Annotated in this window: 103 protein-coding genes, 2 tRNA genes and 1 riboswitch (1 of these 106 only partly in view); of the genes, 31 read left to right on the top strand and 74 right to left on the bottom strand. The window is 72.1% G+C overall.

All coding sequences use genetic code 11. The features are described 5' to 3' along the window. Nucleotides 1–91 precede the first annotated feature (91 nt). A complete protein-coding gene (locus tag ACZ4VK_RS11135; RefSeq protein WP_468350859.1) occupies nucleotides 92–2,749 on the bottom strand; it encodes an ATP-dependent Clp protease ATP-binding subunit in 2,658 nt (885 codons plus the stop codon). A gap of 190 nt (nucleotides 2,750–2,939) precedes the next feature. Here ACZ4VK_RS11135 and ACZ4VK_RS11140 point away from each other — a divergent pair, with 190 nt between their 5' ends. The 4 genes from ACZ4VK_RS11140 (at nucleotide 2,940) to ACZ4VK_RS11155 (ending at nucleotide 5,770) form a co-directional block, all read left to right on the top strand. Next, nucleotides 2,940–3,470: a hypothetical protein gene (locus tag ACZ4VK_RS11140; RefSeq protein WP_468350861.1), complete on the top strand. Its 531-nt coding sequence runs from the start codon at nucleotides 2,940–2,942 to the stop codon at nucleotides 3,468–3,470. 107 nt (nucleotides 3,471–3,577) lie between these two features. Then, a complete protein-coding gene (locus ACZ4VK_RS11145) occupies nucleotides 3,578–4,075 on the top strand; it encodes a SigE family RNA polymerase sigma factor (protein WP_468350863.1) in 498 nt (165 codons plus the stop codon). After that, nucleotides 4,068–4,418 carry a hypothetical protein gene (locus tag ACZ4VK_RS11150; RefSeq protein ID WP_468350865.1) on the top strand — a complete coding sequence of 117 codons (351 nt, stop codon included), beginning with the start codon at nucleotides 4,068–4,070 and terminating at the stop codon, nucleotides 4,416–4,418. Before ACZ4VK_RS11145 ends, ACZ4VK_RS11150 begins: the two co-directional genes overlap by 8 nt. An 83-nt stretch (nucleotides 4,419–4,501) precedes the next feature. Continuing rightward, the gene (locus ACZ4VK_RS11155; RefSeq protein ID WP_468350867.1) at nucleotides 4,502–5,770 is read left to right on the top strand and encodes a mannosyltransferase family protein; all 1,269 of its coding nucleotides are present in this window, start codon (nucleotides 4,502–4,504) and stop codon (nucleotides 5,768–5,770) included. 25 nt (nucleotides 5,771–5,795) lie between these two features. Here the strand turns inward: ACZ4VK_RS11155 and ACZ4VK_RS11160 are convergent, their stop codons facing one another. Both ACZ4VK_RS11160 and ACZ4VK_RS11165 read right to left on the bottom strand, forming a co-directional pair. Next, complete coding sequence (locus ACZ4VK_RS11160; RefSeq protein ID WP_468350869.1) at nucleotides 5,796–7,607, bottom strand: ABC transporter ATP-binding protein; 1,812 nt, start codon at nucleotides 7,605–7,607, stop codon at nucleotides 5,796–5,798. 237 nt (nucleotides 7,608–7,844) lie between these two features. After that, nucleotides 7,845–7,918, bottom strand: a tRNA-Pro gene (locus tag ACZ4VK_RS11165). A 465-nt stretch (nucleotides 7,919–8,383) separates the two neighbouring features. On the opposite strand from ACZ4VK_RS11165, the gene ACZ4VK_RS11170 reads away from it, so the two are divergent. Continuing rightward, entirely contained in the window at nucleotides 8,384–9,592 is a 1,209-nt protein-coding gene (locus ACZ4VK_RS11170; protein WP_468350871.1) for an acyl-CoA dehydrogenase family protein, read from the top strand. Between the two features lie 73 nt (nucleotides 9,593–9,665). Here the strand turns inward: ACZ4VK_RS11170 and ACZ4VK_RS11175 are convergent, their stop codons facing one another. The 6 genes from ACZ4VK_RS11175 to ACZ4VK_RS11200 all read right to left on the bottom strand — a co-directional run bounded on the left by ACZ4VK_RS11175 (nucleotide 9,666) and on the right by ACZ4VK_RS11200 (nucleotide 15,258). Continuing rightward, the gene (locus tag ACZ4VK_RS11175; RefSeq protein WP_468350872.1) at nucleotides 9,666–10,238 is read right to left on the bottom strand and encodes a GAF domain-containing protein; all 573 of its coding nucleotides are present in this window, start codon (nucleotides 10,236–10,238) and stop codon (nucleotides 9,666–9,668) included. Next, complete coding sequence (locus tag ACZ4VK_RS11180) at nucleotides 10,235–10,858, bottom strand: GTP-binding protein (RefSeq protein WP_468350874.1); 624 nt, start codon at nucleotides 10,856–10,858, stop codon at nucleotides 10,235–10,237. Before ACZ4VK_RS11180 ends, ACZ4VK_RS11175 begins: the two co-directional genes overlap by 4 nt. Next, nucleotides 10,836–11,213, bottom strand: a complete 378-nt coding sequence (locus ACZ4VK_RS11185) for a DUF742 domain-containing protein (RefSeq protein ID WP_468350876.1) — start codon at nucleotides 11,211–11,213, stop codon at nucleotides 10,836–10,838. The genes ACZ4VK_RS11180 and ACZ4VK_RS11185 overlap by 23 nt, the downstream gene beginning before the upstream one ends. Next, nucleotides 11,210–11,644: a roadblock/LC7 domain-containing protein gene (locus ACZ4VK_RS11190; RefSeq protein WP_351906169.1), complete on the bottom strand. Its 435-nt coding sequence runs from the start codon at nucleotides 11,642–11,644 to the stop codon at nucleotides 11,210–11,212. Before ACZ4VK_RS11190 ends, ACZ4VK_RS11185 begins: the two co-directional genes overlap by 4 nt. 5 nt (nucleotides 11,645–11,649) lie before the next feature. After that, nucleotides 11,650–13,551, bottom strand: coding sequence for a sensor histidine kinase (locus tag ACZ4VK_RS11195; protein ID WP_468350878.1), 1,902 nt, complete (start codon nucleotides 13,549–13,551; stop codon nucleotides 11,650–11,652). A 423-nt stretch (nucleotides 13,552–13,974) separates the two neighbouring features. After that, nucleotides 13,975–15,258 (bottom strand): MBL fold metallo-hydrolase, encoded by a 1,284-nt coding sequence (locus tag ACZ4VK_RS11200; protein WP_468350881.1) that lies wholly within the window; start codon nucleotides 15,256–15,258, stop codon nucleotides 13,975–13,977. Between the two features lie 175 nt (nucleotides 15,259–15,433). Here ACZ4VK_RS11200 and ACZ4VK_RS11205 point away from each other — a divergent pair, with 175 nt between their 5' ends. Then, on the top strand, nucleotides 15,434–16,057 hold the full coding sequence (locus ACZ4VK_RS11205) for a TetR/AcrR family transcriptional regulator (RefSeq protein WP_468350883.1): 624 nt from the start codon (nucleotides 15,434–15,436) through the stop codon (nucleotides 16,055–16,057). 9 nt (nucleotides 16,058–16,066) lie between these two features. Here the strand turns inward: ACZ4VK_RS11205 and ACZ4VK_RS11210 are convergent, their stop codons facing one another. Both ACZ4VK_RS11210 and ACZ4VK_RS11215 read right to left on the bottom strand, forming a co-directional pair. After that, entirely contained in the window at nucleotides 16,067–16,861 is a 795-nt protein-coding gene (locus ACZ4VK_RS11210; protein ID WP_389679849.1) for an SGNH/GDSL hydrolase family protein, read from the bottom strand. Between the two features lie 170 nt (nucleotides 16,862–17,031). Continuing rightward, nucleotides 17,032–18,042, bottom strand: a complete 1,011-nt coding sequence (locus ACZ4VK_RS11215; RefSeq protein WP_468350884.1) for a M23 family metallopeptidase — start codon at nucleotides 18,040–18,042, stop codon at nucleotides 17,032–17,034. Between the two features lie 4 nt (nucleotides 18,043–18,046). Then, nucleotides 18,047–18,202, bottom strand: a riboswitch (cyclic di-AMP (ydaO/yuaA leader). A gap of 392 nt (nucleotides 18,203–18,594) precedes the next feature. Between ACZ4VK_RS11215 and ACZ4VK_RS11220 the strand changes: the two genes are divergently transcribed. Continuing rightward, nucleotides 18,595–19,416 carry a tyrosine-protein phosphatase gene (locus ACZ4VK_RS11220; protein WP_468350886.1) on the top strand — a complete coding sequence of 274 codons (822 nt, stop codon included), beginning with the start codon at nucleotides 18,595–18,597 and terminating at the stop codon, nucleotides 19,414–19,416. A gap of 9 nt (nucleotides 19,417–19,425) precedes the next feature. Here ACZ4VK_RS11220 and ACZ4VK_RS11225 read toward each other — a convergent pair whose 3' ends face one another. From ACZ4VK_RS11225 to ACZ4VK_RS11310, 18 genes are all read right to left on the bottom strand, one after another. Continuing rightward, entirely contained in the window at nucleotides 19,426–19,581 is a 156-nt protein-coding gene (locus tag ACZ4VK_RS11225; protein WP_468350888.1) for a DUF6126 family protein, read from the bottom strand. 46 nt (nucleotides 19,582–19,627) lie between these two features. Continuing rightward, nucleotides 19,628–20,257 (bottom strand): helix-turn-helix domain-containing protein, encoded by a 630-nt coding sequence (locus tag ACZ4VK_RS11230; protein ID WP_468350889.1) that lies wholly within the window; start codon nucleotides 20,255–20,257, stop codon nucleotides 19,628–19,630. 59 nt (nucleotides 20,258–20,316) lie between these two features. Then, the gene (locus ACZ4VK_RS11235; RefSeq protein WP_468350891.1) at nucleotides 20,317–21,726 is read right to left on the bottom strand and encodes an aspartate aminotransferase family protein; all 1,410 of its coding nucleotides are present in this window, start codon (nucleotides 21,724–21,726) and stop codon (nucleotides 20,317–20,319) included. Nucleotides 21,727–21,733: 7 nt separating this feature from the next. Beyond that, the gene (gene hpnH, locus ACZ4VK_RS11240) at nucleotides 21,734–22,756 is read right to left on the bottom strand and encodes an adenosyl-hopene transferase HpnH (protein ID WP_468350893.1); all 1,023 of its coding nucleotides are present in this window, start codon (nucleotides 22,754–22,756) and stop codon (nucleotides 21,734–21,736) included. A gap of 7 nt (nucleotides 22,757–22,763) precedes the next feature. Beyond that, on the bottom strand, nucleotides 22,764–23,438 hold the full coding sequence (locus ACZ4VK_RS11245) for a phosphorylase family protein (protein WP_468350895.1): 675 nt from the start codon (nucleotides 23,436–23,438) through the stop codon (nucleotides 22,764–22,766). Further along, the gene (gene shc / locus ACZ4VK_RS11250) at nucleotides 23,438–25,423 is read right to left on the bottom strand and encodes a squalene--hopene cyclase (protein ID WP_468350897.1); all 1,986 of its coding nucleotides are present in this window, start codon (nucleotides 25,421–25,423) and stop codon (nucleotides 23,438–23,440) included. The genes ACZ4VK_RS11245 and shc overlap by 1 nt, the downstream gene beginning before the upstream one ends. Before the next feature lie 107 nt (nucleotides 25,424–25,530). After that, nucleotides 25,531–26,631 carry a polyprenyl synthetase family protein gene (locus tag ACZ4VK_RS11255; protein ID WP_468350899.1) on the bottom strand — a complete coding sequence of 367 codons (1,101 nt, stop codon included), beginning with the start codon at nucleotides 26,629–26,631 and terminating at the stop codon, nucleotides 25,531–25,533. Further along, nucleotides 26,628–28,076 carry a hydroxysqualene dehydroxylase HpnE gene (gene hpnE, locus ACZ4VK_RS11260; RefSeq protein WP_468350901.1) on the bottom strand — a complete coding sequence of 483 codons (1,449 nt, stop codon included), beginning with the start codon at nucleotides 28,074–28,076 and terminating at the stop codon, nucleotides 26,628–26,630. Before hpnE ends, ACZ4VK_RS11255 begins: the two co-directional genes overlap by 4 nt. An 82-nt stretch (nucleotides 28,077–28,158) precedes the next feature. Then, nucleotides 28,159–29,109: a presqualene diphosphate synthase HpnD gene (hpnD, locus tag ACZ4VK_RS11265; protein ID WP_468350903.1), complete on the bottom strand. Its 951-nt coding sequence runs from the start codon at nucleotides 29,107–29,109 to the stop codon at nucleotides 28,159–28,161. Continuing rightward, the gene (gene hpnC / locus ACZ4VK_RS11270) at nucleotides 29,106–30,017 is read right to left on the bottom strand and encodes a squalene synthase HpnC (RefSeq protein ID WP_468350905.1); all 912 of its coding nucleotides are present in this window, start codon (nucleotides 30,015–30,017) and stop codon (nucleotides 29,106–29,108) included. The genes hpnD and hpnC overlap by 4 nt, the downstream gene beginning before the upstream one ends. A gap of 313 nt (nucleotides 30,018–30,330) precedes the next feature. Then, nucleotides 30,331–30,978 carry a TetR/AcrR family transcriptional regulator gene (locus ACZ4VK_RS11275; RefSeq protein ID WP_468350907.1) on the bottom strand — a complete coding sequence of 216 codons (648 nt, stop codon included), beginning with the start codon at nucleotides 30,976–30,978 and terminating at the stop codon, nucleotides 30,331–30,333. 109 nt (nucleotides 30,979–31,087) lie between these two features. Beyond that, nucleotides 31,088–31,873: an ABC transporter ATP-binding protein gene (locus ACZ4VK_RS11280; RefSeq protein WP_468350908.1), complete on the bottom strand. Its 786-nt coding sequence runs from the start codon at nucleotides 31,871–31,873 to the stop codon at nucleotides 31,088–31,090. Continuing rightward, complete coding sequence (locus ACZ4VK_RS11285) at nucleotides 31,866–32,795, bottom strand: ABC transporter permease (protein ID WP_468350909.1); 930 nt, start codon at nucleotides 32,793–32,795, stop codon at nucleotides 31,866–31,868. The genes ACZ4VK_RS11280 and ACZ4VK_RS11285 overlap by 8 nt, the downstream gene beginning before the upstream one ends. 48 nt (nucleotides 32,796–32,843) lie before the next feature. Beyond that, nucleotides 32,844–33,689 (bottom strand): glycosyltransferase family 2 protein, encoded by an 846-nt coding sequence (locus ACZ4VK_RS11290; RefSeq protein ID WP_468351999.1) that lies wholly within the window; start codon nucleotides 33,687–33,689, stop codon nucleotides 32,844–32,846. A gap of 47 nt (nucleotides 33,690–33,736) precedes the next feature. Further along, nucleotides 33,737–34,516, bottom strand: coding sequence for a CDP-alcohol phosphatidyltransferase family protein (locus tag ACZ4VK_RS11295; protein ID WP_468350911.1), 780 nt, complete (start codon nucleotides 34,514–34,516; stop codon nucleotides 33,737–33,739). Then, nucleotides 34,494–35,555, bottom strand: coding sequence for an iron-containing alcohol dehydrogenase family protein (locus tag ACZ4VK_RS11300; RefSeq protein WP_389679833.1), 1,062 nt, complete (start codon nucleotides 35,553–35,555; stop codon nucleotides 34,494–34,496). The genes ACZ4VK_RS11295 and ACZ4VK_RS11300 overlap by 23 nt, the downstream gene beginning before the upstream one ends. Then, entirely contained in the window at nucleotides 35,543–36,280 is a 738-nt protein-coding gene (locus tag ACZ4VK_RS11305; RefSeq protein WP_468350913.1) for a phosphocholine cytidylyltransferase family protein, read from the bottom strand. The genes ACZ4VK_RS11300 and ACZ4VK_RS11305 overlap by 13 nt, the downstream gene beginning before the upstream one ends. After that, a complete protein-coding gene (locus ACZ4VK_RS11310) occupies nucleotides 36,277–38,073 on the bottom strand; it encodes a DUF5941 domain-containing protein (RefSeq protein WP_468352001.1) in 1,797 nt (598 codons plus the stop codon). Before ACZ4VK_RS11310 ends, ACZ4VK_RS11305 begins: the two co-directional genes overlap by 4 nt. A 414-nt stretch (nucleotides 38,074–38,487) precedes the next feature. Here ACZ4VK_RS11310 and ACZ4VK_RS11315 point away from each other — a divergent pair, with 414 nt between their 5' ends. The 3 genes from ACZ4VK_RS11315 (at nucleotide 38,488) to idi (ending at nucleotide 41,647) form a co-directional block, all read left to right on the top strand. Continuing rightward, complete coding sequence (locus tag ACZ4VK_RS11315) at nucleotides 38,488–39,429, top strand: cation diffusion facilitator family transporter (RefSeq protein ID WP_468350915.1); 942 nt, start codon at nucleotides 38,488–38,490, stop codon at nucleotides 39,427–39,429. Between the two features lie 197 nt (nucleotides 39,430–39,626). Then, the gene (locus tag ACZ4VK_RS11320; RefSeq protein WP_468350917.1) at nucleotides 39,627–40,874 is read left to right on the top strand and encodes a bifunctional class I SAM-dependent methyltransferase/N-acetyltransferase; all 1,248 of its coding nucleotides are present in this window, start codon (nucleotides 39,627–39,629) and stop codon (nucleotides 40,872–40,874) included. Nucleotides 40,875–41,026: 152 nt separating this feature from the next. Next, complete coding sequence (gene idi, locus ACZ4VK_RS11325; RefSeq protein ID WP_468350919.1) at nucleotides 41,027–41,647, top strand: isopentenyl-diphosphate Delta-isomerase; 621 nt, start codon at nucleotides 41,027–41,029, stop codon at nucleotides 41,645–41,647. On the opposite strand, the gene ACZ4VK_RS11330 is transcribed toward idi, so the two are convergent. Beyond that, a complete protein-coding gene (locus ACZ4VK_RS11330; protein ID WP_468350921.1) occupies nucleotides 41,613–42,170 on the bottom strand; it encodes an ATP-binding protein in 558 nt (185 codons plus the stop codon). The genes idi and ACZ4VK_RS11330 overlap by 35 nt on opposite strands. A gap of 94 nt (nucleotides 42,171–42,264) precedes the next feature. Next, the gene (locus ACZ4VK_RS11335) at nucleotides 42,265–42,981 is read right to left on the bottom strand and encodes an HdeD family acid-resistance protein (protein WP_468350923.1); all 717 of its coding nucleotides are present in this window, start codon (nucleotides 42,979–42,981) and stop codon (nucleotides 42,265–42,267) included. A 66-nt stretch (nucleotides 42,982–43,047) separates the two neighbouring features. On the opposite strand from ACZ4VK_RS11335, the gene ACZ4VK_RS11340 reads away from it, so the two are divergent. Then, the gene (locus ACZ4VK_RS11340) at nucleotides 43,048–43,791 is read left to right on the top strand and encodes an enoyl-CoA hydratase/isomerase family protein (protein ID WP_468350925.1); all 744 of its coding nucleotides are present in this window, start codon (nucleotides 43,048–43,050) and stop codon (nucleotides 43,789–43,791) included. A 3-nt stretch (nucleotides 43,792–43,794) separates the two neighbouring features. Here ACZ4VK_RS11340 and ACZ4VK_RS11345 read toward each other — a convergent pair whose 3' ends face one another. Beyond that, nucleotides 43,795–44,439, bottom strand: coding sequence for a DJ-1/PfpI family protein (locus ACZ4VK_RS11345; protein WP_468350927.1), 645 nt, complete (start codon nucleotides 44,437–44,439; stop codon nucleotides 43,795–43,797). A 121-nt stretch (nucleotides 44,440–44,560) separates the two neighbouring features. Continuing rightward, on the bottom strand, nucleotides 44,561–45,541 hold the full coding sequence (locus tag ACZ4VK_RS11350; protein ID WP_468350929.1) for a GlxA family transcriptional regulator: 981 nt from the start codon (nucleotides 45,539–45,541) through the stop codon (nucleotides 44,561–44,563). A 123-nt stretch (nucleotides 45,542–45,664) separates the two neighbouring features. Here ACZ4VK_RS11350 and ACZ4VK_RS11355 point away from each other — a divergent pair, with 123 nt between their 5' ends. Both ACZ4VK_RS11355 and ACZ4VK_RS11360 read left to right on the top strand, forming a co-directional pair. Next, the gene (locus ACZ4VK_RS11355; protein WP_468350931.1) at nucleotides 45,665–46,531 is read left to right on the top strand and encodes an SCO6745 family protein; all 867 of its coding nucleotides are present in this window, start codon (nucleotides 45,665–45,667) and stop codon (nucleotides 46,529–46,531) included. A gap of 203 nt (nucleotides 46,532–46,734) precedes the next feature. After that, the gene (locus ACZ4VK_RS11360) at nucleotides 46,735–49,200 is read left to right on the top strand and encodes a Tex family protein (protein ID WP_468350933.1); all 2,466 of its coding nucleotides are present in this window, start codon (nucleotides 46,735–46,737) and stop codon (nucleotides 49,198–49,200) included. A 64-nt stretch (nucleotides 49,201–49,264) separates the two neighbouring features. On the opposite strand, the gene ACZ4VK_RS11365 is transcribed toward ACZ4VK_RS11360, so the two are convergent. From ACZ4VK_RS11365 to ACZ4VK_RS11395, 7 genes are all read right to left on the bottom strand, one after another. Then, nucleotides 49,265–49,666 (bottom strand): hypothetical protein, encoded by a 402-nt coding sequence (locus ACZ4VK_RS11365; RefSeq protein ID WP_468350935.1) that lies wholly within the window; start codon nucleotides 49,664–49,666, stop codon nucleotides 49,265–49,267. Next, nucleotides 49,663–50,397, bottom strand: a complete 735-nt coding sequence (locus ACZ4VK_RS11370; protein ID WP_468350936.1) for a 2-phosphosulfolactate phosphatase — start codon at nucleotides 50,395–50,397, stop codon at nucleotides 49,663–49,665. Before ACZ4VK_RS11370 ends, ACZ4VK_RS11365 begins: the two co-directional genes overlap by 4 nt. Continuing rightward, nucleotides 50,394–52,034: an ABC-F family ATP-binding cassette domain-containing protein gene (locus ACZ4VK_RS11375; RefSeq protein WP_468350938.1), complete on the bottom strand. Its 1,641-nt coding sequence runs from the start codon at nucleotides 52,032–52,034 to the stop codon at nucleotides 50,394–50,396. The genes ACZ4VK_RS11370 and ACZ4VK_RS11375 overlap by 4 nt, the downstream gene beginning before the upstream one ends. A 13-nt stretch (nucleotides 52,035–52,047) precedes the next feature. Continuing rightward, nucleotides 52,048–52,575: a hypothetical protein gene (locus ACZ4VK_RS11380; protein WP_468350940.1), complete on the bottom strand. Its 528-nt coding sequence runs from the start codon at nucleotides 52,573–52,575 to the stop codon at nucleotides 52,048–52,050. Nucleotides 52,576–52,782: 207 nt separating this feature from the next. Further along, nucleotides 52,783–53,085, bottom strand: coding sequence for a hypothetical protein (locus ACZ4VK_RS11385; RefSeq protein ID WP_468350942.1), 303 nt, complete (start codon nucleotides 53,083–53,085; stop codon nucleotides 52,783–52,785). Between the two features lie 118 nt (nucleotides 53,086–53,203). After that, nucleotides 53,204–54,511: a M14 family metallopeptidase gene (locus ACZ4VK_RS11390; protein ID WP_468350943.1), complete on the bottom strand. Its 1,308-nt coding sequence runs from the start codon at nucleotides 54,509–54,511 to the stop codon at nucleotides 53,204–53,206. Further along, complete coding sequence (locus tag ACZ4VK_RS11395; RefSeq protein ID WP_468352002.1) at nucleotides 54,508–56,544, bottom strand: Xaa-Pro dipeptidyl-peptidase; 2,037 nt, start codon at nucleotides 56,542–56,544, stop codon at nucleotides 54,508–54,510. The genes ACZ4VK_RS11390 and ACZ4VK_RS11395 overlap by 4 nt, the downstream gene beginning before the upstream one ends. Nucleotides 56,545–56,775: 231 nt before the next feature. On the opposite strand from ACZ4VK_RS11395, the gene ACZ4VK_RS11400 reads away from it, so the two are divergent. Beyond that, nucleotides 56,776–58,314, top strand: a complete 1,539-nt coding sequence (locus ACZ4VK_RS11400; protein ID WP_468350945.1) for a M1 family metallopeptidase — start codon at nucleotides 56,776–56,778, stop codon at nucleotides 58,312–58,314. Nucleotides 58,315–58,391: 77 nt separating this feature from the next. On the opposite strand, the gene ACZ4VK_RS11405 is transcribed toward ACZ4VK_RS11400, so the two are convergent. Next, nucleotides 58,392–59,270: an oxygenase MpaB family protein gene (locus ACZ4VK_RS11405; protein WP_468350947.1), complete on the bottom strand. Its 879-nt coding sequence runs from the start codon at nucleotides 59,268–59,270 to the stop codon at nucleotides 58,392–58,394. A 95-nt stretch (nucleotides 59,271–59,365) separates the two neighbouring features. Continuing rightward, a complete protein-coding gene (locus ACZ4VK_RS11410; protein WP_468350949.1) occupies nucleotides 59,366–59,854 on the bottom strand; it encodes a F0F1 ATP synthase subunit B family protein in 489 nt (162 codons plus the stop codon). Between the two features lie 158 nt (nucleotides 59,855–60,012). On the opposite strand from ACZ4VK_RS11410, the gene sph reads away from it, so the two are divergent. Then, on the top strand, nucleotides 60,013–61,014 hold the full coding sequence (gene sph, locus ACZ4VK_RS11415) for a sphingomyelin phosphodiesterase (protein ID WP_468350951.1): 1,002 nt from the start codon (nucleotides 60,013–60,015) through the stop codon (nucleotides 61,012–61,014). Nucleotides 61,015–61,016: 2 nt separating this feature from the next. Here sph and ACZ4VK_RS11420 read toward each other — a convergent pair whose 3' ends face one another. The 5 genes from ACZ4VK_RS11420 to ACZ4VK_RS11440 all read right to left on the bottom strand — a co-directional run bounded on the left by ACZ4VK_RS11420 (nucleotide 61,017) and on the right by ACZ4VK_RS11440 (nucleotide 64,455). Further along, nucleotides 61,017–61,502 carry a hypothetical protein gene (locus ACZ4VK_RS11420; RefSeq protein ID WP_468350953.1) on the bottom strand — a complete coding sequence of 162 codons (486 nt, stop codon included), beginning with the start codon at nucleotides 61,500–61,502 and terminating at the stop codon, nucleotides 61,017–61,019. Nucleotides 61,503–61,595: 93 nt separating this feature from the next. Next, the gene (locus ACZ4VK_RS11425) at nucleotides 61,596–62,078 is read right to left on the bottom strand and encodes a macro domain-containing protein (protein WP_468350955.1); all 483 of its coding nucleotides are present in this window, start codon (nucleotides 62,076–62,078) and stop codon (nucleotides 61,596–61,598) included. A 79-nt stretch (nucleotides 62,079–62,157) separates the two neighbouring features. Beyond that, the gene (locus ACZ4VK_RS11430; RefSeq protein ID WP_468350957.1) at nucleotides 62,158–62,658 is read right to left on the bottom strand and encodes a dihydrofolate reductase; all 501 of its coding nucleotides are present in this window, start codon (nucleotides 62,656–62,658) and stop codon (nucleotides 62,158–62,160) included. 11 nt (nucleotides 62,659–62,669) lie between these two features. Beyond that, nucleotides 62,670–63,467: a thymidylate synthase gene (locus ACZ4VK_RS11435; protein WP_468350959.1), complete on the bottom strand. Its 798-nt coding sequence runs from the start codon at nucleotides 63,465–63,467 to the stop codon at nucleotides 62,670–62,672. 40 nt (nucleotides 63,468–63,507) lie between these two features. Beyond that, entirely contained in the window at nucleotides 63,508–64,455 is a 948-nt protein-coding gene (locus ACZ4VK_RS11440) for a nitrilase-related carbon-nitrogen hydrolase (protein WP_468350961.1), read from the bottom strand. Between the two features lie 49 nt (nucleotides 64,456–64,504). On the opposite strand from ACZ4VK_RS11440, the gene ACZ4VK_RS11445 reads away from it, so the two are divergent. Then, nucleotides 64,505–65,425: a LysR family transcriptional regulator gene (locus tag ACZ4VK_RS11445; RefSeq protein WP_468350962.1), complete on the top strand. Its 921-nt coding sequence runs from the start codon at nucleotides 64,505–64,507 to the stop codon at nucleotides 65,423–65,425. A gap of 96 nt (nucleotides 65,426–65,521) precedes the next feature. Then, the gene (locus ACZ4VK_RS11450) at nucleotides 65,522–66,358 is read left to right on the top strand and encodes a MerR family transcriptional regulator (protein ID WP_468350963.1); all 837 of its coding nucleotides are present in this window, start codon (nucleotides 65,522–65,524) and stop codon (nucleotides 66,356–66,358) included. Here ACZ4VK_RS11450 and ACZ4VK_RS11455 read toward each other — a convergent pair. Genes ACZ4VK_RS11455 through ACZ4VK_RS11470 form a run of 4 tightly spaced genes read right to left on the bottom strand, consistent with a single transcriptional unit; the run spans nucleotide 66,345 to nucleotide 72,106 of the window. After that, a complete protein-coding gene (locus tag ACZ4VK_RS11455; RefSeq protein ID WP_468350965.1) occupies nucleotides 66,345–68,519 on the bottom strand; it encodes a 3-hydroxyacyl-CoA dehydrogenase NAD-binding domain-containing protein in 2,175 nt (724 codons plus the stop codon). The genes ACZ4VK_RS11450 and ACZ4VK_RS11455 overlap by 14 nt on opposite strands. A 39-nt stretch (nucleotides 68,520–68,558) precedes the next feature. Beyond that, nucleotides 68,559–69,773 (bottom strand): acetyl-CoA C-acetyltransferase, encoded by a 1,215-nt coding sequence (locus tag ACZ4VK_RS11460; protein ID WP_468350966.1) that lies wholly within the window; start codon nucleotides 69,771–69,773, stop codon nucleotides 68,559–68,561. 48 nt (nucleotides 69,774–69,821) lie between these two features. After that, nucleotides 69,822–70,964, bottom strand: coding sequence for an acyl-CoA dehydrogenase family protein (locus ACZ4VK_RS11465; RefSeq protein WP_468350968.1), 1,143 nt, complete (start codon nucleotides 70,962–70,964; stop codon nucleotides 69,822–69,824). Then, nucleotides 70,961–72,106, bottom strand: a complete 1,146-nt coding sequence (locus ACZ4VK_RS11470; protein ID WP_468350970.1) for a CaiB/BaiF CoA transferase family protein — start codon at nucleotides 72,104–72,106, stop codon at nucleotides 70,961–70,963. The genes ACZ4VK_RS11465 and ACZ4VK_RS11470 overlap by 4 nt, the downstream gene beginning before the upstream one ends. Before the next feature lie 334 nt (nucleotides 72,107–72,440). On the opposite strand from ACZ4VK_RS11470, the gene ACZ4VK_RS11475 reads away from it, so the two are divergent. Continuing rightward, nucleotides 72,441–73,655 carry a saccharopine dehydrogenase family protein gene (locus ACZ4VK_RS11475; protein WP_468352004.1) on the top strand — a complete coding sequence of 405 codons (1,215 nt, stop codon included), beginning with the start codon at nucleotides 72,441–72,443 and terminating at the stop codon, nucleotides 73,653–73,655. A gap of 76 nt (nucleotides 73,656–73,731) precedes the next feature. On the opposite strand, the gene ACZ4VK_RS11480 is transcribed toward ACZ4VK_RS11475, so the two are convergent. The 3 genes from ACZ4VK_RS11480 to ACZ4VK_RS11490 form a co-directional block, all read right to left on the bottom strand. After that, nucleotides 73,732–74,118, bottom strand: coding sequence for a VOC family protein (locus ACZ4VK_RS11480; protein ID WP_468350971.1), 387 nt, complete (start codon nucleotides 74,116–74,118; stop codon nucleotides 73,732–73,734). After that, nucleotides 74,115–74,249 (bottom strand): morphogenic membrane protein MmpA, encoded by a 135-nt coding sequence (gene mmpA / locus ACZ4VK_RS11485; RefSeq protein WP_468350973.1) that lies wholly within the window; start codon nucleotides 74,247–74,249, stop codon nucleotides 74,115–74,117. Before mmpA ends, ACZ4VK_RS11480 begins: the two co-directional genes overlap by 4 nt. 75 nt (nucleotides 74,250–74,324) lie before the next feature. Further along, complete coding sequence (locus tag ACZ4VK_RS11490; protein ID WP_468350975.1) at nucleotides 74,325–75,020, bottom strand: endonuclease V; 696 nt, start codon at nucleotides 75,018–75,020, stop codon at nucleotides 74,325–74,327. 94 nt (nucleotides 75,021–75,114) lie between these two features. Between ACZ4VK_RS11490 and ACZ4VK_RS11495 the strand changes: the two genes are divergently transcribed. Beyond that, nucleotides 75,115–75,414, top strand: coding sequence for a YciI family protein (locus tag ACZ4VK_RS11495; protein ID WP_468350977.1), 300 nt, complete (start codon nucleotides 75,115–75,117; stop codon nucleotides 75,412–75,414). Nucleotides 75,415–75,514: 100 nt separating this feature from the next. Here ACZ4VK_RS11495 and ACZ4VK_RS11500 read toward each other — a convergent pair whose 3' ends face one another. Then, on the bottom strand, nucleotides 75,515–76,777 hold the full coding sequence (locus ACZ4VK_RS11500) for a WD40/YVTN/BNR-like repeat-containing protein (protein WP_468352006.1): 1,263 nt from the start codon (nucleotides 76,775–76,777) through the stop codon (nucleotides 75,515–75,517). A 358-nt stretch (nucleotides 76,778–77,135) separates the two neighbouring features. On the opposite strand from ACZ4VK_RS11500, the gene ssgD reads away from it, so the two are divergent. From ssgD to ACZ4VK_RS11515, 3 genes are all read left to right on the top strand, one after another. Beyond that, the gene (gene ssgD, locus ACZ4VK_RS11505; RefSeq protein ID WP_468350978.1) at nucleotides 77,136–77,552 is read left to right on the top strand and encodes a spore wall synthesis regulator SsgD; all 417 of its coding nucleotides are present in this window, start codon (nucleotides 77,136–77,138) and stop codon (nucleotides 77,550–77,552) included. 268 nt (nucleotides 77,553–77,820) lie between these two features. Continuing rightward, nucleotides 77,821–79,464, top strand: coding sequence for an ABC-F family ATP-binding cassette domain-containing protein (locus ACZ4VK_RS11510; protein WP_468350979.1), 1,644 nt, complete (start codon nucleotides 77,821–77,823; stop codon nucleotides 79,462–79,464). 362 nt (nucleotides 79,465–79,826) lie between these two features. After that, a complete protein-coding gene (locus ACZ4VK_RS11515) occupies nucleotides 79,827–80,801 on the top strand; it encodes an acyl-ACP desaturase (protein ID WP_468350981.1) in 975 nt (324 codons plus the stop codon). Nucleotides 80,802–80,843: 42 nt separating this feature from the next. Here ACZ4VK_RS11515 and ACZ4VK_RS11520 read toward each other — a convergent pair whose 3' ends face one another. Continuing rightward, the gene (locus ACZ4VK_RS11520) at nucleotides 80,844–81,101 is read right to left on the bottom strand and encodes a WhiB family transcriptional regulator (RefSeq protein WP_389679794.1); all 258 of its coding nucleotides are present in this window, start codon (nucleotides 81,099–81,101) and stop codon (nucleotides 80,844–80,846) included. A 195-nt stretch (nucleotides 81,102–81,296) separates the two neighbouring features. Here ACZ4VK_RS11520 and ACZ4VK_RS11525 point away from each other — a divergent pair, with 195 nt between their 5' ends. Next, nucleotides 81,297–81,968, top strand: a complete 672-nt coding sequence (locus ACZ4VK_RS11525) for a TetR/AcrR family transcriptional regulator (RefSeq protein ID WP_468350982.1) — start codon at nucleotides 81,297–81,299, stop codon at nucleotides 81,966–81,968. Nucleotides 81,969–81,982: 14 nt separating this feature from the next. On the opposite strand, the gene ACZ4VK_RS11530 is transcribed toward ACZ4VK_RS11525, so the two are convergent. Both ACZ4VK_RS11530 and ligD read right to left on the bottom strand, forming a co-directional pair. After that, nucleotides 81,983–82,867 (bottom strand): alpha/beta fold hydrolase, encoded by an 885-nt coding sequence (locus ACZ4VK_RS11530; RefSeq protein ID WP_468350984.1) that lies wholly within the window; start codon nucleotides 82,865–82,867, stop codon nucleotides 81,983–81,985. 126 nt (nucleotides 82,868–82,993) lie between these two features. Then, nucleotides 82,994–84,016 (bottom strand): non-homologous end-joining DNA ligase, encoded by a 1,023-nt coding sequence (gene ligD / locus ACZ4VK_RS11535; protein ID WP_468350985.1) that lies wholly within the window; start codon nucleotides 84,014–84,016, stop codon nucleotides 82,994–82,996. A gap of 52 nt (nucleotides 84,017–84,068) precedes the next feature. Between ligD and ACZ4VK_RS11540 the strand changes: the two genes are divergently transcribed. The 3 genes from ACZ4VK_RS11540 to ACZ4VK_RS11550 all read left to right on the top strand — a co-directional run bounded on the left by ACZ4VK_RS11540 (nucleotide 84,069) and on the right by ACZ4VK_RS11550 (nucleotide 87,976). Continuing rightward, nucleotides 84,069–85,127, top strand: coding sequence for an ATP-dependent DNA ligase (locus ACZ4VK_RS11540; RefSeq protein ID WP_468350986.1), 1,059 nt, complete (start codon nucleotides 84,069–84,071; stop codon nucleotides 85,125–85,127). A gap of 441 nt (nucleotides 85,128–85,568) precedes the next feature. After that, nucleotides 85,569–85,820, top strand: a complete 252-nt coding sequence (locus ACZ4VK_RS11545; protein ID WP_371635200.1) for a hypothetical protein — start codon at nucleotides 85,569–85,571, stop codon at nucleotides 85,818–85,820. Nucleotides 85,821–85,882: 62 nt separating this feature from the next. Then, the gene (locus ACZ4VK_RS11550; protein WP_468350989.1) at nucleotides 85,883–87,976 is read left to right on the top strand and encodes an MDR family MFS transporter; all 2,094 of its coding nucleotides are present in this window, start codon (nucleotides 85,883–85,885) and stop codon (nucleotides 87,974–87,976) included. Between the two features lie 67 nt (nucleotides 87,977–88,043). Here the strand turns inward: ACZ4VK_RS11550 and ACZ4VK_RS11555 are convergent, their stop codons facing one another. Then, entirely contained in the window at nucleotides 88,044–88,487 is a 444-nt protein-coding gene (locus tag ACZ4VK_RS11555; RefSeq protein WP_468350990.1) for a YchJ family protein, read from the bottom strand. 156 nt (nucleotides 88,488–88,643) lie between these two features. Between ACZ4VK_RS11555 and ACZ4VK_RS11560 the strand changes: the two genes are divergently transcribed. Together ACZ4VK_RS11560 and ACZ4VK_RS11565 are read left to right on the top strand one after the other, a co-directional pair. Then, nucleotides 88,644–89,987 (top strand): 6-phospho-beta-glucosidase, encoded by a 1,344-nt coding sequence (locus ACZ4VK_RS11560; protein ID WP_468350992.1) that lies wholly within the window; start codon nucleotides 88,644–88,646, stop codon nucleotides 89,985–89,987. A 91-nt stretch (nucleotides 89,988–90,078) separates the two neighbouring features. Then, the gene (locus tag ACZ4VK_RS11565) at nucleotides 90,079–91,965 is read left to right on the top strand and encodes a M64 family metallopeptidase (RefSeq protein WP_468350993.1); all 1,887 of its coding nucleotides are present in this window, start codon (nucleotides 90,079–90,081) and stop codon (nucleotides 91,963–91,965) included. Nucleotides 91,966–92,028: 63 nt separating this feature from the next. Here the strand turns inward: ACZ4VK_RS11565 and ACZ4VK_RS11570 are convergent, their stop codons facing one another. The 3 genes from ACZ4VK_RS11570 to ACZ4VK_RS11580 form a co-directional block, all read right to left on the bottom strand. Then, nucleotides 92,029–92,847 (bottom strand): SAM-dependent methyltransferase, encoded by an 819-nt coding sequence (locus tag ACZ4VK_RS11570; RefSeq protein ID WP_468350995.1) that lies wholly within the window; start codon nucleotides 92,845–92,847, stop codon nucleotides 92,029–92,031. Between the two features lie 74 nt (nucleotides 92,848–92,921). Further along, a complete protein-coding gene (locus ACZ4VK_RS11575) occupies nucleotides 92,922–93,158 on the bottom strand; it encodes a DUF397 domain-containing protein (RefSeq protein ID WP_015037566.1) in 237 nt (78 codons plus the stop codon). Further along, nucleotides 93,159–94,034: a helix-turn-helix domain-containing protein gene (locus ACZ4VK_RS11580; RefSeq protein WP_468350997.1), complete on the bottom strand. Its 876-nt coding sequence runs from the start codon at nucleotides 94,032–94,034 to the stop codon at nucleotides 93,159–93,161. It abuts the gene before it with no gap. 271 nt (nucleotides 94,035–94,305) lie between these two features. Between ACZ4VK_RS11580 and ACZ4VK_RS11585 the strand changes: the two genes are divergently transcribed. The 3 genes from ACZ4VK_RS11585 (at nucleotide 94,306) to ACZ4VK_RS11595 (ending at nucleotide 96,045) form a co-directional block, all read left to right on the top strand. Then, nucleotides 94,306–94,737 carry an ATP-binding protein gene (locus ACZ4VK_RS11585; RefSeq protein WP_468350999.1) on the top strand — a complete coding sequence of 144 codons (432 nt, stop codon included), beginning with the start codon at nucleotides 94,306–94,308 and terminating at the stop codon, nucleotides 94,735–94,737. 5 nt (nucleotides 94,738–94,742) lie between these two features. Beyond that, nucleotides 94,743–95,225: a hypothetical protein gene (locus ACZ4VK_RS11590; protein WP_468351000.1), complete on the top strand. Its 483-nt coding sequence runs from the start codon at nucleotides 94,743–94,745 to the stop codon at nucleotides 95,223–95,225. A gap of 109 nt (nucleotides 95,226–95,334) precedes the next feature. Continuing rightward, complete coding sequence (locus ACZ4VK_RS11595; protein WP_468351002.1) at nucleotides 95,335–96,045, top strand: class I SAM-dependent methyltransferase; 711 nt, start codon at nucleotides 95,335–95,337, stop codon at nucleotides 96,043–96,045. A 30-nt stretch (nucleotides 96,046–96,075) separates the two neighbouring features. Here the strand turns inward: ACZ4VK_RS11595 and ACZ4VK_RS11600 are convergent, their stop codons facing one another. The 12 genes from ACZ4VK_RS11600 to ACZ4VK_RS11655 all read right to left on the bottom strand — a co-directional run. Further along, the gene (locus ACZ4VK_RS11600) at nucleotides 96,076–96,744 is read right to left on the bottom strand and encodes a class I SAM-dependent methyltransferase (RefSeq protein ID WP_468351004.1); all 669 of its coding nucleotides are present in this window, start codon (nucleotides 96,742–96,744) and stop codon (nucleotides 96,076–96,078) included. 102 nt (nucleotides 96,745–96,846) lie between these two features. After that, nucleotides 96,847–96,934 (bottom strand) — tRNA-Leu (locus ACZ4VK_RS11605). A gap of 198 nt (nucleotides 96,935–97,132) precedes the next feature. Then, a complete protein-coding gene (locus ACZ4VK_RS11610) occupies nucleotides 97,133–98,197 on the bottom strand; it encodes a sugar phosphate isomerase/epimerase family protein (RefSeq protein WP_468351006.1) in 1,065 nt (354 codons plus the stop codon). Between the two features lie 79 nt (nucleotides 98,198–98,276). Beyond that, nucleotides 98,277–99,668, bottom strand: a complete 1,392-nt coding sequence (locus ACZ4VK_RS11615) for a nucleotide pyrophosphatase/phosphodiesterase family protein (protein WP_468351007.1) — start codon at nucleotides 99,666–99,668, stop codon at nucleotides 98,277–98,279. After that, nucleotides 99,665–100,852: a metabolite traffic protein EboE gene (gene eboE, locus ACZ4VK_RS11620; protein ID WP_468351009.1), complete on the bottom strand. Its 1,188-nt coding sequence runs from the start codon at nucleotides 100,850–100,852 to the stop codon at nucleotides 99,665–99,667. The genes ACZ4VK_RS11615 and eboE overlap by 4 nt, the downstream gene beginning before the upstream one ends. A gap of 9 nt (nucleotides 100,853–100,861) precedes the next feature. Then, nucleotides 100,862–101,710 carry a TatD family hydrolase gene (locus ACZ4VK_RS11625; RefSeq protein ID WP_468351010.1) on the bottom strand — a complete coding sequence of 283 codons (849 nt, stop codon included), beginning with the start codon at nucleotides 101,708–101,710 and terminating at the stop codon, nucleotides 100,862–100,864. Beyond that, on the bottom strand, nucleotides 101,710–102,267 hold the full coding sequence (locus tag ACZ4VK_RS11630) for an EboA domain-containing protein (RefSeq protein ID WP_468351012.1): 558 nt from the start codon (nucleotides 102,265–102,267) through the stop codon (nucleotides 101,710–101,712). Before ACZ4VK_RS11630 ends, ACZ4VK_RS11625 begins: the two co-directional genes overlap by 1 nt. Continuing rightward, nucleotides 102,261–103,280: a sugar phosphate isomerase/epimerase family protein gene (locus ACZ4VK_RS11635; protein WP_468351014.1), complete on the bottom strand. Its 1,020-nt coding sequence runs from the start codon at nucleotides 103,278–103,280 to the stop codon at nucleotides 102,261–102,263. Before ACZ4VK_RS11635 ends, ACZ4VK_RS11630 begins: the two co-directional genes overlap by 7 nt. Continuing rightward, complete coding sequence (locus tag ACZ4VK_RS11640) at nucleotides 103,277–104,173, bottom strand: SCO3242 family prenyltransferase (protein WP_468351016.1); 897 nt, start codon at nucleotides 104,171–104,173, stop codon at nucleotides 103,277–103,279. Before ACZ4VK_RS11640 ends, ACZ4VK_RS11635 begins: the two co-directional genes overlap by 4 nt. Next, complete coding sequence (locus tag ACZ4VK_RS11645; protein WP_468352007.1) at nucleotides 104,170–105,303, bottom strand: inositol-3-phosphate synthase; 1,134 nt, start codon at nucleotides 105,301–105,303, stop codon at nucleotides 104,170–104,172. Before ACZ4VK_RS11645 ends, ACZ4VK_RS11640 begins: the two co-directional genes overlap by 4 nt. 115 nt (nucleotides 105,304–105,418) lie before the next feature. Further along, entirely contained in the window at nucleotides 105,419–109,093 is a 3,675-nt protein-coding gene (locus tag ACZ4VK_RS11650) for a ThuA domain-containing protein (protein ID WP_468351018.1), read from the bottom strand. Nucleotides 109,094–109,341: 248 nt separating this feature from the next. Further along, on the bottom strand, nucleotides 109,342–109,782 hold the 3' portion of the coding sequence (locus tag ACZ4VK_RS11655; RefSeq protein ID WP_468351019.1) for a sugar phosphate isomerase/epimerase family protein. It continues 564 nt past the right edge of the window; 441 of the gene's 1,005 nt are visible here — the last part of the coding sequence; the start codon falls outside the window, past its right edge; its stop codon occupies nucleotides 109,342–109,344.

Here is a 109,782-nt window from a genome sequence, read left to right on the forward strand (position 1 = left end):
CAGCGGAGCGATCAACGCCCACGACTCATCCGTCAGTTCATGTCTACGCACCACGAACGGAGTAACGAGCCACCGACTTTCCGGACACGGCCTAGTCCGCCTGTCGCTCCTGGTCCGGCGGAAGGCCCATGTCCTCGCGGTCCTCCTCCAGGCGCTCGTCGAGTTCCTCCTCGGCCGGGCGGCGGGGCTTCCCATGGCTGTGGCCTTCGGGGGTGGCGGCCGCCACCGGGGCCTTGTCGGCCACGGGTGCCGTCCCGGTTCCGGCGCCGGCGCTCGCGCGGATGGTGCAGTGGAGGGAGTCGTCGATCACGTCGGCGACGATCGTGTCGCCCGGCTCGGCCTCGCCGCCGAGGAGCAGGGAGGCGATCCGGTTGTCGAGCTCCGTCTGGATGGTGCGGCGCAGGGGGCGGGCGCCGAACTCCGGCTGGTAGCCGTGGGCCACGAGCAGCTTCTTCGCGGCCTCGGTGACCTCCAGGGTCAGGCCCTGGGCGTGGACGCGGTGCTTGCTGCGGTCCAGGAGGTGGTCGACGATCTCCGACAGATCCTTCTCGGTGAGGCTGTGGAAGACGATGATGTCGTCGATGCGGTTGAGGAACTCGGGCAGGAACCGCCCCCGCAGGTCCTCCATCAGCTCGTCCTTGAGCTCGGCGGCGTCGCCCTCGTGGGCGAGGATGCGGTGGGCTCCGATGTTGGACGTCATGATGATCACGCAGTGCCGGAAGTCGACCGTACGGCCCTGCCCGTCCGTGAGGCGCCCGTCGTCGAGGATCTGCAGCAGCGTGTTGAAGACGTCCGGGTGCGCCTTCTCCACCTCGTCGAAGAGGACGACGCTGTACGGGTTGCGGCGGACCTTCTCGGTGAGCTGGCCGGCCTCCTCGTATCCGACGTATCCGGGAGGCGCGCCGACGAGCCGGGCGACGGTGTGCTTCTCCTGGAACTCGCTCATGTCGAACCGGATCATCCGGTCCTCCTCGCCGAACAGCAGCTCGGCGAGGGTCTTGGCGAGCTCCGTCTTGCCGACGCCCGTGGGGCCGAGGAAGAGGAACGATCCGACGGGCCTGCCGGGGTCGCCCATGCCCGCCCGGTTGCGGCGCACGGCCTCGGAGACGGCGGTGACCGCCTCGTCCTGGCCGACGATCCGGGCGTGCATCTCCTCCTCGAGCCTGAGGAGCCTGTCCTTCTCGCTGGCGGTGAGCTGGGAGACCGGGATGCCCGTACGGCGCGAGACGATGTCGGCGATGTCGGCCGCGGTGACCGAGACGACGCCCTCGCGGCGCTCCTCGATGCCGGCGAGCTCGCCCTCGACCTCGGCGATCTCCTCCTTCAGCGCCTTGGCCTTCCCGAACTCCTCGGCGGCGACGGCCTGTTCCTTCTCCCGGCGCAGCTTGGCGAGCCGGTCCTCCCGGCTGACGACCTCGGTGGAGCGGCCCGCGCTGCGCAGCCGTACGCGGGCGCCCGCCTGGTCCATCAGGTCGATGGCCTTGTCGGGCAGGAAGCGGTCGCTGATGTACCGGTCGGAGAGTTCGGCGGCGGCCGCGAGCGCCCCGTCGGCGAAGCGGACCTGATGGTGGGCCTCGTAGGCGTCGCGCAGCCCTTCGAGGATCTGCACGGTCTCCTCGACCGTCGGTTCGGGGATGAGGACGGGCTGGAAGCGGCGTTCGAGAGCGGCGTCCTTCTCGACGTGCTTGCGGTACTCGTCGATCGTCGTCGCGCCGACGACATGGAGCTCGCCGCGTGCGAGGGCGGGCTTGAGCATGTTGCCGGCGTCCATCGCGCCCTCGCCGGTCGCGCCCGCGCCGACGACGGTGTGGAGTTCGTCGATGAAGAGGATGATCCGGCCCTCGGCCTGCTGGACGTCCTCGATGACCTTCTTCAGGCGTTCCTCGAACTGGCCGCGGTACTGGGCGCCGGCGACCATCCCGGACATGTCGAGGGAGACGACCCTCTTGTCCTTGAGGGTGTCGGGCACCTCTCCGGCCACGATCCGCTGGGCGAGGCCCTCGACGATGGCGGTCTTGCCGACGCCGGGTTCGCCGATGAGGACGGGGTTGTTCTTGGAGCGGCGCGACAGGATCTCGACGGTCTGCTCGATCTCCTCGGCCCGGCCGACGACGGGGTCGAGCCTGCCCGCCCTCGCCTCCTCCGTCAGGTCCCGGCCGAACTCGTCCAGGGTCGTGGCGGGCTGCTTGGGGGCCGCGGGGCCGCTCTCGCCGAAGGCGGCGCGGTCGGCGGTGCCGCGCAGTCCGGAGACGTCGAGGCCGTCGGCGCGCAGGAAGCGCGAGGCGCCGGAGTCGGCGTCGCCGAGGAGGGCGCCGAGGATGTGCTCGGGGCCGATGTACGAGACGCCGGCCGCCTGGGACCTGGCGTGGGCGAGGGCGAGGGTGCGCTTCGCCGCCGGAGTGAGGCCGGGCTCGGAGGACGGCTCCTGAGCCTCGTGGGGCAGGACCTTGGCGATCCGTCCGGCGAGGGTTTCGGGGTCGACCCCGCCCTGGGCGAGCAGCCTGCGGGTGGGCTCGACCTGGGTGGCCGCCCACAGGAGGTGTTCGGTGTCGAGGTCGCTCGTCCCGTCCTCGACCGCCTTGGCCGCGGCGGCGTTGAGCAGTTCGTGGGAGGACTCGGTGAGAAGGCGTCCGATGGGCACGCGCTGCACGGCCGGGGGCGACGACGCCGGCGACATACCGAAGAAGCGATTCAGCATGTCGCTGAACGGATCCGACGAACCGAAGGGAGAACCGAATGCCATCGACATGCCAGCTCCTGACGAACGAGTGGGGGCCTGGCCCTGTCGTCGCACTCCCGCCTGCCCTTCGGGCGACGACGGGAGTGTGACGACGGGGCCTCGTCCACTCAAACCCGGGCCCGCCCGCTCCGCAAACGGTGCGGCCGGGCGGGAGCCCTCGCTACCATCGGACGCTCGGACCACACGTGAGGCGGGACGCATGGGGACGTCGACTTCTCTGAGCCGGCGCAGGTGGCTCCTTCTCGGGGGGCTCCTCGTCCTGGGCGGCGGGACCGGCGGATGCGCGACCGGTGCGGCCGAGGGCGATGCCGCGCCTCCGCGCGTACGGACGGACGTCGAGCCGCTGCAGCGCTGGTTCCCCACGCTCGGCACGCTGTCGGACCCGCACTGGCTGGTCCGGAACCCGAACGACTCGGACCGCGGGATCCCCGACCAGGATCCACGGATACGTGTCGTGGGCGTCGTCCGGCTGACCGCCGGCGCCGCCCGCTCGATCGTCGAGAAACCGGCGTACGGCTTCAAGGCCCGGGTTCCCGCCCAGCCGCCGAAGGAACTCGCGGAGTTCCTGCCCGACGAGGCCGGGTGGCTGCACAGTCCCGGCTACGACAGGACGCTCACCGCGTCCTGCTATCAGGGCAGGTTCCATCTGGCGCCCGCGCGGGACCTCCTGTATTTCGACACGGTGAATCCGGAGGACGTGACGCCCACCCCCTCCCCGGAGTGCGGGTAGAGCCTAGAGGGTGTGACGGGCCTCACATGCCCTTTTCGGCGGCGGTGTAGACCGTCGCGGCCCTCCCAGGCGTATGCCCGGTGAAGCGAGAGACCCGGGAGTTGCCGTTGACCGTCGAAGAGTTCGAAGCGTTCTACGTCCAGGCGGTCGGGCGGCTCACCGGGCAGCTCTACGTCATGCTCGGCGATCTGCAGGAGGCTGAAGACGTTGTCCAGGAAGCGTTCGTCAAGGGCTGGAACCGGCGACGGCAGCTCGACCGCGACGGCGGACCGGAGGCATGGATCCGGAAGGTCGCCTGGCGTCTGGCCGTGAGCCAGTGGCGCTTCCGGAGACGCACGGCCGACGCGTGGACGCGGCGGGCCGGCGTCCCGCCCGAGGTGGCGGGGCCGGGCCCGGAGCACGTGGTCCTGGTCGAGGCGCTGCGTACCCTGCCGCCCCAGCAGCGGCGCACCGTCGCCCTGCACTATCTGTGCGACCTCACCGTCGAGCAGATCGCGGGCGAGACCGGGCTGTCCGCCAGCACGGTCAAGACTCATCTCGGCCGCGGGCGTGCCGCCCTGGCCGACCGGCTGCGGGACAATGCGCAGGAGGCTCCCGATGCGTGACGACATCGACGACCCGTCCCTGAGGGCCCTGTTCCGGGCCGCCGCCGAGCACGGCCGGCGGCAGGCCGTGCCGCTGCCGGTCGAGCGGGTCGTCGAGCGGGGCAGACGGTCCCGGCGGCGTCACCTGGCCCTCGCCGTCGTCACGGCGAGCGCCATCGCCGCTCTCGGCGTGGCGACGGCCGCCACGCTGGTGCCCGAAGGACCCGCCCCCGTCATGCCCGCCACCAGCCCCTCCGCACCGCTGCCCGGCCCCAGCTCCACCCCTCCGGGGCCGGGGCCCCAGGAGACGGCACTGAGCACGTCGCCGCCGCCCAGCCCGGGCGTCACGAGCCTTCACAGCTGACCCACCGCTCCCCCACTCACGGGACGGCCCGCGCCACAGGGCCCGCCCCGCCCTTTCACGTACCCACGGAGAGACGATCACCCATGCCCGTCACGGCACCCCCTTCCCCCAGGCATGCCCCCGTACGGGCGGAAAGTGCCGTGTCCGAGGCGCCCGAGGACGTACGGCGGGCGGATCGTCCACGCCCGCGGGACACTCCGCTCGGGCGGGCGTGGGCCCGGCTGCGGCCTGTCGACCGCGAGGTCCTGTGGCTGTACCTGCTGACCCGGGCGGCCCTGTGGACGACCGCCTACTGCACCCGCTGGCTGTTCCCCGCGCACGGCGACGCCCGTGAGCCCGAACCGGTGCTCGCGTCCTTCGAGCACTGGGACTGGGGACACTTCCTCCACATAGCCAGGGACGGCTACTTCCCCGGCGATGACGGATCCGGCACGGCGAACGGCGCCGGTACGCGGGACAACAGGGAGGCGTTCTTCCCCGGCTTCCCCCTGCTCCTGCGGGCCGTGCACACGGTGGTCCCCGACTGGACCGCCGCCGGGCTGCTCATCTCCTTCGTGGCCGGCGCCGTCGCCGTGCTCGCGCTGGCCAGGATCGCCGAACTCCACCTGCCGGGCTCGCGCGCGGGCGGCCGCGCCGCCCTGTTCCTGCTCCTTTCCCCCTGCGCGGTCTTCCTCGCCGCCGGATACAGCGAGGCCCTGTTCCTCGCCTTCGCCCTGCCCGCCTGGCTCGCCGCCCAGCGGCAGCGCTGGCCCCTCGCCACGCTCCTCGCGGCCGGCGCCACCACCGTCCGCATCAGCGGCCTGTTCCTCGCCGCCGCCCTCGCCGTCCACTTCCTCACGACGGTACGCACGAGGCGGTACCGTGCCGCGCTGCTCGCCCTGCCCGTACTGCCCGCGCTCCTCTACTTCTGGTTCCTGTACGAGCGGACCGGTGACCTGATGGCGTGGAAGCACGCCCAGGAACGCGGCTGGTACCGCACCTTCCGTGCTCCCTGGGATGCCTGGGCCCAGACCTGGCACGAGGCCTTCGCCCACACCCAGGCCACCGGCTACGCCGCCCTGTTCCAGGCCGACCTCGTCGCCATGCTCCTCGGCCTCCTGCTGCTCGCCGTGCTCGTCCGCCGGCGCCGCTGGGCGGAAGCCCTCTACATCGCGCTGACGCTGTGGGCGCTCGGCACCTCGTACTGGTACATGTCCATCGCGCGCAGCACCCTCCTGTGGTGGCCCCTGTGGACCGGACTCGCCGTCTGGAGCCTGCGCCGCAGGACGGCCACCACCGTGTACCTCTGCCTGGTCGCGCCCCTGGGCACGGTCCTGGCCGTCACCTTCCTGACGGGCCGCTGGGCCGGCTGACGAAGCCCGGCCCGATCGGCAGGCCTCACAGCAGGTCGGCCCCGGCGGGGGTTCCGTCGAGGAAGCCGCCCGACTGGTGCTGCCACAGCTTCGCGTACGCGCCTTCCGCGGCGAGCAGTTCGTGGTGCGTGCCCCGCTCGACGATGCGCCCGCCGTCGAGGACGACGAGCTGGTCCATGGTGGCGACGGTGCTGAGCCGGTGGGCGACCACGAGCGCCGTCCGCCCCTCCATGAGGCGCCAGAGCGCGTCCTGTACGAGGATCTCGCTCTCCGAGTCCAGGGCGCTGGTCGCCTCGTCGAGCAGCAGGATCGGCGCGTCGCGCAGAATGGCCCGGGCGAGGGCGACCCGCTGGCGCTGGCCGCCGGACAGCTTCACCCCGCGCTCACCGACCATCGTGTCGAAGCCGTCGGGAAGGGTGTCGACGAACTCCGTGACGTGCGCCGCCTCGGCCGCGCGGCGGATCTCGGCGTCGGTGGCGTCCGGCCGGGCGAACGCGATGTTCTCCCGCAGCGTGCGGTGGAACATCGCCGGATCCTGCGGCACATAGGCGATCAGACCGCGCAGTTCGGCCTGCCGCAGCCTGCTGATGTCCTGCCCGCCGATCGTGATCCGGCCGCCGTCGATGTCCGTCATCCGCAGCAGCAACCGGGTGAGCGTGGTCTTGCCGCCGCCGGAGCGGCCGACGAATCCGACCTTGGCGCCGCTGGGCACGGCCAGGTCCAGGCCCTCGAAGAGCGGCTTCGCGCCCGCGTGGGCGAAGGTGACCTTCTCGAAGCGCACATCGGCGCCCTCGGAGAGGAGCGGCTCCGGAACCTCCGGGTCCCGTACGGTCGGCGGGGTCAGCAGCAGTTCGGTGAACTGCGCGGCCTCCGTCATCGAGCTCTCCAGGCGGCGGTAGATCTGGTTGAACTCGAACATGATCCGAGTGGCGTTGGAGTAGTACGTGAAGGCGACGACGACGGCCTCGACACCGTGTTCGCCCGCGCCGAGCGAGAGGGCGAGCACCAGGCCGAGGACGTTGGTGAGCACGGACATCGGTGCGATCAGCGTGTCGATGCGCAGGTTGCCGTAGTCCCATGAACGCAGCGTGAGGCGGCGCGATTCGGCGACGCGGGAGCGGTGTTCGGCGGCCTCGCGTTCCTCGGCGGCGAACGCCCGGACCGTGTCCATGTTCATCAGGCTGTCGGCGACGTGACCCGACACCCGGGCGATCGCCTCCTCGCGCCGGTCGACGAGCGCCTGTCGGCGCCGGATCAGGGGCCGCACGCACAGGGTGGTCACCGCGATCATCGTCAGGAGCCCGACGACGAGCAGGGGGTCGTACGTCCAGAGGATCACCGACGCGAACACCAGGGGCACGAACTTGCCCATGACCGAGAAGGTGAGGGTGTCGACGAACTCCTCGAACCGTGAGGCGAAGCTCAGGACCCGCTTGGTCAGCGAGCCGGCGAAGTTGTCGTGGAAGAAGGCGGCGTCCTTGGCGAACAGCGCGTCCATGCCGATCACGTACAGGTGCTCGATGCCGAGGGCGTCGAGTCGGTTCAGACAGTGCAGGCCGACGCGCCACAGCGCCTCGGCGAGCAGCAGGACGCCGGCGAAGGCGAGGACGTACGGCAGCATCGGGCCGACGCCGCCGCTGTCCCCCGCGATGCGACCGACGAGCTTCGCGACGATCAGCGGCACGATGTAGAAGATCCCGATGTTGCCCAGCGCCGGGAGCAACATCGCCGGTGCCGTCATCCGTCTGAGCCGGATCAGCTCCCGTCCGTAGTAGCGGAGCGCGAGGAGCACGGAGCCCCTGCCTGGCGAACATCTGCGCGATTCAGACTTTCCCATCCCAACCCTGTCTTGTCGTATCCAACGGGACAGGTCTGGCAGTGTTCCGTGCGGACGCTCACGCCGTCCAAGGGTTATTACCGGCCCACTCCACGAGCGGATGCTCGATGCGACGGCCTTCGCCGACCCGCAGACCGGGTGGGCGGTGCGCCGCGCGCCGGCCTCGAGGTACCGGAAACGACCAAGGGGCCGTTTCAGATTGCTCTGAAACGGCCCCTTGACGACGACTCTTTCGAGTCGGGACGACAGGATTTGAACCTGCGACCCCTTGACCCCCAGTCAAGTGCGCTACCAAGCTGCGCCACGTCCCGGTGCCCGTCTGACCTGGGGTTTCCCCTGGCTGGACGCGCATGAGAACAATACCGCACTTTCGCTGATGGTCACGAACCCCTTTCCCGGCGTCCGGCGGACGGGCGCGGACGGCGAGCCGTTCGCCCTCCAGAGCGTCCGGAATGTCACCTCTTGGGGAGTGAAGGCGCTCATGTGGCGAACGAGTCGCTCTCATGGACATATACCCATGCCGGGGTTGCCGTTGACATGTGGCAGAAACACGCCCACCGGGAATGCCCGCCGGATCAGGCCGAGCAGGCCAAGACCACACGAAACACAGTCGGAATCAATCGTCAACCGCTCGGGTTTCGGACAAATCTCGTGGCGATATTGATCCGTCCCGGAAAGATCAACACCATGAAGTGGTCGGCCTGCTCGGGACGGGACCACTGCCGATGCACCACCTGTTCGGAGAACCGATCAGGCTTTCGCAGGGAGGGACTCGTATGGACAGCTACTTCAGCAGTCGACTGCATCATCAGCTCAGGGAGACGGTGCGCGCGTTCGCGGAGCGTGAGGTCCGGCCACGGATAGCCGAGATGGAGGAGTCCCGTACGGTTCACCACGAACTGTCCCGGCTGATCGCCGAGCAGGGCTGGCTGGGCGCGACAATCAGCCAGGAATACGGTGGCATGGGCGCCGGCCATCTGGCCAAGACCATCATCATCGAGGAACTCTCCCGGGTCAGCGGCGCCATGGGCGCGATGGTCCAGGCCTCACAGCTGGGCACGGCAAAGATCGTGCACTTCGGCAGCGACGAGCAGCGGAAGACCTGGCTCCCGGCCGTCGCCGCCGGCGAGTGCCTGCCCACCATCGCCGTCACCGAGCCCGAGTCCGGCGGCCATGTCCTCGGCATGAGCGCCAGCGCCGTGCGGGACGGCGACGACTACATCCTCAACGGCAGCAAGGTCTACGTCGGCAACAGCCACGTCGGTGACCTGCACGGCGTCGTGGTCAGGACCGGTCCCGGTTCGAAGGGTCTCACCGCCTTCTTGGTCGAATCCGATCGCCCGGGGTTCAGGACCGGTCCGCAGCAGCCGGCCATGGGGCTCCACGGCTTCAGCTTCGGTGAGCTCATCTTCGAGAACTGCCGGGTTCCGGCCTCGAATCGACTCGGCGACGAGGGCGACGGCCTCTCCGTCGCGTACTCCTCCAGCGTGCTCTACGGCCGGGCCAACCTCACCGCCGTCTCGCTCGGCATCCACCAGGCGATCCTGGAGGAGACCACCCGCTTCGCCTCCGAGCGCATCCGGTACGGCAAGCCGCTCCACGACCTGCCGACGGTCAAGCTGAAGCTCGGCCAGATGCAGTCCCGGCTGATGACGGCCCGGCTGGCCGCGTACCACGCCGTGCACCTGCTCGACCAGGGTCTGTCCTGCGACACCGAGTTGATGAACGCCAAGCTCGTCAACGTCGAGTCGGCGATCGACTCCGGCCGTAACGCCATGGAGATCCACGCCGCCGCCGGACTCTTCACCGACCGGGCCATCGAGCGGTACCTCCGCGACGCCCACCACATCTTCGCCCCGGCCGGCACCTCCGACATCCAGCTCCTGCGGCTCGCCGAGGTCGCCCTCGGTCAGGACAAGGGCAGCTGGTCGGAGCGGCTGTCCGAGCTGGTCCGCACGCCGGAACCGGAGCCGGTGCACGCCTGACGCCCCGACATGCCGGGAGCCCCGGTACGGCTGTCGGCCGTACCGGGGCTCCCGGCATGAGGAGTGGCGGCGGTCAGAACATGCCGTCCTCACGCCGGTGGATCTGCTGCATCAGCTCGGCGGCCATCGTCTTGATCGTCTCGAGACCGGCGCGCCCCCACGGCCGGACGTCGGTGTCGACGACGCAGATGGTGCCGAGGGCGACCCCGGTGCGGTCGATCAGCGGCGCCCCCATGTAGGAGCGGATGCCGATCTCGTCCACGACCGGGTTCCCCGCGAAGCGCGGGTAGTCGCAGACGTCTTCGAGGACGAGCGCCTTGCGCCGCACCACGACGTGCGGGCAGTAGCCGTGGTCGCGGGCCATGAAGCGGCCGACACCGCCGGCGCCCGCGGCGGCCGCGCCCAGGTCGCTTCCCGAGTGGGTGCCCTCGGGGGTGTGCAGACCCGCGAAGAACTGCCGGTTCTCGTCGATGAAGTTGACCATCGAGAACGGAGCGCCGGTCACCTCCGCGAGACGGTGGGCGAACTCGTCGAACGCCGGCTCCGGCCGCTCCCCGAGACCCAGTTCGCGCAGCCGCTGCACACGGGCGGGCGCGTCCTTGTCGATGGGGGTCAGCAGGAGGTGACCGGTGGGGTCGTACGTCATGGCGTGGCTCCGTAGCTCGGCACGGTGGCCGGGATGGTGGTGAGCAGATGCTGGACGAGGGTCAGCAGGGTGCGGATGCCGGAGCTGGAGATCCGGGCGTCGCAGAGGACGACCGGCACCTCCGGCCTGAGGTCGAGCGCGGACCGTACCTCGTCCGGTTCGTAACGGAAGGAGCCGTCGAACTCGTTGACCGCCACGACGAACTTGATGCCCCGCCGCTCGAAGAAGTCCACGGCGGAGAAGCACTCCTGGAGCCTGCGGGTGTCGGCGAGGACGACCGCCCCGAGCGCACCCTCGGAGAGTTCGTCCCACATGAACCAGAAGCGTTCCTGGCCCGGGGTGCCGAAGAGGTAGAGCACGTGCCGGTCGTCGAGCGTGATGCGTCCGAAGTCCATGGCGACGGTGGTCGTGGTCTTGGACTCCACGCCCTCCAGGCTGTCGGTGGCCGCGCTGACCGAGGTCAGGAGCTCTTCGGTGCTCAGTGGTTCGATCTCGCTGACCGCGCCCACGAGGGTCGTCTTTCCGACGCCGAACCCGCCCGCCACCAGGATCTTCAGCGCGGTGGGGAAGGGGTCGGCGGCGGAGCCGTCGTGGCGCTCAGAGCCGTTGTCGTAGGCCATCGAGCACTGCCTCCAGCAAGGAACGGTCGGTTGGGTTGGCGTGGAACCGGGGGGCGCGCGCGGTGAGCGCCCCGCAGTCCACGAGGTCGGAGAGCAGGACCTTGGTGACCACGGCGGGGAGCCGTAAGTGCGCCGCGATCTCGGCCACCGAGGTGGGCCCGTCGCACAGCCCGAGGGCCAGGCTGTGCTCGGGGCCCATGTGGGCCTGGGGTGACGAACCGGTCGCCATCACCATGGACAGCAGGTCGAGCGCGGTGGTCGGCTTGGTCCGGCCACCGCTCACGGTGTACGGGCGGATCAGCCGGCCGGCCGCGTCGTCGAGCCAGGGCCCCTCCTGAGGGGACGTGGCGTTCACTGGCCGATGCCACCCACCACGCCGGCGGCCTGCCGGGCGGGGGTGACCAGGTACGGGCGGACGCTCTTGACGAGCATCGCCATCTCGTACCCCAGGACCGCGGCGTCCGCCTCACGGCCCGCGAGGACCGCCAGACAGGTGCCGGAGCCCGCGGTGGAGACGAACAGGAGGGTGGAGTCGAGCTCCACGACCACCTGACGGACCTCACCGCCGTCACCGAAGCGGGCGCCCGCGCTGCGGCCCAGCGAGTAGAGCCCGGAGGCCAGGGCCGCCATGTGGTCGGCCGCGTCGGGGTCGAGGCCGTGGACGGACTTCACGAGGCCGTCGGAGGAGAGCAGAACCGCGTTGCGGGTGTACGGGACCCGCTGGACCAGTCCGCTCAGCAGCCAGTCGAGGTCCGAGGAATGGCCGGTCGGCACATTGCTCGCCATGGTGTCTACTCCTTGTGCGCGTCGCCGGGACGCAGCGATTCATGGGGGGCGGGCTGGGATTCGGCGAGTCCGATGCCGCGCTGGAACGCGGCCATCAGGCCGGGGTCGTGCAGGGTGTGCTCCTCGGGCTTGCGGGCCGCGGGCTCGTCGCGCAGCTGCGGGACGAGGTGTTCCTGGGCGCGCCGCTTGGGGAGTACGGGCCGGCCGGGGGCCTCGGGCGCCGGGGGGAGCGGCGACAGGAGGGAGGCCGGCGGGCCCGTGGGCGCCGCGCCGGCCGACTGGGCCGGTACCGGGGTGGTGCGGCCGGAGTCCGCGTACCCGTCCGGCCGCTCGCTCGTACGGGGGTACGTGAGCGGGTCGGCGGTGCGGGGCTCCTCGTGACGGGCGGGGGCCCGCTCGGGGGAGGGTGCGGACGGCGGCGGTACGGGGGCGGTCGCGGCCGCGTTCCTGGCCGCGGGCACGGGCGCCTGGGGGTGGGCCGGTGCCGCGGTCGGGGCGGTGGAGGGTGCCTCGGGCCGGGACTGCGGGTGCGACGGCGACTGCGGCTGCGACTGCGAGGCCGTCGGCTGGGGCTGGGGCTGCATCTGCACCTGGTTCGGCGGGACCGCGGTGGAACCCGCGGTCGCGGCGGCCTGGCGTTCGTGCTGGGCGAGCCCCTCGGGGTCGGCGCCGAGAAGGCCCTGCGGCAGCACGAGGACGGCCTGGACTCCGCCGTAGATGTTGGACTGGAGGCGTACGGCGATGCCGTGCCGGCGGGCGAGCGCCGAGACGACGAAGAGTCCGATCCGGCCGTCCTGGAGCAGATGGGCGACGTTGACCTGGTCGGGGTCGGCGAGCAGGGCGTTCATCTTGTTCTGCTCGGTGACGGGCATGCCGAGGCCGCGGTCCTCGACCTCGATCGCGAGACCGGCCGTGACGTACTGCGCGCGGAGCAGCACCGTGGTGTGCGGCGCGGAGAACAGCGTCGCGTTCTCGACGAGTTCGGCGAGGAGGTGGATGACGTCGGCCACGGCATGGCCCCGGAGCGTACCGTCGATCGGCGGTACGAGCTTCACGCGCGGGTACTGCTCGACCTCGGCGATGGAGGAGCGCAGCACCTCCGTCATGGTGACCGGGTTCGACCACTGGCGGCGGGAGATGGCGCCGCCGAGCACGGCGAGGTTCTCGGCGTGCCGGCGGATGCGGGTGGCGAGGTGGTCGACGTGGAACAGGCCCTTGAGCAGCTCCGGGTCCTCGACCTCGTTCTCCAGCTCGTCGAGGAGCTGGATCTCGCGGTGGACCAGGGACTGCAGGCGCCGGGCGAGGTTCACGAAGACCTCGACCTTCTGTTCGTTCCCGACGCTGCTGGAGAGCCGGGACGCCTGCACGACGGCCGCGACGGCGGCCTCGTGAGAACGCGTCAGCTCCTGGGAGAGCAGGTCGAACTCGTCGCCGGACGCGGTGCCGGTCGGCAGCGCGGGACGGGGCGGCAGCGCCTCACCCCTGCGCAACTGTTCGAGGACCGTGTGCAGTTCGCTCTGACCGCGGGCGCTGGTGCGGCGCAGGGCGTTGCAGCGGTCGAGCACCGCCCTGGCCGCCCGGTCCGCGCCGAGCGCGGCGGCCGTCACGGAGGCGACGGTGAGGGCGGCGGCGCCGGTGAGCGCGGCCCAGAGGCCGGGGGTGGGTGCGGCGCCGGTGGAGCGGATGGTGAAGAGGACGGCCGCGGCCCCGCCGAGTGCCACCGCGACGGCGGGAAGCACCGAGGTGCGCAGGAGTTGGGAGCGTATGCGGGCTTCCGTCGTGTGCTGCGGGGAGGACTGTGCCGGGGGGTTGCTGGTGGTACCGGGGGCGGAGCGGGCGCCTGACCGGCCGTGCCGCCCGCCCTCGCGTCGATCTGACCGCGAGGCGGGTGCGCGAAGTTGAGACATGAGTGTCCTTGGTACGTGCCCAGGAATCGGCGTACTGCGGGGGCTGTTCAGGGGGTCTGGGGAGAGCTTTACGGGCGTTGTTCAGGGGGCTGTTTCTGGATGCTGTTCTGGGGGCTGTTCTGGGGGTGGACGACAGGAGTGCGACGAGCCTACCGATGATCAGCAACCACACACTGTAGTCGTCAACCGTTCATGTGCGGCGCGCAGTTGGCAAACTTACCCGGAGAGCGGCCCGGTCTGGTATCGCTCTCCGCACGACAGGCCGAGAACCATCGGCCGAAAGTCGACACCGTGGCGCGGAAGGGCCGTCGGAGACCGGGAACGGAAGAGGGCGGAGGCGTTCTCACGCCTCCGCCCTCTGCGGAAATCGCCCCCGACCGGAATCCTCCGGGGCCGTGCGGACCGCACGGCCCGCACGCGTCGTCAGGGAGTCCTGGCCGCCTCCGGCGCACCCAGGCCGCCGTCCGTGCCGGTCTCGCCGGGCGCCCGCACGGCGTCCGTACCGGCCTTCAGGCCCGCGGACACGCCGGACGCGCCGGTGAGCGGCATGTGACCGTCGGTGAGAGCCCGCCCTCCCCAGCCCTCGGCCGGGACCCGGGCGACCGTACGCCACCAGGGGCTCTCGGGCAGCCGCTCGGCACCCGGCTCGAAGGGCTCGCCGGGGATGGGCAGGGCGACCCGCTGGGAGACCCCGGCGGCGGCCTCGACGGTGCCCTCCCCCGGCTCGGCCCACGGGTGCGGGGCGAGGTTGAAGGTGCCCCAGTGGATCGGCAGCATCACGCCGGCGGGCCCGCCGCCCTGAAGGTCGAGGTGCGCCTTCATGCCCTCCGCCGGGGTCATGTGGATGTCGGACCAGAACTCCGAGTAGGCGCCGATCTGGATCATCGTCGCGTCGAACGGGCCGTGGGCCGCCCCGATGTCCTTGAAGCCCGAGAAGTAGCCGGTGTCCCCGCTGTGGAAGATCCGGTGGCCGGGTCCCGTCACCACCCAGGAGGCCCAGAGCGTCATCTGCCGGTTGCGCAGGCCACGGCCGCAGAAGTGCCGGGCCGGGGTGGCCGTGAGCCGCAGCTCGCCGATCTCGGTGGACTCGTTCCAGTCCAGTTCGCGCAGGCGGGAGGCGGGCACGCCCCAGCGCTCCAGGTGCGCGCCGACGCCGAGCGGCACGGCGAAGACCGTGTCGGTGGTGGCCAGCGCCTTGATCGTCGGCAGGTCGAGGTGGTCGTAGTGGTCGTGCGAGATCACGACGACGTCCACAGGACCGAGCGCGGCGAGCGGCAGGGGCACCGGGTGGAGCCGCTTGGGTCCGGCGAAGGGGAAGGGGGAGCAGCGCTCACCCCAGACGGGGTCGAAGAGGACCCGGTGTCCGTCGATCTCCGCCAGGACGCCGGAGTGGCCCATCCAGGTCAGCCGGAGACCGGTGGCCGGGGGCCTGGCCAGGTCGGCGACGGTGGTGGGGTGGACGGGGATCGAGCCGCTGGGTACGCGGCGCGACCGCCCGTCCTTGTCGAAGTAGACCTTGGCGAATTCGACGCCGGAGCCGGAGGGGCCGCGTCGGGCAGGTTCGGGGTTCTGGAAGATCCCGTCCGCGAAGTTCGGCGAGCGGCGGATGCGGGCGAGGCGCTCACCCGTGGGATCCGCGCCGAAGGACTCGGGGCGCAGTGCGCGCAGCCGGGCCCGCGGCGAACGGTCGGAGCCGGTACCGGTCACAGGACCTCCTGATCTCTGGGGGTCGTTCCATTATGGGCGGCCCGCGCCGCGAACGTCCGGGACGGTCGTCCGTACTGAACAGCGGTGAGTACGGCTACGGGGGGTACTGACTCCACCACCCACCGCAGCCACAGGACGATCATGCCCGCGTCATGTGCTGTGTAGGCTGCGCGGCGTGGCGAGAGTGCGGTTGAGCGTGTCCGAGCGGCGGGAGGAGCTGCTGCGGGCCGCCGTCGAGCAGATCGAGGCGCGCGGTGTCGCGGCCGTCCGGATCTCCGACGTGGCCTCCACGCTCGGGGTGAGCAACGCCCTGGTGCTCTACCACTTCTCGTCCAAGGAACAGCTGGTCACCGCCGCCTTCGCACACGCCGCGGAAGCCGATCTCGCCCAGCTGCGGCGGATCCTCGGGCGCCGCTCCACGGCGGTGCGACGGCTGCGGGCCGCGGTGCGCTGGTACGCGCCGACCGGTCGGGCCAAGGGGTGGCGGCTGTGGATCGAGGGCTGGGCGGCCTCGCTGCGCGACCCCGAGCTGCGCCGGGTCGCCGCCTCCCTCGACCAGGAGCGGAAGGCTGCGCTGACCCGGGTGATCGCGGAGGGGGACGCCGCCGGGGAGTTCGTCTGCGCGGACCCGGCCGGGGCGGCCTGGCGGCTCACCGCCCTCCTCGACGGCCTCGCCGTCCAGACGACGGCGTACGCCGGCTCCCTCCCCCGCACCACGCTGCTGCGCTGGGCGGACGCCGCCCTCGCCCGGGAACTGAACCTGCCGGACGAGAGCGCGGGCCCGGCGGTCCGTCCGTGACCGGCGGGCTCAGAGGGGCATGAGGTCCGGGCGTTTGGCCTCGACGTGGTCTCCTGAGCTCTCGCCGCGCAGCCGGCGCCCGATCCAGGGCACGAGGTACTCCCTCGCCCACTGGATGTTGTCGCGGCGCACTTCGAGCGTGCCGCGCGGCGGGACCGGCGGCCATGCCTGGTCGGGGTCGGCCGGTACCGGCAGGCCGAGGACCTGGGCGGCGCGCAGGGCGACCCGGGTGTGTCCCTCGGGCGAGAGGTGCAGCCGGTCGTCGTCCCAGGCGCGCCGGTCCTGGACGGACTTCAGGGACCACAGGTCGAGGACCGGGCAGTCGTAGCGGTCCGCGATGGCCCGGACGTGGGCGGTGTAGGTGGCGATCTTGCCGCGCAGGTGCCGGAGCACGGGCACGTCACGGGTGTCGAAGCCGGTGGTCACCATCACCGTGCCGACGGCGGAGGTCAGTTCGGCGACGGCGCGCTCGAAGCGCTCGGCCACGTCGTCGGGGTCCGTGCCGGGGCGGATGATGTCGTTGCCGCCGGCGCAGAAGGTCACCAGGTCGGGGGCGAGTTCCTTCGCCCGGGGGACCTGTTCCGCCACGATCTGGTCGAGGAGGCGCCCGCGTACGGCCAGGTTGGCGTAGCGGAAGGCGTCGTGCTCCGGCAGCTGGTCGGCGAGCAGGACCGCGAAGCGGTCCGCCCAGCCGACGTACGTCCCGTCGGGCCCGGGGTCTCCGACGCCCTCGGTGAAGCTGTCACCGATCGCCGCGTACGACCCGAATGCGTTCTTGTCTCTTGATCTCGAATCGTCTGCCACGGGAACACATCCTTCCCTTTCGGATGTGACCTACGCGACCGTAAGGAGGGGTTGACGGTGCGTGACATATGCCACCGATAAAGAATGTGCCAAGCCGGAATAGAGCGGTGTACACGCCGGTGGCCCGGCACAGGAGTGCCGGGCCACACGGGAGTTGACGGGCGTCGGGTTCAGATGGAGACGCCGTGCTGGCGCAGGTAGCCCAGCGGGTCGATGTCGGAGCCGTAGCTCGGCGACGTGCGGATCTCGAAGTGCAGGTGCGGGCCGGTGGAGTTGCCGGTGGAACCGGAGAGACCGATCTGCTGGCCGCCGGTGACCGTCTGGCCGGACGAGACGGAGAGGGAGGAGAGGTGGGCGTACTGGGAGTAGTTGCCGTCGGCGTGCTGGATGACGACCTCGTTGCCGTACGAGCCGCTCCAGCCGGCCGAGACGACCGTGCCGGCGCCGACGGCGCGGACGGAGGTGCCGGAGGAGGCGATGAAGTCGGCACCGGTGTGGTAGCCGGAGGACCACATGGAGCCGGAGGCGCGGTACGGGGTGGAGACGCCGCCGCCGACCGGGGCGACCCAGCCGGACGCGGAGGTCGAGGCGCCGGAGGCGGAGGAGCCCGTGGACTGCGCGGGGGCGGTGTCCGAGGTCTGCGCGGCCGGGGCGGAGGAGCGCTCGGCGCCACGGGAGGCGCGCGGGGTGTCGCCGTTCTTCGCGGAGGGCGCGGCGGAGGCCTTCTGGCTGCTCTTGGGGGCGGCGGCCTTGGGCGCGGCGCTCTTCGGGGCGGCGGGCTTCGCGGTGTTCTTGGCGCCGAGCGTGAGCTTCATGCCGGGCAGGATGAGCGAGGGGTCCTCGCCGACGACCTGGCGGTTGTCGGCGTAGAGCTTCTGCCAGCCGCCCGCGAGGTGGTGCTCGGAGGCGATCTTCGACAGGTAGTCGCCCCGGACGACGGAGTACGTCTTCGGTGCGGCCTTCGTGGCGGTCGGCGCGGCCTGGACGGCGGCGGCCTTCACCTGGGCGGCGGCGGTGACGGCCTTGGCGGGGGCGGCGGCCGGGGCCGCCTGCTCGGCGGCGTGGGCCCCGGTGGCTCCGAGGAACGGGAGGGCGACGACGGCGCCTCCGGTGCCGGCGGCGGCGATTCCGCGGGTGAGGCGGCTGGACTTGGTACGGCGGTGCTTACCCGTCGCGGGCATGGCGAATTCCTCTCCGGCGCCTGCGAGGTGAGCTGTCGGGTTCGGACTGGAGATGCCCGGCCGCGTTCTCACGCGGCTTCACCCCAAGCCGTCCTGCGTCGCGGGACCGGCGTACTTCCTGGGTCCCCCGCTCCTGCCACGCATGGGATGAGTGGGAATTCCGGACGGTGGCAGGATTCGGCGGTCCGACCGGATTGACGGTGACGCTAGACGAGCGGGTCGGCATCAACAAGCCACTGATTTCCACCGGCTTTCCCCGCCCCGTCCTCGACCCGGAATTCCGGTCACCCTCTGTGGATGACGGCCCTTCGATTCCCTTTTTGCGCTGGGGAATTGCATCCCGCCTTCGGCCACGATCCGTCACTTCTATGACCCTGCTCACGCACGAAGGCTCATCTCACCTGTAAACAGGGCGCGTTATACGCAAGGCCTCAATACGGACAGATCGCCCATTCCCGTCCAGGGGGCTGCGCCATCACCGTCCCGGCTGGATGATTGCCCCTGGAACCCATTCCGCGTCGGGCATCCGAACGTCGACCACCAGGAGCATCCGTGACGCAGCAGCTGCCGCAGGTCCCGCCCATCGAGCTGAACGAACCCGAGCTGGCCGAGGTCCGCAACTTCCGGGACGTGGGCGGCCTGCCGACGACGGACGGGCGGGCCGTGCGCCCCGGCCGCCTCTTCCGCAGCGGCCACCTCGCCCACGCGACGGGGACGGACGCCGCCTTCCTCGACTCGCTGGGCCTGCACACCGTCTTCGACTTCCGGAACCTGGCCGACCGGAAGATCGAGGGCCCGGACGTGGAGCTGCCCGGCGTACGGAACGTGAACATACCCCTCAACGATCCGGCGGACGGCAAGGAGTTCTGGAAGCTGGTCCGCGACGGCGACCTCGAGCAGCTGAGGGAGATCCTCGGCGACGGCAAGGCCGCCGCCCGTATGTCCGACTCGTACCGGAAGATGGTGATCGAGCGGACCGCCGAGCACAGCCGGATCCTGCACTCCATGGCGGAGGACAGCCTCCCCGCCCTGATGCACTGCGCGGCGGGCAAGGACCGCGCGGGGCTCTCCATCGCGATCACCCTGCTCGCCGTCGGGGTCGAGCGGGAGGCGATCGAGGCCGACTACGTGAAGTCGAACGAGCCGCACCGCCGCTACAAGGTGCGCCGCGGCTCCACCGCTCCGGACGCCATGTCGCCCGAGGTGATGGAACTCCTCAGCCCCCTCTTCGACGCGCGGGTGGAGTATCTGCGGGGCGCCTTCGAGACGATCGAGGTGACCTGGGGCTCGGTGGACGGCTACCTCACGCAGGGCCTGAAGCTGTCGCCGGAGACCCGCGAGCGGCTGAAGGAGCGCCTGCTCACGGAGGCGTAGCCCCGCCGGCTACTGGTTCTGCCCGCCCAACATGAAGAGCAGATAGAGGAAGCCGGCGAAGAGGTGGCCGGCGACCAGATAGGCGAAGAGCCGGAGGACAAGGCCCTTGGGGAACTTGCCCTCCCCGCGCTCTTCGCCGGTGACCGGTCGTGACTTGTCGGACATGTCGACCCTTTCGGAGAAGGTTCGGAGGAACGGAGCGTCGCGGGACTCACCGCCGGTGCGGAGTCCCGTCGCCGAGGCACAGCTCGGCCGCGGGACTCTGCATCAGGGTGTGGACGAACAGCAGCTCCGCCCCGCCGGCGGTGGCGGCGCCGATCCGGTGCGGGGTGAGCGAGTCGAAGTGCGCGCTGTCCCCGGGGTCGAGGACGTGGACGGCCTCGCCGAGCGCCAGCCGCACCCGGCCCTCCAGGACGTGGATCCACTCCTCCCCCGGGTGGACGCGCACGATGTCGGAACGGGTCGCGTACGGCACGTGGACCCGCAGGCACTGCAGGGCCCGCCCGGCGCCGCCCGCCTGGCGGTAGATCCAGCCGTCGGCCTCGACGGGTTCGGAGCGGCCGGCCCGGACGACGGGGTCACGCTCGGGCGGCGCCTCGCCGAGGAGCTCGGAGACCGTCGTACCGTAGATACGGGCGAGGGCGAGCAGCATCGGCAGCGAGGGCTGCCGGTTGCCGGTCTCCAGGCGCGAGAGGTGGGCCGGCGAGAGGCCGGCCCGCCGGGCGGCGGCCTCCAGGGTGAGCCCCCGGCGGCGGCGCAGGGCCCGCAGCTGCGGGGCGACGTCCGGCAGGACGCCCGGGGCGACGGGGTCCGGGGAGGTCTCCCCGGGGACGTGGTCCATGCGTCCATTCCGCCAGCATCGTGCCTGTGAGGCAAGTTTCTTGCCTCACAGGCAAATGCTCAGCGCTGCGCGACCGCCTGCTTGACCAGTGTCCTGCCGAAGTCCCACATGAGCCCGCCGCCGCCGTGGGCGTCGTCCATGACCGCCGTGAAGGCGGTGACGAACCGGTCCACGTCCGCCTCGTCGATGATGAGCGGCGGGATCAGCTTGATCACCTCCAGATGGTCACCCGAGACCTGGGTGAGGATCCGGTGCCGCTGGAGGAGCGGGACGACGACCATCTGGGCGAAGAGGCCCTTGCGGGCCGCCTGGAGCATCGTCCAGCGCCCGCGCAGGCCGAGCGAGGACGGCCGGCCGAACTCGATCCCGATCATGAGCCCGCGCCCGCGGATCTCGTGGAGGAGCTCGTACCGGGGCACCAGCTCCTTCAGTCGGCCGGACAGCAGGTCGCCGATCCGGCGGGCGTGCGCCACCGTCCCCTCGTTCTCCATGACCGAGAGGACGGCGAGCCCGGCGGTCATGGCCTGGGCGTTCGACCCGAAGCTCGCCGAGTGGACGAGCACCCGGTCCATCGACGAGTAGACCTTCTTGAAGATCCAGTCCTTGCCGAGGGTGGCGCCGACCGGCACATAGCCGCCGGAGAGCGCCTTGGCGACGCACACCAGGTCCGGTTCGACGCCCTCCTCGTGCTGGTACGCGTAGAAGTCGCCGGTCCTGCCGAGGCCGGTCTGCACCTCGTCGGCGATCAGCAGGGCTCCGTGCCGGTGGAGCAGCTCCTGGGCGGCGCGGAGGAAGCCCGGCGGCGCCTCGTGGACGCCCTTGCCCTGGATGGGCTCGACCACGAAGGCGGCCACGTCGCCCCTGCGCAGCTCCCGCTCCAGGGCGTCGAGGTCGCCGAGCCCGATCGCCGTGTCGGGCAGGAGCGGGGCGAAGCCGTCCCGGAAGCCCGTCTCCCCGTTGACGGAGAGGGAGCCGGTGGTCAGGCCGTGGAAGGCGTGGGAGCAGTAGAGGACCCTGGGCCGCCCGGTGGCGTACCGGGCGAACTTCAGGGCGGTCTCCACGGCCTCCGTGCCGCTGTTGCCGAAGAAGACCCGGTCGAGGTGGGGGCTGTGGGCGAGGAGCCGTTCCGCGAGGAGTCCGGGGAGCGGCTGGCAGTCGAAGCGGGTGAGGTCGGCGAGCTGAGCGTCGAGGACGTCGTGGAGGGCCTTGCGGACGACGGGGTGGTGCCGCCCGAGGCCCATGACGCCGAAGCCGGCGAGCATGTCGAGGTGGTCGACCCCGTCGGCGTCCCAGAAGTGGGCGCCCTCGGCCCGCTCGTACACCTTGTCGAAGCCGATGGTGTGGAGCATGCGCGGCAGCTGGTGGTTGAGGTACCTGGCGTGCAGCTCGTACCGCTCGCCGCCGCGCTCGGCGAGCAGCGCCCGCAGGTCGAACTCACCCTTCACGAGACGCTCGTCCTCACCTTTCATGAGGCACTCACCCGTTGTTCCCTGAGACGGTCTCCCGGATCGCGCGCAGGGACTCCTTGAGGGAGCCCATGGTGGCGAGGACGGCGGTGGGCTCGTACCCGCAGTGCGCCATGCAGTTGGCGCAGCGCGGGTCCTTGCCGCGGCCGTACTTGTCCCAGTCGGTGTCCTCGATGAGTTCGCGGTACGTGGGGACGTATCCGTCGCTCATCAGATAGCAGGGGCGCTGCCAGCCGAAGAGCGAGTAGTTCGGAATGGCCCAGGCGGTGCAGGGGAAGTCCGCCTTTCCTTCCAGGAAGTCCAGGAAGAGCGGCGAGTGGTTGAGCCGCCAGCGGCGCCGGTTTCCGCCGGCGAAGGCCTTCTTGAAGAGTTCGCGGGTCTGCTCCACGCCGAGGAAGTGCTCCTGGTCGGGGGCCTTCTCGTACGCATAGGCGGGCGAGATCATCATCTCGTCGACCTGGAGGTCGTCGTTGAGGTAATTGAGGACCTCGATGATCGTCTGCGGGGTGTCGGTGTTGAAGAAGGTCGAATTGGTGGTGACGCGGAATCCGCGGCGCTTGGCCTCCTTGATGGCCGCCACCGCCTCGTCGAACACCCCCTCCTTGGCGACGGATTCGTCGTGCCGCTCCCGCAGGCCGTCGATGTGGACGGCGAAGGCGAAGTACGGCGAGGGGGTGAAGTTCTCCAGCTTCTTGCGCAGCAGCATCGCGTTGGTGCAGAGGAAGACGTACTTCCTCTTCGCCACCAACTGGCGCACGATCTCGTCGATCTGAGGGTGCATCAGGGGCTCGCCGCCCGCGATGGACACCATGGGGGCGCCGGACTCCAGGACCGCGCCGACCGCCTGGGCGACCGGCATGCGCTGCTTGAGGACTCCCGCCGGGTGCTGGATCTTTCCGCAGCCCTCGCACTTGAGGTTGCACGCGAAGAGCGGCTCGAGCTCGACGATCAGCGGGAACTTCTCACGCTTGCGGAGCTTCTGTTCGAAGAGATAGGTCCCGACCCTGATGGACTGACGCAGCGGCATGGCCATGACTCGCTCACCTCCTGGGGAGCAGCAAAGAACGGTGCCATTCGAAGAAAGCGGGAAGGACGGCACGAAGAACGCGGAAGGCCGATATTCCCCCGCGTACCGTGCCGATCCGCACCAGTTCATGTTCTGGAGCGTCCACGACCACCCGGACGGCCGCAACCGGGCGGGCGTCAGGACCGCCGCCGGCGCCGGAGAAGGCTCCCCGGGCGGTACGGAGGGTCGCGGAGGACTCCATGTCGACGGCGATCGCCCCGGTGGCCCGCAGCGCGGCCCGCTCGGGGCCGCGCACCACGTGGTCGGAGCCGGTCAGCGGCCCGGTGTGCACGGCCCGCCCCGGCACGGCCCTGGCCAGGGCCTTCACCAGGAGTTCGGTCCCGGTGCAGGGGGTCGTGCCGTCGGGACCGCGGGTCTCGTCGGCGACGACCAGGTCCCCCGGGTGCATCCCGGGGGCGAGCCCCGCGCAGAAGCCCGAGGCGATGACGGCGGCGTCCCGCCACCGCTCCTCGCCGAGCGCCCGGGAGACCGCCCGGCGGGCCCGGTCCGGTCCCATGCCCGTACGGAGCACGGTCACGGGGCCGGGGGCTCCGCCGCGCTCCCCGCTGCGCAGGGCGAGCTGCTCGATGCCGAGCGCGCAGGCGATGAGCAGCGGCGGCGGGGCGGCGGGGCCCGGCTCGCGCGCCATCAGCGCTCCTTGCCGGGCGAGGGCTCCCCGTACACGTAGCGTCCGAGCGCCGTGAGGGGGAACACCTGGCGGTAGAGGTGGTAGTTGATGGAGAAGTCCCAGGGGAAGCCGGTGCCGGTGAAGTACGGCTCGTCCCAGGAGCCGTCCTCGCGCTGGGTCCCGGCGAGCCAGGCCACGCCCCGCCGTACGGGCTCGGAGTCCCGCTCGCCCGCGGCGAGGAGGGCGATCAGCGCCCACGCGGTCTGCGAGGCGGTGGAGGCGCCGCGTCCGATCCACGACGGGTCCGTGTAGGAGCGGAGGTCCTCGCCCCAGCCCCCGTCCTCGTTCTGCGTGGATCCGAGCCAGTGGACGGCGCGGCGGATCGCCGGATGGGAGACGGGCAGCCCGGCGGCGGTGAGCGCCGGGAGCACCGAGCCCGTGCCGTACACGTGGTTGACGCCCCAGCGGCCGAACCAGGCGCCGTTCGGCTCCTGGTGGGCGAGGAGCCACTCGATGCCCGCGCGGGTACGGGGGTCCTGGGTGAGGCCCTCGTACGCCAGCATCTCCACGACGTGGGCGGTGACGTCGGCGGAGGGCGGGTCGATGACCTCTCCGAAGTCGCAGAAGGGCAGCCTGTTGGGGAAGGGACTGGTGTTGTCGGCGTCGAAGGCTCCCCAGGCCCCGCCGCGCGACTGCATGCCGAGGGTCCAGCGGGTGCCCCGGGCGACGGCCGCCTCCACGCGTGCGGGCTCGGGGTGCCTGACCCGGCGCAGGGCGAGCACGACTTCGGCGGTGTCGTCGATGTCGGGGTAGTTGTCGTTGTGGAACTCGAACGCCCAGCCGCCGGGCGGCAGTCCGGGCCGTCGCACCGCCCAGTCCCCCGGACGGGTGATCTCCTCGTCGAGCATCCAGTCGACGGCCTTCACCAGGGCCGGGTGGTCCGGCGGGAGCCCCGCGTCGGCGAGCGCGATCGTGGCGAGGCAGGTGTCCCACACGGGCGACTGGCAGGCCTCGATCATCCGCGAGCCGTCCTCGCGCCATACGGCGAACCGGTCGAGCGACTCGAGCCCCGCGCGCATGACGGGGTGTTCGAGGTCGTAGCCGAGGAGGTGGAGGGCGATGACCGAGTAGACGGCGGGAGGCTGGATGCCGCCCCAGCAGCCGTCGTTCTCCTGGCGCTCGATGATCCAGCGCGCGGCGACGTTCATGGCGGTCCTGCGCAGGGAGCGCGGCGCCAGCCGGTGGTAGACGTGCAGCGCCTTGTCGAGCCGCTGGAAGATCCCGTCCCAGCCGGTCGCCGGGGCGAGGGGCCGGGGCGGGTTCGGCCGGGCCGGGTCGGTGTGCAGCTCGTCGAGCGGGAAGGGCGCGGGGCGGACCGGGCGCTTCGCGGAGACGACGGTGAGCGGCACGATCGTCTGCCGGGCCCAGCAGCCGAAGTCGTAGATGTTGAGCGGGAACCACTTGGGGAGGAAGAGCAGCTCCGGGGGCAGCTCGGGCAGGTCCTCCCAGCGCCACCAGCCGAAGAGGGCGAGCCAGATCCGGGTGAAGACCCGGGCGGCGGCGATGCCTCCCCCGGCGCGGACCCAGGCGGCGGCGCGGGCCATGTGCGGGGCCTCGGGCGGGTCTCCGGCGAGGCGCAGGGCCACATAGGCCTCGACGGTGGCGGAGACCTCGCCGGGTCCGCCGTAGAAGGTGGCCCAGGCGCCGTCCTCGCGCTGTTCGCGGCGGATGTGGAGGGCCGCGGCGTGGGTGGTGTCCGCGTCGAGGATGCCGAGGAACTGGCGGAGGAGGAGGTCCTCGGCGTCCATGGTGACGTTGGTCTCCAGGTCGCCCTTCCACCAGCCCTCGGGGTCCTGTCGGGCGAGCAGGTGCTCGACGGCCCGCTCCGCGGCTCGGGCGGCGGCCTGGTCGAGGTCCGGCGCGGCGGCGCCGGTGTCGTGCGTCGTGCTGGCCGCGGCCGCCAGGGGGCTCATGCCCCCGGCGCTTCCGTCGGTCGTCGCTGTCATGGCTTCCCCTTTGCGCAGTCGGTTGCATCTGCTTCTGCGGGTCTGCCGTCGGCCGGCGCCGGGTGGCACCGGCCGGCGACCGCGAACTCATATCAGGGTGATGGTGATCATCTCTTCCGTACGACCACGAAGTCGGCGAGCGCGGTGAGCTGCGCCCGGACACGGGCGGGCATGTCCACCTCGTGCAGGGCCTCGATCGCGACGGTGTGCTGGCGGCGGGCCTCCTGGGAGGTCCACTCGCGTCCTCCGGCCTCTTCGATGAGGGCCGCCCTGATGGCGAACTCCTCCTCGGAGAAGGTGTCGAAGTCATGGGACTTGGCGTCCGCGGCGAGGAGTTCGCCGAGCCGCTCGGAGGCCGGTCCGCCGGCGGCGAGCGCGGCGACGACCGGGAGGGACTTCTTGCGCTGGCGCAGGTCGCTCCAGGTCTGCTTGCCGGTGGCCTCCGGGTCGCCCCAGATGCCGAGCAGGTCGTCCACGGCCTGGAAGGCGAGGCCGAGGTGGTAGCCGTACTCCTCCAGCTTGTCGGCGGTGCGGTCGTCGGCCCCGCCGAGGACGGCGCCGATGGAGACGGCGCAGGCGAGCAGGGCGCCCGTCTTGTTGCCCTCCATCTCCAGGCACTCCTCGACGGTGACCCGCTCGCGGTGCTCGTACGAGATGTCCTGGGCCTGCCCGTCGATGAGCTTGCGGGAGGCCGTGGTGAGCCGGCGGGTCGCCCGGCCCGCCTCGACGGTGCCGAGTTCCAGGAGCAGCTCGTTGGCGAGGGCGAACAGGGCGTCGCCGACGAGGATGGCCTGGGCGGGTCCGTGCACCTTCCACACGGTGTCGCGGTGGCGGCGCTGCTCGTCCCCGTCCATCAGGTCGTCGTGCAGCAGCGAGAAGTTGTGGACGAGCTCCACGGCGACGGCGCCGGGGATGCCGACCTCGGGCGCGGCGCCCGCGGCCTCGGCCGACAGCAGGGCGAGCGCGGGGCGGACGGCCTTGCCGCCGTCGCCGTCCGCGGGATTGCCCTCGGCGTCGATCCAGCCGAAGTGGTAGGCGGCCACGGTGTCCATGGGCGGCGCGAGGCGGTCGACGGCCGCCCGCATTACGGGGGTGGACAGGGTCCGCCCCCGCTCAAGCAGTGCGGACACGTCCGCGGTGTCGACGGCCGGATTACCCGGCGGCGCAGTCGGCACGGTCTCTCCTCTTGTTCCGGTACTCACACTCATGCCGCCTCCTGCAGCGGATGGTCATGGCGGCGGCCGAGGGCGGAGAGCGCGGCACCCGCCGCGCTGAATCCGCTGCGGACGGCACCCTCCATGGTCGCGGGCCAGCCGGTGGCGGTCCAGGCGCCGGCCAGGTAGAGCCCCGGGGCCTGGGTGCGGGCGCCGGGGCGGAGCCGGCCGACGCCCGGGGTGGGGGCGAACGTGGCCGTCCGCTCCCTGGTGACGAAGAAGTCGCGGATCCCGGCGCCGCGCGCTGCGGGCAGCAGCCGCTCCAGCTCGGGGAGGTACTTCGCGCGCAGGGCGGCGACGGGTTCGTCGATCTCGTCCTGGGCGGCGGACTGGGAGACGGCGAGGTACTGGCCGCCCACCCGTCGCCCACCACCACCCTTGTCCGAGGGCCCTTCGGGCCCGCCCCTCAGTAGCCCGGAGGATTCGGTGCGGTCGAAGACCCACTGCACCGGGGAGCCGAGCGTGGTGAAGAACGGCCGCCTCAGCACCTTGCGGTCGTAGACGACGTGCAGGTTGAGGATGGGGGCGACCGTGATGTCGAGGAGCCGGTCGGCGTCGTCGAGGGCGCCCTCGGGCAGCAGGCCGTGGGTCTCCTGCTGCGGTACGGCGAGGACGACGGCGTCGGCCGTGATCGTCTCGCCGGGTACGTCGACGGCCCAGCGTCCTTCGCCGGTACGGGAGATCCGCTCGGCCTTGGTACGGAGCAGCGTGCGGACGCCGAGGGCGTCGAGCTCCTTCGCGGCGCGCGTGTCGTGGAGTTCGCCGAGCGGGACGTGGGCCCAGCCGATGTCGGCCGCGCCGGGCTCGGAGAGCAGCCCGGTCTTGAAGACCATCGCGGCGAGCCCCATGGAGGCCTCGGGGGCGGGGGCGTTGAGGGTGGGGATGCCGACCAGGTCCCAGAGGGCCTCGATGGCCCGGGGGGTCTGTCCGTGCCGGCCGAGCCAGGTGGCGAAGTCGATGCCGTCGAGCGCGGGGTCGGCGGGGTCGAGCTTCTTCAGGGCGAGCGCGGCCCGGCCGACGGAGGCACGCTCGGCGAGGGAGAGGTGGGGGTACGTGGCGAGGCTGCGCGCGAGGTGCAGCGGCACGGGGAGGTTGTCGCGGCGGATCCGGCCGAGCCGGGGTCCCCGCGGATGGCCGACGTCGAGGACGGGGACGTCGAGGCGGTCCTGGAGGGGGGCGAGCCGGGCTCCGTCGATCCGGTCGAGGAACCAGCGGTACGCGGTGCAGCAGCGCAGATAGACGTGCTGGCCGTTGTCGACGGTGAGGTCGCCGCGGCGGAAGGAGAAGGCGAGCCCGCCGAGCCGGGGCCGGCCTTCGAGGAGGGTGACGCCGACTCCGGCGCCGGCGAGCTGGAGCGCGGTGGTGATCCCGGCGAGCCCGCCGCCGACGACGACGGCGTGGGGCTGCCGGGCGTGCTGCTCGGTTCCGTCGTGGGTCACACGGCCTCCGTTCGGGTCGTCGCGGGCAGGGACGCCGGGACGGCGCCCTGGGTTGCCCGGTGGGCGGTGGCGCGGGGGCGCATCAGGCACGCCCCCTGACGGCGCGGCGGGCGATGTGACGGGTGTCGAGGCCGGAGAGGCCGCGCACCGCGACGTACGCCTTCTCGTGGCCCGGCAGCGAGACCCGGCCGCGGAGCACGGCCCCGGGGTCGCGTTCGATCCGGTCGAGGAGGCGGCGGTAGATGCCGGCCATGGCGGCGACGCAGGCGCCGCTGCGCCGGTCGAGCATGGGAAGCAGCCGGTAGCCCTCGGCGAACAGGGCGCGGGCGCGCCGCACTTCGAAGTGGACGAGCCCTTCGAAGTCGGCGCCGACGGGCGGGGTGGAGCCGCGGAAGCCGTCGCCGCAGCCGAACTTGGCGAGGTCGTCGGCGGGGAGGTAGGTCCGCCCGTTGCCCGCGTCCTCGCGTACGTCCCTGAGGATGTTGGTGAGTTGGAGCGCGAGGCCCAGGGTGTCGGCGTACTCGGGCGCGCGCTCGGCGCCCCGGGCGCCGGGCTGCGTACCGAAGACGCCGAGGGAGAGCCGGCCGATCGCCCCGGCGACGCAGCGGCAGTAGACCTTGAGGTCGTCCCAGGTCTCGAAGGTCGCGCCGTGCACGTCCATGAGGACGCCGTCGATGAGTTCGTCGAGGCCGCCGAGCGGGATCGGGAAGCGGCGGGCCGAGTCGGCGAGGGCGACGGCCACGGGGTCGGTGTCGTCCTCGTCGACCTCGCCGGCGCGGACGCGGTCGAGCAGGGCGCGGGTGGCCTCCAGGCGTTCCCGCTTGACGCCGGGCGCGAGCGTGCCGTCGCCGATGTCGTCGACGCGCCGGGAGAAGGCGTAGAGCGCGGACATGGCCTGGCGCTTCTCGGTCGGCAGCAGCCGGATCCCGTAGGCGAAGTTGCGTGCCTGCTGTCCGGTGACCGCCTCGCAGTAGCTGTAGGCGGCCTGTACCGGTGCGGACGGCTGGGGCTGTGCCTCCACGGTCGCGCTCACCCCTCTCTCCGCGCCCGGAGCAGTACCGCTCCCACCTGGCGCATCAGGCTCGGCTTGGTGGATTTCGGTGCTCCGGCCAGTACGTCGTATCCGGCGTCGGTGATCGCGTCGAGCGCCGCGAGTCCTCCGGCGGTGAAGCCCGCGAGGAGGAGGCGGAGCCGGCCGTGGACGCTGCCGACGAGCGGCAGGCCCGCGTGGAGCAGCTCGCGGGCCCGCTCCACCTCGAAGGCGATCAGGGCGCGCGTGGAGGCGCCCGCGGTGGGGTGCGCGAGGTCGGCCTCGGTGACGCGGAACCGCTTGAGGTCCTCGGCGGGCAGATAGATCCGGTCGCGGCCGAGGTCCTCGGCGACGTCCTGGAGGTGCTCGACGATCTGGAGGGCGGTGCAGATCTCGTCGGAGCGCCTGATCCGCTCGGGGGTGTCGGTGCCGGTGATCGCGAGGACGAGCCGGCCGACGGGGTTGGCGGAGAGTTCGCAGTACGCGAGGAGGTCGTCGTACGTCTCGTAGCGGCTGACCAGCTGGTCCTGGCGGTTGGCCGCGATCAGGCCGAGGAAAGGGCCGGGGGTCAGCCGACAGCGCCGTACGGTCGGCTGGAGGGCCCGAAGGAGGGAGTGCCGGGGGGTGCCGTCGAAGACGCGGCGGAGGTCGGCCTCGAAGGCGTCGAGGAGGGCGAGACGGTCCTCGGCGGTCTCGGGGTCGAGCCCGAGGTGGCGGGCGTCGGCGCCACCGGGGGCGAGGTCGCCGTCGCCGATGTCGTCGACGAGCCGGGCGAAGCCGTAGACGGCCATGAGGTCGTCGCGCCAGGCCCGGGGCAGGAAGAAGGGGGCCACGGGGAAGTTCTCGTCCGCGGCCTTGCCGAGTGTGGCGCGTGAGGAGGCGTCGGGGCGCGCCCGCCCGGTGTCCGTCACAGGTCGCTGCCCGACGGAGGGACGGCGACACCCTCGTGGAGCTGGAGATTCTGCGTCATGGCCGTCACGTCTCCCGTTCTACACTGCCGATCCAATCCATCCTATTTCGGACACGCCGCCGACCCCTGCCCGTAGAGCCGCCGCCCGGGGGCCCGATGGTCGTGGAGTATCGCCCTACTTGCCGCGAAACAGACCGGTCCAGCTTACGTTGTACGACGGCCGTCGCCATTCCGGGATGGCGGGCACGGACAAGGTCACCCGTACGTGTCGCCAACCCGCCTGTCCCGCAAGGGAGTTCGGTCCGGGATGCGACTCAGACGGCGCGCGCGCCGGAGACCACCATGGCGAGGGTCGCCTCGACGACGACGTTCCTGCCCTGTGCGGAGAGGCGGCGAAGAGGCCCGTCGACCAGGAGGAGTGACAGTCCGTGCACGGCGGACCACGCGGCGGCTCCGGTGGCGGGGCGCGCGCCGAGCCGGGCGGCGCCGCACCGGGCGAGCGCTTCGAGCGCCTCCCTGAGCAGGGTGAACGCGGGGACCTCGGGCTCGGCGGGCTGTCGCTCCGGTGCCGGTTCGGCCGCATCGGCGGGGCGGGGGACGCAGAACGCGGCCCGGTAGAGGCCGGGCTGCTCGACGGCGAAGCCGACGTACCCCCGGCAGAGGGCGGCGACCCGGCGCTCGGCCGCGAGCGCGGAGTCGTCGGCGCCCGGCTCGCGCGCGGCGGCCCGCTCCATGGACGCGGCGAGCTCCCGGCGGGCGTGGGCCCTGACGGCGCGGAGGAGTTCGCCGCGTCCGTCGAAGTGCCGGTAGGCGGCGGTGGGCGAGACGCCGACCCGGCGGGCCGCCTCGCGCAGGACGACCCGCTCGGGGCCGCCCTCGGTGGCGAGGCCGACGGCCGCGCAGATCAGCGCGTTACGCAGATCGCCGTGGTGGTAGGTCTTTCCCCCCGAGATCGCTGCCATGGACTCATCCTGCCCGATGTTTACCGCATGAACATTCCAGGTGGCGGCAGGACGCGCGGAAAACGGAACGGCCCCCACCGGAAGGGTGGGGGCCGTTCGGGGCGCGAGGTCAGCGGGCGGTCTCCCGCTCGTAGGCCTTGAGGACCTCGTCCGTGGGGCCGTCCATCAGGAGCTGACCCTTCTCCAGCCAGAGCACCCGGTCGCAGGTGTCCCGGATGGACTTGTTGCTGTGGCTCACCAGGAAGACCGTGCCGGCCTCCTTGCGGAGCTCGCGGATGCGCTCCTCGGAGCGGATCTGGAACTTGCGGTCACCGGTCGCGAGCGCCTCGTCGATGAGGAGGACGTCGTGGTTCTTGGCCGCCGCGATGGCGAAGCGGAGCCGGGCGCCCATGCCGGAGGAGTACGTGCGCATGGGCAGGCTGATGAAGTCGCCCTTCTCGTTGATGCCGGAGAAGTCGACGATCCCCTCGTACCGCTCGCGGACCTCCTCGCGGCTCATGCCCATGGCGAGGCCGCCCAGGATCACGTTGCGCTCACCCGTGAGGTCGTTCATGAGGGCCGCGTTGACGCCCAGGAGCGAGGGCTGCCCGTCGGTGTAGACCTTGCCGGTCTCGGTGGGCAGCAGACCGGCGATGGCGCGCAGCAGCGTCGACTTGCCGGAGCCGTTGGAGCCGATGAGGCCGATGGCCTCGCCCCGGTAGGCGGTGAAGGTGACACCGCGGACCGCGTGGACCTTGCGGACGCCCCGGGTGACCTCGGCCTTGCCGCGGCCGACGATCCGGCTGAGCGCCGCCGTGGCGCTGCCCTTGCCCCCGCCGCCGGTGTTGACCCGGTAGACGATGTGGACGTCGTCGCAGATGACGGTGGGGACGTTGCCCTCGTTCGTGTCAGCCACGGCCGTACCTCTCCTCGGCCTTCCAGAAGTAGACGAAGCCGCCGATGCCGACGACGAGCGCCCAGGCGAGGGCGGTCATCCAGACGTGGTTCGGCAGGTTGTCGGAGCTGTAGCCGTCGATCAGGGCGAAGCGGATCAGGTCCATGTAGACCGCCGCCGGGTTGTACATGAGGATGTCGGCGATCCAGGCCGGCTTGTCGGCGAGCATCACCGGGATCGAGAACATCACGCCGGAGGCGTACATCCAGGTCCGCATGATGAACGGCATCAGCTGGGCGAGGTCGGGCGTCTTGGAGCCCATCCTGGCCACGATCATGGCGAGGCCCACGTTGAACACGAAGTGCAGGAACAGCGCGGGGATCACCAGCAGCCACCGGAGGGAGGGGTAGCTGCCGAACGAGAGGACGATCGCCACGAGGACGATCATCGAGAACAGCAGCTGCTGGAGCTGCTGGAGCGAGAACGAGATCGGCAGGCTGGCCCGCGGGAAGTGCAGGGCCCTGACGAGACCGAGGTTCCCCGAGATCGCCCGGACGCCGGCCATGACCGAGCTCTGGGTGAAGGTGAACACGAAGATGCCGGTGACCAGGAAGGGGATATAGACCTCCTTGGTCATCCCCTGTCCCGCGCCCAGGATCAGCCCGAAGATCAGGTAGTAGACCAGGGCGTTGAGCAGCGGGGTCGCCACCTGCCACACCTGACCCAGCTTGGCCTGGCTGTACTGGGCGGTCAGCTTGGCGGAGGAGAAGGCCAGGATGAAGTGGCGGCGGCTCCACAGCTCGCGGACGTACTCGAACAGCCCGGGCCGGGCGCCGCTGACGGAGAGGCCGTACTTCGCGGCCAGCTCGGCCGGAGCCAGGCCCTCGTCGACGGACGGAGGCGCGCTCGTCGCGACCGCCCCGCCCTGGTGTGTGTCACTCACAGTCGAAACTTTCGTGTTCAAGATGCGCGGCACGTCGGTACCACGATGTCAGACGACCGGGGGGCGACCCAGCCGGGTCAGCCGCCACACCGTACGCCACCTCATGGGGCGGCGCGGTCCGCAGGGGGTCGTCCAGCCCTGGCGGAAACCGCCGCACCACGCCTTCAGCGCGGGGAGCGAGGGCCGCCGGGCCAGCGTGAGCAGGAGCCAGACGCCGAGATAGACCGGCACCAGGGGCGCGGGCAGATTGCGACGTGCCAGCCACACTCGGTTGCGGGCCACGTTGAAGTGGTACGAGGCGTGCCGGGACGGGGCTGTGGTGGGGTGCAACAGCACCATGTCGGAACGGTAGTCGATCATCCAGTCGGCGTCGAGCGCGCGCCAGGCGAGGTCGGTCTCCTCGTGCGCGTAGAAGAACTCGCCCGGCAGACCGCCCACTTCGGCGAAGACCTTGGTGCGCACCGCGTTGGCCCCGCCGAGGAAGGTGGTCACCCGCGAGGAGCGCATCGGGTCGGCCGCGCGCAGCCGCGGCACGTGCCGGCGCTGGGTGGCCCCGGTCTCCGGGTCGGCGATCCGGAAGCTGATGATGCCGAGCCGCGGATCGGCGGTGAAGGCCTGCCGGACCAGTTCCGCGGTGTCCTTGTGGGCGAGCTTCCCGTCGTCGTCGAGGAACAGCAGGACGTCGACGTCGGTGCCGCCGGGGCCGAAGGCCTCGATGCCGGCGTTCCGGCCGGCGGGGATGCCGACGTTCTCCGGCAGCTCGACGGTCCGCACCCAGTCGGGCACCCCGGTGACCGGGGTGCCCTGCCCGACGACGACGACCTCGACCCGGTCGCCCTCCTGCTCGGCGACCGAGTCGATCAGCGCGCGCAGGTCGTCGGGGCGGTTGCCCATCGTGATGACGACGGCTCCCACCCTGAGCGGCGTGCTCGCGGCCGGCCTCACTTCAGCCTGCTGGAGACCATGATCGAGACCAGGTGCAGCACGGTCTGGAGCAGCGCGATGCCGGCGAGGACGGCGACACCGATGCGGCTGAAGAACAGGTCGCCGCGGACCTGGTCAGCGATCGCGAGGACCACGATCAGCAGGGAGGCCTCGATACCGAGGACGAGCCGGTGGAACTTGAGCGCCGCGGCGGCCCTGCGGGCGAGCGCCATGCCGGAGGAGCGCGGCTCGGAGGCCGCCTCCTTGACGGGCGGCAGACCGCCCTGGTGGCGGGCGACGCCGACGAGGTCGGTCTCGGCCTTGATCAGGATGGCGCCGAGGGCGGCGAGCGTGCCCAGGAAGGCCCACAGCCAGTCGATCCGGCCCGGGCCCCACAGGTCGGCGGCGCGCAGACCGAAGCCGACGAGCACGGCCGCGTCGCACAGATAGGCGCCGACCCGGTCCAGGTACACCCCGCCGAGCGAGAACTGCTTCTTCCAGCGGGCCACCTCGCCGTCGACGCAGTCGAGCAGCAGATAGAGCTGGACCATGAGCGCGCCGAGCAGCGCCCCCGGGATTCCCGGCACGAGCAGCGCCGGGGCCGCGAGGACGCCCGCGAGGGTCATGACGTACGTGAGCTGGTTCGGCGTGACCTTGGTGCCGACGAGCCTGCGGGTGATCCTGAGGGAGATCTCCCGCATGTACAGGCGGCCGCCCCAGTGCTCACCGCTCCGCCGGTCCTTCACACCCGGCGGGTGGACGACCGGTCGGAGCTCAGCTACCGATGGCTTTTGCATAGTCGGCGTACGCGTCCCTGATCTCGTCGTCGGACAGGTCGAGGTGTTCGAGGATGGTGAAACGGCCCGGCCGGGTCTGCGGGGCGAAGGACACCGCCTGCACGAACTCGTCCACGGTGAAGCCCATCTCCTCGGGGAGGACGGGCAGCCCGTGCCGGCGCAGGGTCTCGACCATCTGAGCGGAGCCCTCGCGGGCGCCGCGCAGGTGCATGGCGAAGGCCGCTCCGAGCCCGCACTGCTCGCCGTGGCTGGCGGCGCGGGTCGGGAAGAGCAGGTCGAAGGCGTGGCTGATCTCGTGGCAGGCGCCCGAGGAGGGGCGGCTGTCCCCGCTGATCGACATGGCGATGCCGGACATCACCAGGCCCTCGGAGAGCGAGACGAGGAAGTCGTCGTCTCCGACGCCGCCGGGGTGGCGGAGCACCGCCTCTCCGGCGCTGCGGGCCATGGCGGCCGCGAGGCCGTCGACGGGCTCCCCGGTGATCTCGTGGGAGAGCTCCCAGTCCGCGATGGCGGAGAGGTTGGAGATCGCGTCGCCGATGCCGGAGCGGACGAAGCGGACCGGCGCCTCCCTGATCACGTCCAGGTCGATGACGAGGGCGATCGGGGTGGGCACGCCGTAGGAGCCGCGGCCGTTGTCGTTGTCCAGGGTCGAGATCGGGGAGCAGATCCCGTCGTGCGACAGGTTGGTGGCGATGGCCACGAGCGGCAGCCCGACCCGGGCCGCCGCGTACTTGGTCACGTCGATGATCTTGCCGCCGCCGAGGGCGACCACGGCGTCGTACCGCTTGCCGCGCATGGCGTCGGCGAGCTTCACGGCCTCGTCGATCGTGCCGCCCGAGACCGGGTACCAGTCGGCGCCCGGGAGCTCGGCGGCGAACTGGTCACGCAGCTTGAGGCCCGAGCCTCCGCTGATGGCGACGGCGATCTTGCCGTTGCTGGAGATCCGCTGGTCCGCGAGGAGCGCGGACAGGTCGTCCAGCGCTCCCCTGCGGATGTCGACGACGACCGGCGAGGGGATCAGCCGAGTCAGTACTGGCACGCGATCTCACGGCCCTTCGCGAGGTCGTCGTGGTTGTCGATCTCGACCCACTTGACGTCGCCGATGGGGGCCACGTCGACGGTGAAGCCGCGGTTGACCAGCTCCTGGTAGCCGTCCTCGTAGTAGAGGTCGGGGTCGCGCTCGAAGGTGGCCTTGAGGGCGTCGGCGAGCTCCTCGGCGGCCTCGGCCTCGATGAGGGTGACACCGATGTACTCGCCGGTGGCGGTGGCCGGGTCCATCAGCTTGGTGATGCGCTGCACACCCTTGCCCTCGGCGGTGATGACCTTCATCTCCTCGTCGGCGAGGCTCTTCACCGTGTCGAGCGCGAGGATGATCTTCTGGCCGTTGCCGCGGGCGGCGAGCAGGGTCTCCTCGACGGAGACCGGGTGGACGGTGTCGCCGTTGGCGAGGATCACACCGCGCTTGAGGACGTCACGGGCGCACCACAGGGAGTAGGCGTTGTTCCACTCCTCGGCCTTGTCGTTGTCGACGAGGGTGATGGTGAGGCCGTACTTCGCCTCAAGGGCCTCCTTGCGGTCGTAGACGGCCTCCTTGCGGTAGCCGACGACGATCGCGACCTCGGTGAGGCCGATCTCGGCGAAGTTCTTCAGCGTCCCGTCGAGAATCGTGGTCTCGCCGTCGACAGGCACGAGGGCCTTCGGAAGGGTGTCGGTGTAGGGGCGCAGACGCCGTCCGGCACCGGCTGCCAGTACGAGACCGATCATGCTGTTTCTCCTTCGTCGTGAACGGCGGGTGCTCCGGCGGAGACCCAGAAGCGGAGGGACTCCACGAGCACCACGAGGGCGACGGCTGCCGCCAGGGCGGTCAGTGCCAGGGTGAAGTCGTCGCCGCGGTCCGCCAGCAGGGCGGCGAGGACGGCCACCAGGAGCGTGCGCCCCTCGTGTCCGCCGGTGACGCGCACCAGCCACGCGGGCGGCGCGCCGGTGCCGCCGCGGATGCGGTACACCGTGTCGTAGTGATGGTAGGCGACCGCCGCGACAAGCCCGAACGCCGCGGGGAGTGCCTGCGGGGAGTCGGAGCGGGCGGCGAGCACGAGGACGGTGGTGTACTCGGCGGCGCGGAAGAGCGGGGGGACGAGCCAGTCGAGGGCGCCCTTGAGGGGGCGGGCGACGGCCGCGCCGGCGAGCACCACGTACAGGACCGCGATGACGACGGTCTGCCGGTCGCCGAAGGGGCGGGCCAGGACGGTGGTGAGCAGCGCGCCGGTCGCGATCGCGGCGAGGACGACGCCGGGGCCGAGCAGACGGGTACGGGCGAGGGAGCGGGCGACGACCCCTGCGAGCGGCCCCGAGTCCGCGAGGTCCGCCAGGGCCTGGGCGGCCCGGTCCGTGCGCTTCGCCTTGCGGGTCAGGGAGCGCAGGACGCGGCCCGCCGTGGTGTAGCAGGCGCCGAAGGCGCAGCCGATGATCAGTGCCCAGAAGACGATCCGGGGGCTGGTGACGGCCGTGAGGACGGCGATCATGGCCCAGCGCTCGCCGATCGGCAGAATGATCATGCGGCGGGCCCAGACGGTCCAGCCGAGGCTGTCGAGCCGACTGGAGACGGCGAGGCTGGTCTTGGCGGTGGCGCCCGTGCTCTCGGCGTTGGCCTCGTTGAACGAGAAGTCCACGACGTGCCGGCAGGTCATGAGGATCATCGCGCCGAGCGCGAGCGCCCACACGTCGTCGCCGTTGCGGGCGGCGCCGAGGGCTAGGCCCGCGTAGAAGGCGTACTCCTTGGCGCGGTCGAAGGTGGCGTCGAGCCAGGCGCCCATCGTCGAGTACTTCAGCGCGTAGCGGGCGAGCTGCCCGTCCGTGCAGTCCAGGACGAAGGAGACGAGGAGCAGGACGCCGGCGGCGATGTAGCCGCCGCGCTCGCCGGTCGCCGCGCAGCCGGCCGCGATCAGGGCGGTGAGCAGGGAGGCGGTGGTCACCTGGTTGGGGGTGAGACCGCGGCGCGCGCACCAGCGGGCGATGTAGCGCGAGTACGGGCTGATGAAGAAGGTGGTGAAGAAGCCGTCGTGGGCCTTGACGGCCGAGCGGAGGCGTACGGCCTCCTCGTCGACGGCCTCGACGGCGGCGCGGGCCTCGTGGCGGGCCTCCGGGTCGGCGGGCACGGTGGCGACGAGCGTTCCGAGCTGGGGCCGGTGCACGGCGACGCCGTCGGCGCCGAGGGCGTCGGCGAGGGTGCCGGGGAGGTCGTCGGTGGCGGTGGCGGCCTTGAGCGCGCGGGTGAGCGCGCGGGTGAGCGCGGGGCGGGCCTCGTGCTGTGCGGCGAGGGCGCCGGGGGCGGCCGCGGCCGGGAACCGGGGGTCCGTGAGGGTGAGGCGCAGGGCGTGCAGGTGGCCGACGAACCGGGGGTCGACGAGCGCGACGCGCTCACCCGCCGGGACGGCTGCCAGCAGGGCTCCGGCCTCGTCGGCGTCCGACGCGGCCTTGACGTCGAAGCCGAGCGCCCGCAGATCTCCGTCGAGCGAGGATCCGGGTGCCGGCGGGCCGGTGAGGATGGCGGTCGACAGACGAACTCACTCCTTGGAGCTGACGGAGGGGCCGGCGGGGCCATGGCGGCCCCGGGCGCGGCGGTGCGGCCCGGCACGGGGCGGCGACACGTCGGCTGAGGCTATCGGATGAACAGAAGCGTGAGTTCACCGAGGCTTCGCGGGCAGGACTCCCCCGGGCCCACCGGTGTCCTCGTGGGTGCGCCCCGCCCCGGGGTGATCATCATGGGCGATCAGCGACACGCCTCACAAACCACGGCCGGAGCCGGCCCCGGCGACGGGCCGGGGCGACTTCTCGCCATGGCCGGTCGTTTATGCATCACCGCAGGTCAGAGCATATGACAACGGTGTTCAGTACCGTGTTGCACATACCCCCCACCCGTAGTTCACTTGCGACTCGGGGCACCTGCGACCACATGATCTGGAGGCCATTCCATGGGGGCTGGACACGACCACGGGCACAGCCACGGCGGACCGCCGCCGACCGGCACCGCCGGGGCCGCGTACAAGAACCGGCTGCGGATAGCACTCGGCATCACGCTCTCCGTGATGGTGATCGAGATCATCGGCGGTGTGCTGGCCGACTCGCTCGCCCTGATCGCCGACGCGGCGCACATGGCGACCGACGCGGTCGGCCTCGCGATGGCGCTGCTCGCGATCCACTTCGCCAACCGGCCGCCCTCCGGGAACCGCACCTTCGGGTTCGCCCGCGCCGAGATCCTGGCGGCGCTCGCCAACTGTCTGCTGCTGCTCGGCGTCGGCGGCTACGTGCTGTACGAGGCGGTCCAGCGGTTCGTCGAGCCGGCCGAGACCAAGGGCGGCCTCGCGATCACGTTCGCGGCGATCGGTCTGGTCGCCAACGTGATCTCGCTCTCGCTCCTCATGCGGGGCCAGAAGGACAGCCTCAACGTACGCGGGGCCTACCTGGAGGTGCTCGCGGACGCCCTGGGGTCGGTCACCGTGATCGTCGCCGCCGGCATCATCCTGGCGACGGGGTGGCAGTACGCCGACCCGATCGCCTCGATCGTGATCGGCCTGATGATCGTCCCCCGTACGGTCAAGCTGCTGCGCGAGACCCTCGACGTACTCCTGGAGGCGGCTCCCAAGGGTGTCGACATGGCGGAGGTGCGGGCGCACATCCTGGCCCTGCCGGGCGTCGAGGACGTGCACGACCTGCACGCCTGGACGATCACGTCGGGGATGCCCGTGCTCTCGGCGCACGTGGTCGTGGACCCGGGCGCGCTGGACTCGGTCGGCCACGAGAAGATGCTGCACTCCCTGCAGGGGTGCCTCGGGTCGCACTTCGACGTGGAGCACTGCACCTTCCAGCTGGAGCCCGAGGGGCACGCGGAGCACGAGGCGAGGCTCTGTCTCTGACCCCGGCAGGCTGTTAATCTCCTCGTACGCACGTATGGAGAGAGGAGCTGAGGTTGATGACCGTCGCGATGGAGGCTGCCCGCAGCGGCAGCGCCCGGTCGTCCCTCAGCCTCCGGGTCTCCGGCTGACCTGATCCCGGTCTTCCCACCGGTCCGTCACGTCGTCGGCCGGGGCCCTCTCACCAAGGGTTTCCCACGTTGTCCGACAACGCTCTGTACGACTCCTTCTTCGCCCTGCACCACGGTCTTCCGCGGCAGGGCCCCGGCTCCGACACCACCACCCGACGGCTCCTCACGCTCGTGGGGGAGCTTCCGGAGCGTCCCCGCGTGCTCGATCTGGGCTGCGGCCCCGGCCGCTCCGCGCTGCTCCTCGCCGCCGAGGTGGGCGCCGAGGTGACCGCCGTCGACACCCATGAGCCGTTCCTCGCGGAACTGCGGCGGTCCGCCGCCGCCCGCGGACTCGACGGCTCCCTCCACACCCTCCGCGCCGACATGGGCGCACTGCCGTTTCCCGACGGCTCCTTCGACCTCGTCTGGGCCGAGAGCTCGGTGTTCATCCTCGGTTTCGACCGGGCGCTCGCCGAGTGGCGCAGGCTCCTGGCACCGGGCGGCACGCTGGCGCTGACCGAGTGCGTCTGGACGACCGGGGAGCCGGGCCCGGTGGCCCGCGCCTTCTGGGACGAGCACTACCCCCTTCGTACCGTCACCGGCAACGCGGCGGCGGCAGTCGGGGCCGGCTACCGGGTCCTCGGGACCCTCACCCAGCCGGAGAGCGACTGGGACGAGTACTACGGTCCGCTGGCCGCGCACGCCGAGGCCGCGGACACCACCGTGCCCGGCATGGCGGAGGCGGTGGCCGGTGCCCGCGCCGAGATCACCCTGCGCCGGGACCACGGCTCCGACTACGGGTACGCCGGATTCGTCCTGCGGCCCGCCGATCCCCGGTGGCCCACCCGCCGGGAGACGGCGGCGGACGCCCCGGCCGTCCGGCGGGTCGTGGCGGAGGCCTTCGGTTCGGACGCGGAGGCCGATCTGGTCGACGCGCTCCGGCGGGACCCCGCCGCCTGGCTCCCCGGCCTGTCGTACGTGGCCGAGGCCCCCGACGGCTCGGTCGCGGCGCACGCCCTGGTCACCCGCTGCCGGGTCGGCGACGCGCCTGCGGCGGCGCTCGCCCCGGTCTCGGTCGCTCCGGAACACCAGCGGACGGGGGCCGGGCAGGCCGTCGTCCGCGCGGTGCTCGACGCGGCCCGGCTGCGGGGCGAGCCGTTCGTGCTCGTCCTGGGCCATCCGGAGTACTACCCGAGGTTCGGGTTCGTACGTGCGTCTGAGTATGGAATCAGGCCAGGTTTCGAGGTCCCCGACGAGGCGATGATGGTGCTCGTGCTCGACGACTCCGCAGCCGTTCCGGCGGGCACGATCGTCTATCCGGCGGCTTTCGGGGTCTAGCCTCCTCGTGGCGTCCCTCCGCTCCCGCCGCACCGGTGGTAGTCCGGTGCGGCGGGAGCGGCCACGTCCGGCCGCCGAAGTACGGACAAGCCGGTTTTGTACGGCAGACTGAGGTGGCCCCACCGGGCCGAGGACCGAAGCGAAGGATGGGTATGCCGACCACACCAGCCACCGCGGCTCAGATCTCGCCGGAGATCGTGTCGAACGGTGTCCAGCCGTCCGGAGCCCCGGCGCCGATCATGCTCGAACTGGTCGACGAGGACGGGACGACCATCGGCACGGCCGAGAAGCTCGCCGCCCACCAGGCGCCCGGGCTGCTGCACCGCGCCTTCTCCGTCTTCCTCTTCGACGAGTCGGGCCGGCTGCTGCTCCAGCGCCGCGCGCTCGGCAAGTACCACTCCCCCGGCGTCTGGTCGAACACCTGCTGCGGCCACCCCTACCCGGGCGAGGCGCCGTTCACGGCGGCCGCCCGGCGGACCTTCGAGGAGCTGGGCGTCTCGCCCACGCTGCTCGCGCAGGCGGGCACCGTCCGCTACAACCACCCCGACCCGGCCTCGGGCCTGGTGGAGCAGGAGTTCAACCACCTCTTCGTCGGTCTGGTGCAGGCCGACCCCCGGCCGGACCCGGAGGAGATCGAGGACACCGCCTTCGTGACCGCCGCCGAGCTGGCCGAGCGCCACGGCGCCGCGCCCTTCTCCGCCTGGTTCATGACGGTCCTCGACGCGGCGCGTCCGGCCATCAGGGAGCTGACGGGTCCGTCCGGGGGCTGGTGACGACCGGCTGATGGATCACTGCCTCCGGCCCCGGTGCCATCGGGGCCAGGGGCAGTGCCGCCCAGATGATCTTGCCGCCGCCCGCCGTGTGCTCGACGTCGCAGGCGCCGCCGGCCTCCTGGGCGATCTCGCGGACGAGGAGCAGCCCGCGGCCGCCCGTCTGCCCGTAGTCCGCCTCGAGAGCCTTGGGGCGGTACGGGTGGTTGTCCTCGACGGACACCCGGATCCACTCGGGGCCGATGGCCACCTCCACCGCTATCTCCGGCGACAGCAGCGCGGCGTGCCGCACGGCGTTGGTGACCAGCTCGGAGACGATCAGCAGCAGGCCGTCCATGATCTCCTCATGGAGCGGGACGCCCTGGCGGACCAGAAGGTCGCGTACGGCGTGCCGGGCCTGCGGGACGGAGACGTCGACCGCGGCAGCGGTGAAGCGCCAGACTCCTTCGTAGGACGGTTGCCGGGCGGGGCCACCTCCGCGGGTCTCCACGGTACGGTTCCCACCCTCGTGCTCGATTCTCGCCACGGATCGAGTCTTGGCAATGCGCGAGGGCGGACCGGCCTACTGACCAGAAGTCGACACTTATCGGCTGCTTTCTGATCGGCTGAGTATGCCGATGTCAGTTGTTCGACTGATCGGGCGCGTTTTCTGATGACTTCGGGGACCGCCCGTGAACCGGGGTCGAGTCCGGGGTCGGGTCCACGGTCGAGGTGGCGGCCGGGGGCGGGGTCGGGGTCGGGGTCACCATACTGACGATCCGTCGCCCGCCCACGCCGATCGCGATCAGTCCGAGGCCGTCGAAGAGCAGCGCGAGCGAGAAGAAGACCCCGAGCACGTACCGGCTGCTGTCCGGCCAGTCGAAGAGGACGAGCAGTCCGAGCAGCAGGCCGAAGGCTCCCTGGAGCAGGGTCCAGCCGAACTGCGGCCCCCGCACCACCACACTGCCGACCAGCCGGAAGACACCACCGGTGAGGAACAGCAGGGCCGCGAACATCGTCAGCGCCTCCGCCGAGCCCTCCGGGTGACGGATCACCACGAGACCGGCGGCGATGTTCAGGGCGGCCACCACCACGGCGAGCCAGAAGTAACTGGTGCCCCGCGACTGGATCGCCTGGAGCAGGCCCACGGCACCGCCGATCAGCAGCAGCCAGCCGAAGAGGAGCATCGAGGTGAGGGTGGCGACGCCCGTGTAGACCAGACCGACGACGCCGCCGACCACCAGCAGGATGCCGAGCGCGGCCAGCCAGCCGAAGCTGCGGCTGAGCTTCTTCCCCTCGCGCGCCATGTCCTGGACGGGGTCCGGGTCCTCACGCGTCTCACGGGTGTCCTTGGCCATGCGGTCCCTCCTCAGGGCGACCCCTTCCTGATCGTACGTTCGGGTACGGCGGATAGCATCCGGCCCATGGAGCCGCAGCTGAAGGTCAGCGTCACGGACGGGATCGCCACCGTCGTCATCACCAACCCCGCCAAGCGCAACGCGATGAGCGCCGGCATGTGGCGTGCCCTGCCCGGCGTACTCGACCGGCTCGCCGCCGATCCCGCCGTGCGGGTCCTGGTCCTGACGGGCGAGGGCGACACCTTCTGCGCCGGGGCCGACATCTCGGCGCTGCGGGAGCCGGGGGACGAGCAGCAGACCCTCGCGGTACGGGCCGAGGACGCCCTGGCGGCCTTCCCCAGGCCGACCCTCGCCGCCGTCCGCGGCTTCTGCGTCGGGGGCGGCAGCCAGCTCGCCGCCGCCTGCGATCTGCGGTTCGCCGAGGAGGGCGCCCGCTTCGGCGTCACCCCCTCGAAGCTCGGCATCGTCTACCCGGCCTCCTCGACCCGCAGGCTCGCCGCTCTCGTGGGGCCAGCGACCGCCAAGTACCTGCTGTTCTCCGGCGAGCTGATCGACGCCGAGCGGGCGCTGCGGACCGGGTTCGTGGACGAGCTCCACCCGGTGGGCGAGCTCGACAAGCGGGTGGCCGAGTTCGTCCGGGTGCTTGCCTCCCGCTCGCTCCTGACCCAGGCGGCCGCCAAGGAGTTCGCGGACGGGCGCCTGGACCGGGACGCCCACTGGGCCGAGCAGGCGCGCGGCAGCGGCGACACCGCGGAGGGTGTCGCCGCCTTCCTCGAGCGCCGCGCGCCCCGCTTCACGTACGGGCGCTGAGTCTCAGCCCTCCCGGGCGAGCGTCTCGACGGGCGTGCCTCGCCAGTGCGCGACGATCGCGGCCGGGGCCTTCTCGGGGGAGCCCGCGTCGTACGGCGGCTGCGGGTCGTACTCCGTGAGGAGCTGGATCGTCTGGGCGGTCTCGTCCCCGGCGATCCGGCCGATCAGGTGCAGCGCCATGTCGATGCCCGAGGAGACCCCGGCGGCCGTGACGTACTTGCCGTCGAAGACGACCCGCTCGCCGGTGGGCTCGACGCCCAGCGCCCGGAGCTCCTCGTGGGCGAGCCAGTGGGTGGTGGCGCGGCGGCCGCTCAGCAGACCGGCGGCGGCCAGGAGCAGGGAGCCCGTGCAGACCGAGGTGGTCCAGGTGCTGGTCTCGTCCGCGGTACGGAGCCAGGCCTGGATCTCCGGGTCGTTCATGGCCTGCCGTGCGTCGGGCCCGCCGGGGACGAGGACGACGTCCGGGCGCGGGACCTCGGCGAGGGTCCTGTCGGCGACGAGCGCGAGGCTGCGCTGGTCGTTGCGGACGGGGCCGGTCTCCTTGGCCACGAAGACGGTCTCGGCGCCGGGGAGGCGGGCGAGGAGCTCGTACGGCCCGACGGCGTCGAGCGTGGTGAAGCCCTGGTAGAGCAGGACGGCGATCTGCACGGTGTTTCCTTTCAGGTCGGTTCGGTGGACGGGCCCGTGTTCAGTCGGTTCGGTGACAGGCCCGTGTTCAGTCGGTTCGGTGACAGGCCCGTGTTCAGTCGGTTCGATGACGCGTGCCTGTTCAGTCGGTCCGGTGGACGGGTGCGTGGAAACGGCGGCGGTAGTCGGCGGGTGTGGTGCCGAGGGTCTTGGTGAAGGCGCGGCGCATCGCCTCCGGCGTCCCGTAGCCCGAGGCGCGGGCGACCTCCTCGACACCGCGTGAGGTCTCCTCAAGGAGCCGGCGGGCGTGTTCGAGCCGGACCCGGTCGACGTACCGGCCGGGCGGGGTGCCGGTCTCCGCGTGGAAGGCGCGGGCGAAGTGGCGGGGCGAGAGCCGGGCGCGGGCGGCGAGCGTCTCGACGGAGAGGTCCTCCTCGGGATGTTCGGTGATCCACTGCTGGAGGTCGCGCAGCGGCTCCCGGCGGGCGGTCTGGGCCGACAGCTGGGCGCTGAACTGGGCCTGGTTTCCCGGGCGGCGCAGAAAGACGACCAGGTGGCGGGCGACGGTGAGGGCCACGTCCCGGCCGAGGTCCTCCTCGACCAGGGCAAGGGCCAGGTCGATGCCCGCGGTGACCCCGGCGGAGGTGGAGAGCCGCCCGTCCCGTACGAAGATGGGGTCCGGGTCGACCTCGACCTCGGGGTAGCAGCGGGCGAGGTGGTCGCAGGCGAGCCAGTGGGTCGTCGCCCGGTGTCCGTCGAGGAGCCCGGCCTCGGCGAGGAGCAGCGCGCCGGTGCAGACGGAGACGAGCCGCCCGGCGCCCGGGGCGTGGCTGCGGAGCCAGTCGATCAGGGCGGGGTCCGGTGCCCGGGTGCCCTCGCCGCCCGGGACGAGGAGGGTGTGCGGTCCGCCGTCGGCGACGGCCTCGGCGAGCGTGGTGTCGGGGAGCAGTCGCAGCCCGCTGTGCGTACGGACGGGCCCGCCGTCCAGGGAGGCGGTGCGGAGCGCGTACGCGGACGGGTCTCCGGCGGCGCGGCCCGCCCCGGCGAACACCTCGAAGGGGCCGGTGACGTCGAGGCTCTGAACGCCGTCGAAGAGGACGACGAGGACGGGTCGCTGCGGCATGCCTCCATCCTTCGGGGCGCCGGGGGCGTCCGCAACGACGGGGAACCCACCTTTTCTGCCATCGGGAAGCTGCCTCACCGCCCGCTGTTCCCGTCGTACCGACCAGTCGGTAACGTTCGGTCCATGACGACCTCTCTCCCCCCGCGCGCCGGACGCCGCTGCCACAACGCCGTCAACACGATCCACACCACGCTCTACTTCTCGCCCGACCTGGACCGCGAGTTCGGCGGCCTCGGCATCACCGACGGCACGGCGGCGCGGCTCGCCGCGCGCAGCGCCGTCCTCGGCGCGGTCGGCGCCGGCACCGTCGCCGCGACCTTCTACAACTACAACCACGAGCTCCTCGCCCGGCATCTGCCCGCCGTCTGGGAGACCGCCTCGCCCGCGGCCGTCCTCGACGCCCGGCTGCGCACCGCCGACGCGACCCTGCGCCGGCTGCTCGGCGAGGAGACGATCGCCTCCCCCGAGATGGCCGAGGCCGCCGAACTCGCCCTGCGCGCCGCCGAGGCCTGCACGCGGCACGCCAGGCCGCTCTACTCCGCCAACGCCGACCTGCCGGTGCCGGAAGCCCCGCACCTCGCCTACTGGCACGCCGCGACCCTGCTGCGCGAGCACCGGGGCGACGGGCACCTCGCGGCCCTGCTCTCCCTCGGCCTCGACCCGATCGAGGCGGTCGTGTCGCACACGGCGACCGGCAGGGCCATGAGCCCGCGCTGGTTCCTCGGCAGCCGCGGCTGGCGGCGTGCCGACTGGGAGGCGGCGGCCGAGCGGCTGCGCGCCCGCGGCCTGCTCGATGCCGAGGGCGAGCTGACGGAGACCGGGGCCCGACTGCGGGAAGAGCTCGAGGAGGTCACGGACCGGCTGGACACCGCCCCCTACGAGCACCTCGGCGCGGCCGGGGTCGAGCGGCTCACCGGACTGGCGCGCGGCTTCGCCGCCGCGGTGTCCGCCGCGGGCGCCTTCCCCGCGGACCTGATCAGCAAGAGCTGAGCTGTTCGGCACGGGAGGGACCGATCGGCAGGGCTGAGCCGATCGACACGGACTGAGGAGATCGCCACGGGCCGAGCCGATCGGCACGCGCCGAGGCACGGTGGCCCGGCGCGCGCGTAAACGGGTCGGATGCCGCGTACGGGTGAGCGACCCGGCACAATGCACTCGCAAGCTTGAGGCACGAGAAGGCGAGTCGGGACACCGTGACGACGTCCATCGAAGCAAGGATCGCCGAGGAACTCGGCGTACGCGAGCGACAGGTGAAGGCAGCCGTCGAGCTGCTCGACGGCGGTTCCACCGTGCCGTTCATCGCGCGCTACCGCAAGGAAGCGACGGAGATGCTCGACGACGCGCAGCTGCGCACGCTCGAGGAGCGGCTGCGCTATCTGCGCGAGCTGGAGGACCGCCGGAAGGCGGTCCTCGACTCCGTACGCGAGCAGGGCAAGCTGACGGAGGAGCTGGAGGCCCGGATCCGGGCAGCCGACACCAAGGCGCGCCTGGAGGACATCTACCTGCCCTTCAAGCCGAAGCGCCGGACCAAGGCCCAGATCGCGCGCGAGGCCGGTCTCGAACCGCTGGCGGAGGGGCTGCTCGCCGACCCGTCGGTGGAGCCCTCGGCCGCCGCCGCTGCCTTCGTGGACGCGGACAAGGGCGTCGCCGACGCCGCCGCGGCCCTGGAGGGCGCGCGGGCGATCCTCGCCGAGCGGTTCTCCGAGGACGCCGACCTCATCGGCGAGCTGCGCGAGCGCATGTGGGGCCGGGGCCGGCTCGTGGCGAAGGTCCGCGAGGGCCAGGAGGAGGCGGGATCGAAGTTCGCCGACTACTTCGACTTCGCCGAGCCGTTCACGGCGCTGCCCTCGCACCGGATCCTCGCCATGCTGCGCGGCGAGAAGGAGGACGTCCTCAGCCTGGACCTGGAGCCGGAGGAACCCACGGAGGGACCTTCCTCGTACGAGGGGATCGTCGCCCACCGCTTCGGCGTGGCCGACCGGGGGCGCCCCGGGGACAAGTGGCTGCAGGACACCGTCCGCTGGGCGTGGCGGACCCGCATCCTCGTCCACCTCGGGATCGATCTGCGGCTGCGGCTCCGGACGGCCGCCGAGGACGAGGCGGTCCGGGTCTTCGCGGCGAACCTGCGCGATCTGCTGCTCGCCGCGCCGGCCGGCACCCGGGCGACGCTCGGCCTCGACCCCGGCTTCCGTACGGGCGTGAAGGTCGCCGTGGTCGACGCCACCGGCAAGGTCGTGGCCACCGACACGATCTATCCGCACGTGCCCGCCAACAAGTGGGACCAGGCGCTGGACAGGCTGGCGCGCCTCGCGAAGGAGCACGCGGTCGAGCTGATCGCGATCGGCAACGGCACGGCCTCCCGCGAGACGGACAAGCTGGCGGCCGAACTCCTCGCGAAGCACCCCGAGTTGAATCTGACCAAGGTGATGGTCTCGGAGGCGGGCGCCTCGGTCTACTCGGCCTCCGCGTTCGCCTCGCAGGAACTCCCCGGCCTCGACGTGTCGTTGCGCGGTGCCGTGTCCATCGCCAGGCGGCTCCAGGACCCGCTGGCGGAGCTGGTGAAGATCGACCCGAAGTCCATCGGCGTCGGCCAGTACCAGCACGACCTGGCCGAGGTGAAGCTCTCGCGCTCCCTCGACGCGGTCGTCGAGGACTGTGTGAACGGCGTCGGCGTCGACGTCAACACGGCCTCCGCGCCGCTCCTTTCGCGGGTCTCGGGCATCAGCTCCGGCCTCGCCGAGAACATCGTCGCGCACCGGGACGCCAACGGCCCCTTCCGCTCCCGCCGGGCGCTCAAGGACGTGGCCAGGCTCGGCCCGAAGGCGTACGAGCAGTGCGCGGGCTTCCTCCGCATCCGGGGCGGCGACGACCCGCTGGACTCCTCGTCGGTGCACCCCGAGGCGTACCCGGTGGTGCGCCGGATGGTGAAGGCGACGGGCGGCGAGGTCGCGGCGCTCATCGGTGACACGGGCACGCTGCGCTCGCTGCGGGCGGACGACTTCGTCGACGAGACCTTCGGTCTGCCGACGGTGACGGACATCCTGCGCGAGCTGGAGAAGCCGGGCCGCGACCCGCGTCCGGCGTTCAGGACGGCCACCTTCAAGGACGGCGTCGAGAAGATCGGCGACCTGGAGTCCGGCATGGTCCTCGAAGGGGTCGTCACCAACGTGGCCGCCTTCGGGGCGTTCGTGGACATCGGTGTGCACCAGGACGGTCTGGTCCACGTGTCGGCGATGTCGAAGAACTTCGTCAAGGACCCTCGCGACGTGGTGAAGCCCGGCGACGTGGTCAAGGTCAAGGTCCAGGACGTGGACATCCCGCGCAAGCGGATCTCACTGACGCTGCGGCTCGACGACCGGCCGGGCGCGGAGGCCCCGGAGGGGGCACCCGGGCGCGAGCGGGGCGAGCGCTCCGGGCGGCCGCCGCAGCAGCGGCAGGGCGGCGGCGGCCGGGGCGAGCGCGGGAACCGGGGCGGGCAGCCCGAGCGGGGCCGCGACAACCGGGGCGGCGGCGGCCAGGGCGACCGGAACGGCCGGGGCGGACAGCCCGAGCGCGGCGGCCGTGACCGGTCCTCCGCGCCCGCGCCCGCGAACAGCGCGATGGCCGACGCCCTGCGCAAGGCCGGACTCCTGGGCGAGGGCGGCGGCAAGCGCCGCTGACCCTCCTGTGTGACACGAGGCCACAGCCCGGCGGGCTGTGGCCTCGTCACGGGGGTCTTCGGTCCTACGGCAGGAAGCGCATGGCCCAGTCGGCGCGGTGGGCGACGGAGAGGTCGTCGTCGTCCGTGAGGGGCTGGAGCCGGGCGCGGGCCGTCCCGGGGTCCGCCTGGACCAGGTCGACGATCTCGGCGGCCAGGCCGTCCTGGTCGTCACCGAGGTCGACGGCGGAGGCGCGGATCAGCGCGGGAAGGGCTTCCGGGCCGCCGATGGCGGCGAGGACACCGCCGAGGAGTTCACGGGCGTAGGCGTTCCGTTCGGCCAGGGCGCGGTCCAGCTCCGCCTGGAGGCGCGGCAGCAGACCGGCGTCGCCCGAGGCCGCGATCTCGTCGGCGAGGTCGATCGTCTCGTCGACGTCCGCGTCCAGATCGTCCAGCATCTCGGTCAGCCGGGTCAGTAGGTCGGTCATGGTGCCTCCTGGAAAGCGCCGTCCACGAGGACGGGGACGGCCGTCGAGCCGTCGACCTCCGCGGCCACGGCCACGTCCTGCGGAAAGCCGTACGCGTACAGTTCACGGCCCGATGCGCAGCCGTGCAAGGCGGCGACCGGGTCCTCCGTGGCCGACCACAGCGTGGCCGCCGCGGTCGCCTCCGGGGTCAGGGTGTGCGTCCCCGCGAGGGCGGAGAGCACCGCTCCCGCGCCGAGCAGGTCTTCGAGCGCCGGGCGCAGCGAGCCGTCGGGCCACCGCTCGCCGGAGGCGATGACCGCGATCGGGCGGTCCGCCGTGCCGTAGCCCCGGTCGGTGAGCCGGCGGGCGACGGCCGAGTGGTTGCGCAGCGAGGCGGCGATGACGGTCGCGCCGCACGAGGCCGCCTCGGCCGCGATCGTGGAGCCGTTCGGGGACGGCAGGACGAGACGGTCGGGCCAGGGTACGGGCGCCGCGCGCAGAGCGGCCGGGGAGAGCGTCCACGGGTGCGCCTCGGTGGCCTCGCTCCGGCCGACGGCGAGGACGGCGTCCCGCTCCCGTGCGTACGCGAGGGCCGTGGCGTCCCGCCAGGGGTACGGAAGGACGGCGGTGCCGCCCTCGACGGCGACGCCCACGGCCGTGGTGAAGGACAGCACGTCCACGACGACCACGCAGGCGGCCGAGGCGGCGAGGACCCGTGCTTCGACGGGCCCCCAGCCGAAGGAGACCGTCATCGGAGTTCGGTCACCTTGCCGTCGGCGACCTCGATGCGACGGGTGGTGCGGACCGCGTCGAGCATCCGCCGGTCGTGGGTGACGAGCAGCAGGGTGCCGGTGTACGAGTCGAGCGCGGACTCCAGCTGCTCGATGGCCGGCAGGTCCAGGTGGTTGGTCGGCTCGTCGAGGACGAGCAGGTTCACGCCACGGCCCTGGAGCAGGGCGAGGGCGGCGCGGGTCCGCTCGCCCGGGGAGAGCGTGGTCGCGGGCCGCATCACATGGACGGCCTTGAGGCCGAACTTGGCGAGCAGGGTACGGACCTCGGCGGGCTCCGTCTCGGGCACGGCCGCGCAGAACGCCTCCAGGAGCGTCTCCGTACCGTGGAAGAGCTTCCGCGCCTGGTCGACCTCGCCGACGACGACGCCCGAGCCGAGGACCGCGTCTCCCTCGTCCAGCGGCAGCCGGCCGAGGAGGGCGGCGAGCAGGGTCGACTTCCCGGCGCCGTTGGCCCCGGTCACGGCGACCCGGTCGGCCCAGTCGATCTGCAGGGTGACCGGGCCGAAGGAGAAGTCGCCGCGGCGCACCTCGGCCTCGCGCAGGGTCGCGACGACCGAGCCGGAGCGCGGCGCGGCCGCGATCTCCATGCGCAGCTCCCACTCCTTGCGGGGCTCGTCGACGACGTCGAGGCGTTCGATCATGCGCTGCGTCTGGCGGGCCTTGGCCGCCTGCTTCTCGCTGGCCTCGCTGCGCGCGTTGCGTCCGAGCTTGTCGCCGTCGGTGGCCTTGCGGCGGGCGTTCCTGACGCCCTTGTCCATCCAGGACCGCTGCATGTGGCCGCGCGCTTCGAGGGCCGCCTTCTTGCCGGCGTACTCCTCGAAGTCCTCGCGGGCGTGCCGCCTGGCCCTGTCCCGCTCGTCCAGGTACGCCTCGTAGCCGCCGCCGTACAGCGTGATCTGCTGCTGGGCGAGATCCAGTTCGAGGACCTTGGTGACGGTACGGGTGAGGAACTCGCGGTCGTGGCTGATCACGACCGTCCCGGCCCGCAGCCCCTTCACGAAGGACTCCAGGCGCTCCAGGCCCTCGAGGTCCAGGTCGTTCGTGGGTTCGTCGAGCAGGAAGACGTCGTAGCGGGAGAGGAGGAGCGAGGCGAGACCGGCGCGGGCGGCCTGGCCGCCGGAGAGGGCGGTCATCGGCTGGTCGAGGCCGACGGTGAGGCCGAGGGAGTCGGCGACCTCCTCGGCGCGCTCGTCGAGGTCGGCGCCGCCGAGGTTCAGCCAGCTCTCCAGGGTGGCGGCGTACGCGTCGTCGGCGCCGGGCGTGCCGTCGACGAGGCCCTGGGTGGCCTCGTCCATGGCCGCCTGGGCGGCGGCGACGCCGGTGCGCCGGGCGAGGAACTCGCGCACGGTCTCCCCCGCGCGCCGCTCCGGCTCCTGCGGGAGGTGGCCGACGGCGGCGGTGGGCGGGGAGAGCCGGAGCTCGCCCTCCTCCGGGGTGTCGATCCCGGCGAGCAGCCGCAGCAGGGTCGACTTGCCGGCGCCGTTGACACCGACGAGGCCGATCACGTCGCCGGGCGCGACGACGAGGTCGAGCGCGGCGAAGAGGGTGCGTTCGCCGTGGCCGGCGGCGAGGTCCTTGGCGACGAGGGTTGCAGTCATCAGGGAACGAATCCTAGGCGACGGAAGTATCGGGCCTCTGGCTCGGGGCGTGGGGCTCCGTCCCCAGGCGCAGCAGGACGGCCCGGTAGCGGGCTCCGTGGAAGCGGTACGGGCCGACGCCGGGGTATCCCTCGCGCGCCGGGTCCGTGAGGGGGCCGGTCTGCCAGGCGAAGTCGCGCCAGATGATGTCCGCGCCGTCCTCGGCGGACTCGCCGTTCCCGCCCGCGCGCTCGACGACGGCGGTGACCGCTCCGCAGCCGGGGTCCTCGCAGTCGGGGCAGGAGTAGATCACCTGGCGGCCGCCCGCGAGCGAGGGCGTGGGGTCGAGGAGCCGTCGGACGTGCTCGGCGCGGAGGGCGGGCGGGAGGTCGGCCGCCAGGGGCGAGACCGCGCCGTCGGCCTCGTGGAGCCGGTGCAGCAGTGCTCTGCCGTCGACGACGAGATCGACGTCGTCGGGCCGGGGACGGGGGAAGCCGCCCGGAAGGAGACCGTCCGGGAGGACGGCGGGGGCGAGGTCGAGGGTCGTGTACGCGGCCGGCATGCCGCAAGCATTCCCCGGTCAGGGGCCCTGTTCCATGGCTGATCCGTCCCGGAAATGTCCCGGTCCCGGTACGGACCGGTCGGGAGAGCGAGGTGATGGTGGTGGCGGGCGCGGCCGCGGGTGGTTACGGCCGGGAACGGACATGCGGCGGGTACGACCGCGGGGCGGGTGCGGTCCTCTCGGACCGGACCCGCCCCGCGTGCTTCGCTACTTCCAGAGCGGCGGGCGGTTGTTGTTCTCCGCGTCGGCGCACTGGCGGGCGCGCCGCTCCAGAGCGTCGGAGCGGGCGAGGGCCTTGCGGGCCTCCGTCGTGGCGCCGAGGCGCTTGAGCTGGGCGGCCCTGTCGCGCTCCTTGCGGGCTTCGGTGCGCAGCTTGTTGACATTGCAGGTGACGGTGGCGGCGGACGCCGGTTCGGCGGTCACCGTCTGGCCGATCAGCACGCTTCCGGCGAGCAGCGTCGTGGCGATCAGGGCCGGCAGGACGCGGCGCGCGGGCTTCGTGAAACGCATGGTGGTTCTCCAACTTCCAGGCCGTGGGGACCTGTTCGAGGCATGGTCAGTACCAGTGGGTAACTTTACACCGGCAAACCATGGGGTCCCGCGCTTTCGGCCCGGCGGCACGCCACCGTCAACACTCCTCCACAGGACTCCCACTGACGAGGTGATAGGTGGCCCGCGCGTCCAGGAGCAGCGGGACGAGCGCGCGCTGCGACTGGCTCAGCGGTACGAACACCCCCGCCCCCTCCGGCCGGACGGTGACGCCGTGCAGGGCGAGCTCGTCGCCCGCCTCCGCGTACTGTCCGGAGTCGAGCCGGTACCCGCACGGCGGGTCGGCGATGATCTCCCCCGGCTCCGGCGGATCGTTGTCGGCGCCCCCGAGGAAGACCGGTCCCCGGTCGGCGAATCCGGCGTGCCGGGCCGCGGCGGTGGCGGCCTTGAGCGGTCCGCGGCGCTCCTCGACATAGGTGAAGGCGCCTTCGAGGGCGGCGCGTTGGGTGGCGACCCGACGCCGGTGGTTGCGCGCCGGATCGTTCTGCTCGGCCTCGTCGAAGGCGTCCACGCGGGTCTCGACGAGCAGGCCGGCCGCGTGCTTGATGCCGGCCGTGTTGCGCAGGATCCGCTCCTGGCCGTCTCCGGCGACCTGCTTGAGCGGCTTGCCGGTGAGGGGGTCGGTCCAGATGCCGTAGATGCCGCTGCTGTATCCGGCGAGTCCGGCGGCGGGCCGGACGTAGCTCTCGGAGAGGGTCCGGGACTCGTCGTGGACGTGCGGATCGGCGTCGAGGCTGCGGGGCCAGAGGGCGAGCAGGTCCTTGTCGTAGTACCGGGGGGTGGCCCCGTACTCGTGCAGGTCGTAGACGAGTTCGGGGCGCCGGTCGCGGATCACGGCGGCGACGGCCCGCGCCTCGGCGGTCCGCAGCGCGATGTGGTCGCGGTTGACGTCGACCCCGTCGCCGTTGCCCCGGGTGTCGGCCTCCCGCCCGTCGGGATTGGCGGTCGGCACGACGAGAAGCGTCGTACGGGCGAGGAAGCGCCGGGTCTCCCGGTCCCGGGCGTCGGCGAGGTCCCGCACGGTGCTCAGACAGGCCTCGCGGCCCGCCGGTTCGTCGCCGTGCTGGCTGCAGACGAGCAGCACGGTGGTGCGGCCCGTACCGAGGGTGGCGAGCCGGATCGGGCGGCCCTGCGCGGTGGTGCCGATCCGGCGCAGCGACACCCGCTCGCTCGCCCGGTCGACGGCCGCGAGGAAGTCGCTCTCCTCGGTCTCGGTGGTCCACCGGGCGCCCCCGCTCGTCTCGAACCCGGTGCGCGGGAGCGGCTTCGCGGGAGCGCTGTCCGCCGCCTTGGCCGGGACGGTGACGAGCGGCAGGGCGAGGGCGGCGGCGGCCGCGACGAGGCCGAGGGCTCGCCGCGAACCGCGCTGTGCGGTGAGGGGGTTCATCGGGCGGCTCCCGCTCCCGGGAGACGCGGACCCGTGACGGCGACCGGCGGTTCGGCACCGCTCAGGGACGGTACGGCGGTGGGCGAGGGCACGACCGGGTGCGGGCCCGAGGTGGCCCGGGCGAAGGCCGGGGCGCCTCCGACCAGCGGCACCTTCGCCCAGGTGCGGGCGAGGTCGAGAGTCAGGGTCGGGGTGGTGGACGGGGGGTCGAGCAGGTCCTTGTCGGTACCGCCGACGATCAGCGCGAGCCGGTGTCCCGCCGGGACGACATGGTCGGTGGACGCGAGGTCCAGGGTCATCGTGTACGCCCTGCCGGGGGTCAGCGGCCGCTCCTTGCCCGGGTCGGCCCAGGTGCCGAGATCGGCCCAGCCCCGGCTGACGACCGTGTACCCGACGTCGGCCGTACGGGCCTCGGTCTCCTTGAAGCAGGCGCTGTCACCCAGGGTGCTCGCACCCCAGCAACTGCGGTCGGCGAGGGTGGTGATCCCCTCGCCGGGGGCACCGTAGTCGCGGATGGTGTCGGGCCCGAGGTCGACGAGGACGGCGGAGAGATGTGCGGTGGCGGTCGTCGGGGTGGCGGTGACCGTCACCTTCGAGGAGCCGGAGATCCGCAGGTCACGGGAGAGGGGGCGGGTGACGAACCCGGCCTTCTCGGGGGTGGCGGTGTCGATCCGGGCCGCCCAGTCGAGCTCGCCGAGGGCCGGGTCGTCGGTGAAGGTCGCGCGGGAACCGGCGGCGGCGGGGACACGGCCGAGGACGCCCGGGCCCGCCTCGGCACCGGGGGCGGGGCGCAGGGTGGTGGTGGCGGTGGTGCGCGGCGGCCAGTGCCGGTCGGTGGTCCAGCGGTCCGGGGCGCGCTCGATGTCGGCGACCGGCTCGCGGTCGATGCCGTTGTCGTGGCCGAGGAGGTAGTGGTCGAACCAGCGGTGCAGGGTCCGGACCCAGTCGGCGCGCCGGAAGTCGAAGGGGTCGACGTGGCCGGTCTGGGAGAGCCAGATCTTCCGCTCGACGCCATGGGCGGCGAGCGCGTCCCACCACCGGCCGAACTGTCCGGCCCGCACGTTGAGGTCCTGCTGCCCGTGCACGACGAAGACGCTGGCCTTGACCTTCCCCGCGTCCCGTACGTGGTCGCGCTCGGTCCAGGCCGGGGTCCAGTCGCCGCTGTAGGGGGTGCCGGCGGCGACACGGTCCTGGACGGCGCCGCAGCGGGCCCGCGCCTCGGGGCTGTTGACGTACTCGGAGAGCCAGCTCGGGTTGGCGTTGTAGAGGGGGGCTCCCTGGGAGTGGAAGTAGTCGTACCAGGAGGAGATGGCGCCGATCGGGACGATCGTTCTCAGCCCTTCGACGCCGGTGGCGGCGACGCCGTTGGCGACGGTGCCGTCCCAGCTCTTGCCGATCATGCCGACGTTCCCGGTGGTCCAGGTGGTGGCGCGGGCGCGGGTGTCGCCCGTACGGGAGGTGTAGCCACGGGCCCGGCCGTTCAGCCAGTCGACGACGGCCTTGGCCGACTGGACGTCGGAGCGCCCGCCGACGTCGTCGCAGCCGTCGGAGCGGTTGGTGCCCGCGAGGTCGACGGCGGCGAAGGCGTAGCCCCGGGGGACGAAGAAGTTGTCGTAGAAGAGCGGGAACCGGACCGGGTTCCCGTCGGCGTCGTAGGTCTTCCTCTGGCTCTCGTTGCCGCGCCCGCAGCAGGCGTAGTACGGGCTGGCGTCCATGATGACCGGGACCTTCCGGCCGGCCGCCGCGGTCTCACGGGGGCGGACGATGTCGACGGCGACCCGGTCCGCGCGCCCGTCGCCGTCGCCGTCGAGTCCGGTGTCGACCCAGACGGACTCACGGATGGCGTCGGCGTACGAGTGGACGGGCCGGGACTCCCGCACGGGCGGCGCGGAGGAGGCTTCCCACGCTGCGGGCGCGGCCGGCTCCGGCCGCGCTCCCGCGGGCGTGACCAGGGTCGCGAGCAGGGCGGCGGTGGCCGCGGCCACGAGGGTTCCGTACGGCAGTCGGGCTCCGCGGGGTCTCCGCATTCGCATCGGCATGGGCGGGAACGTACCCCGGTCAACTCCCGTGCAAAAGAGTGCCCGAGGGAATCAGGGGGGATTCGGGGTGACCCCGGAGAGGGAAGTGTTCGTATCGGCCGAATGGCGATCGTGTGACAGGGGGTCCTCTGGACGTGACGGTGCGTCGGGCAGCTGAATAGTGTCCGGACCAAGGACCGACGACCACCCGCGCGTCTTACGTTTCTTATGACTTGGGGAGCACCTGTGCACCGCAGAATCATCGTTCCGAGCGCCCTCGCGGCCTCCCTGCTGCTGGCGATCCCGGCATCGGCGGCCGACTTCGTGCCCGGGGCGTCCGGCATCGGCGACTCCTACTACCCCGCCAGCGGCAACGGCGGCTACGACGTCTCCCACTACGACCTGCGGCTGAAGTACCAGCCCGCGACCGACCTGCTCGAAGGTACGGCGACGATCCTCGCCACGACGAAGCAGAACCTGTCCCGGTTCAACCTCGACCTGGGCCTGGCCGTCAGCGAGGTCCGGGTCAACGGCCGCCCGGCGACGTTCACCGCCTCGGGCGCCCACGAGCTGGAGGTGACCCCGGCAGTCCCGCTGGAGCGGAACAAGACGGTTTCGGTCGTCGTCCGCTACGCGGGCAAGCCCTCCGAGGTGAAGGTCGACGGCTGGACGGCCTGGGCCCGCACCCCGGACGGCGGAGTCGCCGCGCAGGAGCCGGATTCGGCCGTCTGGTGGTTCCCGTCCAACGACCACCCGCTCGACAAGGCCACCTTCGACGTCTCCGTCTCGGTGCCGGACGGCCACCAGGCCATCAGCAACGGCGTGCTGCAGTCGCAGTCCTCGCGGCTCGGCTGGACCCGCTTCAACTGGCGCTCCAACAAGCCGCAGGCGACGTATCTGGCCACGCTCGCCGTCGGCAGGTTCGACATCACGACGGACAGGACGGCGAACGGACTGCCGGTCCTCAACGCGTACAGCAAGGACCTCGGCGACAACGACGGGGCGGCACGCGCCTCCATCGAGCGCACGACCGAGGTCGCGGAGTGGCTGGAGTCGCTCTTCGGGCCGTACCCCTTCAACTCCCTCGGCGGGTACGTGCCGAACGTGACCAGCGGTTTCGCCCTGGAGACGCAGACCCGGCCGTTCTACAGCCCGCGGCAGTTCGCCAACGGCGCGAACGTGTCGGTGGTCGTCCACGAACTGGCCCACCAGTGGTACGGCGACAGCGTCTCCGTCCGCGACTGGAAGGACATCTGGGTCAACGAGGGCTTCGCCCGCTACAGCCAGTGGCTGTGGTCGGAGAAGGAGGGCGAGGGCAGCGCCCAGGAGCTGGCGGACCACGTGTACGCCATCCGGACGGCGGAGGACCCGTTCTGGACGGTGAAGCCGGGTGACCCGGGCCCGGAGAACCAGTTCCACATCGCCGTCTACGACCGGGGCGCGCTGGCGCTCCAGGCCCTGCGCAACGAGATCGGCGACGAGGACTTCTTCGCGATCCTGAAGGGCTGGCCGCAGGAGTTCGCCTACGGCAACGCGCGGGTCTCCGACTTCGTCCGGTACGCCGAGCGGGTCTCCGGCAAGCCGCTGGCCGGGCTCTTCGACACCTGGCTGTACACGCCGTCGAAGCCGTCCGCGTCGACGGCGGCCGCGGCGGGTCTGTCCGCTCCGGCCGCGGGGCCGGCGGCGCGAGCGACGGTGCGGACGCAGCCGGTGGCGCCGAAGTCATGGAAGAAGATCGCGGAGACGAACACGATCCACGAGACCGGGGAGCGCCACACGCACTGACGGGTACGAGGAGCGGGACCGCGCGGCCGACCCGGCCGTGCGGTCACCGGAGCCGCACGGTCACCCCGGCCGGTCCGTCAGCGTCGCGACGCGTGGCGGGCCGCCTCGCGTGCCTTCCTCGCCAGGGGCAGATAGCGCAGCCGTTCCGGCAGGACCGGGACGACGGTGCGGACGACCCGGGCGAAGCGGCGCAGGGCGCGCTCCTGCTCCGCCGTCCACTCAAGACCGATGGCCTCCCGGGCGTCCGGCGGCATCAGGCCGACCGTGAGGAAGGCCCGCAGTCGCAGGAACGGGCGGCGCAGGACGGGCCAGAGCAGCCGCAGGGCGAACCGGAGCGGCAGCGGGCCCCGGTCGGGGGCGGGCACCGGCTGGTCGGGGTCGAGCAGCTCCCGGACGACGACGGTCGCCTCCAGCTCCTCCGCCAGGACCTTCCGGTAGTACGGCCAGAACTCCTCGATCGTCTGTGGCATGTCACGGTCGTGGATGCCGAGGATCCGGCCGACCTGGAGCCACTCGGCGTACAGCTGCCGCTCCTGCGCCTCGGTGAGGGGGCGGGCGAGGAGCCGGAGCCCCCAGGTGTAGACGGGGAAGCCGGTCGCGTGCACCCAGGAGTAGTAGGCGGGGGTGAGGGCGTGGTAGCGGCGCCCGTGGGCGTCGGTGCCCTGGATGGTGCGGTGCAGCTCCCGCAGGCGGCGCCCTTCCCGTGCGGCGTCCTCGCCTCCGTAGATCCACAGCTGGAGGGAGCGCAGGGAGCGCTCGCCGCGGCCCCAGGGGTCCGTCCGGAAGACGGAGTGCGCGTCCACCCCGGCGCCGATCGCGGGGTGCGCGACCTGCATCGTGAGGGCGGCGGGCAGCATCAGGAGGGCCCGGATGTCGCCGGCGACGCTCCACAGCACTCCGCCGACGGGGGGCGGGACGGGGTCGGCGGCGGGGCGGTCGGGCTGCGCGTGTTCCATGGGGTTCTCCTCACCCTCCAGGCTGCCACCCACGACGAAGGGGCCGGCACCCGGGTCCTGTGGTCCCGGTGACGGCCCCTTGCGAGGAGTACGGATCAGGCGCGGTCGGCGCCGACCGGCTCGCCGACGATACGGGCGGCGAGGGCGTGGGCCCAGGCGTCGACGTCCGCGGTGAGCTCGCGCTCGGCGGCGGCGCGCTCGGCGGCGATCTTCTCGGCACCGGCGGCGAGGATCGCCTCGCGCTCGGCGTTGCCCTCGGCGCGGGCGGCGGCGATGGCGACCGAGCCCTCCTCGACGGCCTTGGAGCGGATGCGGGCGGCCTCGTGACGGGCCTCGGCGAGCTCCGCCTCGTACTGCTCACGGATCTGCGTGGCCTCGGAGCGCAGGTCGTCGGCGCGCTCGGTGCCGCCGTCGATGGCGTCCTCGCGCTCGTCGAGGGTCCGACGGATCTTCGGCAGGATGCCCTTCGCCAGGATGAGGAAGGTGAGTCCGAACAGCACCAGGCCGAGGATGAGCTCTGCCCAGACGGGGTTGAGCGGACCGAGGTCCATCTTGAAGATCGTTGAGTTGCTCGCGAGGGTCATGCGCGCATTCTACCTGGACGGAAACACCACAAATCAGACATGGGTCAGAGAGTTGGCGTGCTTGTGCGAGCTCGGCAAGATTCCCGGCACCCAGAGGCTACCGGAAGGTAACCACGGCTGATTGTATGTGCGGCGCCAGGTCAACCCCCCACACCCTCATGGGAGTTCACGTGTCGTTCGCCGCGTTCCGCCGTACCCCCGGCGCCGCCCTTTCCCTCGCGCTCGCCGCGGCCACCCTGGCGGCGACCGCGCCGGGCGCGACCGCCGCCTCCGCGACGGCCGCCGAGACCCCGCGCCTGAAGGTGCTTTCCTATAACGCGTTCCTGTTCTCGAAGTCGCTGTACCCGAACTGGGGCCAGGACCACCGGGCCAAGGCGATTCCCGCCGCCTCCTTCTTCCAGGGGCAGGACGTCGTCGTCCTCCAGGAGGCCTTCGACAACGCCGCGTCGGACGCGCTCAAGGCGAACGCCGCCGCGCAGTACCCGCACCAGACGCCCGTGATCGGCCGGAGCAAGAGCGGCTGGGACGCCACCGGCGGCGCGTACTCCACGACCACGCCCGAGGACGGCGGAGTGACGATCCTCAGCAAGTGGCCGATCGTCCGCAAGGAGCAGTACGTCTACAAGGACGCCTGCGGCGCCGACTGGTACTCGAACAAGGGCTTCGCGTACGCCGTCCTCGATGTGAACGGCAGCCGGGTCCATGTCGTCGGCACCCACGCCCAGTCCACCGACCCGGGATGCTCGGCAGGCGAGGCGGCGCAGATGCGCAGCCGCCAGTTCAAGGCGATGGACGCCTTCCTCGACGCCAAGAACATCCCGGCGAACGAGCAGGTGATCGTCGCGGGCGACATGAACGTCGACTCGCACACGTCCGAGTACGGCACGATGCTCGCGGACGCGGGCCTGGCCGGTGCCGACGCCCGCACGGGCCACCCGTACTCCTTCGACACCGACCTGAACTCGATCGCCTCCGAGCGCTACCCGGACGACCCGCGCGAGGACCTCGACTACGTCCTCCACCGGGCCGGGAACGCCCGCCCCGCCGGCTGGACCAACCATGTGATCCTGGAGGAGAGCTCCCCCTGGACGGTCTCCAGCTGGGGCACGCGGTACACGTACACCAACCTCTCCGACCACTACCCGGTCACCGGGTTCTGACCTCAGTACCCGTACCCGCCGAAGAGGCTGTAGAGCCAGGCACCGAGCACCCCGGCGACACAGAGCAGCACGACGACGGAGCCCAGGCTCGTGTGTCGCGCCCTGCGGGGCCGGCCGGGTCGGGCGGCACGCGCCGCCCGACCCGGCCTGCTCCGCTTCCCGGGCGTCGCCGCGCGCGGGGCGGAGGCCGGCTCGGCGACCGCGGCGACGTCGGCGAGCAGCCGGCGGCAGACCGTCGCGAGCTCAGCCGTCCCGGCCGTCAGATCGACGACCACCTCGGTCCTGGCCGGGGCGGTGGTCCCGCCGTCGAGAAGCCGCCCCGCACGCAGCAGCGCCTGGTCCTTGCCCCCGGTCGGACCGAGGCTGATCCAGCGCCGCACGTGCTCGCCCCGTATCACCACACCGCCGCCCCGCTCCCGATAGACGGTGTGCTCCCGCCACAGGACTCCGGCCAATTCGTGGGCCGTCTCCCTGAGTTGCGTGTACATCTGACTCCCCTGTTCCCATTCCCCCGGTCCGAACAGCCGCAGACTCTAGCCGTCACCCGTCGAACCGCCGATCACACCCCGGCCACGCGCCCCTTACGCACCGAAGTCGTACACGCTGACCGGTATCCCCCGCGCCACGAGCCGACGCACGATCAGAGGCTCGACCCGCTCCCAGGATCCCCCGGCGAGCCCACAGCCGATGCGCGGCATGTGGACGGAGGCCCCCAGCTCGGCCGCCCTGTCGGCGAGCAGCCCGAGCGCGGCGTCGATCGCCTCGTACCGCACGGGCACGCCGCTGCTGCGACCGGTGCGTATCCCCCGCTGCCCCACCAGATTCGCCACCCAGACGTACGGCTCGACCTGGACGAGCTGGACGGCGCCGAGGCCGAAGTCGTTCCGCGAGCGCTCGCGGTGCCACCGCCGGTAGGCCGCCTCCGGCTCGCTCCAGCGGCGCGAGACCGCCACGACGAAGCCCTTGCCCCAGCCGCCCATGTCGTTGCAGACATGGGCGATGATCTTGACGCCCTTGGCCTGCGGCGAGGTGGCGTCCCCCTGGACGTACGTGATGCCGGTCATGTCGATCACGCTACGCCGCGCCACTGACAGCGCGGCCCCGCCGGAAGGTTCGTCGGCGGGGCTGTCTGTGGAGTGGGGTTTATGGGCGGGTGTACCGGCGGATGCGGTAGCGGAGGGTCGTTGTCGAGTGGTGCCAGTCCGTGTCGGCGGTGAGCTGCCACGTCGGGTCGAGCGGTGGGGCGTAGGTGTCGCCCGTCACCGGGGCGTCGACCTCCGTCACCGACAGGGTTCTGGCGTACGGGAGGGCCGCGCGGTAGATCTCGCCGCCGCCGATCACCCAGGCCGCGCCCGTCGGCTCCGGGGAGTCCGCCGCCAGGGCGAGGGCCGTGTCGATGGATCCGGCGCGCTCCGCGCCCTCGGCCGTCCAGTGCGGGTCACGCGTCACCACGATGTTCCGCCGGCCGGTGAGCGGACGGAAACGCGCGGGCAGCGAGTCCCAGGTCTTGCGTCCCATGATCACGGGGTGGCCGAGGGTCGTGGCCTTGAAGTGGGCCATGTCCTCGGGGAGGCGCCACGGGATCGCGTTGCCCGCCCCGATCACCCCCTCGGGGGTCTGCGCCCAGATCAGTCCGATGTCCATGCCGTCGCCGCTCATACCGCGACCGGGGCCTTGATGGCCGGGTGGTGCCGGTAGTCCACGATCTCCACGTCCGCGAAGGCGTAGCCGAAGATCGAGTCCGCCTTGTGGAGGCGCAGCTCGGGAAAGTCGTACGGGGTGCGCGACAGCTGCTCGGTGACCTGCTCGACGTGGTTGTCGTAGATGTGGCAGTCGCCGCCGGTCCAGATGAAGTCGCCCGGTTCGAGCCCCGTCTGCTGCGCCACCATGTGGGTGAGCAGCGCGTAGCTGGCGATGTTGAACGGCACGCCGAGGAAGAGGTCCGCGCTGCGCTGGTACAGCTGGCAGGAGAGCCTGCCGTCGGCGACGTAGAACTGGAAGAAGGCGTGGCAGGGGGCGAGCGCCATCCGGTCCAGTTCGGCGACGTTCCAGGCGGAGACGATCATCCGGCGCGAGTCCGGGTCGTCGCGCAGGGTGTCGAGGACCTGGCTGATCTGGTCGATGTGCCGGCCGTCGGGGGTCGGCCAGGACCGCCACTGCACGCCGTAGACCGGGCCGAGCTCGCCTTCCGCGTCGGCCCACTCGTCCCAGATGGTGACACCGTGCTCCCGCAGCCAGCCGACGTTCGAGTCTCCGCGCAGGAACCACAGGAGCTCGTAGACGATCGACTTGAGGTGCACCTTCTTGGTGGTGACCAGCGGGAACCCCTGCGAGAGGTCGTAGCGGAGCTGGTGTCCGAAGACGCTCCGGGTCCCCGTTCCCGTCCGGTCGGCCTTGGCCGTCCCGGAGGTGAGCACCAGTTTCAACAGGTCTTCGTACTGTGTATCCGCCACGGACGCCGAGTCTACTGCCGGCCCGGGGTGCGCCGTACCGTCAGCCGCCGGTGACGGTGGCGCGCGGGGTCTCGTCGACGTGCAGGGTGAAGACGTCGGGGCGGGCGTAGTGACCGGTGGCGTCGAGATCGAAGCGGGCGCGGGCGAGGTCGTCCAGGTCGAGTTCGGCGGTCAGGATGCCCTCGCCGTCGCGCAGCGGCCCGGCGAGGACCTCGCCCAGCGGGGAGACGATGACGGATCCGCCGCCGATGAGCACGGTGTCGGGCTCGTCGCCCTGGACAGGGTGGAGGTCGGCGGGGAGGGCATCCCTGCGCAGGTACTGCGCGGCGCCGAGGACGAAGCAGCGGCCTTCGAGGGCGATGTGCCGCATGGTGGCCTGCCAGGCGTCGCGGTCGTCGACGGTCGGCGCGCACCACAGGTCCACGCCCTTGGCGTACATCGCCGTCCGCAGCAGCGGCATGTAGTTCTCCCAGCAGATGGCCGCGCCCAGGCGGGCGGTGCCGGTGTCCACCACGGGGAGGGTGGAGCCGTCGCCCTGACCCCAGAGGTACCGCTCGGCGGCGGTGGGCATGAGCTTGCGGTGCAGACCCAGATAGCCGTGGGGGCCGAGGAAGAGGGCGACGCAGTACAGCGTGCCGCCCCGGCGTTCGACCGCGCCGACGACGGCGTGACAGCCGAGTTCGCGGGTGACGGCGGCCAGGCTCTCGACCTCGGGGCCGGGGATCTCGACGGCCGCTGCGTGGTAGCGGCGGTAGAGCTCGCGGCCCGCCGGGGTGCGGCTGCCGACCGTGACGCCGAAGTCGAGCCCCTTGGGGTAGCCGCCGATGAACGCCTCGGGGAGGACGACGACCTCGGCGCCCCGGGCTGCGGCCTCACGGATGAGCTCTTCGGCCCGGGCCACCGCGGCCGGGGTGTCGAACAGCGGGGCGGCCGCCTGGACGACGGCGGCGGTGACGGTGCGACGGGGCTGTGCGGGAGTCGGAGTCATGGTGTCGACGCTAGGAACCGCACCCTCATCCGGCAAACTGATTCTCACGATGATCGACATCTATGACACCGAATTCCGGAAGGCCGACCTCAACCTGCTCGTCGTCTTCGCCGCCCTGATGCGTGAGCGCAGCGTCACCCGGGCCGCCGCCGCCCTGCATCTGAGCCAGGGCGCCACCAGCGCCGCCCTCGGCCGGCTGCGCGGGCTCTTCGACGACGAGCTGTTCACCCGTACCCGCGGCGGCGTCGCGCCCACCCCGCGCGCCGTGGCGCTGGCCCGCCGGATCGAGCCGGCGCTCGGGCTCGTCCACGGGGCGGTGACCGACCGGGACCGCTTCGACCCGGCCACCGCCCGGCGCACCTTCACCCTGGGCATGTCGGACGATCTGGAGGCGGCGCTCATGCCCCGCCTGCTGCGGGCCACGGCGGGGCTCCCGGGCATCCGGCTCGCCGTACGGCAGGCCAGCCGCAACACCGTCGCCGACATGATCGACCGGGGCGAGGTCGACCTCGGCGTGGCCGCCGCCCCGGCGCACCGCGCCGACCACCGCCGCCGGGACCTCTTCACCTCCGGCTACACCTGCCTGTTCAACCCCCGGCTGCTGCCGCTCCCCGTCCCCCTCGCACTCGACGACTTCCTGGCCCGTCCCCATCTGCTGATCTCCTACGACGGCCGGCGCGGCATCGTCGACGACGTCCTGGAGGCGCGGGGGCTCGACCGGCGGGTGATCGCCTCGACCACCCACTTCGCCGGAGCCGCCCTCCAGCTCGCGACCCTGCCGGCCCTGGCCACCGTGCCGAGCCATGCGGCCGAGATCTATGCCGACCTCCTTGACCTGGCCACGGCCGAGCCGCCGATTCCGATGCCCTCGTACACCGTCAGCGCGATCTGGCACGGAAGTCTCACCGACGACCCCGCCCACCTGTGGCTCCGCCGGCTCCTCGACGACACGGCGCTCGCGGACTCCTGAAGGGGCGGCGGGCTTTTACACGGGTGGTGAGACAGCAATACTGTTCAAGGGACCCGTACCGGCGGGTCGACCGCAGGGGAAGTGAGGGCACCTCGGATGGGCGTCGGGAGCGGCGAGACGGATGTGCCGGACGGGGACGTGCCCGGTACGAGCCCGGCGGGTGTGGACCCCGCCCGTACGAGCCTTCCGGACGCGGACGTCCCGAGTTATACCGTCGACGAGCTCGCCGCGCGGGCCGGGGTCACCGTGCGGACCGTGCGGTTCTACGGGACCCGGGGACTGCTGCCGCCGCCCGTCATCGGTCCGCGGCGGGTCGGGCACTACGGGCCGGGGCACCTGTCGCGGCTCGCGCTCATCGAGGAGCTCCAGCGGCAGGGCATGACGCTCGCGGCGATCGAGCGGTACGTGGAGCAGCTGCCGCCCGACCTCAGCGCCCAGGACCTCGCCATCCACCGGGCCCTCGTGGCCTCCTGGGCCCCCGAGTCCGCGGAGGACATCACCCTCCGCGACCTGGAGCGGCGCGCCGGGCGGGCCCTGACGGAGCGGGACATCGACCGGCTGGCCGCGATGGGCGTCCTCGAGCGCACCGCCGACACGGGGGCCGGGGACACCGAGGACACCGACACCTTCCGGCTGGACGGGGCGCTGCTGCGGCTCGGTGTGGAGATGCTCGACGTGCCGATCGAGCACGAGACGATCCTCGCCTCCCGGACCGTGCTCCTGGAGCACGCGCGCGCCGCCGCCCAGGAGCTGTCCCGGCTCTTCCAGGAGCGGGTGTGGAGCCCGTACCGGGAGAGCGGGGAGGACCCGGACCACCTGAGCGCCATGCGGTCGCTCTCGGCCCATATGCAGCCGATCGTGGTCCAGGCCCTCGTCACCGCCTTCCAGCGCTCACTGAGCGAGGAGCTGCGGGCCGCGTTCAGGAGTCGCTGAACACCTCGCCGCGCCCGGCCTTCTCCACCAGGAGGGCGGGCGGGGTGAACCGCTCGCCGTACGTCTCCGCCAGCTCGCGCGCGCGGGCCGTGAAGCCGGCGACACCGCCCTCGTAGCCGTTGACGTACTGGAGGACGCCGCCGGTCCAGGCCGGGAAGCCGATGCCCATGATGGAGCCGATGTTGGCGTCGGCGACCGAGGTCAGGACGCCCTCTTCGAGGAGCCGGACGGTGTCCAGGGCCTCGGCGAAGAGCATCCGTTCCTGCATGTCGCGGAACGGGATCTCGTACCCGGGCTTGGCGAAGTGCTCGCGCAGGCCGGGCCAGAGCCTGCCGCGCTTGCCGTCCTCGCCGTACTCGTAGAAGCCCGCGCCGCCGCTGCGTCCGGGCCGTCCGAACTCGTCGACCATGCGGTCGATCACGGCCTCGCCGGGGTGGGTGGTCCAGGTGCCGCCGGCCTCCTCGACCGCCCGCTTCGTCTCGTTGCGGATCTTGCGGGGCAGGGTCAGGGTCAGCTCGTCCATCAGGGAGAGGACCTTGGCGGGGTAGCCGGCCTGGGCGGCGGCCTGCTCGATCGAGGCGGGCTCGATGCCCTCACCGAGCATGGCGACGCCCTCGTTGATGAAGTGGCCGATCACCCGCGAGGTGAAGAAGCCGCGCGAGTCGTTGACGACGATCGGCGTCTTGTTGATCTGCCGGACCAGGTCGAACGCGCGGGCCAGGGCCTCGTCGCCGGTCCGCTCGCCCTTGATGATCTCGACGAGCGGCATCTTGTCGACGGGCGAGAAGAAGTGCAGGCCGACGAAGTCGGCCTGGCGCTCGACGCCCTCGGCGAGGACGGTGATCGGCAGGGTGGAGGTGTTGGAGCAGAGCAGCGCGTCGGGGGCGACGACGCCCTGGATCTCCTGGAACACCTTGTGCTTGAGCGCGGTGTCCTCGAAGACCGCCTCGATCACCGCGTCGCAGCCGGCCAGGGCCTGGACGTCGGAGGTCGGCGTGATGCGGGCGAGGAGCGCGTCGGCCTTCGCCCGGGTGGTGCGGCCGCGGGAGACGGCCTTGGCGCAGAGCGCCTCCGAGTAGGCCTTGCCCTTCGCGGCGGACTCGGCGGAGACGTCCTTGAGGACGACCTCGATGCCGGCGCGGGCGCAGGAGTACGCGATGCCGGCGCCCATCATGCCGGCGCCGAGGACGGCCACCTTGCGGACCTGGCGGGGCTCGACGCCCTTGGGGCGGCTGGCGCCGGAGTTGACGGCCTGGAGGTCGAAGAAGAACGCCTGGATCATGTTCTTCGCGGTCTGGCCGATGACGAGCTCGGTGAAGTAGCGGGACTCGATGGTGGCCGCGGTCTCGAAGTCGACCTGGGAGCCCTCGACGGCGGCGGCCATGATGGCGCGGGGCGCCGGGTAGGGGGCTCCGCCCAGCTGCTTGCGCAGGTTGGCGGGGAAGGCCGGCAGGTTGGCGGCGAACTTCGGGTTCGACGGGGTGCCGCCCGGGATCCGGTGGCCGGGGACGTCCCAGGGCTGGCGGGACTCGGGGTGCGCGTCGATGAAGGCGATGGCCTTGGCCATCATCTCCTCGGGGGTGGCGGCGACCTCGTGGACGAGGCCGTTCTCCAGGGCGCGCTGCGGGGCGTACTGGGTGCCCTGGAGCAGCACCTTGAGGAGGGCGTCGGTGATGCCCATGAGGCGTACGGTGCGGGCGATGCCGCCGCCGCCCGGCAGCAGGCCGAGGGTGACCTCGGGCAGACCGATCTTGGAACCGGGGGCGTCGAGCGCGACCCGGTGGTGGGAGGCGAGCGCGATCTCGTAACCGCCGCCGAGCGCGGCCCCGTTGATCGCGGCGACGACCGGCTTGCCGAGGGTCTCGATGCGGCGCAGCGCGTTCTTCATCGCGAGGGCGGCGTCGAAGATGTCCTGGGCGTGCTCGGGGCCCGCCTTGACCATGTCCTTGAGGTCGCCGCCCGCGAAGAAGGTCTTCTTGGCGGAGGTGTAGATGATGCCGCGGACGGAGTCCTTCTCGGCCTCGAGGCGGTCGGCGACGGCGACGATGGAGGCCCGGAAGGCCTGGTTCATGGTGTTGGCGGACTGGTCGGGGTCGTCGAGGACGAGGGTGACGATCCCGGTCGCGTCCTGGTCCCAGCGGATGGTGGTGCTCTCGCTCATGACTGATGCTTCTCCGTTTGAGGGGTGCGGACGGGACGGTCAGACGCGCTCGACGACGGTGGCGATGCCCATGCCGCCGCCCACGCAGAGGGTGGCGAGGCCGTAGCGCTTGTCCTGCCGCTCCAGCTCGTCGACGAGGGTGCCGAGGATCATCGCTCCGGTGGCGCCGAGCGGGTGGCCGAGCGCGATGGCTCCGCCGTTGACGTTGACCTTGTCCAGGGAGATCCCCATGTCCTTGACGAAGCGCAGGACGACGGCCGCGAAGGCCTCGTTGATCTCGATCAGGTCGATGTCGTCGATGGTGAGCCCGGCCTTGGCGAGCGCCTTGCGGGTCGCGGGGGCGGGTCCTGTGAGCATGATGGTCGGTTCGGAGCCGGAGACGGCGGCCGAGACGATACGGGCGCGCGGGGCCAGTCCGTTCCGCTCGCCGGCCTCCCTGGAGCCGATGGCGACGAGGGAGGCGCCGTCGACGATGCCCGAGGAGTTGCCCGCGTGGTGGACGTGGTCGATCTCCTCGACCCAGTGGTACTTCTGCAGCGCGACCGCGTCGAAGCCGCCGAGCTCGCCGATGTCGGCGAAGGAGGGCTTGAGGCGGGCGAGGGAGTCGGCTGTGGTGCCGGGGCGCAGGAACTCGTCGTGGTCGAGGACGGTGAGCCCGGCGCGGTCCTTCACGGGCACGATCGAGCGGGCGAAGCGGCCGTCCTTGACGGCGGCGGCGGCGCGCTCCTGGGAGAGGGCGGCGTACTCGTCGACGTCCCGGCGGGTGAAGCCCTCGATGGTGGCGATGAGGTCGGCGCCGATGCCCTGCGGGACGAAGTTGGTGTCGAGGTTCGTCATCGGGTCGGAGAACCAGGCGCCGCCGTCGGAGGCCATCGGCACGCGGGACATGGACTCGACGCCGCCGGCGAGGACGAGGTCCTCCCAGCCGGAGCGGACCTTCATCGCGGCCATGTTGACCGCTTCGAGGCCGGAGGCACAGAAGCGGTTCTCCTGGACGCCGGCGACGGTGTCGGGGAGTCCGGCGGCGATGGCCGCGATGCGGGCGATGTCGGAGCCCTGGTCGCCGACGGGGCCGACGACACCGAGGACGATGTCGTCGATGGCGGCCGGGTCGAGGCCGGGGTTGCGGGTCTGGATCTCCCGGATCAGGCCGACGACCAGGTCGATGGGCTTGGTGCCGTGCAGGGAGCCGTTGGCCTTGCCGCGTCCGCGCGGGGTGCGGATCGCGTCGTACACGTACGCTTCGGTGCTCACGGAAAGCCTTTCGCGAGGGGTGAGGGTGGTGTGCGTGGGGCGGGGAGGTCAGCCGAGGAGGGAACGGCCGATGATCTCCTTCATGATCTCGGTGGTGCCGCCGTAGATGGTCTGGATCCGGCCGTCGGTGTAGGCGCGGGCGACCGGGAATTCGCTCATGTAGCCGTATCCGCCGTGCAGTTGCAGGCAGCGGTCGGCGACCCGCTTCTGGAGTTCGGTCGCCCACCACTTGGCCATGGAGGCGTGGACGGCGTCGAGTCCCCCCTCGTTGTGCTCGGTGACGCAGCGGTCGACGAAGGTCCGGGTGACGGCGCACTCGGTGGCCATCTCGGCGATCTCGAAGCGGATGTGCTGGAGCTTGGCGAGGGGCCGGCCGAAGGCCTCGCGCTCCTTGACGTACCGGGTGGTGATCTCCAGGAGGTGCTCGGCGCCCGCGATGCCGGCGACGGCGATGGCGAGGCGTTCCTGGGCGAGGTTGGTCATGAGGTGGATGAAGGCGCCGTTGAGTTCGCCGAGGAGGTTCTCCTTGGGGACGCGGACGTCGTGGAAGAACAGCTCGGCGGTGTCCTGGGACTTCTGGCCGATCTTGTCCAGATTCCGGCCGCGCTCGAAGCCCTCGGCGCCGCGCTCGACGACCAGGAGGGAGAGGCCGTGCGCCCCGCCCTCGGGGGTGGTGCGGGCGACGACGACCACGAGGTCGGCGAGGATGCCGTTGGAGATGAAGGTCTTGGAGCCGTTGAGGATCCAGTGGTCGCCGTGGTCCTCGGCGGTGGTACGGATGCCCTGGAGGTCCGAGCCCGCGCCGGGTTCGGTCATGGCGATGGCGGTGACGATCTCGCCCGAGCAGAAGCCGGGCAGCCAGCGCCGCTTCTGCTCCTCGGTGCCGAGCGAGGTCAGATAGGGGCCGATGATGTCGTTGTGGAGGCCGATGGCGAGTCCGGGGGCGCCGGCCCGGGTGAACTCCTCGGCGAGGACGGCGCCGTAACGGAAGTCGGGGTTGCCGCCGCCTCCGTACTCCTCGTCGACGGCGAGGCCGAGCAGCCCCTGCCGTCCGGCGGCGAGCCAGACCTCGCGGGAGACGATGCCGTCCTCCTCCCACTGTGCGTAGTGGGGCAGCACCTCCTTCTCCAGGAAGGTGCGGACCGTGGACCGGAAGGCCTCGTGGTCGGCGGTGTAGAGCTGACGCTTCATGCTTCGGTCTCCTGGGTCTTCACAGCGGGTACGCCCCAGTCGCGGGCGACGGCGGCGGTGTCGGCACCGGGCAGGGCGGGGCCCGTACGGAGAGTGCCGGGAGTCACGGAGAAACGCGGGGCGGGCGCCGGCTGGGCCGTTCCGTCGCGCTCGACGAAGGTCGCGCGGGCCGCGAGGTGCGGGTGGGCGGGGGCCTCGCGGAGGGAGAGGACAGGGGCGACGCAGGCGTCGGAACCCTCGAAGACGGCGCTCCACTCCTCGCGGGTACGGCTCCGGAAGCGCTCGGCGACGGCCTCGCGCAGTTCGGGCCAGCGGGCGAGGTCGCGGCGGGCGGGTGCGGCCTCCTCGACGCCGAGGAGGCGGACGAACTCCGCGTAGAACTGCTCCTCGAGCGCGCCGACCGCCATGTGGCCGCCGTCGGAGGTCTCGTAGACGCCGTAGAAGGGGCAGCCGCCGTCGAGGAGGTTGACGCCCCGCCGGTCCTGCCAGCCGCCGGCCGCGAGCATGCCGTGGATCATCGTGGTGAGGTGCGCGGTGCCGTCCACGATGGCGGCGTCGACGACCTGGCCCTCGCCGTGTGCGCGGGCGTGCTGGAGCGCGGCGAGGACGCCGATGACGAGGTACAGGGAGCCGCCCGCGTAGTCGCCGACGAGGTTGGCGGGGACGGTGGGCGGGCCGTCCGGGTCGGGGCCGATCATGCCCAGCGCGCCGGTGATCGCGATGTAGCCGATGTCGTGGCCCGCGGTCGCCGCGAGCGGCCCGTCCTGGCCCCAGCCGGTCATCCGCCCGTAGACGAGGCGCGGATTGCGGGCGAGGCAGGCGTCGGGGCTGACGCCGAGGCGCTCGGCGACGCCCGGCCGGTAGCCCTCGATCAGGATGTCGGCGCGCTCGACCAGGTCGAGGACGGTGTCCGGGCCGCCGTCGGCCTTGAGGTCGACGAGGACGGAGCGCTTGTTGCGGTTGGTGAGGTCGCGGGCCGGGTCGATGCCGAGGCCGGGTCCTCCGGGGCGGTCGACGCGGACGACGTCGGCGCCGAGGTCGGCCAGGAGCATCGCGGCGAACGGGCCGGGCCCGATGCCCGCGAGCTCGACCACGCGTACCCCCGTGAGCGGGCCGTTCCCGGCGGTGTGCGTCGTGCTCATCGAGCCCCCAGACGTGTGTGACACCAATGATGTAACACCGGAGATGCTAGGAACGTGTTCCACTCGGCACAAGCCCCCCGGCCGAGCAAGCGCTTGGAAATTACGAGGGCCGGGGCGCGGACCGGGGTCCGGCGGGGACCCGCTATCCTCCGCCGACGACGACAACCGCGCGCGGCGGCGCGGCACGGCCGAAACGAGGGGCTGTATGGAGACAGGGGCGGACGTGGGACGCGAGGACGGGGCCGGGGCCGAGTCGGTCGCGGAGGCCGCGGAGGCCGCGGGCGCGACTGGGGGCGGGGCCGGGACGGACGCGGTCGCGGAGGGCGGGGCCGTGATGGATCCGGCGATCGAGACGGCGCCGGCCCGGCGGGAGCGCGGAGCGCGGCCGTACGACGTGGTCCTCTTCGGGGCGACCGGGTTCGTGGGCGAGCTCACCGCCGCGTATCTGGCCGAGCACGCCCCCGCGGAGTGCCGCTGGGCGCTCGCCGGCCGCAACAGGGCCGGTCTTACCGCCCTGCGCGAACGGCTCGCCGCCCGGTGGCCGCACTGCGCCGACCTTCCGCTCGTCGTCGCCGACGCCGCCGATCCCGGCTCGCTGCGCGATCTCGCCGAGTCGGCCCGGGTGGTGGCGACCACCGTCGGCCCCTACGTCTGGTACGGCGACGGGCTCGTGGCCGCCTGCGCGGAGGCCGGCACGGACTGCGTGGACCTCACCGGCGAGGCCGAGTTCGTCGACCTGACGTACGTACGCCACGACGCGCGCGCCCGGGAGACCGGCGCCCGGATCGTGCACGCCTGCGGCTTCGACTCCGTCCCGCACGACCTGGGGGTGTACTTCACCGTCCAGCAGCTCCCGGAGGGCGTACCGCTCCGCGTCGACGGCTTCGTCCGCGCCGGAGCGACCTTCTCCGGGGGCACGTTCGCCTCCGCGCTCACCGCGTTCGGCCGGGGCCGGCAGATCCTGCGGGCCGCGCACGAACGGCGGCTCCACGAACCTCGTCTGGTGGGCCGCCGGGCCCGGGCACCGCTGGGCGGCCCGCGCTTCAGCCGGGAGACGGGGACCTGGGCGCTGCCGCTGCCGACGCTCGACCCGCAGGTGGTGGCGCGTTCGGCAGCGGCCCTCGACCGGTACGGGCCGGACTTCCGCTACCGGCACTACGCCTCCGTGAAGACGCTCCCGATGGCGCTCGGGGGCGCCGCCGCCGTCGGCGCGAGCGTGGCGGCGGCCCAACTGCCGCCGGTCCGCGCCTGGCTGATGGAGCGTTACCAGGCCGGTGAGGGTCCGTCCGAGGAACGGCGCGCCCGCAGCTGGTTCTCGGTGCGTTTCGTCGGCGAGGGGGGCGGACGCCGGGTCTTCACCGAGGTGTCGGGCGGCGATCCGGGGTACGACGAGACGGCGAAGATGCTCGCCGAGTCGGCCCTCTGCCTCGCCTTCGACCCGCTCCCGAAGACGGCGGGCCAGGTGACGACGGCGGCGGCGATGGGCGACGCGCTCACCGCGCGGCTGAGGGCGGCGGGGATCCGCTTCCGGGTGGCACACCGCGGCTGAGCGGGGCCCGCCGACGGATCCGGGCACGCGAGGGGCCCTGGCACGAGGTGCGGCGTACCCGCGTAAAGACGAGGGATCAGGGGCGTACGAGACGGAAGGGATGCCCGGCCGGGTCCGCGTAGACGCGCCAGGCCGGGTCGCCGCCCCCGTCGTCGACCCCGCCGCCGCCGAGCGGTACGGCCCCGAGCGCGAGGACGGCCTCGTGGGCGACGTCCAGGTCGTCGACCCGCACGTCGAGGTGGAACTGCTGCTCGGGCGCGCCCCACACGGGCGGGCGGTGGTCGGCCACGCCCTGGAAGGCGAGGGCCTGTCCGCCGTCGCCGCGCAGCACGGCGGAGCCCTCGCCGACGGCCCACCGGGGATCGGGGCTCTCGACCTTGCCGCCGATCAACCGCTGGTAGAAATCGGCGAGTTCGCGGGCGTCCGGGCAGTCGAGGACGAGGCAGCGGAGCCGCCCGATCACGTCAGGATCCAGGCGCCGAGGACGTACACCATGGCGCAGACCCAGGCCAGGGCGATGAGGCCGGCGCCGGCGAGAACGAGGTTCAGGCCGCGCCCGGCGGAACGCGGCGGAGCGGAAAGGGGTGTTGTCATGGGCACCACTCTGCCGGGAACGTGTCACGGGCCGGTATCCGTACAGCTACTCAGACGTCCCCGTCCCTCCGCGGCTCAGACGTCCCCCAGCGCCTCCTTCAAGGCACGACGGCAGAGGGAGTCGGCGTGGCGGGTGGTTTCCGGGATGCGGTAGCGCGGGGTGAGCCGGAGGGTGTGGGCGCAGGCGTTGGCGAGCGAGACCCGGTGGCCGACGGAGACGAACACCGGCTTCACCCCGGTCCGGGTGCGCAGGGCCCGCCCCACCTCCTCGCCGTCGGCCAGGAGCGGGGCGAAGTCGCCGCGCGCGGAGCCGGGTCGCTCGTACGTGAAGGTGAAGGGGTTCTTCGCGACGCCGATGGACGGGCGGCCGGTGAGGACTCCGAGGTGGCTGGCGAGCCCGAAGCGGCGGGGGTGGGCGAGGCCGTAGCCGTCGCAGACGAGGAGGCCCGGGTCGGCCGTGAGATCGCCGAGCGCGGCGAGGACGGTGGGGATCTCACGGAAGGCGAGGAGCCCGGGGACGTACGGGAACGAGACTCGGCCGACCGCCGTGGCCTCCTCCACGACCTCCAGGGTCCGCGCGTCGAGGACGACGGCCGCCGCGGCGACGAGATCGCGCTCGTCGTCGTAGGCCACGTCGAGCCCGGTGACATGTCCCTCGCCGGGCTCCGGCCCCTCCTCGTCCTGTACGAGGCGCCCGCGCAGCTCCTGCTGGACGGCTCGGGCGGCGGTCTCGTCGGCGGGCCAGCCCGCCGGAATCTCGATGATCGTCATGATGCGGGCCACCCTATGGTCGGCCGTGGAGCGGTGTGTCCGGGGGCCGGTACGTCCCGGCGGGGCCCGGAGGGCAACGGGTAGCCTGGCGATCATGTTCGTACTGGAATTGACCTACACCGCGCCCGTCGAGCGGGTCGACGCGCTGCTCGACGCGCACATCGAGTGGCTCGACGCGCAGTACGCCGCCGGCGTGTTCATCGCCTCGGGGCGGAAGAACCCGCGCGACGGCGGTGTGATCCTGGCCGCCGGGGTCGACCGCGCGGAGATCGAGAAGATCGCGGCGGCCGACCCGTTCAGCGCCGAGGGCGTGTGCGCGTACCGGATCACGGAGTTCTACGCGACCAAGACGGCCGAGGGCCTCGCCGCGTACCGGGAGCAGCTGCCTTCCTGACGCTGCTCGTCGGTGACCGGTGAGCCGGACGCCCCGGCCCCGCCCGGCCCGGCCCTCCTCGTCGATGACGGGCGAGCCGGGCGCGATCCGGCCCTCCCCGTCAGTGACCGGCGAGCCGGGCGATCCGGCCCTTCTCGCCGGAGGCCCAGCAGGAGCCGTCGGACGTGCAGTCCACCGTGTCGTACGAGCCGGTGTCGACCGTGCGCCAGGTCTGGCCGCCGTCGGTGGTCAGGTCCGTGCCGGTCGGGCCGACGGCGAGCGCCGCGCTCCTGCTGTGCGGGAGCCAGGTGACGCCCGAGCGGTACGCGGGCGGCGGTGTGGCCGAGGCGCGCCAGCCGCGCCCTCCGTCGCCGGTGACCGCGGCGGCCCGCGGCGACGGCTGGTCCTTGCGGTAGTCGCCGCCGACGGCGATGCCGTGCGCGCGGTCGCGGAAGGCGAGCCCGAAGACGCCGCGGGCCGGGTCGCCCGCCGGTACGGGCGAGACGGTGGCGGTCCAGGTCAGCCCCCGGTCGGCGGAGTGGAGCACGCGCGCGGTGGCGCCGCCGCCCGTCGCCAGCCACACGTCCCGGGGTCCGGCCGACACCAGGCACTGGCCGCTCGCCGCGAAGCCCGCCTCGCCGGGGAGCGCGTCCGGCATCCCGGCGTCGGGCAGGACGTGCCAGGAGCGGCCGCCGTCGCGGGTGGAGAGGATGCGGTACTTGCCGTCGACCGGGTCGCTCATGGCGAGTCCGTGCCGGCGGTCGAAGAAGGTCATGCAGTCGTAGAAGGCACGCGGATCGGTGTTCCGGAAGGACTCGGTCCAGGTGGCGCCGCCGTCCTCCGTGCGGAGCACGCGCGAGGCCTCGCCCTCGCCGATGGCGAGGACGACGGCCCGGCGGGCGTCGAAGGCCTCCACGTCGCGGAACTCCAGCCCGTCCGCACCGGCCGGCGAGACGTTCCGCCAGCTCCGGCCGCCGTCGGTGGTGCGCAGCACCGTGCCCCGGGAGCCGGCCGCCCAGGCGGTGCGGCGGTCGACCGCCGCGAGGCCGCGGAAGCGGGCGTCGGTGCCGGTCGGCGTGAGCTGCCAGCCGGCCGACGCGCCATCGGCCGACGTCGGCTGCCGGCCGGTCGACGCCCCGTCGATCGGAGTCGGCTGCCGATCGGTCGACACCCCGTCGGCTGGCGTCAACTGCCCACCGCTCGCGGCCATGTCGGTCACCACGCCGTGTCGGACCGCGGCCGCCGTGTCGGCGAGGCCCGTCGGTGCCTGCTGTCGGTCGGTCGCGGCCGCGGGGGTCTCCCCGGCGCGCGCCGGGGCGGTCACGGTCAGCGCAAGCGCCGCCCCGATCAGCCCCACCGACATCATTCGTCTCGTCTTGCCCATGGACGTCATGGCGCCGGAAGCTAGTACCCCGGGCCGCTCCCCGTCCAGGGTGCGTACCCCCAACGTCCCTCCCACAGAGGCCACATGGCCGATCGCGTGGCCGTCGCGACACCGGACCCTCCGGAAATCAGCCGTACTGAGATCGCTCCGGGCCGTGCGCCGGGCACGACGGCGAGGCCTCCTACCGGCGCTGACCTGTGCACCCGGCCCCGACGCGCCGGAACAGGCGGGGGCGGTGACGCAGCTCACGTGGGTCCCGAGTGCACGTTCCGGCCGCTTCGCTCGTCTTGCCAGGTGTCAGGTGCCCTGGTGTCGGGGAGACGCACAGGATCCGAAGCCCGCGCGAGAGGAGCCGGCCATGTCCGCCGTCATCGAGCAAGCCGTACAGGCACGAATGGTCGCGTCCACCCCGCGGATGGAGACGGTCCCCGCCACCCTGCGGTACGACCGCGAGGACCCGTACGCCGTGAGCATGGCCTTCCCGCCGCCCGCGACCCTGGAGGGCGTCGAGGTCTCCTGGGCCTTCTCGCGCGAGCTCCTCGTCCAGGGCGTCGAGCGCCCGGCCGGCGACGGGGACGTACGCCTGCGTCCGTACGGGTACGACCGCACGGTGGTCGAGTTCCACGCCCCGGAGGGGGTCGCCATGGTCCACGTCCGGACCTCGGAGCTGCGCCTCTTCCTGGAGCGCTCGGAGCACCTGGTGCCGGCGGGCCGCGAGAACCAGTACCTGGACTGGGACCAGGGTCTGGCGGAGCTGCTGCGCGACCGTCCCTGACGAGGTCCGGGGCCAGGGGTCGTCTCTCCCCGTAAATCGTTTGTGCCCTCCCGTGCCCCGGCGTACGGTCCATGACGACCTAGTCGTCACCTGATCGGAGAAGGACGTTGCTCGTCTGAGGTTGCGAGACACCGTGCCGCGCGTGCCCCCTGTGCCGCGTGTGCCGTTCTCCACCTCGGCGTACGAGCCGTACTTCCCACTGCCCGCGCCCCCGGTGTCTCCACGCGTCGCATCCAGTCACGCTCGCGCTCGCATCCGGGAGGCCCCCATGGCGCATCACCCCACCTTCATCACCTGCACGTCCGTCTCCTTCTCCTGGCCGGACGGCACCGAGGTCCTCGACGACTTCCGCCTCGCGGTCGGCCCCGGCCGCACCGGGCTCGTCGGGCTCAACGGCTCCGGCAAGTCCACGCTCCTGAAGCTGATCGCGGGCGAGCTGACCCCGGCCTCCGGCACCGTCCGGGTCACCGGCGAACTCGGCTACCTGCCGCAGAACCTGGTCCTCGACACCACACGGCGGGTGGACGAGATCCTCGGCATCGCCGCGAAACGGGCCGCCCTGCACGCCATCGAGGCGGGCGACCCGGCGGAGGAGCACTTCACCGCTCTCGCCGACGACTGGGACGTGGAGGAACGGGCCCGCGCCACCCTCGACCAGCTCGGTCTCGGCGGCGTCGGTCTCGACCGGACCGTCGGTGAGGTCTCGGGCGGCGAGTCCGTCCTGCTGCGCCTCGCCGCGCTGCTGCTCGCCCGCCCGGACGTCCTGCTGCTCGACGAGCCGACCAACAACCTGGACCTGCACGCCAGGACACGGCTGTACGAGGCGGTGGAGAGCTGGTCCGGGGTCCTCGTCGTGGTCAGCCACGACCGCGAACTCCTGGAGCGGGTCGACCAGATCGCCGATCTGCGGGACGGCGCCGTCACCTGGTACGGCGGCGCCTGGTCCGCCTACGAGGAGGCGCTCGCGGCCGAACAGGAGGCGGCGGAGCGGATGGTACGCGTCGCCGAGGCCGACGTGCAGCGGCAGAAGCGTGAACTCGGCGAGGCCCAGCAGAAGTTGGCGCGCCGCAAGCGGTACGCGCAGAAGAGCTTCGAGAACAAGGTCGTTCCGAAGATCGTGGCGAACAACCGGAAGAGCGAGGCGCAGGTATCGGCCGGCAAGCACCGCGCGCTGCACGCGGAGCGCCTGTCGGAGGCGCGGGAGCGGCTCGACGCGGCCGTGGAGGCCGTGCGCGACGACGACGAGATCCGCGTCGAGCTCCCGCGCACGTCGGTGCCACCGGGCCGCGAAGTGCTGCTCCTGCGGGACCTGGAACTGCGGTACGGGGCGCGCGTGGACGGCGGGTTCGAGCTGCGCGGACCGGAGCGCATCGCACTGGTCGGGCGGAACGGCGCCGGGAAGACGACGCTGCTCCGGACGATCGCCGGCGAACTGCCGCCCCTTTCGGGAGAGGCGGAGGCGCGGGTGCCGCTCCGTTTCCTGCCGCAGCGGCTCGACGTCCTCGACGACGGGCTGACCGTGGTGGAGAACGTAGCCGGGTTCGCGCCCACGGCGACGGCGAACGCGATCAGGGCACGGCTCGCACGGTTCCTGTTCCGCGGGGCGCGGGCCGATCAGGTCTTCGGCACCCTGTCGGGCGGTGAACGCTTCCGGGCGACGCTCGCGGCCCTGCTCCTCGCGGAGCCGGCGCCGCAGTTGCTGATGCTGGACGAGCCGACGAACAACCTGGACATCGCGTCGGTACGGAAGCTGACGGCGGCCCTCGACGCCTACGAGGGGGCCCTGATCGTGGCGAGCCACGACGTGACCTTCCTGGAGTCGCTGGGCATCACCCGCTGGCTGCTGCTCGACGGCGAGCTGCGGCCGACGACGGCGGAGGAGGTGCGGGGGATGGCGTCGACCGGGCGGTAGACGGGTGCGGGGCGTGGGCGGGCCATGCGGGTGCCTTGGGCCGCGTGGCGGGGGGCGGCCGACAGACCGTCGACGGGGCGAGTGCGCCGGGTCGCTGATCAAGCCGGTGAAAGCGGCACGGCGCACTCGCTCTGAGCCGCCGGGCATCTGCGCTGCGTGGCCGACCGGAGGTCCCGCCGGACGCGCCCACGACGTGACCTGCGTCTCTGCCACCCCGCCCGAGCAGCGCACATAACGGAACGTAACCGGACATCGCCGGGAGGGGCTTGGCCGACACCTTACGGAGCCTTAACCTACGGTCTCGTAACCTACGAATCCGTAGGTATTCCCGTATGCCCTTCTCTCCGTCCCCAGGAGTCCCCGTGACACTCACCTCTCCCCACCTCGGCAGCTCCGCGGAGTGGACCGACGCGCGCCTGCTCTACGCGCTCGAAGAGGTCGTGGAGCAGGAGCTCAACCGGCACCTCAAGGTCACCAAGGACTGGATGCCGCACGAGTACGTGCCCTGGTCCGACGGCCGGAACTTCCCCGGTTTCTTCGAGGACGGCGAGGCCTGGGACCCGTCCCAGTCGAAGGTGACCGACATCGGCAAGATCGCCCTCGTCGTCAACCTGCTCACCGAGGACAACCTCCCGAGCTACCACCACGAGATCGCCAGCCTCTTCGGCCGCGACGGCGCCTGGGGCACCTGGGTGCACCGCTGGACCGCCGAGGAGGGCCGCCACGGCATCGTGATGCGCGACTACCTGCTCGCCTCGCGCGCCGTCGACCCGGACAAGCTGGAGCAGTTCCGGATGGCGCACATGAGCGAGGGCTTCGAGTCCGACAACCGGCACTCGATGCTGCACTCGGTCGCGTACGTCGCCTTCCAGGAGCTCGCGACCCGCATCTCGCACCGGAACACCGGCCACCAGTCCGGCGACCCGGTCTGCGACCGGATGCTCTCCCGCATCGCCACCGACGAGAACCTGCACATGGTCTTCTACCGCAACCTGCTGGGCGCGGCCTTCGAGCTCGCCCCCGACCTGACCATGCAGGCCGTGCGGGACGTCGTGGTCGGCTTCCGGATGCCCGGACACGGCATGCCCGGCTTCGAGCGGGCGGCGGCGCAGATGGCGATCGGCGAGATCTACAACATGCGCATCCACCACGACGACGTCCTCCAGCCCGTCCTGCGCTTCCTCAAGGTCCTCCAGATCGAGGGCCTCGGCCCGGACGGCCTGCGCGCCCAGGAGGAGCTGGGGCTCTACATGAACGGGCTCGACAGCGAGGCCAGCAAGTTCGACGAGAAGCTCGCGGCCCGCAAGGCCCGGATGGCCGCCCGCGCGGCGGGCTGACCGGCCGGGCACCGCGCGGCGGGCGCCCTGCCCGTCGCGCGCTCAGCCGCGCTGCCGCCTCAGCCGGAACCGCTCCTTCTCCGAGAGCCCGCCCCACACGCCGAAGCGCTCGTCATGCGTGAGCGCGTACTCCAAACAGGCCACGCGCCCCTCACAGGCCCCGCAGAGCTGCTTCGCCTCACGGGTCGAGGATCCGGGCGCCGGAAAGAAGAACTCCGGGCCGGCCTGGGCGCACAGCGCGTTCTCCTGCCAGGTCATGTCGGGCTCCGGTGCGGTCAGTACGCTCGTGTCGGTCTGCATGCCGTACACGCTGCCGCAGGGGCGTAAACGAGCCATCAACGTTCGATCAATGCGGCGCGCCGAACGAGTCCGTCACGCGCTCGGACATCGACGAAGACCGCCGCACGAGAGCCCGGGGAGGTTCGCCGGTCGCCCTCGGGCCGTGCGGGTTGACGGGAGATTTCCGTACGACCGTGCGGTCAGTACCATGGGCGGATGAACGGCAGCACCGGAAGCGGTACCGGGACCAAGACGGACGGACGCGTCGAGCGCGGGAACCAGACCCGGCGCCTCGTGCTCGGCCGGACCATGGACATCGCCTCGGTCGAGGGACTCGAAGGCCTGTCCCTGGGACGGATCGCGACCGAGCTGCAGCTCAGCAAGAGCGGTGTCTTCGCCCTGTTCGGCTCCAAGGAGGAGTTGCAGCTCGCCACGATCAGAGCGGCCGTCGCCGTCTTCGCCGACCGCGTGGTCACCCCCCTGAAGGACGTGCCTCCGAGCGCACGACGGGTGCGCGAACTGTGCCGGAACTGGCTGACGTACTCCTCGGACCGGGTGTTCGCGGGCGGCTGCTTCTTCTACGCCGTCTCGGCCGAGTTCGACGCCCGTACGGGCCCGGTCCACGACGCCGTCGCCCGGACCCGCCAGGACTGGACCGCCTATATGGAACGCTCCCTGACGGAGGCTCAGGCCGTCGGGGACTTCGCCGCCGACCTGGACGTGGAGCAGGTGGCGTTCGAGGTGATCGCCCTCATGGAGGCGGCGAACGCGCAGTCCGTCCTGCTCGGTGACACGGGGTCGTACGCCCGCGCCGAGCGGGGCGTCGTCTCCCGTCTGCGGGCCTCGGCGACGGACCGGGGCCTGGCCGCCATGGACGACGACATATAGGCCTTCCTCGTGTCTCAGCCCGCCGCCACCCGGTCCCCCGACGGTTCGCCCGCCGGAGCCGTCAGGAACTCCACCGCTTCGGCCACCACCTCGGGGTCCTTCAGGATGCGGCGGTGACCGAGGCCCCGGGTGACGACGAGCCGGGCCCGGTCGCCGTGGGACCGCGCGAGCAGTCGCGACTGGGCGACGGGCACCATGTCGTCGCTCTCGTCGTGGAACAGCAGGACGGGCGCGGCGAGTTCGCCGGGATCCCGGTCGGCGCCGAAGCGGTCCCAGATGCCGGGCTCGTCCGGCGCGATCCGCCGCTCCACATGGTCACGCATACAGCGGAGCACCCGCTCGTCGATGCCGAGCCCCGCCCGGAATCCCGCGATCAGCAGGTCGAAGGAGCCGACTCCGCCGAGGCCGACGAACCGTGCCGTACGGACGCCGTCCCGGAGGGCGAAGAGGGCGGCGAGGACACCGAAGGAGTGGGCGACGACGGCGTCGAAGTCGCCGTGCCGGGCGTGCAGTTCGCGGATGATCTCCCGGTATTCGACGATGTTGCTGGCACTCCCCGGGGAGTCGCCGTGACCGGGGGCGTCGAAGGCGACCGGGCTGTAGCCGCGCGCGAGGAGCGCCTCGGCGAAGGCGGTGAGGCGCGAGGCGCGTGACGACCAGCCGTGGACGAGCAGGACGGGTCGGCGGCCGTCGCCCCAGGCGTAGGTGACGACGTCCTTGCCCCGTACGCGGAGGTGTCCCGTCCGCGCCGCGGCGAGGAGGTTCTGCTCCTCGGGCTTGAGCCGCGCCCGGCCGAGGGGGCGGACGAAGAGGTGGAAGGCCCAGCGGCCGGCCGGTCCGGGGGCGACGCGGGCGGTGGCGTTCAGGGCGGTGCGGATGAGCGGAGCCATCGGGTACATGCCGGTTCTCCTCGGTCGTCCTGGATGTGGAAAAATGCTAGCACGATCGTTCGTGTTGTTTTAGAGTCGAAGAAGAGGCGGGCCGGCGCCCCACCCGGGGAGCACCGGCCCGCCTTCGGAGCCACGTCAGCCGGTCTCCTTCTTCGCCCGGCTCGGCTGGACCCGCTTCGGCTCGCCCGGCATCTTCGGATACTCCGGCGGGTACGGCAGGTCGCCGAGGCCGTGCTCCGCCTCGTCCCGCCGCGCCAGTTCGAGCAGCGACTCCAGGCTGAACCGCCGATCGTCCATGTCGGCGTGGACGTCGCCGACCTCGGCGTACCGGACCTGCATCTTCTTGATGTCGAAGTCCTGCGGCACGGCGTCGTCGACCTCGTCCCACCGCAAGGGCGCCGAGACGGGGGCGTACGGCCGCGGCCGTACGGAGTAGGCGGAGGCGATCGTGCGGTCCCGGGCCGTCTGGTTGTAGTCGACGAAGATCCGCTCGCCGCGCTCCTCCTTCCACCACTTCGTGGTGACCCGCTCCGGCATCCGCCGCTCCAGCTCCCGGCCGCAGGCGATGGCCGCCCGCCGGACCTGCGTGAAGGTCCATTCGGGCAGGATGGGCACGAACACATGGAGCCCGCGCCCGCCGGAGGTCTTGGGCCAGCCGCGCAGCCCGTGCTCATCGAGGACGGAGCGCAGTTCGTGGGCGGCGCGGACGGCGTCGGCGTAGTCCGTGCCGGGCTGCGGGTCGAGGTCGATGCGGAGTTCGTCGGGGTGGTCGGTGTCGTCCCGCCGTACCGGCCAGGGGTGGAAGGTGACGGCGCCCAGGTTGGCGGCCCAGAGCACGGCCGCCGGTTCCGTGGGGCACATCTCGTCGGCGGAGCGGCCGCTGGGGAAGGTGATGTGCGCGGTCGGGATCCAGTCGGGCAGGTACTTCGGGGCGCGCTTCTGGAAGAAGGACTCGCCGGTCACCCCGTCGGGGTAGCGCTCCAGGGTGGTGGGGCGGTCGCGCAGGGCGCGGGTGATGCCCTCGCCGACGGCGAGGTAGTAGCTGACCATGTCGAACTTGGTGTAGCCGGTTTCGGGGAAGTACACCTTGTCCGGATTGGACACGCGTACGATCCGGTCGCCGACTCCCACTTCCACCGCTGCCGCCTTGCCTGCCATGCGGGTCAGCCTAGGGCTCGCCGACAACTCCCGCATACCGGACAATCACCTCATGGATCTTCCGGTGATGCCGCCCGTGAAACCGATGCTCGCCAAGTCCGTGAAGCGGATCCCGCCCGGGATGCAGTACGAGGCGAAGTGGGACGGCTTCCGCGCGATCGTGCACCGCGACGGGCCGGAGCTCGTCATCGGCAGCCGTACGGGCAAGCCCCTCACCCGCTATTTCCCCGAGCTGGTCGAGGCGCTCGCGACCCGGCTGCCCGAGCGGTGCGTGGTCGACGGGGAGATCGTCATCGAGCACGCGGGCCGTCTCGACTTCGACCGGCTCAGCGAGCGGATCCATCCGGCCGACTCCCGGGTCCGCATGCTCGCCGAGACCACCCCGGCGCGGTTCGTCGTCTTCGACCTGCTGGCCCTCGGGGACGCCTCCCTGCTCGACACTCCCCTGAGCGAACGCCGGGAGGCCCTGGAGCGGATCCTCGCCGGGGTGGACGCGCCGGTCCATCTGGCCCCGGCGACCCGGGACGCCGAGCTGGCCGGCCACTGGTTCCAGCAGTACGAGGGGGCGGGCCTCGACGGGGTGATCGCCAAGCCCCTCGATCTGCCGTACCGGCCGGACGCCCGGCTCATGTACAAGATCAAGCACGAGCGGACGGCCGATGTCGTGGTGGCCGGCTACCGCTTCCACAAGAGCGGACCGGTGGTCGGCTCGCTGCTGCTCGGCCTGTACGACGACAAGGGCGCCCTCCAGCACGTCGGGGTGTGCGCGGCGTTCACCGCGAAGCGGCGCGCCGAGCTGGTGGAGGAGCTGGAGCCGCTGCGGATGGACCCGCCGGACGGGCACCCGTGGGCGGCGTGGACGGACGAGGCCGCGCACGAGGGGGCGCGGCTGCCGGGTGCGCCGAGCCGCTGGTCGGGGAAGAAGGACCTGTCGTGGGTGGCGCTGCGGCCGGAGTGGGTCTGCGAGGTCGGGTACGACCACATGGAGGGTGACCGCTTCCGCCACACGGCGCAGTTCAAGCGGTGGCGACCGGACCGCACGTCGGAGTCCTGCGGATACGAACAGCTGGAGGAGCCCGCCTCGTACGACCTGTCGGAGATCCTGGTCTAGGGGGTGACCGCTGGACGGGTCGGAAGCAGCGAGGGACGCCCGGCCGTCCGCCGGGAGCGATGCGAGCGCCGTCCGCCGGCCGAGGGGGGCCGCCCGCTGTCCGCAAGCCGCCGAACCATCACGTGAGATGCTTCACATTCCTCGGTCTTCCGGTTGAGCCCGACTCCCCCGTGTCGGCCAGGCGTTCGCCGCACGTGCGGGCGATTCACGAGGTCCGTGCGCCGTGCCGCGACGGCCACCCGCCCCCGTACCTGCGACAACGTCCCCGCGGCCGCCAGGTGTCCGCGCCCGCTCCCCCGCCCCGGCCCTCGCTCGACCGTCTTCCGGGCCGTCGCGCCGTTGCCCCGCCGCGACATCACCGTGCCGGAACCCGTACGGCGATCCGGTACGTATGGAGAGGAGACCCTTCCGTACCCGACCCTGACCCACTAGGACTGACCCGTGATCACCTCGCCCTCCCGCCTCGTCCCCGTCCCGATCCCCGACCGTGTGGCAGCGCTGATCGGTTCCTGCCTGCCGCTGCACGTCCTCCAGGCCGAGGTCGACGCGGACTGCGCGGCCCGCGAGGTCTACCGGTTCCGCGGGCCGCTCTGCGCGGAGGACCGGGCCGACCGCGAGCACGCCCTCGCCGCCCTCGCGCGGGCCAACAAGATCCTCGCCAAGCACCACCCGAAGCTGCCCGTCACCCCCTGACGGCCCGCCCGTTCGGCCGTCCCCCGCATGCACCGGGTCGGGGCCGGTGTGACGCTGCGAGAGTGACCACGACCAGCGACGCAGCGCCCGCGCCCCCGGCCGCCACAGAGCCACCCGTGCTCGACAGCCGCCGCCGCAACATCGTCTTCGGCACGATCATGCTGGGTGTCCTCCTCGCCGCCCTCGACCAGACGATCGTCGGCACGGCGCTGCCCACGATCGTCTCGGACCTCGGCGGCGCCGCCCACATGTCGTGGGTGGTCACCGCCTATCTGCTCGCCGAGACGGTCGCGACCGTCCTCGTCGGCAAGTTCGGCGATCTCTTCGGCCGCAAGGTCATCTTCCAGATCTCGGCGGTCATCTTCATCACCGGCTCGTTCCTCTGCGGCCTCGCCACGAACATGACGCTGCTCATCGTCTGGCGCGGCCTCCAGGGCATCGGCGCCGGCGGTCTGATGGTCACCTCGATGGCGCTGATCGCCGATGTGATCCCGTTGCGCGAGCGCGGGAAGTACCAGGGTGCGATCGGGGCCGTGTTCGGCGTCTCCACCGTCATCGGCCCGCTCCTCGGCGGCCTGTTCACGGACCATGCCAGCTGGCGCTGGGCGTTCTACGTCAACGTGCCCATCGCGATCCTCGTCGTCATCGCCGCCGCCCGCACGATCCCCTCCGTACGCTCGGCGAGCCGGCCCGTCATCGACTACGCGGGCATCGCGCTCGTCGCCGCCGGATCCAGCGCCCTCATTCTGGCGACCAGTTGGGGCGGGAACGAGTACGCCTGGGGTTCCGGCGTCATCATCGGACTCTTCGTCGGCGGTCTTCTCGCCCTCGGCCTGTTCTGCCTGGTGGAGACCAGGGCCGCGGAACCCATGCTGCCCATGCGGCTGTTCGCGAATCCCGTCTTCACCGTCTGCTCCGTGCTGAGCTTCGTCGTCGGCTTCGCCATGCTCGGCGCCATGACGTTCCTGCCGACCTACCTCCAGTACGTCGACGGGGACTCGGCCACGGTCTCCGGCATCCGCACGCTCCCCATGGTCGTCGGACTGCTCATCGCCTCGATCTTCAGCGGCAACGTCGTCAGCAAGACGGGCAGCTACCGGATCTTCCCGATCGTCGGCTGTCTGGTGATGGGGCTCGGCCTCTATCTGCTGTCCCTCATGGGGCCGGGGACCAGCACGTGGCTCGCCTCGCTCTACATGTTCGTCCTCGGCCTCGGCATCGGCCTGTGCATGCAGGTCCTCACCATCGCCGTGCAGAACACCGTCGACTACGCCGACCTCGGCACCGCCACCTCCGGCGTCACCTTCTTCCGTACGCTCGGCAGTTCGTTCGGTACCGCCGTCTTCGGCACGATCTACGTCAACTCCCTCACGCCCAACCTCGCGGCGGGGGTCGGCGAGGCCTCGGCCGTCGCCGGAGGCCTGGGCGTGGACCCGGCCGGACTTCCGCAGGCCGCGCAGAGCCCCGCCGGGGTGCACTCCCTGCCGGAAGCGGTCGCGGACCCGATCGTCCACGCCTACGCCGACACCCTCCACACCGTCTTCCTGTGGACCGTGCCGGTCGCCGCCGTCGGCTTCCTCGTCGCGCTCTTCCTCAAGCAGGTGACGCTGCACGACTCGGCGCGCGCCGCCGCGCCCGACATGGGCGAGGGCTTCGCCTCCCCCACCACGGCGGGCGACTCGGCGAAGCTCCTGGAACTGGCCGTGGGCCGGATCCTGCGCCGCACGGACCTCGACACCGTCCGACGGATCGTCGCCTCCTCCGACACCCGGCTCGACACCGCGGGGGCCTGGGCGGTGATGCAGGTCGAGCTCTTCACCCGGACCGTCGGGCACGCGAGCCTCGGGCTGATCTCGGCCGGGCGGCGGATCCCACCGGAGGTGCTGCTTCCGGTCTTCGACCGGATGGTCGACGAGGGCTTCCTGACCCGCGACGGCAACCTGCTCTCCCACACCCCGGCCGGCAAGCGCGAGGCGGACGTCATCACCCACGCGTGGGGCGACTGGCTGGCCGGCCGACTCGAACACGAACGCGGCCGGCCCAGCGGTCCGGAGCTGCGGGTGGCGACGGACGCCATCGCGAAGAAGATCGTCGCCGAGGACCTCGCGAGTGGCATCCCGTCCGGACGGTCGAGGGTCCCTGCGGGGGTCCGCTGAGAGACCGCTCTGTCTTGCGAAGTCTTACGGGGTGACGTCGCCCGTCTTACGAAGTGACGTCGCCCTCTTACGGGGTGACGTCGCCGTCCACGTACACCCAGGCGCCCTCGTGGCGGGCGAAGCGGCTGTGCTCGCTCATCGCGCCGGGCTCGCCGTCCTGGACGTAGCGCGCCGTGAAGCGCACGGTACCGCGCTGATGGAAGGCCGTGCCCTCGGTGGCCTCCTCGATCTCCAGGCCGGTCCAGCGCAGTCCCGGGTCGAAGCCGACCTCGGCCGGACGGGTCTCCGGCGCCCACGTACGGAGCAGATAGGCCTCGTCGCGGACGACGAAGGCGCTGTAGCGGGAGCGCATGAGCAGTTCGGCGGTGGGCGCCGTGCCGCCCGTTCCCGCGTGGAACCGGCCGCAGCACGCGCCGTACGGGGCGTCGAGGCCGCAGGGGCAGGGCGAGGCCGCGGTCACGGCGGGGGCCGCGACGGAGGTCGTACGGGGGCGGGTCTTGCGTCGGGACATGCGGTCATTCTCCCCCACCGGTGACGCGGGGCGGCGTCCGGCATGTGGCCGCCTCCCCCACCGGGAACGCGCGTCGGCGCCCGGCATGTGGACGCCTCCGTGGACGCCGGTCCGGAATCCCGCTGCTCGGAGGAGGCGTCCGAGTAGCGTACGAACATGAAACTGACGATTCTCGGAGGCGGCGGGTTCCGGGTGCCGCTGGTGTACGGGGCTCTCCTCGGCGACCACGCCGAGGGACGGGTCACCCACGTCACCCTGTACGACCTCGACGAGGGGCGGCTCTCGGCCATCGCCAGGGTCCTCGCGGATCAGGCCGAGGGGGTGCCGGACGCGCCCGGGGTGACGGCGACGACGGACCTGGACGAGGCGCTGCGCGGGGCGGACTTCGTGTTCTCCGCGATCCGGGTCGGCGGTCTGGAGGGCCGGGCCGCCGACGAGCGGATCGCGCTCGCCGAAGGGGTGCTCGGCCAGGAGACGGTGGGGGCGGGCGGCATCGCGTACGGGCTGCGGACCGTGCCCGTCGCGGTGGACGTGGCCCGCAGGATCGCCGCGCTCGCCCCGGACGCCTGGGTCATCAACTTCACCAACCCGGCGGGCCTGGTCACGGAGGCGATGTCCCGGATCCTCGGCGACCGGGTCGTCGGCATCTGCGACTCCCCCGTGGGCCTCGGCCGCCGGGTCGCCCGCATTCTCGGCGCCGACCCGGACGAGGCCTGGATCGACTACGTGGGCCTCAACCACCTGGGCTGGCTGCGGGGCCTGCGGGTCGGCGGCCGCGACGAACTGCCCCGGCTGCTCGCCGACGAGGAGGCCCTCGGCTCCTTCGAGGAGGGCAGGCTCTTCGGCCCTGAATGGCTGCGCTCGCTCGGCGCGATCCCCAACGAGTACCTGCACTACTACTACTTCAACCGGGAGGCCGTGCACGCCTACCGCACCGCCGAGCGGACCCGCGGCGCCTATCTCCGCGACCAGCAGGGAGCCTTCTACGAGGAGATGGCGAAGCCGGACACCCCGGCCCTGGCCGCCTGGCACCGTACGCTCGCCGACCGCGAGGCCACCTACATGGCGGCGAACCGGGAGGCCGCGGGGATCGGGGACCGTGACGAGGAGGACCTGGAGTCGGGCGGCTACGAGAAGGTGGCGCTCGCTCTCATGCGGGCGGTGGCGCGCGACGAACGGGCCACGCTCATCCTCAACGTGCGCAACGGCACGACGCTCGCCGCGCTCGACGCGGACGCGGTGATCGAGGTGCCCTGCGTCGTGGACGCGAACGGCGCCCATCCGGTGTCCGTCTCCCCGCTGCCGTACCACGCGGTGGGGTTGGTGACGGCGGTGAAGGCGGTGGAGCGGGAGGTCCTCGCGGCGGCGGAGAGCGGCTCGCGGGCGACCGCGGTCAAGGCCTTCGCCCTGCATCCGCTGGTCGACTCGGTGGCGGTGGCCCGCAGGCTCGTGGACGGCTACACGGCGGAGCACGCGGGTCTGGCGTACCTACGGCACTGAGCCGGCGCCCGCCCTCCCGGAAGTCGTCGCGGAGCCGTACGGCTGGCGAACATCTTTACGGCGCCGGGGGCGCGGCCTAGGCTCGCGCCCCATGACCTCACAGAACAAGGGTGTTCGGCGAGAGGTGGCCCGCCTCGTCACGGCCTGTCTGCTGGCCGCCGGCCTGGTGGGCACCGTACCGGCGGCCGCGGAGACACCGACGCGGGGGGACGGTCCGGTCGTCGTTCCCGTCCAGACCACCGGGCCCGCGGACCGGCGGTTCAATCTGGTGTTCATGGGCGACGGCTACACCGCGGCGGAGATGCCGGCGTTCCGGGCGGACCTCGAACGGCATCTGAACACCTTGTGGAGCGTCGAGCCCTTCGCCTCGTACCGCTCGTACATCAACGTGTGGGCGGTGGAGGCCCCTTCGGCCGAGTCGGGTGTGGACTGCGACCCCGGTCTCGACGCCCCCGCCCGCGACACCGCGCTCGACATGGGCTTCTGGGGCGGCTGCGACCCGGACAGCGTGCAGCGCCTCCTGACCGTCGACAGCGGGAAGGCGGCCGCGCTCGCCGACCTCGTCCCCGGCACGAACCGCGCCAACCGGCAGGTCGTCGCCCTCGCGCACAGCTCCACCTACGGCGGCGCGGGCGGCGGTTACGCCACCGCTTCCGGCGGGAACGCGCTCTCCTCGCTCATCACCCCGCACGAGATCGGCCATTCGCTCGGCGGCCTCCAGGACGAGTACGACTACTACGCGCGGGGCGTCCCCGGCGGGGAGTACTCCGGCCCGGAGCCCTCCTCCGCCCACCACACGCTCCTGACGGAAGCTCAGATGCGGGAGCGGCGGGCCAAGTGGTGGCGGTGGCTCGGCGAGGAGAGCGAGTCGGGCGGGGTCATCGGACGCCACGAGGGCGGCCTGTACAGCACGAAGGGTGTCTGGCGTCCGAGCCGGCACTCGCTGATGAAGACCCTCGGCTACTCCTTCGACCAGGTGGAGCGCGAGGTCATGGTCCGGGCGATCTCCGCGAAGGTGAACCTGGTCCAGGAGCACACGCCGAACGCGGCGCCGCTCGGGGCGGACCGGACGGTCTGGGTGGACACCCTGCACCCGGTGGGCGGTCCGCTCACCGTGAGCTGGCGTCTCGACGGCCGGACGCTGCCCACGGACGGCGCCCGCACCGTCGACCTGCGGAAGCTGCGGCTCTCCCCCGGGGCGCACCGCCTCACGGCGACGGTCACCGACCCGACGCCCTTCGTCCGCGACCCGGCGGTCCGCGCCTCCGCGGCCCTCACCCGGACCGTGAGCTGGACGGTCGACCCGTCCCTGACCACCGTGCCGGACGGGACCCGGGCCGCGTTCACCGGCCACACCCCCACCGGTTCGCCCGTCGGGGCCCGGACCGTCGTCCACGCGGACACCACCCACCCGGTGGACGGCACACCGGCCGTGCGGTGGCGCCTCGACGGCCGTCCCGTCGCGACCGGCCCCAACGACCGTGACCTGGACCTGCGTCGCTTCGGTCTGACTCCCGGGACCCACACCCTGACCGCCCGACTCGTCGGTACGGACGAGGAGTTGCGCTGGACGGTGGACGCCCGCCCTGCCACGGCCACGTACGAACTGTCCGAGCCGCTGCGGACCGTACGGCGCCCCGGGCGGCCCGTGGAGTACGTCCACGACGGCCCGTTCACGATGCGGCTGACCGCGAGGGACGACCAGGAGGGCGCTGTCGTCAGCCAGTTCCGGGTGGACGGCGACGGCTGGTACACGTACTACGGCTGGCCGACGGACGCCGCCGCGCCGTTCCTCTTCACGCCGGGCGGCACGGTGATCGACGACCTCGTGTACGGGAAGCTGGGCCGCAGCCGGGTCGTACCGTGGGACGACGCGACCCCCGACTACGGCACGCACCGGATCGAGTACCGCACGATCGACGCGGCCGGCAACGTCGGCCCGGCGCGAAGCTTCCTGGTGACGCTGGTGAAGCCGTAGAACGGGCCGGGAACGCGAGGAGGCCCGCCGACAGCTCGGCGGGCCCCCTCCGTACGGATCGGGTCAGGGCTTGCGGGCCACCCCGGCCCATCCCGGGATGGGGTCGTCGCCCTGGACCGGAACGGGCTCGCCCAGCTCCGGGTGCCACTCGGCGGTGAGCGAGACCCCCGGCTCGACGAACTCCAGACCGTCGAAGAACGCGGCCAGTTCGTCCCGCGAGCGGGGCCGCAGGGTCAGCCCGCGCGCCTTGTACATCGCCGCAGCCTTCGCCGCGCCCTCCGGGTCGAAGTCCCCGGTGACATGGGAGAGGACCAGGTAGCTGCCCGGCGCGAGCTTCTCGACGATCTTGGAGACCAGCTCGTACGCGCCGTCCTCGTCCCCGACGAAGTGCAGCAGGGCGAGCATCGACAGCGCGATGGGCTGGTCGAAATCAAGGACCTTTCCGGCCCTTTCGAGGATGATCTCGGGCTGGCGGGCGTCCGCCTGGATGTACTCGGTGGCCCCTTCGGGGGTCGAGCGCAGCAGGGCGGCCGCGTGCGCGAGCACGATCGGGTCGTTGTCGCAGTAGACGATGCGGGAGTCCGGCGCGACCTCCTGCGCGATCTGGTGCAGGTTGGGCTCGGTCGGGATGCCCGTACCGACGTCCAGGTACTGGCGGACGCCGTGGGCGCTGAGCCAGCGGATGGCGCGGTGCATGAAGGCCCGGTTGACGCGGGCCATGTCCCTGCCCCGGGCGTCGACGGTCAGCAGCTGACGGGCCATCGCCTCGTCGACCGGATAGTTGTCCTTGCCGCCCAGGAACCAGTCGTACATGCGCGCCGGGTGCGGCGTGCTGGTGTCGATCCGTATCTCACTCCGCTGTGCTGCGGGGTCCTGGGTCATCGGCTCTCCTGGTCGGGATGAACGGGTGGCGCTACAGCAAGAGTTACGCGACGGTGCGGGTGCGACGGAAGGGGTCAGGTGAGCAGAAAGTCAGCCTGACCGGATTTGGCCCCCTGGATGAATGCGGCGATCTCCCCGTGGGTGTAGATGAGCGCGGGTCCTTCAGGGTCTGCGGACTGTCGCACGGCGACCCTGCCGTCGGCCAGCTTCATGGCCTCGACGCAGTTGCCCCCGTTCCCGCCGCTCCACGGCTTGTGCCAGCCCTCGGCACCGAGCTCAGCGGCGGGCATGCCGTTGTATATGCGATCCATTCACAGCTCCTCGCGGAGATTCCGGAGAATCTCCTTCGTGCGTTGTGCAGTCGCGGCCTGAGCCGCCATGCGGTCCATGACCTCCAGGTGGGATGCCACCTCGGGGCGCGCGTCGAGATAGACGGCGCCGGTCAGGTACTCGCTGTAGACCATGTCCGGGAGCTCCGGCATGGCGAAGCGGAAGAGGACGAACGGTCCGTAGGTGCCGGGGTGGTGGCCGGACGCGAACTCCGCGATCTGCAGGGTGACGTTCGGCAGCTCGGACGCTTCGAGCAGCCGGTCGAGCTGGTCGCGCATCACTTCGGGCCCGGCGCCGACCGGTCGGCGGAACACCGTCTCGTCCATGATCACCCAGAACTTCGGGGCGTCCTCCCTGGTCAACAGGGCCTGGCGCTCCATCCGCAGGGCTACATGCCGCTCGGTCTCCTCATCCCTGTCGGCATCGCTGCCGCCACCGACCGCCCCGCTGCGCAGAATCGCGCGGGCGTAGTCCGCGGTCTGGAGCAGACCGGGGATGAACTGGGGTTCGTACGCCCGGATGAGGCTCGCGGCCCCCTCCAGGCTCACGTACATCGAGAACCAGCCGGGCAGCACGTCGTGGAACCGCTGCCACCAGCCGGGGAGGTTGGCCTCCTCCGCGAGGGCGATGAAGCCCTCCGCCTCGGAGTCCGTGATCCCGTACTCCTTCAACAGGAGCTGCACATACGGAATCTTCAGCGCGACCTCGGCGGTCTCCATCCGCCGGACGGTGGCCGGGGCCACCCGGAGGATCTTCGCGGCCTCTTCCCTCTTCAGGCCGGCGCGCTCCCGCAGATCCTGCAGGCGCCTCCCGAGAACGACCTGTCCCACCGTGGGGGCGGACCGCGGCTCGCTCACTCTCAGACCTCCCCGACGCACTGTTTCGATGAGTGTGCCACGAAGCCGGGCCAGAGAGAACACGGCACTCTGCAATTTCCAGAGTGCCACTTGCCAAGTGTCCGACTCAGGAGGACAGTGTTCCGGTGAACCAGTACACGCTGCCGCCGTGCGCCACCGCGCCACGGCGACAGCGCCGTACGGCACTCCTGCCCACTGTTGTGAGGAACCGGTCGTGGCTTCTGGTAACGCGCAGCCCTCAGGTCTCATGAGCCCTCGAGCCCCTCGGGTCATGGCCCAGCGCCCACAGCCGCACGCCGATACCGTCCGCCGCTTCGCCTTCGAGCTCCCGGCCCTCACCGCGTCCGTCGCACGCGCCCGCAGACTCGCCGAGGAGCGGCTCATCCTCTGGGGCTGCGGCCCCGACATACGTGACACGGTGGCCCTGGTCGTCTCCGAGCTCGTCACCAACGCCGTGGTGCACACCGCGAGCGACCGGGTCATCTGCGAGATCCGCGAGGACGAGGAGACACTGCGGATAGCCGTGCGCGACGAGGGCGGCCCGGCGGGACCGCGGATACGCGACTGCGGCGAGGAGGAACGCGGCCGCGGACTCCTCATCGTCGACGCGCTGTGCACCGCCTGGGGCGCCGACCGCACCGGACACGGCACGGCCCAGGTCGTCTGGGCGGAGCTTGCCCACGGCATGGGGGAACCGTGCTGAGGTCGATGGCCACCCGCATGATCCCGCTGCTTCCCAGGACCCGCAGGTCCCCCGACCGCGCGCCGGAACCCCGTGTGTCCACCGGACTCCGCCCCGGTACCTCAGGCTCCGCCCGCCCCCGCGAACTGGGCGCCACCCGCCTCGCCGTCCCCGTCGGACTGCACACCGGGCTCGGCTGCGACGCCGTCGGCGTCCCCGCCCGCTTCGGCTTCAAGATCCTCTCCCGGCTCCCCGCCAAGGGCTGCGTCTACGCCGACTCCGACTGGTGGTGGTGGCTCGTCCCGGCCGGCTCCGACCACGACCTGACCTGGCCCCTGCCCGCCTGCTACGCACCGGGCGCCGAGATCCCGGACCGCGGGCCGCGCCTCATCCACCACCCCGACGGCACCTCGCCGTACACCCCGCCGATCCCCCTCTACCTGCTGGTCTGCCAGCTGACCGGAATCGCACCGTCCTGGACGGCACCGCCGGTGGGCAGCGCACTCTGACCGCAGGGACCTCCGGCCGGGGCCCGGCGTGCTCTGACGCACGGACGCCCGGACGCTGTGAGGCCCTGGCGCTTCGGCGCACGCGCGCGGACGGCATAGGGTCGGGGACATGTTCACCCCGCAGGGTCCCACCCTCCGCGAGCTGACCGTCCAGGCCCTCTCCTCGGTCGAGCACGGCTACGACCTGCTCGCGGACGCCTTCGACGCCACCCCCTTCCGTACCTCCGACCGCCTCCTGGCAGCCGTCACCCGCACCCTCGAGCCCTTCGGGCCCTTCGCATCGGGCCTCGACGTCTGCTGCGGCACCGGCGCAGGACTCGGCGTCCTCCGCTCCCTCTGTACGGACCGGATCACGGGCGTCGACTTCAGTACGGGCATGCTGAACCGGGCCCGCGCCGCCCACCCCACCGCCGACCTGGTCCGCGCCGACGCGCTCGCCCTGCCCTTCGCCCCCGTCTTCGACCTGGCGGTCAGCTTCGGCGCCTTCGGCCATTTCCTCCCCGACGCCCAGCGGACCCTGTTCGCCCAGGTCCACGGCGCCCTCCGTCCCGGCGGCACCTTCGCCTTCCCGCTCCCGGCCCCACCCCCGGTCGGATCCCGCCTCTACTGGACCCTGTGGGGCTTCGACGCCGCGATGCGCGTCCGCAACGCCGTCCGGCGCCCGCCGTTCGTCATGTACTACCGGACCTTCCGCCTCGCGGACGTCCGCAGCCGCCTGGAGAGCGCCGGCTTCGAGGTGTCCCTCACCCCGGTCGAGACCCTGGGGCGCAGGGAGGACGGAAGCCCCCGGTGCCGGCTTGTGATGGCACGGAAGAAGTAGGGGACCACGCGGCGGGACCAGGTGACGCCCTCAGGCGGGGCGCTCCGCCATCACGACCACACCCGGACCGCTGTACTCCTCCGGAGGGAGCCGGAGTTCGGCGACCGGGCGCAGTCCGGCCTCCTCGATCAGGCCCACGAGCTGTTCCGGCCGCCATTGGTGCGTCGTCCAGCGAACCGGTACCCCTCCGTAGGCCTCCGTGCGCACCTTGTCCTCGTCGCCGACGTGGGTGGCGGTGATGAACTGCCCGCCCGGCTTGAGGGCCCACGCGAACTGGGCGAGGACCTGAGGAAGGACCTCGCGGGGCAGGTTGAACAGGGACCACCACCCGAGTACGCCGCCGAGGGACGCCTCCGCCAGGCGGAGATCGGTGGCGGACCCGACGCTGAAGCGGCACCGCGGGTGGAGCCGGCGCGCGTTCTCGATCATGCGGGGCGAGAGATCGACTCCGGACACGTCGAGACCGCGTTCGTCGAGGTACGCGGTGACCGTGCCGGGCCCACAGCCGACGTCGAGGACGGGCCCCAGCTCGCCCACGGTGTCGGCGAACGCGTCGATGGACGCCTTGAGCCAGGGATGACGACGGATGTCACCGATCCCCGTCGTCACCACCATGTCGGCGTAGTTGTCAGCCACCCGGTCATAGGACTCGCGGACGACGTCGAGATCGACGGGTCGGTCAATACGGTGTGCGCACATCCGCCCACCCTAGGGCTGCCCACCGACAACGCCGAGGGGGCCACCGCTCCCGCGCACACATGGAAAATGCCGGTCGATCCGAAGATCGACCGGCATTTCCGCTGGTGTCCGAGGGGGGACTTGAACCCCCACGCCCGATAAAGGGCACTAGCACCTCAAGCTAGCGCGTCTGCCATTCCGCCACCCGGACAAGGTGTCTGTCGCTTCGGGTTTCCCTCGCGGCGACAGATGTAACTCTACCAGGGGTTCGAGGTGCCTTTCACCCGCGTTTTCCGTGGTCAGTGGGGTGGGGCGGCCCGTGGGGCGACCCCTTTCTCCTTGATCGGCTCCGGGCCGCCCCGCCCCGCGCACGGACCGTCGCCGACCGTGTACGCGCCGCGCCGGCGGCTCAGCCGTTCTTCTCCCGCAGGGAGTGGAGGTGGGCGCTGGACCTGCGGGCGAAGCTCAGGGAGTCGACGGGGTTGTCCCGCTCGGTCTGCCAGTGGTGGGCGTGCCGGCCGTGGTGGGTGCGGTTGACCGCCGAGATGAAGCGCCGGTAGTCGATGTCACCGTCCCCGACGTCCGTCATGCGGTACCCGTAGGGCACGACCGAGTCGTCACGGTCGCCGTCCTTGACGTGGAAGAGCGGGAACCGGTGGGGCTGGGCGAGGACGTAGTCGAGGGGATCGAAGGGGGCGGGGGTGCCGTCCGGGCGCGTGGAGTAGCGGTGCTGACCGACGTACGCCCAGAAGATGTCCATCTCCAGGAACACCAGGTCGGGGTCGGTCTCGGCGAGGAGGACGTCGTAGAGACGCACGTCGGGGCGGTCGGTGGCGAAGGAGAACTCCTCCGAGTGGTTGTGCTGGTAGAACTTCATGCCGCGCTTCTTCGCCTCCGCGCCGAACCGGTTGAACTCCTCGGCGCAGCGCTTCCAGCCGTCGACGGTGGAACCGTAGCGCCAGGGCCCGGAGGCGGTGCCGATGTGCGGCAGGCCGAGCGCCGCGGCGTCGTCGAGGACGCGGTCGAGGTTCTGGGCGAAGGTGTACGCGGCGGGGTCGCCGGAGTAGTAGCCGACGTGGCTGCCGATGGGACGCAGTCCGTGGTCACGGGTGAGGCGCCTGAGCTCCGCGAGGGAGAGGGGGCCGGCGGCTCCCTGCCCGTAGCCCGCGTACTCGACCTCGTCGTAGCCGTATCTCTGCAGTTCGGCGAAGACGGCGGCGAAGCCGAGGGTCGCGACCTTGTCGCGCAGCGAGTAGAGCTGGATGCCGAGGCGGCCGGGCGGCAGGACGGGGCGGCCGTGCCCGCGGCCCTGTGTCTCGGGGACCGGGGCGGTGGCGGCAGCGGCGGGGGTGGCCGCCGATCCCAGGAGGGCGGCGGCGGTCGCGCCGGCGGCGACGCCCAGCATGTTCCGCCTGCTGAGCCTGTGGACGAGCTCGGGGTCGGTGACGGCTTCGGTTCGACGGATACGACTCATCTGTGGATAACTCCTTGGCTGTCGTTGGGGCCTGCTTCACTGGATTCAGCTGGATTCGAGACGGAGTCGAGTCGGGGTCTCAGACGACTCCGGCAAGGCTGAGCAGCAGGTTCTTCACATCGGTGGCCGCGACGCGGCCGTCCAGGGCGCGGGGGGTGGAGCACAGGATGAGCGGACTTTCGTCATCGCTCGTGGGGAGGCGGCCATGGCTGCCGCGAAGAGGTGAGGGGTCGAGAGGGACGACCGCGAGCCGGTACCGCATACCCAGCTTCTTGCGGGCGATCTCCCTGGCGGCCTTGATCCGTACGTAGGGGTCGAGCGGGTCCATGAGGAGTTCGGCGGGGTCGTAGCCGGGTTTGCGGTGGATCTCGACGAGCCGGGCGAAGTCGGGGGCGCGGGCGTCGTCGAGCCAGTAGTAGTACGTGAACCAGGCGTCGGGCTCGGCGACGGCGATGAGCTCTCCCGAGCGCGGGTGGTCGAGGCCGTGCTCCTTCTTGCCGTCGTCGTCGAGGAGCCGTTCGAGACCGGGCAGGTCTTCGAGGGCTTCCCGGACGGCCGGCAGGTCCGCGGGGCGCCGGACGTACACGTGGGCGATCTGGTGGTCGGCGACGGCGAAGGCCCGTGACGTCATGGGGTCCAGGTACTCCATGCCTTCCTGGGTGTGGACCTCCAGGAGGCCGGCCCGGCGCAGCGCGCGGTTGATGTCGACGGGGCGGTCGACGCGGGTGATGCCGTACTCGGAGAGGACGACGACCGTGCGGCCCTCGGCCCGCGCCTCGGCGAGGAGCGGGGCGAGGACGGTGTCGAGCTCCGCCGCGGCGCGGAAGGACCGCGGGTCGTCGGGGCCGTGGCGCTGGAGGTCGTAGTCGAGGTGCGGGACGTAGCAGAGGGCGAGGTCGGGGCGGCGGGTGCGGAGGATGTGACGGGTGGCGTCGACGATCCAGCGGCTGGAGACGAGGTCGGCGCCGGGGCCCCAGAAGTGGAAGAGGGGGAAGGTGCCGAACTTCTCGGTGAGTTCGTCGTGCAGGGCGGGGGGCCGGGTGTAGCAGTCGGGTTCCTTGCGTCCGTCGGCGTAGTACACGGGACGGGGGGTGACGGTGATGTCGGTGTCGGCGCCCATGGCGTACCACCAGCAGATGTTGGCGACGGTGTAGCCGGGGTGGGTGCGGCGGGCGGCGTCCCAGAGGCGGTCGCCGGAGACGAGGCCGTTGTGCTGGCGCCACAGCAGGACGTCGCCGAGGTCCCGGAAGTACCAGCCGTTGCCGACGATGCCGTGCTCGGCGGGGAGGGTGCCGGTGAGGAAGGTGGTCTGGGCGGTGCAGGTGACGGCGGGCAGGACGGTGGAGAGCGGGGCCTGGGAGCCGCTGCGGGCGAGAGCGGCGAGGTGGGGCATGTGCGGCAGGAGCCGCGGGGTGAGGCCGACGACGTCGAGGACCAGGAGGGGGGTGGGTGCGGGTGTGGTGTCGCTCATGGCAGTTCCTTGAGGCCGAGGTCGGTCAGCAGGTCGCGGGCCAGGGTCAGTTCGGCGGCGATGCCGTCCGCGAGACGGGCCCGGGTCCGGGGCCGGCGGTCGGCAGGAAGGGCCTGCCAGGTGTACGTCTCGACCTCCAGGTGGTGGGTGCGGGGGTGCGGGCCGCCGACGAGGAGGGCGAGGGCGTCCTGGAGGACGGGCAGCGTGGAGGAGAGCGGAGGCGCGGGAGGGGCGTGCAGCGGTACGTGGAAGTGGGCGCGCCAGGGTGTCGCGTCGGGGAGACCGGGCGGGTCGGGTCGCTCGGCGATGCCGAGGGCCTCGGGGAGGTCGTCGGTGCCGTGCAGGCCGGCGGCGGTCCTGGTGCGGGTCTGGTGGAGGAAGCGCGGTTCGGCGAACTCCGCGAGCGCCGCCCTGACCTCGGGGAGGTGCGGATGCTCGGCGTGTAGGGCGGCGGAGAGCTGGGCCTTGGGTACCGGGATGCCGGCGGCGGCGAGGGCGTCCAGGGCGGTACGGGGGTCTTCGAAGGAGGTCGCGAGATGACAGGTGTCGAGGCAGACGCCGATGCGGGGACTCGGTACGGCGGCGAGAGCGGTGACGGCGTCGGCGACGGTCTCGACGGTGCATCCGGGTTCCGGTTCGAGCCCGATCCGGATGCTTCTCCCGGTGAGTTCCTCCAGGGCGTCGAGGCGCCCGGCGAGGGTGGTCAGGGCGGTACGGGCGAGGGCGGCGGCCCCGGCGTCGAAGGAGGTCCGCCAGGCGAGGGGCAGGGTGGAGACGGACCCTTCGGTGACGTCCTCGGGAAGCAGCGCGGCGAGGACCCGGGCCAGGTCCGTGGTGTGGGCGAGGCGTTCGGGACGGGTCCAGTCGGGCCGGTAGACGCGGTACTTGACCTCGTCGGCGCCGAAGCCTTCGTACGGGAAGCCGTTCAGGGTGACCACTTCGAGTCCGCGGCGTTCGAGCTCGGCGCGGAGGGCGCGGAGCGACGCGGGGTCGGTGGTGAGGGTGCGGGCGGCGTCGCGGGCCAGCCAGAGTCCGATGCCGAGGCGGTCGCGGCCGAGGCGGCGACGGACGGGCTCGCAGTGGTCGCGGAGTTGGGCGAGCACGCCGTCGAGGGTCTCCGCCGGGTGCACGTTGGTGCAGTAGGAGAGGTGGACGGTGGAGCCGTCGGGGTGCCGGAAGCGCATCGGGACGCCTCATTCCCCGCCACGGCGGACGGAGTTGCCCTCGTGGAGCTCCGGCGGGGCGGGGACGTCGAGGCGGAGGCGTCCGCTGAGGCCGTAGAAGGCGACGGGGTTGCGCCAGAGGACCTGGTCGACGTCGTCGTCCGTGAATCCGGCGGTGAGCATGGCGTCGGCGACCGCGCGGGTCTTGAGGGGGTCGCTGTTGCCCCAGTCGGCGGCCGAGTTCACGAGGACGCGCCCGGTTCCGTACTCCTTGAGGATCGCGACCGTCCGGTCCTCGTCCATCTTGGTGTCGGGGTAGACGGAGAAGCCGAGCCAGGCGCCGCTGTCGGCGGCCTCCTTGACGGTCGTCTCGTTGAGGTGGTCGAGGAGGACGCGGTCCGGGGCGAGCGCGGACTCGCGCAGGACGTCGATCGTGCGGCGCAGACCGGTCAGCTTGTCGCGGTGCGGGGTGTGGACGAGCGCCGGCAGTCCGTGGTCGGCGGCGAGCTGGAGCTGCGCGGCGAGAGCGGTGTCCTCGGCGGGTGTCAGGGAGTCGTAGCCGATCTCGCCGACGGCCACGACACCGTCCTTGGCGAGATAGCGGGGCAGGGCGTCCAGGACGGGGGTGCAGCGGGGGTCGTTGGCCTCCTTCGGGTTGAGGGCGAGGGTGCAGTGGTGGGAGATGCCGTACTGGGCGGCGCGGTAGGGCTCCCAGCCGAGGAGCGAGTCGAAGTGGTCGAGGAAGGAGGCGGGCGAGGTCCGCGGCTGGCCGAGCCAGAACGACGGCTCGACCACGGCGCGGACACCGGCGTCGTACATCGCCCGGTAGTCGTCCGTGGTGCGCGAGGTCATGTGGATGTGCGGGTCGAAGATGCGCATCAGGACTCCTCGGCGGCGGTGGTGGTGAGGGCGAGGACGAAGGACAGATCGGCGGGGACGGCGCGGCCGGCGGCGGTGCGTTCGGCGGCGTGGTCGGCGAGCATCCGGGCGAGTTCGGTGTCACCGGCGGCGCGCTCGGCGAGACCGGCGACGGCGGAGACGGGAACGCCGGTGAAGAGACATTTGAGGAGGGCGTGCCGCCAGGCGTGGGGCGTGAGATGAGTGGCGGCGTAGGGGCCGAGGGCGGCGGCGATCAGGGTGGTGTCGTGGGTGCGGAGGGCGTCCTCGACGAGGGGCAGGGCCTCGGGGCCGGTGACGAGGGCGGGGAGGGACAGGAGGACGGCGCGGCGCTCGGCCGCGGTGCCGTGGTGGTAGAGGCGGGTCAGGGTGTCGGGGCCGGCGTCGGCCGCGCGGAGGAGAAGGGTGCGGGCCTCGTCCGTGTCCGTCCGGCCGCAGTGCCGTCCGGCGGTGACGAAGCGCTCCTCCCACACGGGGGTGCGGGCGGCGGCTTCCTTGAGGGCGGAGTCCAGCCAGGCGCGCGCGGTGGCGGTCAGCATGACGGCGACTCCCGGCGGAGGAAGGAGAGGGAGGTGCGGGCGAGTTCGGGTCCGGCGTGGGAGTGCCGGGGCAGTTCGACGACGGTCAGTCCGGGGTAGCCGGCGGCGGTGAGTTCGGCGAGGGCGGCGAGTACCGGCGGGAAGTCGATCTCTCCGTCGCCGAACGGCAGGTGTTCGTGGACGCCCCGGCGCATGTCCTCGATCTGGACGTGGTGCACCCAGGGCGCGGCGGCTCGGACGCAGTCGGCGGGAGGGAGGGGTTCGAGGCACTGGCAGTGACCGATGTCGAGGGTGAGGCCGAGGACGGCGGGTTCGGGGTCGCCGAGGAGTCCTCGCAGGTGGTGGAAGTCGTCGAGAGTGGCGAGGAGGTGCCCGGGTTCGGGTTCGACGGCCAGCGGGACGTGGGCGGCTCGGGCCGCCTCGAGGACGGGGGTGAATGAGGCGGCGAGCCGTTTCCAGGCCTCGTCGGACGGGGTGCCGGCGGGCAGGGTGCCGCTGAAGCAGTGCACGGCGTGGGCGCCGAGGTCGGCCGCGACGCGCACGGCCCGCAACAGCAGCCGGACGCGGGCGGCGCGGTCCTCGGGGTCCGGGTCGAGCAGGGAAGGACCGTGCTTACGCCGCGGGTCGAGGACGTAACGGGCGCCGGTCTCGACGGTGACACCGAGGCCGAGTTCGCCCAGGCGGCGGGCGACCCGGGCGGTGCGGGCGGCCAGAGCGGGTGCGAGCGGGTCGAGGTGCATGTGGTCGAGGGTCAGCCCGACGCCGTCGTAGCCGAGGTCGGCGAGCAGTCCGAGGGCCTCGTCGAGCCGGAGATCGGTGAGGCCGTTGGTTCCGTAGCCAAGCCGGGGCCGAACGGCGGCTCGCGGGGCGAGCCTGTCGGCCCGGGGCTCGATGCGGTCGGCGGAGGCCGGGGTGGTGGGGCGGCCGGCGGTGTGTGCGGTCGGACGGCGGGCGGTGTGGCCTGCGGTGGGTCGGTCGGCGGCGCGTGCGGTAGGGCGGCCTGTGGTGCTCATGTGGGGCTCACCTTCCGGGCGAGGGCGCGGGCGGCCGGGACGAGACCGAGCAACGCGAGCGCGGTTCCCGGCGATCCGGCACGGGCGGCGAGCGCGGCCTGGAGCGGGATGGTGGCCCGGATCCCGCCGCCGACGGCCCGCTCGGTGAGCGCTGCCGACGGGTTGAGCGCGGCGTGCAGGAGGAGGGTGGCGGGGGTACGGGCGTAGGCCAGGGCGAAGGAGGGCCCGAGGCGAGCGGCCACCGCCAGGGTCACGGCGAGCGCGGCGAGCGGGGCGCGGCTGGAGCCGCCCCGGGTCTCGTGCCGGGAGACGGCGGTGACGGCATAGGTGTGGGCCCCGAGCAGAACGGCTGAAGGAGCGGCACGCTTCACGGCCTGGGCGGATCCCGTGGTCCCGCCGAGCGCGCCGGCCCCGGGCGCCGCGGGCCTCTCGGCGGTCGAGGCCGTCGCGCCCAGGAGGAGGTCCAGGGCTCGGGCCGTGGCCATGGTGGCGGGGCCCGCCGGGGTGTGTTTGAGGCCGAGGTCGTAGGACCAGACCGTGGTGGCGAGGGCGGTGGCGACCGCGAGGGACGGGCGGCCCGCCCGGGCGGCGAGGGCGAGGCCGGTCGCTGTCAGGGCGGCCGAGGCGGCGAGGGCGGCTCCGGGCCTGATGCGGCCGGAGGGCAGCGGGCGGTGCGGGCGTTCGGCGGCGTCCTCCGCTCGGTCGGCCCAGTCGTTGAGGGCCATCCCCGCCTCGTACAGGCAGAGCGAGGCGCCGATCGCGCGGAGCGTGCCGCGCCCGGGGCGGACGCCGGCGGCGGCCGCGCCCGCGAGGGCGTCGCCGGGCACCGAGAGGAGGGCCGACACGCGGAGGAGCTCCGCCCAGGCGCGTGCCTTTCCGGCCGGCCCTGTCATCGGGACGTCTCCGTGCGCGGGGTCGCCGTGCCCAGCGTCCGGCCGAAGGTGAGGAGGCGGGTGTACTGGTCGGCAAGGGAGGCCGGTGGGGTGCCTTCCGGGTCCTTGAAGTAGAAGGCGAGGTCTTCGAGGGGGCCGGTGAGGCCCCGTTCGTGGGCGCGGGCCGTGAGGCGGGCGAGGTCGAGGACGAGGGGGGCGGCGAGGGCGGAGTCGCAGCCCTGCCAGAGGGTCTGGAGGATCATGCGGGTGCCGAGGAAGCCGTCGAAGGCGATGTGGTCCCAGGCGGTCTTCCACTCCCCCAGGGCGGGGACGTCGTCGATGTGGACCTGGCCTTCGACGCCGGCGCCGAGGGTGTCGGTGAGGACGCGTTCCTTGCCGGCGTTCTTGGCGGCCGCGGCCGCCGGGTCGGCGAGGGCGGCTCCGTCGCCGCCGCCGAGGAGGTTGCTGCCGGACCAGGCGCGTACGGTCAGGGCGCGCTGGTGGAACATCGGGGCGAGGACGGCGCGGAGGAGGGTCTGTCCGGTCTTGCCGTCGCGGCCGGCGTGGGGCAGTCCGCTCGTGGCGAGCGGTGCGGCGAGGGCGGGGTGCCGCAGGCCGGTGGACGGGGTGAAGTTGACGTACGGGCATCCGGCGCGGAGTGCGGCGGCGGCGTAGAGGCTGCTGGGCGGGAGCCCGGCGCCCCCCGACGCCGGCTCCGTGGAGGCCACATTGACGACCACGACGCGGTCCAGGCCAATCCTCTGGCGGAAGTCCGTCAGGTCGTCGGTGAAGGCGGTGATGAGTTGTTCGTCGGTGCGGGTGTCGCCGGAGGTGGGTCCGCCGGGGCGGATCTCCTGGTCGGCGGCTTCGAGTTCGCGGGTGACGGCGGGGACGAGGCCGTACGGGAGGACTCCGGCGGTGGTGAGCTGTTCGGCGCGTTTGGGGAGGGCGCAGTCGGTGGTGTCGTGTCCGCCGAAGACGAGGGAGGCGAGTGGGGGGAGGCCGGCGTGGGCGAGGTCAGGGGTTTCGGTGGCCATGCCGGTGGGCGGGTGGAGTCCGGCGACGAGGGCGGCGCAGCCGGCGACGGTGGTGGTGGCGACGGAGCCTCTGGCGCCGATGAGCCAGATTCCGGTGCGGGGTGCGGGGGTCATGGCGTCGGCCTCCCTGTGGGTCACGATCGGCTTCCCTGGGGTGGTGGAGGGGTGGGTGACGGTGGGCGGGGGGTACGGCGCCTCCCCGCCCACCGTCGGCTGGGTGGGGCTCCCGTCAGGAGGGGAGCTCCTTGATCCGGATGTCGCGGAAGGCGGCGTGGTCTCCGGCTCCGTGGTTCTGGATGCCGATGTGGCCGCTGGTGAGGCTGCGGGCCGGGTCGGTGTTGGTGAAGTCGTTGATCTTGGTGCCGTTGAGGAAGACCTGGAGGCGTTCGCCCTGGACGCGGAGTTCGTAGGTGTTCCACTGGCCGGGCGGGCGGAGGGCCTGGTCGCGGGCCTTGAGGTCGGCCGACTTGAAGCCGTAGACGGCTCCGGTGGTGCGGTCGGGGGTGTCGGTGGCGTCGATCTGGATCTCGTAGCCGTTGTTCACGGCGGACCAGGGGTCGTCGGATGCGGGGAAGCCGACGAAGATGCCGGAGTTGTCGTCGCCGGTGAGTTTCCAGTCGAGGGTGAGGGAGTAGGACCGGAATTCCTTGGCCTGGTACCAGAGCATGCCCATGCCGCCGGTGGAGCGGAGTTCGCGGTCGGTGATGTCGAATCCGCCGGGTCCTGCCTGCTTCCAGCCTTCGTGGGTCTCGCCGTTGAAGAGGTCGCGGTAGCCGGTGCGGGGGCGGCAGTCGGCCTTGACCTGCCCGGTGGCGTACTGGAGTCCGCCGAGGAGGTGTTGCCGGAAGGCGGGTTCGGCGTACGACTCCTTGGTGTGGCCGCCGCCGGTGTAGAAGGAGCGGCCGCCGCCATAGGTCTGGCACCAGGCGATGGGGTGGTCGCCCTTCATGGTGCCGCCCTGGTAGGTGGTCTCGTCGAGGGTGGCGAGGATGCGGGCCTGGCCGCGGGGGTTGGTGCGGTAGTCGTACCACTCGTCGGTGCGCTGCCAGGGGCCGTCGATATGTGCGGTGGCCGGGTGGTCGTGGTCCTCGACGCGGACGGTGGCGGGCTGGATGTGGGGGTGGGACTTGAAGTGGGCTCCGACGAGTCCGCCGTAGAAGCTCCAGTCGTATTCGGTGTCGGCGGCGGCGTGGATACCCAGGTATCCGCCGCCGGTGGAGACGTAGTTCTCGAAGGCGGTCTGTTGTTCGTTGTCGAGGACGTCGCCGGTGGTGGAGAGGAAGACGACGGCGTCGTAGCGGGCGAGGTTGGTGGTGGTGAACTGGCGGGGTTCTTCGGTGGCGTCGACGGTGATGTCGCTGCCGGCGCCGATTTCCTTGAGGGCGGCGATTCCGGTGGGGATGGAGTCGTGGCGGAAGCCGGCGGTGCGGGAGAAGACGAGGACGCGCTTGGCGGCCTTGTTCACCGGGGTGTTGGAGAGGGTGAAGTCGTCGATGTCGTAGAGCGCGCCTGCGCCGCCCTTGAAGACGAGGAAGAGTTCGGTGGTCCTGCGCGGTACGTTGCGCAGGGGTACGTCGATGTCCTGGAAGGTCTCCCAGCCGCCGGTGACGGGCACGGGCGCGGAGCCGTGGAGGGGGCCGGTCGGTGAGCCGGTGCGGACTTCGAGGAAGCCGCCGGCGCCGCCGGAGGAGACACGGGCGGTGAGCTTGGTGGATCCGCTCAGGTTGTAGGGCTTGAGGGAGATCCAGTCGCCGTCGTGGATGTCGCCGACGGTCCGGCCGCCGTTCGCCGGGGCCTTGTCGATCACGCTGACGCCGTGCTGGGCGTCGAAGTGTTCGGCCTGGCGGTGTCGGGGCTGGAGTTTGGCCTGGTCGTGGGTGGTGAGGGCGGCCTGGCCGCCGCCTCCGCCGTCGGTGTACTCGGCGTCGAAGACGGCGAAGATGTTGGCGTCGTCGTCGTGGCCGCCGTCGGCGGAGGTCTTGATGGTGCCGGTGCAGCCGTTGGCGGAGGTGACGGGGTGGCCGTGGCTGTCGTGGCCGAGGACGTAGGTGACCTTGACCTTGGTGCAGTCGATGGTGCCGTCTTCGGGGTCGGTGACGTCCACCTTGAAGGGGATGTCGTCGCCGAAGGTGAAGAGGGCTCCTTCGGCGGGGAGTCGGAGGGTGACCTTGGGGGCGGTGTTGCCGACGACGACGTGTACGGAGGCGGAGCCGGTGCGGCCGCTGCCGTCCTTCGCCGTCACGGTCGCCGTGTAGGTGCCGTTCTTGCGGTAGGTGTACGTCGGGTTGGCGGCGGTCGAGGTGCCGCCGTCGCCGAAGTCCCAGCTGTAGGTGAGGGTGTCGCCGTCGCCGTCGGTGGTGCCGGCGGAGGAGAAGGTGATCTTCAGGGGGGCGGTGCCGGAGGTCTTGTTCGCGCTCGCTTCGGCGACCGGGGAGCGTCCGCCGGTGGCGTTCTCGATGCGGTAGAGGCCCGCGTTGTGGTCGCCGCCGAACCAGGCGGTGCCGTAGTCGAGGACGTAGAGGGCGCCGTCGGGGCCGAAGGCGGTGTCCATGACCTGGGTGCCGGTCCAGGGGACGGGGTTGATGGACCGGACGGTGCCGTCGGCGTCGTGGTCGATGCGCTTGATCCAGCGGCGGCCGAACTCTCCGGCGAAGAAGTCTCCGTCGTACGCCTCCGGGAACTTCACCGGGGACGTGTTGGCGGGGTCGTAGCGGTAGACGGGGCCGCCCATGGGGGACTCGGAGCCGGTGCCGAACTCGGGGAGGGATCCGCCGTTGTAGGGGATCCAGGCGGGTTCGGCGGGGGGCAGGTCGACGAGTCCGGTGTTGTGCGGGGAGTCGTTCGTGAGGGCGCCGCAGTCGTAGGTGGCGCCGGAAGCCTTGGTGGCGAAGTCGTAGTCGACGTAGGGCTCGTTGTCGCCGGTGCAGAAGGGCCAGCCGAAGTTGCCGGGTTTGGTGACGCGGGCGAACTCGACCTGTCCTGCGGGGCCGCGCCGGGGGTCGGCGGCGCCGGCGTCGGGGCCGTAGTCGCCGACGTAGAGGATGCCGGTGGGCTTGTCGACGCTGAAGCGGAAGGGGTTGCGGAAGCCCATGGCGTAGATCTCGGGGCGGGTCTTCGCGGTGCCGGGGGCGAAGAGGTTGCCTTCGGGGATGGTGTAGGTGCCGTCGTCGGCGACCTTGATGCGGAGGATCTTGCCGCGGAGGTCGTTGGTGTTGCCCGAGGTGCGGCGGGCGTCGAAGGCGGGGTTGCGGCCGGGGCGTTCGTCGATGGGGGTGTAGCCGTCGGAGGCGAAGGGGTTGGAGTCGTCGCCGGTCGACAGGTAGAGGTTGCCCTGGGCGTCGAAGTCGATGTCGCCGCCGACGTGGCAGCAGATGCCGCGGGTGGCGGGGATGTCGATGACCTTCTTCTCGCTGGCGTTGTCGAGGGTGCCGTCGGCTTTCAGCGTGAAGCGGGAGAGGCGGTTGACGCCGTCGTAGGGGGCGAGTTCGGCGGGGGTGCCGTTCTCGGGGGCGTCTCCGGCGGGGGTGTCGAGGGGTGGGGCGTAGTAGAGGTAGAGGGCTCTGTTGTGGGCGAAGTCGGGGTCGAGGCCGATGCCTTGGAGGCCTTCTTCGTCGTGGGAGTAGACGGGGACGGTGCCGATGACGGTGGTGTTGCCGGCGGCGTCGGTGCGGCGGAGTTCGCCGCCGCGGTCGGTGTGCAGGACGCTGCGGTCGGGGAGTACGACGAGGGACATGGGTTCGCCGACTTCTTCGCCGCCTTTGGCGAGGGTGACCTGCTGGAATTCCTCGGCGGTGGAGGTGGTGGTGTCGGTCTCGGCGGCGAGGGTCTGGGGGGCGCCGAGGGCGAGCAGTCCGACGGTGAGGAGGGCGAGTGTCTTCCTGGCTCGGGGGCGTTCTCTGTGCACGGGTGTCCTCCGGAGATGGGCCGGGTGTGCGGGGTGTCCGGGGACCGGCGTGCGCCGTCACGCTGGTCGCTCAACAGGGTTTTACGTCATGTACACATCAGGGACCGTAGCCGGGTTCGTCCAGCGCGGAAAGCCCTTGTGCACCGGTGCGGTCGAACTTCTCCCCGCGAGAGGACAAAGCCTTCCGCGGGCGCGCCGGACCGGCCCGGCGGCACCGCGGCCGCCCGGCACGGACCTGCGCGTTCAGCTCAGTCGCCGCTCCCGAAGGCGGCGTCGAAGGAGGCCGCCGGCGGGTCGAAGTCGTACCGCTTGAGGAAGGAGAGCGCCTCGGGAGCGCCGGTCAGCCGGTCCATGCCGGCGTCCTCCCATTCCACGGAGACGGGCCCCGCGTAGCCGATCGACCGGAGCATCCGGAAGACGTCCTCCCAGGGCACGTCGCCGTGGCCGGCGGAGACGAAGTCCCAGCCGCGCCTCGGGTCGCCCCAGGGCAGATGGGAGCCGAGCCGTCCGTTGCGGCCGTCGAGCCGTTTGCGGGCCTCCTTGCAGTCCACGTGGTAGATCCGGTCGCGGAAGTCCCAGAGGAAGCCGACGGGGTCGAGGTCCTGCCACACGAAGTGGCTGGGGTCGAAGTTCAGCCCGAAGGCCGGTCGCCGTCCGACCGCGTCGAGGGCCCGTTGGGTGGTCCAGTA

It is taken from the genome of Streptomyces sp. NPDC028711, from assembly GCF_055565415.1.

What these genes read in the sequence shown, in the direction of transcription:
- ACZ4VK_RS11180 (WP_468350874.1), bottom strand. Translation starts at nt 10,858, where the DNA reads ATGGCCTACGACAACGGCTCTGAGCGCCACGACGGCTCCGCCGCCGAC.
- ACZ4VK_RS11365 (WP_468350935.1), bottom strand. Translation starts at nt 49,666, where the DNA reads ATGACCGACCTACTGACCCGGCTGACCGAGATGCTGGACGATCTGGAC.
- ACZ4VK_RS11470 (WP_468350970.1), bottom strand. Translation starts at nt 72,106, where the DNA reads ATGAGCACGACGCACACCGCCGGGAACGGCCCGCTCACGGGGGTACGC.
- ACZ4VK_RS11420 (WP_468350953.1), bottom strand. Translation starts at nt 61,502, where the DNA reads ATGTACACGCAACTCAGGGAGACGGCCCACGAATTGGCCGGAGTCCTG.
- ACZ4VK_RS11395 (WP_468352002.1), bottom strand. Translation starts at nt 56,544, where the DNA reads ATGCGAATGCGGAGACCCCGCGGAGCCCGACTGCCGTACGGAACCCTC.
- ACZ4VK_RS11575 (WP_015037566.1), bottom strand. Translation starts at nt 93,158, where the DNA reads ATGGATCGCATATACAACGGCATGCCCGCCGCTGAGCTCGGTGCCGAG.
- shc (WP_468350897.1), bottom strand. Translation starts at nt 25,423, where the DNA reads ATGACAGCGACGACCGACGGAAGCGCCGGGGGCATGAGCCCCCTGGCG.
- ACZ4VK_RS11305 (WP_468350913.1), bottom strand. Translation starts at nt 36,280, where the DNA reads ATGATCGGTCTCGTACTGGCAGCCGGTGCCGGACGGCGTCTGCGCCCC.
- ACZ4VK_RS11340 (WP_468350925.1), top strand. Translation starts at nt 43,048, where the DNA reads ATGGAGCCGCAGCTGAAGGTCAGCGTCACGGACGGGATCGCCACCGTC.
- ACZ4VK_RS11170 (WP_468350871.1), top strand. Translation starts at nt 8,384, where the DNA reads ATGGACAGCTACTTCAGCAGTCGACTGCATCATCAGCTCAGGGAGACG.
- ACZ4VK_RS11475 (WP_468352004.1), top strand. Translation starts at nt 72,441, where the DNA reads ATGGATCCGGCGATCGAGACGGCGCCGGCCCGGCGGGAGCGCGGAGCG.
- ACZ4VK_RS11135 (WP_468350859.1), bottom strand. Translation starts at nt 2,749, where the DNA reads ATGTCGATGGCATTCGGTTCTCCCTTCGGTTCGTCGGATCCGTTCAGC.
- ACZ4VK_RS11190 (WP_351906169.1), bottom strand. Translation starts at nt 11,644, where the DNA reads ATGGCGAGCAATGTGCCGACCGGCCATTCCTCGGACCTCGACTGGCTG.
- hpnH (WP_468350893.1), bottom strand. Translation starts at nt 22,756, where the DNA reads ATGGCCATGCCGCTGCGTCAGTCCATCAGGGTCGGGACCTATCTCTTC.
- ACZ4VK_RS11155 (WP_468350867.1), top strand. Translation starts at nt 4,502, where the DNA reads ATGCCCGTCACGGCACCCCCTTCCCCCAGGCATGCCCCCGTACGGGCG.
- ACZ4VK_RS11335 (WP_468350923.1), bottom strand. Translation starts at nt 42,981, where the DNA reads ATGGCCAAGGACACCCGTGAGACGCGTGAGGACCCGGACCCCGTCCAG.
- ACZ4VK_RS11625 (WP_468351010.1), bottom strand. Translation starts at nt 101,710, where the DNA reads ATGCGCATCTTCGACCCGCACATCCACATGACCTCGCGCACCACGGAC.
- mmpA (WP_468350973.1), bottom strand. Translation starts at nt 74,249, where the DNA reads ATGACAACACCCCTTTCCGCTCCGCCGCGTTCCGCCGGGCGCGGCCTG.
- ACZ4VK_RS11595 (WP_468351002.1), top strand. Translation starts at nt 95,335, where the DNA reads ATGTTCACCCCGCAGGGTCCCACCCTCCGCGAGCTGACCGTCCAGGCC.
- ACZ4VK_RS11455 (WP_468350965.1), bottom strand. Translation starts at nt 68,519, where the DNA reads ATGAGCGAGAGCACCACCATCCGCTGGGACCAGGACGCGACCGGGATC.
- ACZ4VK_RS11245 (WP_468350895.1), bottom strand. Translation starts at nt 23,438, where the DNA reads ATGGCGCGCGAGCCGGGCCCCGCCGCCCCGCCGCCGCTGCTCATCGCC.
- ACZ4VK_RS11630 (WP_468351012.1), bottom strand. Translation starts at nt 102,267, where the DNA reads ATGCTGACCGCCACCGCGCGCGCCTGGCTGGACTCCGCCCTCAAGGAA.
- ACZ4VK_RS11530 (WP_468350984.1), bottom strand. Translation starts at nt 82,867, where the DNA reads ATGTACCCGATGGCTCCGCTCATCCGCACCGCCCTGAACGCCACCGCC.
- ACZ4VK_RS11195 (WP_468350878.1), bottom strand. Translation starts at nt 13,551, where the DNA reads ATGTCTCAACTTCGCGCACCCGCCTCGCGGTCAGATCGACGCGAGGGC.
- ACZ4VK_RS11225 (WP_468350888.1), bottom strand. Translation starts at nt 19,581, where the DNA reads ATGTCCGACAAGTCACGACCGGTCACCGGCGAAGAGCGCGGGGAGGGC.
- ACZ4VK_RS11635 (WP_468351014.1), bottom strand. Translation starts at nt 103,280, where the DNA reads ATGAGCACCACAGGCCGCCCTACCGCACGCGCCGCCGACCGACCCACC.
- idi (WP_468350919.1), top strand. Translation starts at nt 41,027, where the DNA reads ATGCCGACCACACCAGCCACCGCGGCTCAGATCTCGCCGGAGATCGTG.
- ACZ4VK_RS11140 (WP_468350861.1), top strand. Translation starts at nt 2,940, where the DNA reads ATGGGGACGTCGACTTCTCTGAGCCGGCGCAGGTGGCTCCTTCTCGGG.
- ACZ4VK_RS11540 (WP_468350986.1), top strand. Translation starts at nt 84,069, where the DNA reads ATGGATCTTCCGGTGATGCCGCCCGTGAAACCGATGCTCGCCAAGTCC.
- ACZ4VK_RS11465 (WP_468350968.1), bottom strand. Translation starts at nt 70,964, where the DNA reads ATGAAGCGTCAGCTCTACACCGCCGACCACGAGGCCTTCCGGTCCACG.
- ACZ4VK_RS11585 (WP_468350999.1), top strand. Translation starts at nt 94,306, where the DNA reads ATGGCCCAGCGCCCACAGCCGCACGCCGATACCGTCCGCCGCTTCGCC.
- ACZ4VK_RS11355 (WP_468350931.1), top strand. Translation starts at nt 45,665, where the DNA reads ATGACGACCTCTCTCCCCCCGCGCGCCGGACGCCGCTGCCACAACGCC.
- ssgD (WP_468350978.1), top strand. Translation starts at nt 77,136, where the DNA reads ATGTCCGCCGTCATCGAGCAAGCCGTACAGGCACGAATGGTCGCGTCC.
- ligD (WP_468350985.1), bottom strand. Translation starts at nt 84,016, where the DNA reads ATGGCAGGCAAGGCGGCAGCGGTGGAAGTGGGAGTCGGCGACCGGATC.
- ACZ4VK_RS11520 (WP_389679794.1), bottom strand. Translation starts at nt 81,101, where the DNA reads ATGCAGACCGACACGAGCGTACTGACCGCACCGGAGCCCGACATGACC.
- ACZ4VK_RS11255 (WP_468350899.1), bottom strand. Translation starts at nt 26,631, where the DNA reads ATGAGTGTGAGTACCGGAACAAGAGGAGAGACCGTGCCGACTGCGCCG.
- ACZ4VK_RS11430 (WP_468350957.1), bottom strand. Translation starts at nt 62,658, where the DNA reads ATGGACATCGGACTGATCTGGGCGCAGACCCCCGAGGGGGTGATCGGG.
- ACZ4VK_RS11405 (WP_468350947.1), bottom strand. Translation starts at nt 59,270, where the DNA reads ATGGAACACGCGCAGCCCGACCGCCCCGCCGCCGACCCCGTCCCGCCC.
- eboE (WP_468351009.1), bottom strand. Translation starts at nt 100,852, where the DNA reads ATGCGCTTCCGGCACCCCGACGGCTCCACCGTCCACCTCTCCTACTGC.
- ACZ4VK_RS11380 (WP_468350940.1), bottom strand. Translation starts at nt 52,575, where the DNA reads ATGCCGGCCGCGTACACGACCCTCGACCTCGCCCCCGCCGTCCTCCCG.
- ACZ4VK_RS11500 (WP_468352006.1), bottom strand. Translation starts at nt 76,777, where the DNA reads ATGGGCAAGACGAGACGAATGATGTCGGTGGGGCTGATCGGGGCGGCG.
- ACZ4VK_RS11370 (WP_468350936.1), bottom strand. Translation starts at nt 50,397, where the DNA reads ATGACGGTCTCCTTCGGCTGGGGGCCCGTCGAAGCACGGGTCCTCGCC.
- ACZ4VK_RS11495 (WP_468350977.1), top strand. Translation starts at nt 75,115, where the DNA reads ATGTTCGTACTGGAATTGACCTACACCGCGCCCGTCGAGCGGGTCGAC.
- ACZ4VK_RS11175 (WP_468350872.1), bottom strand. Translation starts at nt 10,238, where the DNA reads ATGACGTACGACCCCACCGGTCACCTCCTGCTGACCCCCATCGACAAG.
- ACZ4VK_RS11440 (WP_468350961.1), bottom strand. Translation starts at nt 64,455, where the DNA reads ATGACTCCGACTCCCGCACAGCCCCGTCGCACCGTCACCGCCGCCGTC.
- ACZ4VK_RS11560 (WP_468350992.1), top strand. Translation starts at nt 88,644, where the DNA reads ATGAAACTGACGATTCTCGGAGGCGGCGGGTTCCGGGTGCCGCTGGTG.
- ACZ4VK_RS11425 (WP_468350955.1), bottom strand. Translation starts at nt 62,078, where the DNA reads ATGACCGGCATCACGTACGTCCAGGGGGACGCCACCTCGCCGCAGGCC.
- ACZ4VK_RS11600 (WP_468351004.1), bottom strand. Translation starts at nt 96,744, where the DNA reads ATGTGCGCACACCGTATTGACCGACCCGTCGATCTCGACGTCGTCCGC.
- ACZ4VK_RS11385 (WP_468350942.1), bottom strand. Translation starts at nt 53,085, where the DNA reads ATGCGTTTCACGAAGCCCGCGCGCCGCGTCCTGCCGGCCCTGATCGCC.
- ACZ4VK_RS11275 (WP_468350907.1), bottom strand. Translation starts at nt 30,978, where the DNA reads ATGGCAGCGATCTCGGGGGGAAAGACCTACCACCACGGCGATCTGCGT.
- ACZ4VK_RS11235 (WP_468350891.1), bottom strand. Translation starts at nt 21,726, where the DNA reads ATGAAAGGTGAGGACGAGCGTCTCGTGAAGGGTGAGTTCGACCTGCGG.
- ACZ4VK_RS11230 (WP_468350889.1), bottom strand. Translation starts at nt 20,257, where the DNA reads ATGGACCACGTCCCCGGGGAGACCTCCCCGGACCCCGTCGCCCCGGGC.
- ACZ4VK_RS11565 (WP_468350993.1), top strand. Translation starts at nt 90,079, where the DNA reads ATGACCTCACAGAACAAGGGTGTTCGGCGAGAGGTGGCCCGCCTCGTC.
- ACZ4VK_RS11315 (WP_468350915.1), top strand. Translation starts at nt 38,488, where the DNA reads ATGGGGGCTGGACACGACCACGGGCACAGCCACGGCGGACCGCCGCCG.
- ACZ4VK_RS11490 (WP_468350975.1), bottom strand. Translation starts at nt 75,020, where the DNA reads ATGACGATCATCGAGATTCCGGCGGGCTGGCCCGCCGACGAGACCGCC.
- ACZ4VK_RS11445 (WP_468350962.1), top strand. Translation starts at nt 64,505, where the DNA reads ATGATCGACATCTATGACACCGAATTCCGGAAGGCCGACCTCAACCTG.
- ACZ4VK_RS11150 (WP_468350865.1), top strand. Translation starts at nt 4,068, where the DNA reads ATGCGTGACGACATCGACGACCCGTCCCTGAGGGCCCTGTTCCGGGCC.
- ACZ4VK_RS11525 (WP_468350982.1), top strand. Translation starts at nt 81,297, where the DNA reads ATGAACGGCAGCACCGGAAGCGGTACCGGGACCAAGACGGACGGACGC.
- ACZ4VK_RS11290 (WP_468351999.1), bottom strand. Translation starts at nt 33,689, where the DNA reads ATGGGCAACCGCCCCGACGACCTGCGCGCGCTGATCGACTCGGTCGCC.
- sph (WP_468350951.1), top strand. Translation starts at nt 60,013, where the DNA reads ATGGGAGTTCACGTGTCGTTCGCCGCGTTCCGCCGTACCCCCGGCGCC.
- ACZ4VK_RS11590 (WP_468351000.1), top strand. Translation starts at nt 94,743, where the DNA reads ATGGCCACCCGCATGATCCCGCTGCTTCCCAGGACCCGCAGGTCCCCC.
- ACZ4VK_RS11510 (WP_468350979.1), top strand. Translation starts at nt 77,821, where the DNA reads ATGGCGCATCACCCCACCTTCATCACCTGCACGTCCGTCTCCTTCTCC.
- ACZ4VK_RS11615 (WP_468351007.1), bottom strand. Translation starts at nt 99,668, where the DNA reads ATGAGCGACACCACACCCGCACCCACCCCCCTCCTGGTCCTCGACGTC.
- ACZ4VK_RS11375 (WP_468350938.1), bottom strand. Translation starts at nt 52,034, where the DNA reads ATGACTGCAACCCTCGTCGCCAAGGACCTCGCCGCCGGCCACGGCGAA.
- ACZ4VK_RS11555 (WP_468350990.1), bottom strand. Translation starts at nt 88,487, where the DNA reads ATGTCCCGACGCAAGACCCGCCCCCGTACGACCTCCGTCGCGGCCCCC.
- ACZ4VK_RS11295 (WP_468350911.1), bottom strand. Translation starts at nt 34,516, where the DNA reads ATGCAAAAGCCATCGGTAGCTGAGCTCCGACCGGTCGTCCACCCGCCG.
- ACZ4VK_RS11410 (WP_468350949.1), bottom strand. Translation starts at nt 59,854, where the DNA reads ATGACCCTCGCGAGCAACTCAACGATCTTCAAGATGGACCTCGGTCCG.
- ACZ4VK_RS11160 (WP_468350869.1), bottom strand. Translation starts at nt 7,607, where the DNA reads ATGGGAAAGTCTGAATCGCGCAGATGTTCGCCAGGCAGGGGCTCCGTG.
- ACZ4VK_RS11350 (WP_468350929.1), bottom strand. Translation starts at nt 45,541, where the DNA reads ATGCCGCAGCGACCCGTCCTCGTCGTCCTCTTCGACGGCGTTCAGAGC.
- ACZ4VK_RS11450 (WP_468350963.1), top strand. Translation starts at nt 65,522, where the DNA reads ATGGGCGTCGGGAGCGGCGAGACGGATGTGCCGGACGGGGACGTGCCC.
- ACZ4VK_RS11640 (WP_468351016.1), bottom strand. Translation starts at nt 104,173, where the DNA reads ATGACAGGGCCGGCCGGAAAGGCACGCGCCTGGGCGGAGCTCCTCCGC.
- ACZ4VK_RS11390 (WP_468350943.1), bottom strand. Translation starts at nt 54,511, where the DNA reads ATGAACCCCCTCACCGCACAGCGCGGTTCGCGGCGAGCCCTCGGCCTC.
- ACZ4VK_RS11610 (WP_468351006.1), bottom strand. Translation starts at nt 98,197, where the DNA reads ATGAGTCGTATCCGTCGAACCGAAGCCGTCACCGACCCCGAGCTCGTC.
- ACZ4VK_RS11215 (WP_468350884.1), bottom strand. Translation starts at nt 18,042, where the DNA reads ATGCCCGCGACGGGTAAGCACCGCCGTACCAAGTCCAGCCGCCTCACC.
- ACZ4VK_RS11645 (WP_468352007.1), bottom strand. Translation starts at nt 105,303, where the DNA reads ATGACCCCCGCACCCCGCACCGGAATCTGGCTCATCGGCGCCAGAGGC.
- ACZ4VK_RS11570 (WP_468350995.1), bottom strand. Translation starts at nt 92,847, where the DNA reads ATGACCCAGGACCCCGCAGCACAGCGGAGTGAGATACGGATCGACACC.